Below are 115,343 nucleotides of genomic sequence, written 5' to 3' on the forward strand. Positions count from 1 at the left end.
TGTATGCTCTTTCGAAGGGTGAATTGACCATGAAATGATGAATGCATGATGTTCCTGCATGGATTTAATTTGAATGTGCTCATATTTTTGTTGAAAAATATAATTTTAACGTTAAAAAGTTAACTTAATCGATTTTTATCAACCATAAATCAAGTCAATTGCGCTGTCACGCAGTTTATGTATTGATCTATTGAATGCAGAAGGGCGTGTCGTATTGAAAGAATAGATAGGGAGAGGAGAAAGCCGGTTAATGGTCGGCATTCATGGCATAGGCAAGGCGCATCATGGAGAGAATACGCTTGCTGCTGGCGCTGGGATTGACGGCCAGGCGTTTGTAGGAATCGATGATGACGGAATAGGGATCATCGTTTGAGGATGATGCCCCCCGCGGTCTTTCGTCACGGTGGTCGTCAGGCTGCCACTTCCGGAATGAACTTTGAACTGAAGTAGGACTTTAGTGTTTTATTCGTATTTATTATAAAAATGTTGCGATTATTGTTTTTTGTATGCCATGTAATACACAAACTTGATTGCGTTGTGCTGTCCGGCAAGAAAACAATTCAAAGAGACCATTTCGAGGTGATTTTTTACTGAAAAGAAAGTACCTCCCAACGAATTGTCTCTTCTATGTTTATTGTTGTTAACTTATTCGGTGTTCAGCCGATTTTCTTTGATGTGCCTTTTTTCAGTCCTGACCATGTGTTGATTGAGTAGAGGTGAAAGTATATCAAAACCAATTGTCTTCAATATTTATCTTGATATAAATTTTCTAAATATTTTCTGTGTGTAAAGAACTCGAATCTTCCAAAATATTGAATTGTTAAGTGGATTGTTTATAGAAGTAATATATTCTGAAGTATCATTCATGGAGACTCTAGTACGAGATGTCCATATGCTGTCGTAAACCGGAGACAAGTTTTTTTTTACAATTCTTTTTATTCATTTTGGAACGACTTGATAGCGTTTGAGAAGAAAATGTTTATTGCTCTCCCCTTTTGCAGTAGAAGTATTATTATAGTAGATGACTATATCAGTGTAGGTACTTGATTGAAGGAGGAAGAGAGGCATGAACGTATTTCGTGATGTGCGAATTGGAATGCGATTACTGAGTTCTTTTGCGGTTTTAGGCATACTGCTTGTGGCAATAGGATGGTTCGGGATTCGAGGGGTGTTAGCTATTGGCGAAGACCTGGACAATCTTTTCAATGTGCGATTATCGAGTCTTGACCTTCTTCTGCAAGTTGACCGAGACCTTCAGCAGCTTCTTGTGGCTGAACGGTCCTTATTTCTCACCGAACCGAATACCTCGGCCTTTGATGATCAGGTGAAAGAATATGAATCGAACTTGAAACAGTCCACCGAGCGCTGGGAGTTATACAAGGCACTCGATTTAACTTCTGAGGAAAAAGCCTTGATTCCTCAGTACGAAAATTTTCGAGCGAAATGGAAAGAAGTTTCCCGCCACGTTATCGAACAACGCATGTCCACATCTCCTCAAGAGCGCGAAGCCGCACTGGCCTTATGTATGAGCAAAGACAAAGCCAACTTTGAGCAGATGCGGGACATTATTGATCAGTTGACCGAGATGAACGAGCGTATTGCAAAAGAAACGCATAACCAAGCACAGGCACTGAGGTCTTCTGTTTTGTTCAAGATCAGCGGTGGTACTGCTGTCGGACTATTGGTGAGTTTGGTTTTGGCCTTACTGATCACACGTTCTATTGCCATACCTTTACGAAAATGTGTTGTCTTTTCAGATCGCATTTCCAGTGGAGATCTTGATGCAGTTCTTGATGTGCACCAGCGAGACGAGTCAGGACGCCTGGCTGATGGCTTGCGTACTATGGTGGAAAGACTCAAGGAGAAGATTGCCGAGGCCGAGATCAAAGGGGATGAGGCGCGTTTGGAAACCGAAAAAGTCAAGCACGCTGTGACAAAAGCCGAAGAAGCACAGGCCCAAGCGGAACGAGCCAAGGAAGAAGGGATGCTTCATGCGGCAACAGAGCTTGAAGGCGTTGTGGAAATCCTCACGTCGGCTTCAGAACAGTTATCCGCCCAGATCGAGCAATCGAGTCGTGGAGCGCAAGAGCAAGCTCTTCGTATTAGCGGAACGGCAACATCCATGGAAGAAATGAACGCCACCGTGTTTGAAGTGGCGCAAAATGCTTCGCATGCTGCGACGGCAGCCGATGAGGCTGCACAAAAAGCCGAGGCAGGAGCCAACGTCGTGAGCCAAGCCGTTCAAAGAATTTCGGATGTTGAGCGACAATCGCAGGAAATGAAAGCGGATATGAGCATGCTTGGTAAACAGGCCGAAGGAATCGGTCAGATTATGAATGTCATTTCCGATATTGCCGACCAGACGAATCTACTTGCGTTGAATGCAGCCATTGAAGCCGCTCGGGCTGGTGAAGCCGGACGTGGGTTTGCTGTCGTGGCAGATGAAGTCCGCAAACTCGCCGAAAAAACCATGAGCGCCACCAAAGACGTCGGAAATGCCATCCGCGACATTCAGGCTGGTACCAAAACCAACATAGAAAATGTTGAACGCTCGGGGATAACCATTGAAGACGCGACTGCTTTGGTGAATCAATCTGGTGAAGCATTGCATGAAATTGTTTCCCTGGTCGAGTCCACAACGGATCAAGTGCGCTCCATTGCGACAGCTTCCGAGGAGCAGTCTTCAGCAAGCGAAGAAATCAATCGGAACGTTGAAGATATTAGCCGCATTTCATCGGAGACGATGGATACCATGCAGCAGTCGGCTGAAGCTGTCGTCGAGTTGGCGAAACAAGCGCAGGTGATGAAGACACTGATCGAAAGAATGAAAGGCGACACTGGGACGACCGGACGCCACATGCTGACCTAGTGTCGGATCAACCTTCTCGTCTTCATATCGTTGAAACTCCGTTGACAGTGTGGTGAATGCGAAGGTGTGAGATATGTAAAAGCCCCCGATACGCATTGTTCGGGGGCTTTTTGTCTTTTTATGACATTGGCAATCATACGGATCGAATTCTTCAAAGATATGCTTCATCTCCATTATGGGCGGAGTGTTCGTTTTCGTCCGTCAAGATGTCCATGTTCTTTTAACCGATGAATATCCCGCCCCGGTGGATTACCGAACATGCGTGCGTATTCCCTATTGAATTGTGACGGACTTTCGTAGCCGACCTGATATGCCGCGCTGGCGGCATCCATGGAATTCGAGAGCATAAGGGTTCGCGCTTCGATAAGTCTGAGCGTTTTCTGATATTGGAGCGGGCTCATAGCGGTCACCGATTTAAAGTGTGCATAAAATGACGAGACACTCATGCCGACAAGCTCGGCGAGTTCATCCACGGAAAGAGCTTCATCAATATGAGATTGAATTTGATGAATAGCATTCGCTATACGCTGCATGTGGCTTCCCTTGAGTGTGCGTTGAGCGACAATATTGCCGTAATCGCTGCAGAGTATGCGATATAACACTTCCCGCATGGTTTGCGACGCCAGAACAGGGATATCATGAGGGGTATCCAAGAGGCGCGCCAGCCGAAGAATTCCGTCAGCCAGGATCTCGTCAACTCTCGCAACAAAGACTCCTCTCGTTGTGTTGAAGTCCGTATGCCTCGCATGGCTGGAATGCATGACAAGTTCTGAGACTTGTTTGAGGTCGATATCCATCTTGAGCAAGAGGTAGGGCGATTCTTGGGATGCGAGGGTAATTTGACCAATTACCGGCATATCTACGGAGACAAGAAAATATTCAGAGGGACCGTAACGATAAATTTCTTTTTCGAGCAATACCTGTTTTTTCCCCTGGGCGATAACGCAGAGTGACGGGTTGTAAACCGTAGGGAAGGCCGTGTGTGTCGTCGATGCTTTGAAGGCAATAACTCCAGGAATTGCTGTGGTATTTTCCCCTTCCGTGGGAGCGTGTCTAGAAATTATGCCAGCGAGTTCTTTTTGTTGTTCCTTGTTCATGGCAATCCATTTTTGCGATTGGTAGTGTTGTTATTGATCCTTTTTAAGGAAATTCGGTTTTTTTCTTTTTAGAGAAATAGGCAATCATCCTGGAATGTAGGGTATTTCAGAAACACGTAGGGCTACGTAATTTTCGATACGACGATATCGCGTTCTGGCCGTTTCATTGTGGCATTCTGGTCAGAAAATGGCGATGCAATCCTCGTCTCATCAATACCGTATCATCAAAAAATTGAAAGGAGCGGCCCTATGACCAAAATAGCCCTCATTACCGGTGGAAGTCGTGGCCTTGGGAAAAGCATGGCTTTGCACTTGGCTGAAAAAGGCCGGGATGTCATTTTGACCTATCATAGCAATAAAGATCGGGCAGAGGCTGTTGTTCAAACGATTCAAACAAAAGGGCAAAAAGCTGCATTTTTACAGCTCGACGTTACCCGGACAGAAACTTTTGCCGGTTTTGCTCAGTCCGTTCAAAGTGCCCTGCAAAACACTTGGGGACGCACCGAATTTGATTTTCTAGTCAACAATGCGGGGACCGGAATCCATAAGCCGTTTATGGAAACGACGGAAGATGAGTTTATGAAAATGATGCGCGAACACATCAAAGCGCCTTTTTTTCTAAGCCAGACCATGGTGCCGTTCATGAAAAAAGGCGGGCGTATCCTCAATGTGTCATCGGGATTAACGCGGCTCGTCTATCCCGGATATACGGCGTATGCCATTATGAAAGCTGCAGTGGAAGAACTGACGCTTTTTATGGCGAAAGAACTCGGTCCCAGAGGTATTGCTGTCAACACGATTGCACCGGGAGCGATTGAAACGGATTTCGGTGGCGGCGTGGTGCGTGACAATAAGGAAGTCAATGATCATATCGCCGCCACAACGGCGCTTGGCCGAGCGGGCTTGCCCGACGATATCGGTGGTGCCGTTGCCGCTCTTTTCGATGATGGCGCCGGCTGGATCAATGGTCAGCGTATTGAAGTGTCCGGCGGACAGGGTATTTAGGGTTTTTCAATAAAGAAAAAACGTTGTCATCTCATGTTCAGTCGCCGACATCGCCGGGGTATTCTGGCGGTGTCGGCGTTGTCATGACTCGTAGAGTATCGTTAGGATGCGCTGTTTGTGAGCGCTTGGGCTACGGCTTTGAAGGCGCCTTTGCCGCCCAGGAGTGCACCGGCGAACCCCCCGCCGGGATTGCCCCAGGCGCTCGCCAGATACAAGCCTGGTACATCGGTCGTATTCGAGATTCGGTTCATGAAAGAATTGTTCACCGTTTGGTTGTAGCCGTAAATCGCACCTGCCGTATTGCAGGTATAGCGCTGGTTGGTCAAAGGTGTAGCGCTTTCGCGCATGACAATCATTTTGGAAAGTCCGGGTAAAGCTCGCTGCTCTGCATGCTGGATGAGCATATTCGTGAGTCGATCTTTCTCGGCGTGGTATGCCTGCTTGCGTCCTGCAATGTAATCCGTCTCGAAACGTTTCCAATGCTCGTATCCGCACAGAGTCATCAGGGATAACGTCGAACAGCCTGCGGGAGAAAATCCGGGGACAAGATCATCGTAGACCATGAGTGAGAAGCCTGAGTTTGCAAAGTCGCACGACATGGCTGCCTTGAAGTTGCTTTCGACATCAGTGCTTGGAAAGTAGGCCACTTCAGGAAAGGGAAGGCGGTCTCGTACATCTTCCTTGAGCCCCAGCCACACGATGAAACTTCCCGGACTGGTCGTGTAGGTTGCGATCGTCTCCTGTTCTTTTTGTGGAAGAGTGCCTTTGGGTAGCACGTGATCAAAGATTTGTGGCGCACTGGCGTTACATACAACCGCACGAGCGGTGTATTTGCGACCGTCTTGCGTTTTCACACCAGACACGCGACCATCCTGCATGAGCATGGAAACGACTTTGGCGCCGTATTCTATTGTTCCACCGGCGTCGGTCACAGCATGCGCCAGGGCATGGGACAGAGCCTGAGAAGTTCCTTTGATATACTGTCCACCATACTGGAGATATTCTCCCGTTGGCAGGAGGTAATAAAATGCTGAAAGCTGTGACGGGGGAAGGCCGTAATATCCGCAACTCTGCGTCAGGAGAGCACGAAGGCGCGGAGTGTGAATATGTTGATCGATAATTTGTCCGATGGTTTTGTTACGGATTGCCCAGAGCGTGGGAAACGTTTGGGGAAATTGCTTCTTGTCGAGATCGGAGCGCGAGCTGCTCAAGCGACTCATCTCGGTCATGACGTTACGCCACAGGCTGAAGTATTGTTGCACGCCTGAGGATTCATCGGGAAATTTATGCAGAAGCTGACGCTGGAAGCCCTCAATGCCGGCTTTGGCCGGGATTTCGAGCGAAAAATCCGGGAAACGAGAGACCCAGGCATAGGGATGGTCGACATATTCCAACGCATTCCAGACGCCCAGTTCCGTTAACATACCACGCATGTCCGGCGCATTGAGAGCGGTAGAATGTAAAGAGACTTCACATGTGAAACGGCGATTATCGGTTTGACGATGAAATGAGGTGGCATATCCTCCTGGCGTGCCAGACTGCTCCAGCACAAGGGTTTTGAAACCATGTCGCGCCAGATACGCGGCACAACTGAGCCCACCAAGACCGGCGCCCACGACAATGGCATCATAGTCTGCTTTACTTTGAGGTAGGGGGGCGGCGCGGGAAAATTCCCAGTGTGCGAGTTGTGAAGCTGCTGCGATGAGTGACATGCGGAGAAAAAATCTACGATCCATGGCATTCCTCTTTTCGGCTTGAAGGAAAGGGTGGAACTCTTTGCGTATGGAAGTGAGGAACGTGTACCATGAAATGTGGCCAAGGGGTATGGTTGCGTAGAGTGCTATAGCTGTAAAACAATGCAAAACAATAACGCCCGCAACACGATGTGAAGCGGGCGTTAAAGAAAACGGAACCTTGGCAGGTGAGACGTTAATCACATTTTACGAATTCACCTTCCCATTCACCGCGCCAACCTGGATCGTTTTTGTATTTCCAGTTACCAAAGAAACCCCATGTTTCGTTGGTGATTTCAAACTGACCTCTTCGTTTCCCCAATTTCCATATTCCGGCCGTTGTCGGACCGTTTTTGGTGCCGGACAGTGTCCCTTGCTCACCAAAAGTGCCGGTCACAGCACCGGTCGCATCGTTGAATGTCATGGTCACCGGGCTTTTATGCGGATTGGGCGTCAGCATGACCGGGCCGCTCGCTGATGTGTAATGGCAGGCTCCGACGTTGGAACCTGCAGCCGGTGGAGGGGATGCAGGCGGCGGTGGCGGAGGAGGAGGAGTTGGTGCTGCCGCAGGGGGGGCACTCGTCGGTGGTTTGGGATAGGATTTTCCGGAAAGCATAGCACGGATAACGGGTTCCATCTGTTCATAGTCGGTATAGGTCGCGATTGCTTGATTCAGATCTTCACGCTGGCGCAACCAGACGGTTCCTTCACTGATGGCGGACAAATAGACGACATTATCATTTCGACCGACGTTCCCATCGTCAGGCGGGGCGCAGCCTATGAGAAGCGCAATATCTGTAATTTTGTCCTTATTGTAGTCATCGAAATAGACATCCCACAGATTGCAACCTTGGAGCGGGGTTGCACTGCTTGTGATGGGAGGCACCAGTTCTTCGATGAGATTCCCTTTCATATCAGTGAGTTGATAAGACAATGTGCGCGGAGAACTGTCATTTCCCGACAGGATGTTCAGGCACATCGTTGAGCCGCTGTCAGGATCAAAAAAAGCATAGGCGAACATCGTCCATCGCTGGATCGATTTACCGGATCGTTGCGCAATGGTATTGCAGGTGGCATCGAATTTCGGGACATACATCGGGCCACCGACTTTGTTTTCGTCTTCACCAGGGTCATCGTCCTGTGCTTTGACGGGGAAAGCCATTGTGAGGGCTGCGAGTAGACCGCAAAACATCATCAGAATAAATCGTCTCTTCATGGGATTCCTTTGTTCAATGTCATGGACGCGTGTTTGTATCACAATGAATGATACCAAGGCACGTTTTTTTCAAGCATGCAATGCCTGCATGCTTTGGCTCCATGAGCCTCATCCACTGTTTTGCAAAATTATGAGGGAACACTGGAAAAGTAAAGGACGCTATACATATGGGGCACAACGTTTTCCGTGACGTTTTACTAGGAGCGTGATCTGGTCATCAGATCAGCCTTCGTATTCATCGAGAATTAACCCTGATGTATGGCCCAGTGCGCCATATTTGAGTGTGAGTGTGAATTCTCCGTACGTAATGATGAGCTGTTGTGGTTTTGTCGGGAAATCATGTGCCTGATGGATGCTATCCAATACGGCAGTAAGGACGGCTCCAAGCGTTCCTGTCGACTCCCATTGTGTATAGAGACGGGTGGGGCAGAACAGAGGATGTGGATGATTTTGGGTCCACATGGAATGTGTAACACGGGAAAACATGAAAAAACGTATCTCCGGAAGTTGAAATTCATTCTTCTGAAGCAGAAGAAAGAGATGATTCGCATAACGCGTCATGTCTTGACCACGCCTTTCCGTACGATGATCATTCGATTCGGGTCAAGCTATCGAGACGTGAGGTGTGATAACATTTCCGATGAGGGTAGCGGCAAACGTCCTTGTTCGCAAATGAGGGCGTTTGCCGGAGAAATCGTTTATGCAGATTGATACTCAGGATAGTCGATATAGCCTTTTTCATCCCCGCCGTAGAGTGTGCTTCTGTCCGGTTCGACCAATGGCCAACCGTTTTTCAGACGTGTGGGGAGGTCGGGGTTTGCAACAAATGGCCGTCCGAAAGCGACAAAATCCGCATAGCCGTTTTCCAGGATCTCTTGTGCTCGATCCAGGGTGTAATTGCCGGCAACAATAATAAGATTGGGGAAAATAGCGCGTGCCAGAGCGCGGAATTCTCGCGGCACCTCGGGAGCAGTATCCCAATCCGCTTCGGCAAAGTGGACATAGCCGAAACCCATATCGGCCAAGTGTTTCATGGCAAGCAGAACGGTCTCCGGCGTATCGGGATCATTCATGCCGCGGCTTTGGTTGTGGGGAGCGAATCGCACACCGAGATGACCATCGGGAAAGATATCCACGATCCGTTCAGCAATCTCAATGAGAAAACGGATTCTGTTCTCAGGCGATTCTCCATAGGCATCATCACGGTGATTAGAGCTTTTGCGCAGAAACTGGTCGATCAGGTAGCCATTGGCCGCATGTAATTCAACACCATCAAAACCGGCTTCTTTGGCGTTTTTGGCGGCTTGAGCAAAATCATCTTGTATGCGGGCGATTTCATCTAACGTGAGGGCCCGCGGCGGGGTGCATCGGCGCAGCTCTCCTTGTCCCTGTTCATTGGCCATCCAGACCATGGTGCCGTCTGGTGTTGCAATGGCCGACGGCGCAACCGGTGGTTGACCGTTATGGAAATGGGCATGCGACATGCGGCCGACATGCCAGAGCTGTACAAAAATAGTCCCTCCGCGTTCGTGCACGGCGTTGGTCACGAGCTTCCAGCCTTCCACCTGTTCCGGTGAATGAATCCCCGGCGTAAAGGAATACCCCTGGGCATCGGGGGAAACCAGTGTTGCTTCGGTGATAATGAGTCCTGCTTGAGTGCGTTGGCCGTAATAGGTGGCCATCATCGCATTAGGGATGTTCCCCGGCTGTGAAGAGCGACACCGGGTCATAGGAGGCATGGCGATGTGGTTGCGAAACATCATATCTTTAAACGTGAAGGGGGAGAAAAGATCGCTCATTGGTCTGCGCTCGCTGTGTTGAGTTGATCCATATCGTCGTTAGACAACGTGAGGTCCAGGGCAAGGACGAGTTGTTTCAATTGATCGATGGTCGTGGCGCTGGCAATGGGGGCGGTCAGGCTCGGGCGCTTCATGATCCAGGCCAAGGAGACGGCCGCAACCGGGGCGTTGTGAAGTTGTGCAACCTCGTCCAATGCGGCAAGAATACGCAAGCCTCGGTCATTCATATATTTATCGAGAAAAGCGGCACCGCGATTGCTGTTTTTCAGATCGGCCTTGGTCCGATATTTTCCGGAAAGAAAGCCGCTGGCCAAGGAAAAATAGCTGACAACGCCGAGACCGTGTTGCACGCATACATCTTCCAACGGACCTTCGAAGCTGCTCCGACTATACAAGTTATACTCGGGTTGATGGGCGATGAATTGCGGGAGTTTTTTGTCTTTACTGACGTGCATGATGTCATTGAGCCGTTTTGCCGAGTAGTTTGAGGATGCGATATACCGGACCTTGCCGTCTTTGATGAGGCTGGTAAATGCTTCCAACGTTTCCTCGAAAGGCACGGTTCCATCGTCTTGATGCGCATAATAGATGTCAATGTAATCGGTTTGCAGTCGTTTCAACGAATCTTCGGCTGATTGAATGATATACTCCTTGCCTAACCCCTTGGATCCGTCCCCCATGGGCATACCGACTTTGGTGCCGATGATGACGCGGTCTCGCTTGCCGGATTGCGCCAGCCATTTGCCGATAATGGTTTCGGATTCGCCGCCGTGATTCCCGTCTACCCACGCGGAATAGACATTCGCCGAATCGATCATGTCGATACCGTGGTCGACAATCGCGTCGAGCATGGCAAATGATCGGGTTTCGTCCAGTGTCCAGCCAAAGACATTGCCGCCAAAAGCAAGCGGCGTCATGGTTATATCCGAATTTCCAAGATTTCGTTTTTTCATGGTCTCCTCCAAAACAAACATGGTGTCGTCAATCGGCCTGCGCGTCGAGTGACGTTGTTGTGTCTCCCAAGCTCCCTTGGGAGAACGGCATACTGTTTCAGTTTATCTCTTTTTCAGAGGTATGAAAAGAAGCGGAGAGAAAACATGGTGAAGTCTGAGATATCAATTGCTGACTGTGGAGAAACAGCGTCCCAAAGATTTCATTTTACTGATATATTGTTTCGTATTACCTGTTGTTCACTTCGTAAAAAGACGAAGATTTCCGTCTCTTTCGCATACTCTCAACAACGCGGTCACGCTTTGGGGAGAAGGCTATTTACTTTCTGGATAATGGAAGGAGTAATGAGAATATGAAGAAACGAAAAACTATCGCTGTTGTCGCCCACGATAATTGTAAGAAGGAACTGCTGGAATGGGCTTCTGTCAACATTGATATTCTTGTTCGGCATAAACTTGTCGCCACAGGCACAACTGGGGCACACGTCGAGCGTTTATTGCGAGAAACAGAGTCGTTGTCGGGGCAACAGGATGAATTTCCCAGCGTTCACAAGTTGAAATCCGGGCCTTTGGGAGGCGATCAGCAAATGGGAGCGCTCATATCCGAAGGCAAGATTGATCTCCTGTTTTTCTTTTGGGACCCTATGCAACCGCATCCGCACGATGTGGATGTCAAAGCCTTACTGCGACTTGCCGTCCTCTACAATATTCCCACGGCATGCAATCGTTCTTCGGCCGATTTTCTCATTTCGTCTCCATTGATTGATGGAGAGTATGAACTGAAGCAGGATGATTTTAGTACGTATATTGAACGGACTGTAGAGACATAAAAACGAATACATGCCTTCGGCGACTCAAGAAACTTTTAACGATTAGAGTGCAAATGGAGTTGTTTGTCTCTTTTGATCAAAGGAATACAAAGAGCTTTTCGGGAAAGATGGATCAAGGAATAGAGTATGCCAGGAAAAGGTGTGTTGTTTTTTGTCGTGTGGTACTTCGCAACGTGGGTCTTGGGTATGGCTCCTGGTTTTGTATATTCTTTGTATAGAAGAATATTCACTTCACCTGGACGAGAATTCCATTTCGAATCTGATGATGCTGTCGATTATGTGTTGAAAAAAAGCATCGTCTTTTTCTGTCCAAAACACCAAAACGGTATGCTGCCTTCATTTTGAGGTATTTGATTTCATTATTGCATCCATGATAACAGAAGGTGAACAGAGAGTATGGCCTTTAATTCGCATTGGTATATTCTTCTCTTTTGGTTATTCGCATGTATGATTGGTTTTCTTCCTGGATATCTCTATTCATTATATAGAGATAGTAGGCTGTTTCCAGGTGATGAGATGCTTTGGTTTAATGAAAAGAAAATAGATTATGTGTTGCAGAAGAGTTTCGGATTTTATTGTCTTTTGATAGTTATAGGGTCATTTATTGCTGCCATTACCGTGTTCTCCCTCGTTTTTCGAGATGGTGATATAGTGCAAGTCGTCCTTGGGTATTTATCTGCTATTCTCTGGCCTATGGTTTTCGTGATCGGCTCGCTTGAATATTTTAATTGTGATTGTGTTGTTATAGATGAAATAATCTATGTTAAGGTGTTAAAAACAAAGTATATATGGATTTCAATTCCGTTGCTTACCGTGACACATTATGGAGTACCTTCGGAAAGGAAGTGGTTATCACGGTATCGTGGAGCTATTTACGTGGGGAAAAAGATGTATGGTTTTGGGTACATGAATAACCGAGCAGAACTTTTTCGCTATCTCGATGCGCATGGAATACAAAGAAAGTAAGATAGCATTGAAAACACTAAAACGATATGCTGTCTTTATTTTGAAGTAATTGATTTCGTTATTGTATTCATAATAACAGAAGGTAACAGAGAGCATGGCCTTTAATTCGCATTGGTATATTCTTCTCTTTTGGTTATTCGCATGTATGATTGGTTTTCTTTCAGGGTATATTTATTCGTTGTATAGAGATAAGAAAGTATTTCCAGGAGATGAAGCGCTTTTATTAAATGAAAAACCAATTGATTTTTTTATAAAGAAGAGAAAAATATTCTTTACTTTTTCTGTTTTGTTTGTTGCGTTCTCTTTTGGAGCGTTGCTCTATTCTTTGTTATTTGAAGAACATGCTATTGTATTGGTTTTATTTAGATCTGTTATTGCTTTGGTTGTTGCTCTTATACTTCTTTTTGGTTCTTTTGAGGACTATAATGCGGATTGTGTTATTGTTGATGGTGTGCTTTATATCAAAGTATTACGAACACGATATCGTTGGCTGGAAATCCCACTAGCTGATATTACAGGGTTTGGTGTGTATGGTCGTGGGAGTTCAATGTATATTCAACAGGGGAAAAAACGCTATTCATTGGTGCTTATTGCGAATAGAACAGAACTAACTGATTTTCTTCGAGCCCATGGAGTAAAAGGAGGTGGGTAATAACAACAGAAATTGAATTGCTTCATCTCTTCACAATATCGAAATAACACCACATTCCAGACGTCCCCTTTTTCATCTCAAGGGGTCTGGGGAGGATAATCCTCCCCAGCCGCCAGAGGCATGCCTTTCGCGCCGAAGGCGTCAGCTTACCTCCTTCATCTTTCTTCTTTTTCTCTTATCCTTCAATGCTTTCCAATTCGAGTTCGACGAGATCGCGGTAGGTTTCGCGTTTTCTGGCAACGATGACCTTGTCGCCGTCAACGATGATTTCCGCAGCGCGAGCGCGTGAGTTGTAATTGGAAGACATCGTAAATCCGTAGGCACCGGCCGAGAAGACGGCGAGCAGTTCACCGGGTTCGACATCGGGCAGGTCACGATCACGGGCGAGGAAGTCGGTGGATTCGCAGATGGGGCCGACAACATCGACATTCTTTTCTGGTCGACCTTTGGGGGCCACTTCCGAAATGAGGTGATAGGAGCCATAGAGCGACGGCCGGGCCAGGTCGTTCATAGCGCTGTCGACGATAACGAAATGCTTGCTCGGTGTGGTCTTGGTGTACACCACGTTGGTGACGAGAATACCGCTGTTGCCAGCAATGACGCGGCCCGGTTCCAGGATAAGCGTCAGATCGGTTCCGGCGAGAGCATCGGTGATGGCTTTGCCGAATTCTGTGGGATGCGGGGGCTCTTCGGCATCGTAGGGGATACCCAAACCGCCGCCGAGGTCGAGATATTTGACTGTGATACCGGCTTCGGTGAGTCGCTTGTGGAAAGCCATTATTTTATCCAGCGCTTCAAGGAACGGCTCAATGGTGGTGAGCTGGGAACCGATATGGCAATCGATACCAATCGGCTCAATGGCTTCCATTTCGGCAGCGGCCTTGTAGGCGAGTAACGATTGTTCGATGTCGAGGCCGAACTTGTTCTTTTTCATACCCGTGGAAATATACGGGTGGGTCTTGGGGTCGACATCGGGGTTGATACGCAGGCTGATGCGGGCAACTTTTCCCAAGTCTTTGGCCACGGCATTGATGCGTTCGAGTTCGCCCATGGATTCCACGTTGAACATGAGAATACCGGCAAGCAGGGCTTCTTCGATTTCTTCCGTGCGTTTGCCAACACCGGAATAGACGATTTTGTCAGCAGGAATACCGGCCTTAAGGGCACGGAACAGTTCGCCACCGGACACGATGTCCATCCCGGCACCCTGTTCGCCGAGCAGTTGCAGAAGCTTGAGGTTGGAGTTGGCTTTCACCGAAAAGCAAGTGATGTGTTCGATGCCTTCAAAAGCGGAATCAAAGGCTTCGAAGTGGCGGCGCAGGGTGGCGGCGCTGTAAACATAGAGAGGCGTGCCATAGGTGGCGGCAAGATCGGCCACCTTGACATTTTCGGCATAGAGTTCGCCGTTTTTGTACTCAAAATAGTGCATTCAATTCTCCTTTTCGTAGGGGACAGCGCCCCATTTCTCTTTCCATTCACCAAGCAGATTCAATGCTTCCAAAGGGGTGAGCCGGTCAAGATGCAATTCCAAAAGCGCGGCGTGCAGTTCGTTTGCAAAACGGTTGCCAGTTGAAACCGGTTGTGACGGTTCGACGGGCGCGGCCAATCCGGGAAGCAGTCCCCGTGGACCCGTGGCCGGGCTGGGGGGCAGCTTTTTACGATCCTTGGATTTTTCTTCAAGCATGCCGAGAATTTCTTTGGCGCGTGTGACCACTTTGGCTGGAACGCCAGCCAACTTGGCGACTTCGATGCCGTAACTTCGATCAGAGGGGCCGGGGACAAGACGGCGGAGAAAAATGATATCGCCCTTCCATTCTTTGACGGCGATATTGATATTGCGCAATCCGGGCATTCTCCCTTCAAGCTGTGTGAGTTCATGGTAATGAGTAGCAAACAGGGTACGTATTCCCGTCACGCTCCCGGCCTTGCGGTTGACGAGTTCTTCCACCACGGACCAGGCTAAAGCCAAGCCGTCGAAGGTACTTGTCCCACGACCGATTTCGTCGAGAATGACGAGACTGCGCTTCCCGGCCTGCCGGAGAATGCGAGCCGTTTCCATCATTTCCACCATGAACGTACTTTGCCCCTGCGCGAGATTATCCGAGGCGCCGACGCGGGAAAAAATACGATCGGTGAGGCCTATATCAGCGTGCTTAGCCGGCACGAAAGAACCGATTTGGGCCATGATACAAATGATTGCCGTTTGCCGGAGTACGGTGGATTTCCCGGCCATATTTGGCCCGGTAACGAGGAGCAGCTTGGTCTCTTCACGAATATCAAGATCGTTCGGGATGAAATCGGCCATGCCCTGAACGGCTTCAACAACAGGGTGGCGTCCTTCCCGAATGGACAAGGACAGTCCGTCGTGCATGACGGGACGAGTCCATTGCCATTTGATCGCCGCTTCGGCCAGTCCCTGGAGGACATCAAGTTCCGCGACCACGCGCGCCATGGACATGAACCGCGGTCGGGCTGCTGCCACGGTTTCCCGCAATTGGGAAAACAGTTTATATTCTACATTTTTGCGTTTTTCGCTGGCCGACATGAGCTTGTCTTCAAGCTCTTTAAGCTGTTCGGTGATGTAGCGTTCGCTATTGGCCAGCGTTTGCCGTCGAATAAAGTGTTCGGGCGGACTTGTCTCCGATTTGGGAAGCTCGAAGTAATGCCCGAAGACCCGGTTGTATCCGAGTTTGAGGCGAGGCAAGCTGTGGGCTTGTTTTTCATCGGCAAGCAGATTTTTGAGGAGTCCTTCCCCGTGTTCAGTCAGTTCAATGAGTTCGTCGAGTTCGGGATTGAACCCCTTTTGGAATAAGCCACCGTCGGTAATCGTGACGGGCGGAGAGTCGACCAAAGAACGCGAAAGCAGTTCGGCAATGTCGGCAAGATCATCGAAATCGTTGAGCAATTCGGAAATGGCATCGGGCAGGTTCGATGCGTCATCCGTGGAGTAGGACGTTGCGTCTATGGGATGCTGAAACAACGTCTGGATATCGGGCAAACGAAGCAAGCTCTGGCGTAATCCGACAAAATCCTTTGGAGCTGCTCGGTTGAGGAATATACGGGTACTGAGTCGTTCCAGATCATAGACGCCGTCCAGCGCATTGCGGAGCGAGGCTCGCAAGTCAGCTTGTCCGGTGAAAAATTCCACCGCATCATGACTGCGCTGTATGGCATTCATATCGGTCCAGGGTTGGCGCAAGCGTGATTCAAGATGCCGGCCGCCCATGGCCGTCATGGTCATATCGAGAACGTTCCACAGCGTTCCTTTGCCTTTGCGACCGTCCAACCGGCGAAAAATCTCCAGGTTGCGCTCGGTCACCTCGTCAACGAGAAGATGCCGGGAAAGATTGAGCGGCGAGAAGGCGCCCAGATGCGCGAAGTCTTGTTTCTGGGTCTTTTTTAGATAGGCGAGCAGTGCCCCCATAGCACGGACGAGTTGCGGCTTGTCCTCGACATCAAGAGTAGACAAGTCGGCAACGCCTTGCGCTGTCAGAATGCGATCGCGGGATGCAGCCAGGTCGAAATCTGGTTTTATCGGCAAAAAGGAGGTCTTAATGCCCAGGTGGTGTAACGGGCGCGGCAGGTCACGTCCATCGGGCAGCAAGAGTTCACGGGGACCGATCTTTTCGGCCCATTGCCAGAGTCGAGGTTCGTCACGGCTCGACAGTCCGGTCCATTCACCCGTGGAATAGTCCACCCATGCAAGGCCACCGGCTTTGGCTTCCGTGTCCCAATAGAGTGCGGCAAGAAAGTTGTGATTTTTGGCCGGGAGATTGGCGTCGTCAATCGCCGTACCCGGAGTGAGCACGCGGGTTACTTCCCGTTTGACCAGGCCTTTGGCTTCTTTGGGATCTTCCACCTGTTCGCAGATGGCGACTTTAAAGCCTTTGTCCAGAAGCTGTGCGAGATAGGATTGTACGGCATGGTGAGGCACTCCGCACATGGGAACGGGGGCTTCGCTGTTGGGGTTGCGTGAGGTCAGGGTGATTTGCAGTTCTTTGGCTGCAACATGCGCATCCTCGAAGAAAAGTTCATAAAAATCACCCATGCGATAAAACAGCAACGCGTCAGGATATTCATCCTTAACACGCAGATAATGTTCAAGCATGGGGGTCAGTTTGACAGGTGAAGCCTTCACAATATTCGCCTTGTGGACTGTAAGTATTATATCCCCGCGAGCAGCTTTGGATGGTGACTGCGGGGAGAGTGACTTGGCGTTTCAAAGAAAAAACGCGTTCGAAATGTACCCGGACAGAAGCGTCAAGAGACGCAGCCACAGGACGCCGAACGCGTTTTAGGATGCAAGGACGTCTTCGACTACGCGGTTTGCTCGGACTCCTCGGCCTCATCACTGGGCGTGGCAGCGGGATAGGTCGATTCGACCCGTTCGGAGGCAGCGCTCTTCAGCGCGCTGACTTCGCGCTCAAGAGAAGCGATTTTTGCTTTTTGCTTGGAAATAACGGTCATCTGGACAACTTTGTCCACGATAAAATACAGCAGTGAGAAAATTCCACCAACTGCGAAGGCGAGGAGGATGACAAGATAAAAAGGCAATTCCTGAGATGTATAGCTGTAGTTGAATAGTTCCATCTTCAACGACATGGGCGCCGACAGCACACCCGTGTTTTGAATGAAGAACACCATGCTCAGAAAGAAAAAGATAACGAGCAGCAGGACCTTGATGAAGCGCATTGAACCCTCCTTTTGAAATTGACGCCTTGCCGTGAGCCGATTGTTTGGCCTTAAGCCGAATTTGCATCACACATTGAAAAATATCGCCGTTGAGGCATCGTGTTTTCGCACAAATGAATTTTGGTGATAATGCCTTTGCACGCCAATCTCAAGGATTTTCTCCTTAGGCATCTCTTGACAGTGCATCGAAGCGTGGTTTGAGCCGATCATATGTCGATAAGAGTGATTCTGGAACGACTCGGGTTGCACTAAACACGGCCATAAATGATGAATCACCATTCCAACGCGGTACCATTTGAAAGTGGAGATGCGCGGCAATACCGGCTCCGGCTGCGCTTCCTAGATTCAACCCAATGTTAATTCCATTGGGGTTGAAAGCCTCTTTCATGACAGCCGTCGCCTGTTGCAAAAGTGTCATACACTCTTCGGATTCGGCCTGATTGAGATCCGTCAAACAACTTACGTGACGATACGGCACCACCATGAGGTGGCCACAGTTATATGGAAATTTATTCATTATAACATACGCGTGACGTCCTCGTGTCAGAACAAGGCGTTCACGGTCTTCCGTAGTTGTCTCAGGCAGGCAAAACACGCATGAGTCAGGCTTTGGACCAAGGATATAGTCCATACGCCAGGGTGCCCAAAGAATATTTTCTTCCATGATTCTACTTGCACTCCTGTTGCTTGGGAAGGTTGGTTTATGATGCAATGCCAAGACGTTCGAGACCCAATTCAAGGGCCTTGTGTGCCGATGTCGCGAGAAGAACAGCCGTCAATTCTCTCCAGGCCGCAACAGCAATAACCGGTTTTTCCAATTTTAAGGCAAATCCAATTTCGGAGAGAGTGCCCGCTCCACCGGCAAAAGCAAAAACAATATCTGCATTTTGCACAACAAGTGCGTTCCGCATGTGGCCGAGTCCTGTTGCAATGGGGATATCGACATATGGATTGGCATCGTTTGCGGTGATGCCGGGAAGAATGCCAATGGTCAAGCCATTCCCGTCTTTCGCACCGCGGCAGGCTGCGTTCATGACACCGCCTAAGCCCCCACAGACGGTGAGCACTCCGGCCGATGCGGCAGACCGAGCCAATGTATAGGCGAGCGATTCCGCTTCGGGGTGATATTTTCCCGAACCGATATATGCAGCACGTGGTTGATCGCGCCAGAGAGAATTTTTCATATATTTTCCTCGCGGAAATAGGGAATTGGAGTTCGTGTACACTGGCAAATCGTCAAGAGCAAGACGGACAGACTTGTCTAAATGATCGAACATGTGCATGCTAATGGCCCCATGTCAATGAAGTCCAATGATACTCGATTCCAATTCTTACCGGCAGATTATCCCACATCGCCTGGCGTCTATTTCATGAAAAATAGTCAGGGACGGATTCTCTATGTCGGGAAAGCCAAAAATTTGCGCGCTCGGCTCTCTTCCTATTTTCGTGAAACCGGCATCGCGCCGAAAACCGCTGCTCTGGTGGCGAAGATCGCATCAATTGATACACTTGCCGCCGAATCAGAAAAAGAAGCGTTGTTGATTGAGGCGAGCCTGATTAAAAAGCATCGTCCGCATTACAACATCGTTCTTCGCGACGACAAACAATATATTCTCTTCAAAATCGATAAGACTGTCGATTTTCCCAGATTGGCATTTACCCGGAATGTTCTTGCCGATAAAGCCACCTACTTTGGCCCTTTCACCTCCTCGTCGGCGGCACGAGCCACTTGGAAGGAATTAGGCCGTATTTTTCCGATCCGGAAATGTTCGGACAAATCGTTTCGAAACCGGGTCAGGCCGTGCTTGTATCATCATATCGGGCAATGCCTGGCACCGTGTGTCAATGCGATTTCCAAAGAGGAATATAGGCGGTTGGTGCGACGTGTGGAGGATTTTCTGCGGGGGCGTTCGCAAGAAGTCATCAAAAGTGTGGAACGCGAGATGTATGCGGCTTCCGACGCCATGGATTTTGAGAAAGCGGCTCAATTACGAGACCTCGTTAAGGCCATGCGGAAAACTGTTGAGGGACAAGCCGCCGTACTGCCGAGACTTGAAGATCTTGATGTTGTAGATACGGCCGTTACCGGGGCCGGGTTGGGGTTGTGTATTCTGTTTGTTCGGCAGGGCCAGGTTATTGGACGGAAAAATTATTTTTGGTCTGATCGCGGAGAAGATGACATCCAAGAAGCGGTGTTAGGATTTTTGGGGCAGTTCTATGGTCCGCAACGGTTTATTCCTCCCCGCATTCTGCTTCCCGATACGGTCAACCTCGTGAACGATGATGAAAATATCATTGACGCACTTGTTGAAGTTTTAACGGAACGGCGTGGAGATCCCGTGCGCTTGACGCACGCCGTGAAAAAAGATGAAAAGCCGTTGCTGGCGTTGGCTCAGACTAATGCGCTTCAGGCTGTTGTCGAAGCGGGCGACGGGTCGAAGCATCGTATTGTGGCGCTGTTACGGCATGCTCTGAAACTTGGGCGTGACCCAGTGCGGATTGAAACCATTGATGTCTCGCACTTGGGCGGTACCAATACTCGGGTTGGACAAATCGTCTACGAAAATGGACATCCGGCAAAAAGCGAATATCGAATATATGCGCCGGAAGAGGCTGAAGGGTCGGGTGACGATTATCTTGCCTTAGCGGAATGGGTGCGCTGTCGACTCGATTCAGGCCCGCCGTGGCCTGATCTTGCGTTGATAGACGGTGGAAAAGGGCAGTTGCGCGCCGTGGAGCGTGCTCTTGAAGATGCTGGTCAACTTGGTTTATTTGAAATTGCGTCCATTGCCAAAGCGGGACGCGCCAAGCATGAGCTTGGAGATGTCATTTTTCGGCCAGGCAGGAAGAATTCACTGAATCTTCGGCCCGGAAGCCAGGAATTGCTGTTTCTCCAGCGCCTACGCGATACGGCCCACGATTTTGTTATCCGCGGTCAGCGTCGAGCACGAAAAAAAGCCGGCCTCGCCAGTGAACTTTTGGCTGTACCTGGGGTTGGCCCCAAGACAGCACGTCGTCTTTGGGATGCTTTTGGGAGTGTGGACAACATGCGCAAGGCCGGTGAAGAGGCTTTGGCTGCGGTCCCTGGCATTGGCAAAAATAAAGCGGCCATTATTTGGCAGGCTCTTGCTTCTCAGAAGCCGTAGACGGCGTAAGCAATGTATTAAAAACAGTTATTACGAATCTTCAAAAGAGTCTCCACACAACAGAAGCCAAGGGAGGGGGTGTGTCTCTGGATGAATTTTACTCCATAGTCGAGACCTTACCGCAAGAAGATCTGTACCGGACTGTCTATGATCCCGACTTTGCCGTGCTTCTGCCCGGCAAGGAAATTATAGACGATCAAATTTTACAAGATTTTTCCTGTGTGGATTTCTCGGGGAAAACGGTTGCCGATCTCGGCTGCAATTTCGGTTTTTTCAGTTTTCAAGCAAAACGCCTCGGGGCGTCGAGTGTATTGGGAGTAGATTATGCCGATCGGGTGATTCTTGCCGCCCGAGAATTGGCCGATGCGTTTGAGATGGATGGGGTGACTTTTGAAACGCATGATATTTACAAACAAGACTCGACCTTACGTCAGCAGCGTTTTGATGTGGCCATGCTTGTCGAATTTATTGGCAAATCATTTATTGGCGGGCAAATGATCGACTCGGCACTCCATGCCGTTGAGTGTTTGACAGATAAAGAGATCGTCCTCTCCATTCAAAAGATTTACTGGATCAACAAGGAATTGAAGACGACACCGGAAGCCTTATTGGCGTTATATCCTGAGAAATATATCCAAAACGGCGATTTTCTGCTCTTTGAGTATGTTAAAGATTATTTTGCTGATCGCTGGACATTGGAATGCTTGTCCGAGCTTGTTGATGCGTATCAGAAACCGCGCATCTTTCTTCGATTATTCAAGGCATAGAAATGCCCTCTCAAAAAAAACGGCTCGCTACAATGTGCGAGCCGTTTTTTTTTTTCGTCACCTGACATCCGTTTATTTTTTCCAGCGGATTGTCACTTTGCGTCGGCCCCACTTGCGAGCCGCTTTGAGGTCGGTGCCGAAATAGATATCGATTTTACGCTTCCATCGTCTGGACATTTTGTCGAGGACGAGGAATTCTCCCTCAAGACCATCTATGGTAACTTTCGTTCTCCGTTTCAGACCGAGGGGAATGAGGTCACTTGAAACAGCGATGGCTTTCATTCCCGGTTTGAGACGGTCACCCCAGGCAGCTTTGAAGGGGTCGCCGTGGGTTTGAGAACCGTGTGAGGTGTACGCAGTAGATTTGACGACCATAGCGTTAACATCGGCGTTCGCCGGCAAAACAAGTCCGACGAGGATGAGCGCCGTAACGGCAATGACGTGTTTCATGGTGATATGACTCCTTTGGGCAACGGGTCGACGAGAGCAGAAAGCTGGAAAAGAAGGGAGTATTCGGTGTAACCCGTTGTTTTGACTTATAAAACAAACAGTAAAAGCTATTGTGGACACAACAAGATAGCATCACATAAAAAATGATTGGCTATCTGTCCAGCAATAAATCTCTCAAATGAACCCAATATGATCTGTATTGGTGGTTTAGCGTATAACAATTCAGACCCGAAGAATGTACATTCCTCGGGTCTGAATTGTTATACATGAGGTCTTTTAGAAACAGCGGCAGTCGTCGTCGCTGTCCTTTTCGAGGATGATTGTGTCTGATGGAGACAGATCGACCAATGTTGTTTCAACGCCAAGGGTTTCCAGAGAGGAGCCGAAGGCGGTAGTATCTTGTTCAAGTACAGGGAATGTGCCCCAATGCATGCCGATAACTTTTTTACAACGAAGGAGCTGACAGGCCACAGCCGCCTGATGTGGGTCCATGGTGAATGTGCCGCCGATGGGCAACATGGCCAGGTCGATGGAGTGAAATTTGCCGAACAGCTCCATAGTTGCAAAAATGCCCGTATCACCGGAGTGGTAAAGGCAATATCCATCGGGCAGAGTAATGATGTACCCTACGGGGAGTCCTGATTCACTACTGTGTACAGCCTGCACCATCTTGATGGATATCCCACGAAATTCCACACTCCCGCCAATATTGATCCCAATGCCGTTGATAACCTGAGATTGCGGCAAGCCGGCATCGACGAGTTTGCTTACAGTTTCTACAATAGCCAGCAAGGACGCACCCGTGTTCTTACAAATGGATAGGGCCTGACCAATGTGGTCTTGATGATCATGGGTCACCAGCACAAGATCAATTTCGCCGATATCCTCGGGTGTGGCTTGAGCCGTCGGATTGCCTTCGAAGAAGGGGTCGATGGCTATGACAGTGTTCTGCGTTTTCAGGACGAAGTTGGAATGCCCGTGCCATATCAGCTTATGTCGCATAGCCGCTCCTTGTGCAGACGTTCTCCCAAATTACAGGCCGAGAGTGCTCCAGAGTCCATCGATGCGTTTTTTCACGTCTTTGCTCATACGCAATGCCGATGGCCAAGGACGGTGGTGGCCGTCTTCCGGTCCCTTGCGTGTGGCATCAATGCCGATCTTGCCGCCAAAATGTGCACGAGGTGCTGCATGGTCCAGTGCATCCAGTGGTCCTTCGGCAATGACAATATCACGTTTGAAATCGACATTGTTCCCCATGCGCCACAGCACTTCGGACGTGTTTTGTACATCGACATTTTTGTCCACCACAACAATCATCTTGGTGAACATCATTTGTCCAAGTCCCCATATGGCGTACATGATCTTTTGAGCCTGGCCGGGGTAGCGTTTATCAATACTGACAAAACACATATTATGAAACACCCCTTCCAACGGCAGACTCAAGTCGATGACTTCGGGGAGTTGCTTTTTGATCAGGGGGAGAAACAGGCGTTCCGTGGCTTTGCCCATGTAGGTGTCTTCCATTGGCGGGGGGCCGACGAGTGTTGCCGGATAAATGGCATCGCGTCGGTGCGTGAGGGCGGTCACATGGAAAACCGGATAGTCATCGGCCAGTGAATAATAGCCGGTATGATCGCCAAACGGCCCTTCATTACGGCGTTCCTTGGGTTGGACATAGCCTTCAAGAACGAACTGGCTATTAGCCGGGACTTCAAGGTCGACGGTCAGGCATTTGGTCATTTCCACGGGGGCGCGTCGTAAAAATCCTGCGAAAAGCATTTCATCCAGCTCGTCCGGAAGAGGGGCTGTGGCCGCATAGGTGACAACGGGGTCCGGGCCGATGGCAACAGCCACTTCCAGCGGTTTGTTGCGCTTTTCGGCGAGATGATAGTGGTAGGCCGATCCTTTATGCCGGTGCCAGTGCATCCCCGTGGTGCGCTTGTCAAAAACCTGCATGCGATACATGCCGGTGTTGCGCATGCCGGTTTCCGGATTTTTTGTGGTCACAACCGGTAACGTGATAAATGGGCCAGCATCCTGGGGCCAGGTGGTCAGTACCGGAATTTTGGTCAAGTCGACTTCATCGCCCTTCATGACGACTTCTTGGCAGACTCCGCCCGATACTTCTTTGGGAAATACTTTGCGTACTCGGTCAAGCTTCGGCAAGAGTTTCAGCTTTTTGACGATGCTGTCGGGTTTTTCGACTTCGAGGAATTCGGCGATTTCATGCGACGCCGCTTCGAGGTCTTCACACTCAAGCGCCATGTGCATACGCTTGTATGAGCCGAGAACATTGGTCACCACTGGAAATGGGCTACCCTTGACCGATTCGAATTTTAAAGCAGGGCCTGTTTTTTTACTGACCCTGTCTGTGACTTCGGCGATCTCAAGATAGGGATCGAGTTCGGTCTTGATATGAGCCAAATCACCCTCTTTCTCAAGGGCATGGAGAAAATCCTGTAAATCCTTATATGCCATGACATACTCCCGAAGTTTGATGGGCCAGAGCTACATCAGCCTATAGCACAAGACAAGATGTTGACGCATCCTGGCGGGGTAGAATTTATACTTTAAGGTTGAGGCGGAGTGTTGGATGCGGTGCAAGCGCGACACGATTGGCTAAATTGCCTCGAGCGCGTCCTGCTGGCAACGCGGACACTGGAATGGATTGCGGATCAATGGCAAAGCCGGGGAGATGATGATCGACGAGGTGCTGTCGAACCGTGTCGGCGGAGTCTGGATGTTCGAGTTCAAGTCTGACGGTAGGGGAGTCGCCGGAGAAAACAAGATGCATTTGTACTGCGCCGCATCCGGGGATATGCCCAAATTCAATAACTTCAACCTCGCGACCAGGTGATATCTGTTGAATCAGGCATTCATGACGCAATACTCCAGGAGCATGCCAGGGGGCGTAGTGAAGTTGCGCGTGGTGTTCTGCGAGAAGTCCAACATTGATGTGCTTGAGCGCCAATTTCATATCACGAAGCAGCGCGCGCACTTCCGGAATAGTACGGACAAGTTTAAAAAAACGGCTGCGGCGTGCAATGAGTGTCGAACCGCCCCAAAGCTGACTTCCTGGACCCAAGCGATCGAGTCTCGTTTCCAGAGCATCCCGCAATTGAAAAAAAAAGATGGCTTCGTGTTTCAGCGTTAAGGCCGACCCCGGTTTTTGCGGGAGTTCTTTCAGAATGATGTCGGGCTCAAGTTGAAGAACCCGAAAGACGAGACGTGTTCCAGGAACAGGATTTCCTTCGATGCCGGCAAGAAGTTCCAAATCCGCAATGCCGATCCAGGCCAAACCTGCGCGTTCCCAACGCAAAAAACGACCAACAAGCGTTTGGCCGACGTGAAAACGACGACGAAACGCCTGTGCACGTTGATTGGGATGGTGACCACCATGACGGCGGCCGTAGCTTGATTTATCACCGATGCGCATGGCTGTGCCTGTCCAGGCGTATAGGGATTATAATTCTCCTCGCGCCTGTTCGAGAATGAGTTCCACCTCGTCGCGGCTGAGTCCCGTCGCTTTGGCCAGGGTAGGAATGGATTGGCCACGTCGGTGCCCTGACACAATGATTTGGCGTAAAAACTGTGGAGACCGGCAGAATTCTTCGGCTTGTTTGAGAATTTCAAGGAGTCGGTCTCGTCGTTCTTCAAGTCGTTGATCAAGCTCCGCCAGTTCTGCCTGGCGTTGCCGGAACGACGCGACAAGCTCTTCTTCGATGCGCGAATTCAAATCGATCTTTTTCAAGAGCGAGGATTGATCGGTCTGAAGTTTGTTCAGGAGGTCTTCGGATTTGCGCAGTCGGACGAAGAAGAGAATGAGAAAAACCAGAATGACAAATTCTGACAGTGTAAGTAGCGAGATAAACCACGCATCAATGGACATAAGGGACATGAGGGGTATATTTCATGTTGACAGATATTTGGCAATAACTAATACATTGTTTGATTTACGAATCAGATGCGCAAATTGACAATATTGCCAGCCCAGGGTGCCGCGAACTGCGAGGTTGATTCTGCTCCATCCTCAGTCGGTGCTTCATGCTGTTGTGACATAGCGTGTTGGAATGCTTGGCCACTACCACCATCTTCCTTTTCGCCTTTCACTTTTTTCGATTCAGCTGATTCTTCAGCTTTTTGAATTTTAGAATGCTCTTTCTGCAACTTTTGTAAGGCAAATTGACCAGCCAGAACCTGCTGCATTTGGGGTTGAAGCAGCTCGGCGTTGAATACCGTTTGGGCATAGGGGAGCTGGTTGATCAGCGTCGGAATACTAATATTCGACATACTAGCGCACCACGTACTCCTCAATAAGAATGGTATCAAGCTGGCCTGTCGCAAGATATTGGTTCATCACGGTCAAAATATCCTGCTTGAGCGTTTGTGAATATTTATCGTTCGTCAGAAACACGAGATCCTTGTTCTTTAAATAATAATATACGGCATCGCGCAAGATAATATTTTTTTGTTTGATCTCTTCAACCAGATTGGGGTCGATTGTTTTCGAAGAAAACTTGAGACCAAGAATGCGTAATGGTCCTTTGGGATCACGCTGTTCAATGAGAAATGGTTCCAAGTCAACCGCATACTCCGGCGGAGGCGGTGGCGGAGGCGGTGGCGGAGTTGGTGTTTCGGCGGTTGCTTCTGTCCCTGTCGCCATCTCGGTCGGTGCTTCCGTCTCTGTGGGAGTATTTTCGTCGGATGACAAATCCGGTGGAGCTACGTCGATGGAAACAAAATTAAAATAATATGTCCCGGATCCAACGAGAAGAAGGAGGAGGGCAAGCAAAATGAGGAGAATCTTTTTTCGCTTCCAGAATGGAACCGGCGCTTTTTCCTCTTCGGGCTCAGGCTCTTCAACTTCAGGCTCTTCCGGTTCTGGCTCCTCCTCCTCTTCTTCAAGAAAGGGAGCATCGTCCAAGTCAAGCTCGACTTTTTGCAAAGATTTTGGCGACTCTTCGCTGAGTTCGCTATCGTCGAGTTTGGCTTTGGTGAGTTCGTCGTCGGACAAAGGAAAGTCGTCGTCTGCCATGATGTGTACCGTCTGTTATTCGGTCTGCCGCGTCCGATGCGGGATTGGACTGCGGTACGGGGTCATGTCGACGAAATGCCGTGTTGCGCCTGGAATTTCGCTTTGAGCTTCGAGAGGGCCTGGGAATGGAGTTGGGATACCCGGCCTTCGGTTATGCCCATCACTTCCGATGTTTCCCGCATGTTGAGCTCTTCGCCGTAATAGAGGGAAAGAACAAGTTTTTCCCGTGGCGTGAGTTCGTCGATGAGATGGGCAAGTTTTTCAACAAGCTCTTTAAATGCCGCATAGGTATACGGCTCGTTGTCGCCTTGGCCTTTTTTGAAGGACGATACATTCTCTGTTATGGAATCAAGGCTCACACAGAGCTGATTCTGGAGTGCTTCGAGTCCTTCTGTGACTTCTTTCTCTGAAAATCCCGTCAGCTCGGACAATTTTTCAATATTTGGCGGCCCCTGATTCTTATTCTCAATTGTACGAATGGCCTCTTCAAGCGTGCGTATGCGTTGTCGCAGACTGCGTGAGAACCAATCCATTCGTCGTAAATCATCGAGCATAGCCCCTTTGATGCGATTTTCGGCATATGTCTCGAATTTAATGCCAAGTTCGGGGTTGAATCGCCCTAGAGCCTCCATAAGACCCAATGCTCCGGCGCTGATCAACTCGTTAAGCTCGATGCTTTGGGGAAGTTTACTCTTTAAACGTAGAGCGAGAATTTTGATTTTCGGCGAGTAGTGAGCGACGATTTCCTGCCGCTGCCGAAGATCAAACTCTTCCCACGGCGTTTCGCCGCTTTCGAGTTTAGACCAGGGACTGCTCTTGGAAGAGGAGCTTTTTCCAGAAGAATTTAATGTTGCCATCGAGCTTGGAGGCCACTTCCCATGAAGTAATCTGTTTGGCTATTTCCTGTATGTTTCGACTTGCCGGTGACTCTGGGGCCTCGTAATAAAAGGGCACTTGATTCAGTACCGACGTTCGTACTTCGGGATCACTTGGTATGTATCCTACAAAATCAAGGGATATACCGCTCAAAAAGTGGTCGCATGCCAAGTAAAGCTTTTCATAGACAAGCTTTGCTTCTTTCGCATTGGGGACCATGTTGACCAGTACTCGAAACCGGTTCACGTCATGATTCAAATGCATGACTTTCACGAGCGCATAGGCGTCGGTAAGCGAAGTCGGTTCTGTTGTCAAAACAAGGATACGTTCCCGAGCAGCCAAGTTGAAATAAAGCACGTTGTCGTTGATGCCTGCCCCTGTATCAACAATAAGATAATTAATCTTTCCTTCAAGGTAATCCATTGCTTCCAATAAATCCAGTTTTTGTCCGGTAGAAAGCGTCAACATGTCACTTACACCGGAAGACGCTGGAAGAATGGAGAAACCATAAGGCGTTTCAAACAGAATTTGTTTGATATCCATACCGTCGTGAAACAGATGGAAAAGATTGTACTTGGGAGCCAAGCCAAGCAGAACATCAACGTTTGCCAGGCCAAGGTCGGCGTCCAGGAGCACGACTTTATGTCCCATTTCACTGAGAGCACAGGCGAGATTGACGGAAATGTTGGTCTTACCAACACCGCCCTTGCCTGATGTGACTGAAAAAACGAGTGGGAGATCCATATGCATGGTGACGTCCTTTGTTGTACGGCGCTGCCCAGTTAGCAGGCCGTCTCGCCGGCATCAACGCTTTGTGTGTCTGGAAGCTGATGTTTGAAAATAAGCTTCCAGAACGTATTACTTTCCGCGGGCGCCAGGGTATTCTTCAAGCCAGGACCGAAACCGAGCGCCGAAGCCGGAAGACCGGTGACAAAGGCCATATTGATGAGGCTGCCAAAGCAACATGACTCGTCGAGTTTCGTCCAGATAAGACTGGAAAGCATTGAAGTCTGATATTTTTTGGCAAATGTCTTGAGCTGATTCGGGGCATAGTAGGGGTTGAGGACGAGATGAACGCAAAAATCTTCGCTATTGATGCCGCGCTCTTCAAGCCAGACGTCAAGTGTTTGACGGGCAACCATGCCAGGCAGATCAAAAAAAATCTTGTCGAATTCGTCTTGGCGCGACAGTAAATCTTGAAAATCGTCAGCCCCGTGAAATTCCTCGAAACGCAGCCCGGAAAGATCAGCATAATGTCGAAGAATAAGGCGGCCTTTTCCCTGGCTGGCGTCGGCGTTGACAAGACACACTCGAGCGCTTGGGTTGTCACGGTGGTATTTCAACGCGAGCCGTAGCATGGTGGTTGTTTTACCAGCACCATGTGGGCCAGCCAAAGCGTGCATTTTTTGGGGCCATTGTTCGTCGGTAAAACCGCGAATACCGACAAGACGCCCCAAAACAGGGAGAACTGAAGCTTCAGCATCATACTGAATTTCTCGAAAGATAGTCAGAATGACATTGAGGTCAACACCTTCACGTTCAAGATACTCTAATGCAAGACGCTGCCTGGGGCTCAGTTGGTCGAGGTTGATCTGTGGTTTGATAAGCGCCAAAAGGTGTTCACGGATTTCCAGCCATTCCGTATGCCAGTCACCAAAACCGACTTGCCGTTGACGCCGCCGTGGCGGGTCATTCCGGGTTTCAGTCGGTGGTGGAACAATCGGTCGAGACACGCCAGGCGCTGGTTGCGCTGGCGTGTCCAAGGCGGCCATGATTTCGCAAATATTCTGACCATCCTGTACAACCGTTTGATTGCTGAGAATGACGGCTTCCGGACCAAGCTCACTTTTAATCCGGGAAAGAACCGCTTTGGCGTCGGGACCGCGAAAGGTCTTAACCCGCATTTGGTAATCCTATGTTTGCCAAAGATTGCAATCGAATCTCCGCCGGAATCTCCGCTTGGGAGACTACGGGCAAGTTGGGAATGAACCTGCTCAACAGCTGAGACAGGTGGGGCCTCACAACAGGAGATGTCAATAGCACCGGTTGGCCGTCTGTTACAAGCGCGTTTTCCACGGCTTTGTTGACAGATTGGATAATAGATTGCGCTAATTTGGGCTCCATGGCCAAATACGCGCCATGATCAGTCTGTCGAATACTTTCTTGTAACGCTTTTTCAACAGCGGGTGACAGGTTGAGAATAGGCAAAGTGCCGTCACTGCCGAGATACGGTTTGACAATCGTTCGGCCCATACGGCTTCTAACGTATTCCGTTAATTGATCCGGGTCTTTGATCGATGGACCATAGTCGGACATGGTTTCCACGATGGTCAGCAAGTCTCGAACGGAGACGTTTTCTTTGACGAGATTCTGCAGAATTTTTTGTACTGTTCCAAGAGACAAAATGCCGGGAACAAGCTCTTCCACGGCTTTGGGGGCGCGTTTGGAGAGATTGTCGAGCAGTTCCTGTGTTTCTTGACGGCCAAGAAATTCGTGCAGATTGCGACGGAACACCTCGGTCAGGTGCGTTGCGATAACCGTCGACGGATCGACCACGGTGTATCCGGCGAGCATGGCTTCTTCTTTCTGCGACGCAGGAATCCAAATCGCGGGCAAGTTGAAGGCCGGTTCGCGTGTTTCCACACCCTGGATGCGATGTTTGGCATCGCCCGGGTCCATTGCGAGGTAATGATCGATAAGGATTTCAGCGGAAGCAACCTCGTTGCCTTTGATCAGTACCGTATATTGACCGGGACGTAATTGGAGGTTGTCGCGCAAGTGCAGCGAAGGCACGACTATCCCCATATCCAGTGCGAATTGACGCCGAATTGACCGGATACGCGCCAACAGGTTGCCGTCCTGATCTTCGTCAACCAGCGGGATAAGGCCATAACCGACTTCGAGTTCGAGCAGATCAAGCGGCAGCAAAGCTTGAACTTCGGCAGGTGTTTCAAGTTCCGGAATCGGCGAGGCCTCGGCTTGAGCCATTTGCTCTTCGGTTTCTTGATGAAAGCGTGCGGTGATACTGGCCAGAAAGAAGAGCAGGCCACTCAAGCACAAGAACGGAATCGTCGGCATGCCCGGGATGATACCAAAAATAATCAGCATACCCGAGACCAGGCGTAATGCTTTGGGATGGTAGGTCAATTGGGCAAGAAATTCTTCACCCATTTTGGCTTCGGAGGCGGCACGTGAAACGATGAAACCGGCCGATGTGGAGATGATGATGGACGGGATAATAGAGACGAGCCCGTCACCGATGGTCAGCAGGGTATAGGTTTGTGCGGCGTCCTGCCAACTCATGCCATTTTGCAGCACCCCGATGAGGAAGCCACCGACAATGTTGATGCCGGTAATCATGATGGTGGCCGTGACGTCCCCCTGAACAAACTTGCCCGCACCGTCCATGGCACCGTAGAAGTCGGCTTCTTTACGTAGCGTGTTACGTCGACGAGTTGCTTCCGGTTCGTCGATGAGGCCGGCGTTAAGGTCGGCTTCAATCGCCATCTGTTTCCCAGGCATGGCATCCAAGGTAAAGCGGGCTGCAACTTCAGCGATACGAGTTGTACCGGAAACGATAACCTTTTTGTTCAACGAGAACAAAATGAGAAAGATGACACAACCGATGATGTAGTTCCCGCCGACAACGAATTGTCCGAAGGACTGAATGACCTCACCGGCCGCTTGAGGGCCTTCGTCGCCGTGCAGCAGAATGAGACGTGTCGAGGCGACGTTCAATGCCAGTCGCATCAAAGTGGTGACGAGCAAAAGTGACGGGTAGATGGAAAATTCCAGCGGTGATTTCATAAACATGGTTGTGACGAGAACAACCAGGCTTGTTGAAATCGACAGCGTCAACATCATATCGATAAAGAGGGGTGGAATGGGGATGAGCATCACGAATAAAATGACGATCACACCACCGGCAAGCAGGATATCGCCTTGCTTGGCAAACTGCTGGTAATTGAATCTTGGCGCCGTTTTCGCTTGAGACATATTTTTGACACCTCGTAGGTTTCCGGGCAGATGGTCCGTTATTTCTTTCTACGCTTGAATTTCGCGAGCTGAGAGAGAATGACGGCCACGGCCTGGTAGAGCTCTTCAGGGATAATATCCCCAATTTGTACACTCTTATACAAGGCTTGTGCCAAAGCTTTGTTTTCTCGGATAGGAACGTTGTTTTCTCGAGCGATTTCTTTGATGCGCTCGGCGAGGTGATCCACCCCTTTGGCGACGACCAGCGGAGCAGGTGCTATGAGCGGATTATATTGTAAGGCTACAGCGAAATGCGTGGGGTTGGTGATGATGACGTCGGCTTTGGGAACCTGTTCCATCATGCGTTTTTGCATCATCTCCATCATTTTTTGCCGCTGCTGAGCTTTGATTTGCGGGTCGCCTTCCAATTGTTTTCGCTCGTCTTTGACCTCGTCTTTACTCATTTTTAAGTCTTCACTGTATTTCCAGAATGCATAGATTGTATCGACGATAGCGAGAAGAATCAGAGGGATGAACGTATAGGCAACCATGATGAAGCCGGTCCAAAGGATATACTGCGCGATAGCGGAGGCGTTTTGATAAAACAGGGGAAGGATATTGTTGAATTCGCGTTTGAGAACAATATACGGAGCGATGGCGATGATTGCAGCTTGGAAAAATTGTTTTCCCATTCGAATGATATTTTCAGGGCTGATGAAGAGTCTCTTCAATCCCGCCATAGGATTCAGCACTTTCCCGAACTTGGGTTGCATATTTTTTGTTGTCCAAAGTTGACCGACTTGCAGACGAACGAGAAAATATGCCGCAAAAGCAATGGGAATGAGAATAGGAAGGACAAGAAAAGCAATTTTCTGGGATGAGTAAAGAAAAAATTGGTAGACTATTTCTTTGTTGATCGAAGTTGTAAACGAGTCCCTCCAAAAAAAGTGCCAGAGCTCATAAAACTGTTTGTACATGAACGGAATAGCATAATAACACGCAATCGTTCCGATGATAAGCACGCCGGTTTTCGGCATGTCTTGGCTTTTGGCGACCGAGCCGTCACTGCGCGCTTTTTTACGACGCTTATCTGTGGCTTTTTCTGTTTTGCTCGGATCCTGTTGGCCAAACATGGTAATTGTCTCTTGCCGGGCACTTTCAGCGCTCGGGAGGATTGAGGTTAGGGGGCGGAGGAAAGTCGGAAAATGGTGTGATACATGGGGCCGAGATCAATGATGTAATCGGCGACGTAACGCCCCATGATCGAGAAAACAAGTGTAAGAAATAAAAAGCCGACTCCGATTTTGAGAGGAAAACCGACAAAAAGGACATTCATTTGAGGAGCCGCCCGTGCGACCAGCGCCAAGGCAAGGTCGACAAGAAAAGTGGCAACAACAACAGGCGCTGCAATTTGTACGGCGACGACAAAAATAAGCCCGGAGAATTCAAGCAGACGTTCACCAAGAATGGGATTGATGAAAAGTCCACCGGGAGGAACAAGCTGGAAACTTTGCGCCAAGGCTTGAAGTAAGTAGAGATGTCCGTTGAATGATAAAAACAGCAATACAGTGACCTGATAGAGGTAGTGTGCCGTAATCGCTTCTGATGTTCCGGTCATGGGGTCAATGACATTCATCATGGAAAATCCCATTTGAAACCCCATGAGTTGTCCTCCTGTTTGCACGGCGGCGAAGAGAAAACGAACAATAATATCAAGCACAAGACCGAGAATAACTTCACCAAGCAGCATCAGAACGAGATCGAATGGGTGGGCTGGCATCACAGTTCCCGGAAACGAAAGTTGTGGCCAGACTGCAAGCGAGAGAATGAAACACGCGGCAGCTTTGACAAGGTTGGGAACGTTGCTTGCTCCGAAAAACGGCAACATGAAAACGATAATGCTGATACGCATTGCCGTTAGAAGAAAGCTAAAAAATTCTTGCGGATTAAAGTGGAACAGGTCCATGACTAATCCTTAAGCAAAGTGCGGGCCAGACTCGCGGAAAAGACCACGTGAATTCGTTTCATGAGGCCGAGTCGTCGGTTGTTTCCAGGTTGGGTACGGACGGTGTTGTGGCCTGTTCTTTAATGAAATAGAGCGGGTTGACAGGAAGTCCTGCATAAACAATTTCGTAATGCAGGTGAGGTCCGGTGCTTTTGCCGGAGTTGCCGACAAAACCGATAAGTCCTCCCGGCTTGACGGTTTCTCCTTGCTCAACAAGAATTTTGTCGAGATGCCCATATGTTGTCGTGAGACCGCGTTTATGGCGAATGATAATAATGGCGCCGTATTCCGGATCAACACCGGCATATATGACAACGCCTTGCGCAGGGGCAATGATCGGCGTTCCGAGAGGCGCACTGATATCGAGTCCCTTGTGAAATTCGTTTTTCCCCGTAAATGGAGACAATCGAGGTCCAAATGGTGATGTGACGCGTCCTTTGGCGGGCCATCGCCTTGGGGTAGCCTCCATAAAAGCGTCGGCAAGAGAAAGCGTCGCCGATATCCTCGTTTGATCTACGGGAACAAGATTGGGTTCCATAACGACGTTGCGCAAAAACGTGTTGGCGTCTTCAGACAAGGTTTCCTGAAAGGATAAAGTCAACCCATCGGGACTACCAGTCTGTTTTGACGTATGCGCAATCTGAGCGGGGCTTTGATTGGCAAGCTGACGTAATGTCGAATCAAAATGGCGTACGCGTATGAGATCGTCTTCGAGTCGTTCTATCTTGTCATTGAGGCCTATCAGTTGTCGTTTCTGATCCTGGCTGACATGCTGCATAAAGGCGAGCTCTTCTTGCTCCGCGTCGAACTTGGTCAGCTTATTATACAAAACGACATTTAACGCGACAATCCCGGCAAACACCAGGACGAGCAACATAAAGAATCGTATATGAAGCCGCGCGGGGCGCATTGTCGGATCGTTTTCCGAGAATATGAAAAATCTATAGGGCTTAAACATGATATTCGGGGGTTGAACGGTTGCGTCTATGGCTGATTCCGTACGCACACTGTGAAAAAGACCTCTGGTCCCGTCAAGCTGTTTTGTCGAGACTTATGAGGATGTCGTCTCATCGGGCGGCGTCTTTTCCCTGGGAACAAGGTGTTTCGCAAGTTGCCATTTGCGCAAGGCGTTATAAACATTTGTTCTCTTTCTCGGTGCCTGGTGAAAAACATCTTCAAGCCAGTTTTCGACATCCGAGCGGGTTGACGAATGAGCCGACGGGCATACGTTTTCGGTGACAGGAAGTTCCCAGGCTCGTGCGGCCTTGATAATCATGGGTTTTTCAACGAGCAGCATGGGGCGAATGACCTGGAGGCGACCGTGGAAAAACGGTTCCGTTGCCGACATGCCGTCGACACGGCCAGTTTGGAACAGGTTCATAAAAAATGTGGACACGAGATCGGTTGCCGTGTGGCCAAAAGCCAGATGCGTCAAATTGTATTGACGACAGAGAGCAAACAAACGTTTGCGGCGCAACATTCCGCAGTAAAAACAGGCCGAATTTTTTTTGTTCTCATCACTGTGCGCTCGTGGACCGAAATCCGTAATTTCAACATGGGCAGACAGGCCGAGTTCTCCGGTGAGACCAAGCAACGCTTCATGTGCTTTGGGATCAAAGCCCGGGTTGATATGGAGGACCATAAGCTCATGAAAAAATGGGAGAATGCGGCGGCGAAGCCACATCACATAAAGGAGAACCAGGGAGTCAACGCCACCGGACACGGCGAGCCCGATGCGTGAACCGGGAGACAGCATACGCGTATCGAGCATGAGTTTCCCTGTTTTGCCGAGGCAATATTTTTGAGCATAGTTGAGACGTTTCAAGTCGGGAATACGGTTTTTCTTGATCATACGGCAAGGCTTCTTCATTATTAGGATAAGCGAGGGGGTTGAACTGTTGGATGATTGGTCTTTCGTGCAGGGGAAGGGGCATGAAAGCGTTGGTTTTGTCAAGTCCGATGTTTTAATGTCATGTCAGCAACGTGCACATCATCATGAAGCGGTGAGCGGAATCAAAACTCGCGATTTATTTTTTGACGATGGAACATGCGGGAGTACATGAAATCATGACGCTTTTTGACGGAATCATTATTGACAGCATTTTGCACAGCCTGCCGGTTGGTATTTTGGTTATTGATCACGGTGGAGACATCTCGACGCTCAATCGAGCCGCGTGCACGTTGTTGGGCTATCACCAGGATCAACTCATGGGCAAAGGGTGGGGCGAAATTTTTTTCGAGGACGACCGGAATAACGAGTTCAACCAAGTCTTTCTTGATGTCATTATGCATGAACGTGTTGGTCTCCAACGTGAAGTTCCGTATGTCGACCCGGAGGGCAATCAACACTATTTTTCCGTGACAAGTTCATTTCACAGCCAAGACAACACGGTGCTGGGTATCATTTTTCTTATACATGATGTCACGGAGCTGAATCGTGTCAAAGAGAAAGAGACACAAATGTTGCGTGAAAAAAGCAGATTGCAAGAACACCGGATTCAAAGTCTTAATCATCTGGCCTCATCGGTTGCCCACCAAATCAGAAATCCTGTTTTCACCATTGCCGGCTTTGCCAATCGCCTGCAAAAGCAGTTGAACGAACGTCATGTGGAATCGGCCTATCCTGGAATCATCGTCGAGGAGGCAAAACGTCTGGAGCGTATAGTCAAAGTTGTCGGCCGCTTTGCCTCGTTGATTCCGAAAGATTTGACCGACGTACGATTAAGCGTACTTGTTGATCAGGCGGTCGAAACAGTGGGCGCACGAGCGCGTGAACTTGATAAAGACTTGACCGTGCTTACCGACCTCAATGAGATCATGGTGCGGGTGGATGCTGATCTTTTTCCCTCCGTGTTTGAGGAATTTCTGTTAAATAGCCTTGATTTTTGTCCCGAGCCCGCAATCAAGGTCGAATTGAGTGCATCGCAGGAAAATGGAGATATTATTATATCTATGTGTGACAACGGTCCCGGACTCGATCCGGCGAACCAGGACTTTGTTTTTGATCCCTTTTATACCACAAAATCCGATGGAGTGGGGATGGGATTGACTGTCGCTCGTGAGATTGTCTTGGGACATCAGGGGGAAATTGCGATGACCAATGCCGACAACGGTGGTGTTCAATTGGTCGTGCAGCTTCGCAATACGTTTGATTTCGTTTCTGCCCAGGCATCGTTAACCTAACATCTTCGGCAGTGGCAACGTCCTATCGTGGGACATCGTTTCCTTCGTGCAGCGGAACAATAATTTCTCCTTCCGGATCGCCGCGACCGAAGGCTTGCGTACGCCCTTGATGGTGAAGCAGGCCAACAGCAGCACAACACATGGCATCAAGCTGATCGGCCTTGTCACGTTTACTCAATAGTCTGACCGGCACATGGAGAGTCAACTCCGCATCCAACACAGTATAGACGGCTGTAGGAAAGACTTCGATGACGTGTGCCGGATTGTTAATTTTGGAAGTGAAGTCTTGAAACAGGGTGAAACTGTTACGCATCCATTCGAGCTTGGCGAGGCGTGGTGTATCGTCGGCTTTGGGTGACCACTGAATACGTACTCCGAGGTTTCGTACAAGTTCGCGTTCACACTCACGACCAGACGGGCCTGGTTTGGGAGCTGTCGGCATGCGGGGGCCATCAATGGCAACAACGAAGTTTGTTCCGTATTTGGCAATCAGAGCATCTGCAAGCCCCACCGCCGGTCTTCCTGTATCCAATTGAATGATGGTCCCGTTGAGGTCTGCCACAGCCACTGTCTGTCCTTTGCGGTTGGCGGCGACATCAATACCGATGGCGTATATCATAGTGTTCCTGTATGCCCTTTTTCTTTGTCAGTTTGGTCAAGAATGGTGACGAGAAGAAAAAAATATCGTAGTATTCAATGTATGCATAGAGTTGGCGACATGACGCGGCATGTCGTTTTTGTCAATAAACGCCTGTCTGGAGGTTGTATGAGCGATACAATGCAAGAATGCAAAACGTGGTTGAACGAAGTGAATTGGGACATGGTGCATGAAGATGCAGTGACCATGTATCTTGAATGGGGAAATAACAATTTTCATGATCTGGTTCGGCGTCCTGTCGTTTCCAGAGATGAATACTCGATTTACTTTGTTGTTAATACGTGGGATGAGCCGAAAGTCGTACTGATGAAAATGAATAACTATGGCTCGACAACGTTATGTGAGAAGAAACTTCCCGCCGATATGGGGAAGCGATTTATGGAACAAAACGGCGAATTGCGTGGTATTTTTGAATTGAATGACGAAGTGAAGGACTGGCTCATGAAAGAGCTGGGCCAAGCATAATAGAGTACATATATTCCATTCAAAAGGGACGCCGAGCGTCCCTTTTGTATTTTGCATAGAGAGTTTTCAGTTTATTGGAGAAAGAGTGCAAAATACGAAGCAATCCCTGGAAAATTGTTTCGTCTGCATCACGAAATATTTACAGAAGCCCGTCTATGGAGAGCATATTCGAACAGCGTGGACACATATTGAGTCCATTTTTCATTCGATGTGCTGCATCGGCAATAGAAAAGATCGGCTTCCAGCGTCTCGATCGAATATATGCAACAAAAATTTCCTGGCCGCATCGGCAATACCGCTTTGTCATAATCTCTACCTCCCAGTTGAAACTGCCAGCGTGAGCCTTTTCGGCGCAACGGCAAAAGCATCCACAGTGAAAAAATGTCATTTTCTTTGTTACATATTTTCACAGAAAATCCAGAAAAAAACGTTGCAGAACGATAAAGTTGTTTCGTTTGAACTTCTGTTTTTGACAATATGATGACTTTATTGTCTTTTTCTGTGTTCTTTCGAGGCGTGTCTTTCAGTAACTGATTTTTTACAGGCACATTCGCCAAAAGCATGCTATACCCTGGTATCGGTCTCTCTGGCGTTCCGGTTACATCTGGAGTGAGTTTTTTGGGATCACGGCACTGCAGAAAGAACGCTTGGTTCTCATGATAAGGGGTTTGGCATGTTTTTTTCGAGTATTCAATCCCGCTTACTTGCTGCGTTTTTGGCTGTTGCTGCTGTTGCTGTATTCTCGACGATTGTGGGTTGGGTGTCTGTCGCCGGAACAAAAAATCGGACAGCGTACATTGTCTCCACAGCTTTGCCTGCGGTGATCGATTCTCAGTTGCTATCCAGAAAAATTAGCGACGTTGCACAACTTGCTGGCGATCTCATTTTTGTTTCAACACAGGACGAGCGAAAACGTATTATTTCATCTCTTGAAGAGCACGTATCGACCATTGAACAATACCGGCAGGAGCTGGAGCGCATTGGGTTTTCCACGCAGGCAGTCACACAGCTCAAAGGTGCTGTTGCCACAATGCAGCAGAATGTTGCCCATCAAAACGATTTGTCATCTCAGGCTATTACCAGCAGACAACAATTTGAGGAGCTGCTTGCCGCGACACGAACGAAACATTCCCAATTTATTCAGGCTGCCGAAAATCGAGTCGCAACACTCGCGGCAGATAACCAATTCGAAATTTCCTTTGGTGATAGGGATGGGGGGCAAACATCAACGGATCGAACACATCGCTACACAGGGGATTGGCCATCACTCGAACGACTCGATAAAACCGCCACCCTTGTTCAAAAGGCGCTTGGTGATCTTTCGTCAGAAGAGCTCAAATCCATTCTCGCTTTAACGATGGCTGTCCATATGGCCGCCGGTTTATACAACGAACTCGATGGAGCAACATCTCAGGATGCATTGGCTCGTATGCAATTACGATTTGAACGTATCGACTCCATTGCGACAAAGCATATGGAGATACTTCAACCCATTGCAGGGAATTCTGATATTATTGCCGAAGCGAGTGACTTTTTTTCTGCAGGGCGCAATTTGAAGAACGTTTTTACAATGCGCTCCATTGCGTTGAGTGCTCGGTCGTATGCGTTGGACTACGCCAAAGAAAATCGTACTGTTGTGCAACAAACTGCCGAGCTCATCGATGCGATGACAGTGACTGCACGCACAGATGCGCAACAGGCAGCGGCACAATTACACTCCAGCTTGAACCGGGCACAATTTTTTCAAACATCGACAGCAGTCTTGGCGCTTTTTGTCACGGTGTTTATCGGGTTCGGATATGTTCGAGGCAATGTACTGAAACGATTATTGAATCTTCGGCGCGTTATGCGATTCCAATCAACGGGAACAGATGTTCCCATTCCGGTTGAAGGCGATGACGAGCTTGGAGATATGGCAGCGGCTTTGCGTATTTTTGTTGATGAACGACGACAAGCCGAGATTCAGCTTCGTCAAGCAATGGAAGAGGCTGAAAATGCAACCCTGGCGAAGAGTCGCTTCTTGGCGAATATGAGCCATGAAATACGGACACCGATCAACGGTATTATGGGGATGAGCCAAATTCTCGAACGGACTGAACTGACAGCACAGCAGCACGATTATATTCATAAAGTATTTATTTCCGCCAAAACCCTCTTGATGCTTGTCAATGACATTCTCGATTTCTCAAAAATTGAAGCTGGTCGGCTCGAACTTGAGCAAACCGAATTTTCCTTGGATGAGCTTTTAGATGGATTGACCGATACTGTTGGTGTCAAGGCTTCGGACAAGGGCGTAGAATTACTGATTGATATTGATCCGAAAGCTCCGCACAGGCTTCTTGGAGATCCTTTGCGATTGGGACAGGTGCTCATGAATCTCGTTTCCAATGCCGTCAAGTTCACGGATGAGGGGGACATTGTGGTTGCTGCCCATCTCTGCAGCAATACCGAATCGCGTCCAGGTTATGTTTGTTTGCGATTTTCCGTAAAGGATACCGGCATAGGAATCGATGCTTCACAGCGGGAAAAAGTTTTCGATTCGTTCAGTCAAGCCGATGCTTCGACAACACGACGTTACGGTGGGACTGGACTCGGCCTCTCCATCTGTAAAAACCTTGTGGAGATTATGGGCGGAGAAATTGCTGTAGAATCAACACCGGGACATGGGAGTTTGTTTTATTTTGATATTGAACTCATGAGAGCGGATTTAAGTGGGAGTGCAATAGGACCTGACGTACCTGATTTTTCGATGCGTACTGCACTTATCGTGGATGACAACCCAACTGCTATCAAAATATTTGTATCCATGCTTGAACCGACCGGTATGCGTGTTCTGGTCGCTCATGGAGGCCAGGAGGCGGTGGATATTCTTGAGCAGCTGGCTGATGAAAATAGTCATGTTGATATTGTGCTCATGGACTGGAGAATGCCGGACATGGACGGTATCGCTACAATGGAATCGATTGCCGTATCGTCTCGACTCCAAGTTGTCCCAACCGTCTTGATGATAACGGCGTTTGGTAATGACGAGGTACTCAAAAAAGCGCGTGCAGTCGGCATGTCCGGGGTGGTGCGTAAACCCGTCCGCTCGGCTGTTTTATTTTCGACTATAGCCGACGTGTTGGACGCGAAGTCCTGGGACGAAGTCGGTGGTGGCGCTGCCCGCTATGCCAAAATAAGCTTTCGAGATGATTTTCGTGGGTATCGGATTCTTCTTGTCGAAGACAACGATATTAATCGAGAGGTTGCTCGTTTCATGCTTGAAGGCGCCGGGGTGGACGTGGAGACGGCTACGAATGGACGAGATGCTATAGAACTCGTGACGTCATCGCGTTTTGATCTTGTGCTTATGGATATTCAGATGCCGGAAATGGACGGCCTGACGGCGGTTAAGCTTATCCGACAAGATCCGAATTATAGGAACCTCCCCATCGTCGCTATGACCGCGCACGCATTGGCGGAGGATCACGCAAAGAGCCTTGAAGCCGGAATGAATGATCATCTTGTGAAACCGGTTGAATATGATGCGCTTTATGCCATGCTGGAAAAATGGCTTGATCGGACAACCGGAGCACAGCGCGCATCCTTCTCGTCAGATGAGCACGAAGAGCGGGATGATTTGGGACATCTCCCAGGAATCAACGTAGAACGAGCATTATCGCGTTTTGGTGGGAATCAGGCTAAATTGCGGCACTTACTCGTCGATTTTTTTGAAGAAAATCTTGGTGTCGTTGAAGACTTGTCGGCGGCCCGACAAGAGGCTCGTTTCGACGACATTGGACGTATGGCACACACTGTCAAGTCGACAGCCGGTTTATTAGGAGCTGAGTCCGCGTCCCGAGCGGCTGGAGAGTTGGAACAGGCTATCCGTAAAGGGGACACGGTATATATCGATATATCCCTTGACCGGTTTGGTAAGGCGCTTCAAACTGTATTGACGGGGTTGGCTGGTGTGCACCGGACAAAGCCTGAGAGCGCCGCAACATTTTCTCAAGATCGAGCTCGGGAGCTGCTCGTGCAACTTGAACCGTATATTGCGTCGTCCGACGCACGGGCCATGGCAATTCTCGATGAACTTGAAGCCATGTGCGTGGATACGACTTATGCCAGAATGGTGCGTGCTGTGCGCGAGCATTTCAACGATTTGGAGATTGATGCGGCTCTGGAAGGGGTCGGCGTACTGACGCAGGCATTGCAGTACGCATGAGGAGGAGCTCATGCATGATGAAGAATATACGATTTTAATCGTAGACGATGAATACATCAATCGTGTGGCTTTGGCCGAGCTTCTTACACCGTATTATCGCGTCATTTTAGCAAAAAACGGCGATCAAGCCATGGAGTTGGCAACTTCGGCAGCTCGACCAGACTTGATCCTGCTTGATGTCGTCATGCCGGAACAATCGGGATATGATGTGTTGCGAAGACTCCGTAATGAAGAGCGGACCAAGGATATTCCGGTCATTTTCGTGACCGCTCTTTCTGGCGACGACGATGAAGAAAAAGGGCTTCTGCTGGGGGCTGTCGATTATATTGTGAAGCCATTTCGGCCAGCCATTGTTCGTGCTCGAGTTCGCAATCATCTACACTCTGTGCGAATGCGAAAAGAGCTGGAACAGCTCGTGAATCGGGACGGGTTGACGGAAATTGCTAACCGTCGGCATTTTGATATATTTTTGGATAAGGCTTGGCGACATGCACAACGTTCTGAAGAGCCTCTTTCTGTTATTTTGCTCGATGTTGACCATTTTAAAAAATACAATGATCATTATGGACACGGTGCTGGCGATGAAGCATTGAAAAAACTCGCGGGTGTACTCGAATCGTCGGTGCGTCGGCCATACGATCTGGCTGCACGATACGGAGGGGAAGAATTCGCTGTTATCTTACCCAATACCGATGCGCTCTCCGCACAAGGTCGTGCAGAAACCATTCGCACAGCTATTTATAATCTTCATATTGACCATGTCGCGTCGCCAACGAACACCGTTTTAACGGTCTCTCTCGGTGGCGCAACGCTACCACCACTTCCATCTCCCAATACGATTGATACATTCTTGAAAAGGGTCGACGCAAGTTTGTACGATGCCAAGCGAAATGGCCGTAACACTGTTGCATGGAATGCTGAAACATTATGATAAAGAGCACCAACGCCCTCCGTACATATTCCATCGTGCTTTGAAACCTCTCCTCTTTTGGTTCGACATTGCTGAGTCATACCTTTGGCATATTTGTATGTCCAATGTGTTTGGCTATCTTTAGGTCGGTATAGCGGAGACAGAGAAGAGGCTTTTTCGATCTTTTCTTTTTTTTCATTCTGGTCCATATTTTAGATGGCTTTAGCAGATTGTATGATGACGTTGGTCGGTTGTATGTGATTAACGAATCAATGCTTCGTATATGGAGTTTGGGAAAAGGTATCATTGATATGCAACATCAAGTCTCAATTGTGATTATCCAAGGTCTTGTCGCACTTGGTGCTCTTGCGAGTACAATTGTGAGCGTCGTAAATCAAGGAGTGAATATTGCTTCAATTATTTCGTTAGGTGTTACGCTGTTGGCTTTTTTTGAGATATTCATCGTCCATCGTGTTGTATTTTCTCCAGTTCACAGCGTGATATCGCTTTTTAAAAAAGATGAAACGCGTTCTATATCTGATATTCGAGTGCGTATTAAAGAGTATATTGATGAGATTCAAAGTTTGAAGCTGTATGCACAGCAATGTAAAAGCGATCTTGATGATTTTGTGCAAAAAGCCGATGATGCTGTCCATCAAGCCGAAGCAGCTTCTCAGATGGCCGAAACTTCTCGAATCGAAGGCATGATGGATGCAGCAAGTCGTTTGGAGTCTGTTGTACAACGGATATCCATGACGTCTGAACACGTTTCGTCGCATATGGCCCGCATTATGGACGGAGCATACCTGCAACGCGACCGGTTGCATGAAACGTCTGTTGCTATGGACGAGATGAATAGCGCTATTGGCGAGGTCTCACATGGAGCTATCGAAGCGGCTGTGAGTGTAGAGCAGGCCAAAGGAGTTGCTGAAGATTCCGCTGAAGTTGTGGTGAAGTCGAAAAACGCCATCACCAAGGTGAATGACGTCGCATTGACTTTAAAAAGGGATATGGCCCAGCTTGGCGAGCGCGCCCAGATGATTGATCAAGTCATCAATCTTATTAATGATATTGCCGACCAGACAAACTTGTTGGCTCTGAATGCCGCTATTGAAGCAGCCAGAGCAGGTGAAGCCGGGCGTGGATTTGCCGTTGTTGCTGACGAGGTACGAAAACTTGCTGAAAAAACCATGTCGGCGACGCGTGAGGTCAGTTCAAGTATTACGGCTATTCAGGAGGCTGTTGCCGCGAATGTCGGTTTGATGGATAAAACGGTCGAGTTGGTAAATGATGCCTCGGAGTTGGCTGGACGTTCCGGAGACGCGGCTCGAGATATTTTGCTTCATGCCGAAAATAATGCCTCAAAAATTGCAGATATGGCTGCTGCTACCGAAGAGCAAACGGCCTCTGCCGCCGGTATAACAAAGCGATAAACGAAGTTCGTGAGGTGGCCGTCGAGATAGCGGAGAATGTTCACGAAACAAGTGAAAGTATCGGTGAACTGGGTGAATTGGCCGTTCAGCTTGGAGAGCTTATTTGCGATATGAAAACATCGGGGGACGACTCCCTCGTGACCTGGAACAGCACCTTGGGTGTTGGTGTGCGGCAAATCGATGAGCAACACATGGTACTTGTTGAACTGCTGAACTCTCTGTATGCCGCTATGAAGTCAGGGCAGGGGGAGGCCGTCTTGTCCGGACTGTTGGACGACCTGGTTCAGTATACGGTCTACCATTTTGATACGGAAGAGAAGCTCATGGACCGCTATAGCTACCCTGATAAGCCGGCGCACCGCAAAGAGCATGAGGCGCTGAAGAAACAGGTTGCAGACTTCGTCGAGCAATTCAAAAGTGGAAAAGTTCCCATGTCGAATGATATTCTTCATTTTCTGAAAAGTTGGGTTGTGAACCATATTAAACGATCCGACAAAAGATATGGTCCTTTTTTCAATCAAAAAGGACTTGTATAAAACTTTTCACCGCTTTGGTGGAGGGCTCGAAAGAGCCCTTTTTTACTGGAATACTCACATGATATTGTTAAAAATGTCTCTTGGTTTCATTGACAAGCCTTGTGTCACTTTTCTTGTGAAAAAAGAACTGGACAAGGCGGAGTGAAGGCATTACAGCTCGTTTTGTACCGATTGGTTGGCTGACCAACCAATCGGTAGGCGCAACCCAAACCAACCAAGAGAGTACACATGTTGACGGGAATGGATACAACCCATGAACGGGTTTTACCGATGGCCCGGATTTTTCATGGTGAAAGCCCGACGTATGCTGAGCCTGTTGATGCGGTATTGAAAACCTGTGAAGACAAGCCAGGGCCATTTTGCCATTATTTCAAGTCCAAAGACATCGCATTTGAGGCGTAGAGCGGTGCGTTGGCCTATGAAGTTTCAGACGATGAACGATAGAATATTAATTTATTCAGGCGTTGCGATTGATGCTGGTGTGGCGCACCAGGAACAATCACAATGTGTTATACGCCTTTTTCAAAAGCAAACGTGACTGCAAAAAAGACTGGACACAGTTTGGTTGACCAACTAAACTGTGTCCAGGTTGATTGTTTAAGTGAGGTCGCTTCGTGCTGCCGGCGTTCCCCCGACGCTTGAGCTTGGCAATCAATCACACTCCACGCAGCCGCACATTACCTCCCTTCGGTGATGGCGACATCCCCCCTAAAGGCTTATGGTCCCCCACCATAAGCCTTTCTTTTTCTCGCGTGGGTTTTGTCAGAACACTGCGATTTATTTGTGCTTTTGACGATTCAACTGGACATTGATCGTTGAATCGGTTAGGGCCGATGACAGTGTGTAATGGCTTGATGCTGAAGTGAAACGACGAGGTTCGTAATGTCGGAACATGTGGAAACACCAAAAGAAAAGATTCTCCGGACAGCGCAAGAGCTGTTTGGCGAGTATGGCTACTCCGGAACGACGTTCAAGAAAATTGCAGAGCGGGCCGGGATTACTTTGGGATTGATCAGTCACCATTTTGGTTCCAAAGAAAATCTCTATATTCTCAGTAGTCTCAATGTCTTGGAGCAAGTGGAAGTTCGTATTGTCGAGGCGGTGTCGCAAGCCGAGAACGGATATGAAGCTGTTGAAAATTTTTTGAGGGCTTATTTCGATTGCTCTGTTGACCCCACCTTCAACTTTAAAATTTTGGTAAGCTGCTCACCATATAACGATATCAAGGATGAGATCAATAAAGACGAAGTGACCAACAAGTTTGAGCAACTCATTCATATGCTTGCTAAGTATATTATCTTGGGGATGCAGGATGGGAGTATTCGAGAATGTGAGTCCATGCGGACAGCGGATATTATTTTTGCAACAATTGTTGGTTCTGTGCGTACGCGATTGCTTTCGCCGTTCTCATGGGACGGATTTTATCGTGATGTCATCCTATTTATCTGTGATCGTCTCAAGAAGGAATGAGAATATCATACGCAGAGCAAGTCTTTACTGATTGTTTCAACCCAATATCTCGCTGTAGACATACATGCTGTACGGTGATGAAACGTCATTTTTCTCGATTATCATATTGAAAAAAGGGCACGATGCATAATAAAAGCGGCCGCAAAAAAACGACCGCTTTTATTATGCTGTCAGGAAGGCTAGTCTTGGTGTTTGCGATACAGTCGGGTCGTACGTGGGAGAGGTTTCTTATCGGAAGTGGTTTCAATGCTGCGGATGATGAACTCAAGCGCTTCATCATAAATATTGGTGAGTTGAAAAGGAGCGAGGACGGTCGTGCGGATAGCGCCGACCATGGTGCTATAAATGAGAAAAGCTGTTTCTTCGACGGGCAGGTCTCGAATGGTACCATCGCGCATGCCGCGAATGATGAAATACTGCAGATCTTCAATGAATTCGCGGAATTTTTCAGCGATCGGTGCCTTGTCTATTTGGGGTTCTCCGTCACTGTACGGAGAGCAGCGAATGAGAATTTTGAAACGAGAGGTTTCTTGCTGTGTAAACTCAAAGTAGACTTGGACAAATGTGCGAACATTGTCGAGTCCTGTGTCGGTTTGCTTGATCTCAGTCATGACCTTTTCGAACAGTGAATCCACAAGATCAAAGCCTGCAGTCAAAAACAGATTTTCTTTACTTTTATAGTAATGAAAGACGAGGCCAAACGCGACTCCGGCTTTATCCGCAACCATTTTCATGGTTGTTCCCGAATAGCCGTATTCGCCAAAGACCTCTTGGGCTGAACGCAGTATGGCTTCCTTTTTTGAAATGGAATCCTTTTTGGACATGTTTTCGTCTCTCTCCTCGTCGCAGGCACTGCAATGGCCTGGTGCAAAAAAGAACTTTATTTCAACCCATGACGGGCATTGAACACGATACGATAAACTATCGATAGCTCGTCGTCGCTCCAAGGGCAAGACTATGGACAAAATTGAGTTGCGAATCAATATAAAATTTCCCGCCGGTGCAAAGCGGTTTTAAATATAACAACACGGAAACAATGATAGTTTTATTAAAATTGTGAACCATTTGTGTGTGAGGTCTTAAAAACAAGACACTTTTTGATTGACTAATCAACCTGGGCTTGCTAGTTTTATGTCGGGTTAGGGTTGTTCCTTTGGGTTCGGGGCGAGTGCTGTCATTGACTATGCGGCGACCGCCGGAGTTTCGGTGGTCGCGTCGCCCAAAGCTGGTTGGGGCGTTCTTTTGTCGTGATGGAAGTATTGTCATGTGCAGTCTCCGAACTGGAGAAGTCAGCAGTGCTTGTCTGTTGCGGCAAAGAAAGAATCTCACACAATGGGTTTCCTCCCATTTGTCTTTGAAAATACTCAGAAAGGTGATGTCGTTGACGCTTCATGTTCGGTTGTGTGTGAACCAAATCGAGCAAGAAGACGGAAGCGATCTTAAGCAGCAATTTTGAGGAAGCCATACGGTTGGCTTGACGGTGGGGTATTGCCTTCGGCGCACGGTGCTGTCGAAGGAGAGGGATTGTTTTGACGTTCGTTTCAAAAAACGCGGTGCACTGTGTGCCGCAAAGCGGAGGTGTGCGTATGTCTTTGGAAGCAGCGATACACGTTACTCGTCCCTCCAAACGGGACGCCTACCTCGACTGGACACAAATGCTCAGCGGGGCGGTACTGATTCTTTTTATGTGGTCGCACATGATTCTTGTGTCTTCGGTTGTCATTGGGCCTGGAGCCATGAACGCTCTGGCGTACTTTTTTGAAGCGACCTACATGGCACAAGCTGGCGGGCCCATAATCTTTTTAATTTTTTTACTGCATTTTCTGCTGGCGGCGCGCAAAATTCCGTTTCGTTCCGATGGTGTTAAAATTGCCGTTGGACATGCTAGAATGCTCAACCATCGCGACACGTGGTTATGGCTTGTTCAGGTCATCACCGCGCTGGTCATCCTGGTTCTGGGTGCCATCCATATGTGGGTTGTGTTGACGGATTTACCCATTACGGCTGCAAAGTCGGCCGCGCGCATGCAGAAAGCCCCGTGGTTTCTTTTTTATCTCATCCTACTTCCTATGGTCGAAATGCATGTTTCCGTTGGATTCTATCGCATTGGTGTGAAGTGGGGATTCATCACGTCCGGGAATAGGGATAAAGCCAAAAAGTTTGAATATACCTTGTTTGGCATCTTTATGTTCATCGGCATCATCACCCTGATTCGTTTTGTAACGTTAGGCTAACGAGGCGAGATACCATGCAGACCTATTATTCCGATCTTCTCGTTATCGGTGCGGGACTGGCGGGCGAGCGCATTGCCGTCGAGTCGGCCGACGCCGGTTTCGATGTCATCGTATTGTCCATTGTTCCTGCCAGGCGCTCCCACTCTTCAGCCGCTCAGGGCGGTATGCAAGCTGCTCTTGGCAACTCCGCTATGGGCGAAGGCGACAATCCCGATGTCCACTTTGCCGACACCGTCAAAGGTTCGGACTGGGGATGCGACCAGGAAGTCGCTCGTATGTTCGCCGACACGGCCCCGATTGAAATGCGCCGTTTGGCGCATTGGGGTGTGCCTTGGAACCGTGTTGTTCCCGGCAAGTCCTTTTATTTCAAGGGCGGGGAAAAATTTGAAAAAGTCGAGAAAGAAGAAAAAGCCGGTTTGATTACGGCTCGCAGCTTCGGCGGCACGGCCAAGTGGCGTACCTGTTATACGTCGGATGGCACAGGGCATGCCGTTATGTGCACCATGGATAACCGTTGTGCTCAGCTCGGTATTGATGTGCGAGACAGAAAAGAAGCCATAAGCCTGATCCATGATGGCGAAACATGCTTCGGTGCTATCGTTCGTTGCCTGCGTACCGGCAAGCTTGAAGTCTATCTTTCTAAAGCGACCGCCGTCTGTACTGGTGGTTTCGGACGTATTTATAAAGCCACGACTAATGCGGTCATTTGCGATGGTGGCGGTCACATTATTGCGCATGATACCGGCGTTGTCCCTGTCGGGAACCCTGAAGCCATTCAATTCCACCCGACCGGTATCGTTCCCACGGATATTCTGGTGACAGAAGGGTGTCGCGGTGACGGCGGAACCTTGCTCGACGTCAATGAAGAACGGTTCATGCAAATCTATGAGCCGGACAAGGCCGAACTTGCTTCGCGTGACGTTGTCTCTCGATGGATGACGCACCACATGCGCCAGGGCAAAGGCGTCAAGAGCGCATATGGTGAACACCTCTGGCTTGATATTCGTCATTTGGGTGATCAGCATATTTCGACCAAGCTGCGCGAAGTCGACGAAATCTGTCACTATTTTCTGGGAGTCGATCCCCGGACACAGCTTATCCCGGTGCGCCCCACGCAGCACTATACCATGGCCGGTATCCGCACCAATAAAGACGGCGCAGTCTATGGCCTGAAAGGGTTGTACGCAGCCGGTGAAGTTGCCTGCTGGGATATGCATGGTTTCAACCGTTTGGGCGGCAACTCGTTGGCCGAAACCGTTGTTGCTGGTGGTATTATCGGAGCCAAAGTCGCCGAATACCTCAAAGGCTGTGAAACCGTCTTCAAAACTGAACTCGTCAAGCAGGCCCTTAACAAGCAGGAAGAACGCATTGCCGACCTGATTTCCGGGAAAAATGGCAAAGAAGATGTCTACAGTGTGCGCGGAGAACTCCAGGATGCACTGATGGAAGGATGCTTCGTCTTCCGGAACGGCAAAGACTTGGAAGCCTGTGTGACCAAGTTACAAGGTGTTCTGGAACGCTCCAAGCATGTCGGTTTGCGCTCCAACGGTATCGGTGCCAACCATGAGCTTGCTGCAGCTCTCAAAGTCCATGGACAAGTCAAGTTGGGGATGTGCATCGCCAAAGCTGCACTGGAACGTACGGAATCACGTGGCAGCCATACCCGCGAAGATTATCCCGAGCGCAATGACCAGGATTGGCTCAACCGCACGTTGGCCTATTGGCCCGAAGGCGCGGATATGCCCGATCTGAAGTACGAGGACGCCTCGCCCGTTTTTGAATTGCCTCCTGGCGATCGCGGCTACGGCGGTGGGAAGATCATCCCGGCCGATCCCGAGATGGTCAAATCCAAGACCATTACCAAGTAACTCGACAACGCTGGGGAAACGGCCATGAACAGAGAGCTTCAATTCAATATCTTTCGTTATAATCCGCAGGATCCAAACTCGGTTCCGCACATGCAGAAGTTTTCGCTGAACGAAACCGAGAACATGACCCTTTTTATTGCCCTCAATCGGTTGCGCGAAGAGCAGGACCCGTCGCTTATTTTCGACTTCTGCTGCCGTGCCGGTATCTGTGGTGCATGTGCCATGGTCATCAACGGTCGGCCTGGTCTGGCGTGTCAGACGAAGACTAAAGAAATGCACCCGGAAATTACGTTGCTTCCGTTGCCTGTGTATAAACTCGTTGGTGACTTGTCCGTTGATACTGGGGTTTGGTTCCGTGAAATGTACAGTAAGGTTGAATCCTGGGTACATACATCCACAGTCTTCGATCCGGCCGCAGAAGAAGAACGTATGGACAACTCCGTTGCCGAACAGGTTTACGAACTTGAACGCTGCATCGAATGCGGATGCTGTGTTGCCGCTTGCGGAACAGCACGCTTGCGTGACGACTTCTTGGGCGCAGCATCACTCAACCGGATTGCTCGTTTTGTTGTCGATCCTCGGGATCAGCGCTCGGATAAAGAGTACTTTGAAGTAATCGGCAATGATAACGGTATCTTTGGATGTATGGGCCTTTTGGCTTGCGAGGATGTGTGCCCCAAACAGTTGCCGCTGCAGAACCAACTGGGCTTTCTGCGTCGTAAAATGGGCATTACCGCCATCAAGAGCATTTTTTAGGCATGGGAGACAAAATTATGCGAACCGTACAGGCTTCCGAAATTATCGAGGCCGTCGCCACCATGGCGGTGCATTCCAACCGTATTTTGCCGAACGATATCCGGCAACGGTTTGATGAATGTGCAGCCAAGGAAACCAGCGACGCCGCCAAAGAAATTTTCCGGCAGCTCAAGGAAAATTACGAGTTGGCTGAAGAAACCGGCCTGCCATTGTGTCAGGATACCGGGCTTGCCGTGCTGTTTGTGGAGCTTGGCGAAGACGTGAAGGTCGAAGGGATGAATATTCGTGAGGCCATCAACGAAGGGGTACGCAAAGGGTATGAAGAAGGCTACTTGCGTAAATCGGCCTGTGATCCCTTGACCCGCGCCAATACCAAAGACAACACCCCGGCGATCATCCATTTTGACATTGTGCCCGGCGATAAAATCAAGATTTCGTTCATGGCGAAAGGTGGCGGTTCGGAAAATATGTCGCGCGTCACCATGCTGGCTCCGGCTCAGGGGTGGGAAGGCATCAAAAAGTTTGTGCTCAACCGTGTTGCCGAGGCTGGACCGAATCCGTGTCCGCCAACCATCGTCGGTATCGGCATCGGAGGCACCTTTGAATTGGCCCCGATTCTCGCCAAAAAAGCACTGCTGCGCAAGCTTGACGATACGAATCCCGATGAAAAGCTGGCTGCCATGGAAGACGAATTATTAACCGAAATCAACAAGCTTGGTATTGGTCCTATGGGGCTTGGCGGTGCGACGACGACACTCGCCGTCAAAATCAGAATGCATCCTTGCCATATTGCCAGTCTGCCCCTGGCCGTCAATATCCAATGCCATAGCGCACGGCACGAGGAGGTCGAGATCTGATGGCCGAATACAATCTCACCACACCGCTGACCGACGACGATATCGTCAAGCTGAAGGCTGGAGATGTCGTGAAGCTGACCGGTACTATTTATACGGCCCGAGATGCAGCGCACAAACGACTGTGCGATCTGCTCGACAAGGGCGAAGACTTGCCCTTCGATCTCAAAGGGGCGGTTGTTTACTATGTTGGCCCCAGTCCGGCACCTCCGGGACGCCCCATTGGCGCGGCCGGTCCGACGACGAGTTATCGCATGGATTCGTATGCTCCCCGACTGCACAGTCTGGGGCTCAAAGCAAGCATCGGCAAAGGCAAGCGTAATGATGCCGTAAAGCAAGCACTTATTGACCATAAGGCGGTCTACTTCGGTGCAACCGGTGGAGCCGGTGCGCTTTTATCCAAGTGCATCTCCGCGGCCAAAGTCATTGCGTTTGACGAACTTGGTCCTGAAGCCATTCGTGAACTGACGGTGGAATCGTTTCCATTACTTGTCATCAATGACGCGCATGGCGGCGAACTGTACGCTCAGCCCGATCGTCAAGCCGTTGGCCTTGAGTAAAACGAAAAATTTTGTAGCAAACCCACTCTAAAATGGAGGCCCCCATGGCTTTGTACACAACGCAGGAAGCACTTGATTATCATTCCAAGGGACATAAAGGGAAAGTTGAAGTTATTCCCTGCAAACCGTGCGAAACACAAAAACAATTGTCTCTGGCCTATACGCCTGGTGTAGCGTTGGCGTGCAAGGAAATCGAGCGTGATCCGCAGCTTTCCTATGAATATACGGGCCGGGGCAACCTGGTCGCCGTTGTGTCCAACGGAACGGCTGTTTTGGGCTTGGGGAATATCGGCGCCGCCGCGGGAAAACCGGTCATGGAAGGCAAAGGCGTGCTCTTCAAAGTGTTCGCCGACGTTGATGTCTACGATATCAACCTTGATGTATCCGACCCGGATAAATTGATTGAAATAGTTAAGGCTATGGAGCCCACCTTCGGCGGAATCAACCTCGAAGACATTAAGGCTCCCGAGTGCTTTTACATTGAAGAAACACTCAAAAAAGAAATGAATATCCCGGTCTTCCATGATGACCAGCATGGAACGGCGATCATTTCCGGAGCCGGCCTGCTCAATGCTCTGGAAATCAGCGGCAAGAAAATTGAAGATCTCCGCGTCGTCGTGTCGGGTGCCGGCGCTTCTGCCACCGCCTGTTCCAACTTCTACATCAGCCTCGGTGTCAAACGCGAAAATATCTCCATGTTCGATTCACGCGGCCACATCAACAAAAGCCGTTCCGGGCTCAACGAGTTCAAGCAAGCCTTTGCACAAGACGTGGAATACGCCAGCCTGGGCGATGCACTCAAAGGCGCCGACTGCTTCTTGGGACTCTCCAAAGGCGGTATCCTTTCGCAAGATATGGTGAAGGGCATGGCCGATCATCCGTTGATTTTCGCATGCGCCAACCCCGATCCGGAAATCACCTATCCTGATGCGAAAGAAGCTCGTCCCGATGCCATCATGGCGACAGGACGGTCTGATTTCCCCAACCAAATCAATAATGTGCTTGGTTTCCCGTTCATCTTCCGTGGTGCGCTCGACTGCAATGCCACGGCCATCAACGAAGAAATGAAAGTCGCCGCAGCGAATGCGTTGGCTGACTTGGCCAAAGAACCCGTACCCGATTACGTCATGAAGGCCTACGGAGTTGAAGAAATGGAGTTCGGACCCGATTACATCATTCCCAAACCGTTTGACCTGCGTGTCATCGAATGGGAAGCGGCGGCCGTTGCCAAAGCCGCGATGGATACGGGTGTTGCCGCTAAAACGTTTGATATCGAAGCCTACAAGAAAGAGCTTCGCGAGCGTTTAGCCATTTCTCGCGCACGGATGAAAACGTTTATCGACGATTACAAACTGGATTTCTAGTCTCTTTCTTGACGTTTCAGACTTCTTCCAGCCGGTGTTTGCGCTTGCGCCACAGGCGCAAACACCGGGGAAGGGTGGAAGATGGCTGAACACATGGGGGAAATGAAAGAGTTCTGAGTCCGTAAGCCTATTGGGGGAGTTGCGTGGATACGTATTCGAACAGTCAACGGATCGGTTTTTTTCTAGGTCCCATTGTTTTCATTCTGATCCTACTATTACCACTGCCTGAGGGAATGAAACCGGAAGCTCTCAGAGTCGGTGCTGTCACGGCGCTCATGGCGATCTGGTGGATCACAGAAGCCATTCCCATTCCGGCAACTGCTTTGTTGCCCATTGCGTTATTTCCCACTCTCGGCATTATGAAGTCGGCTCAGTCGACGGCACCATATGCCAACCACCTTATTTATTTGTTTATGGGCGGTTTTTTTATCGCTGTGACCATGGAACGCTGGAACCTGCATCGGCGCATCGCTATGCATACGATTAAAATCGTCGGTTCAAGCCCCAACCGGATGATTCTCGGATTTATGATTGCGACGGCGTTCTTGTCCATGTGGGTGTCCAACACGGCGACCACGATGATGATGGTCCCCATCGGGCTGGCTGTTGTCGCCCAAGCAACCGGACTTGAAGCCGACGACCTGAAAGTCTGTGCTCATGGCGGTGTCGAGTTCAACTTTGGGAAGTCGCTGATGCTCGGTATTGCTTATGCAGCCTCCATCGGTGGTGTCGGCACCATCATCGGGACGCCACCCAACACGATCATGGTCGGCATGATTGAAAAAATGTACGGACAGCAAATTACCTTTGCCCAGTGGATGGCTTTCGGCATTCCCCTGTCCGTCATTATGCTGGCAATTAGCTGGTGGGTTCTCACACATTTTCTTTTCTCCACAAAAGGCCAGGAACTTGGCGGCGGCGAAGCGATTATCGATGCCGAGCTGAGAAAGCTTGGGCCCATGAAGAAAGAAGAAAAAAAGATCGTGTGGGTTTTCGCTATTGTTGCTTTGTGCTGGATTTTGCGCGGCTTTATCAAAATTCCTCAAATTGCAATGATGCACGATGCCACCATCGCCATTATTGGTGCCTTGGCGTTGTTCATTATTCCGTCGGATTTCAAGAAAGGCCGATTCCTGCTTGATTGGAAGACAGCTGTTAAAATTCCTTGGGATGTCATCTTGCTCTTTGGTGGTGGTTTGGCCATTGCCAGCGGATTTTCCAAGACCGGTCTGGCTGCCTGGATCGCTGGTAACCTGAGCATTCTTGAAGGCACGGGTATGGTTGTCTTTATCGGCGCGGTTGTCATCATGACCATCTTCCTGACGGAAATCACTTCCAACACGGCGACGGCCACCTTGCTCGTCCCCATCATGGGCAGTGCCGCCGTGGCGATGGGCGTTAACCCGTACGGTACCATCGTGGCGGCTTGCGTGTCGGCCTCGTATGCCTTTATGCTGCCAGTTGCAACGCCACCGAATGCCGTTGTTTTTGGAAGCGGCTGCGTAACTATTCCACAAATGGCCAGAACTGGGTTATACCTCAATATCATCGGCGCAATTTTGATTACATTCTTTGTTGTCGCAATTATGCCGACGTTGTGGGGACTGGATTTGTCCACGTTGCCGGAATGGGCAATGAAAGCCGCGGAGGTCGCCAAATAACCGCATATTAACGATGTCGGGAGCGCACCGGCTCCCGACATCATAACCTAACGATGGGCACGCCACGGCGTCAGCATCGTTTGCCGCGAGAGAGCCATGAAATTTCCCAAGCGTTTGTTTGCAATCAGCACCGTGACGTTGGCCCTCTTTCTCCTGGCTGTGATCGGCTACCTGGTTCCAGAAGCCAAGCAAGACGTTCCCACCAGGGTGCTCCTCAACAATAAAGGCGGCAATGTAATATTTACTCACGCCAAACATGCTGAAGATTATGGGCTTGTGTGCGATGACTGCCATCATGACAATATGCCTAACCCGCAACGCTCCATTGCCTGTGGCGAATGCCATCCTGCCTCTTTTGACGCCAAATTCATTAAAAATCACGTCAACATGTTTGGGAATAGCTCGTCATGTATAACATGTCATCATGTTGAATATACCGGATCGACCTTCCATCACGACGAACATTTACAAAATACTGGCGATGATTGTCAGTTATGTCACCATTCTACCGATATCGAGCCCGAACCTATGGCCTGTTCAACGTGCCACGAAAAGGTTGGGAACGAGAATATGCCCAGTATAGCCGAGGCCGCCCACACCCGTTGTGCGGAATGTCATAGCGAGATGTTTGATCTCCACCTGCAAGGCTGCGGCAATTGTCACGAACCAATCAATATGAAACACTACACGGGTGAGTATACTCAGTGCTCGGCGTGTCATGAAAAAAGAGGTAAGGATCTTATCATGACCAGGATGGATGCCTACCACGACCAGTGTATGAAGTGCCATCGGGAACTCAAAAAGGGTCCGTACGGCGAAGACGATTGTTTCCTCTGTCACATACGGTAGATTATTATGAAAAAACGATTTCAACTGATGACATCGTCAAGAGGATCGGTCAGGACTCTTCCCGAACCACAACATGTTCTGTTGACCCTATGCCAGCATGAACCGGTTGTTTCCGTCGGTGATGAGGTGGCCTTGGGGCAGTGTGTCGCGTCGGCGACGGAGAGTGATGTTCCCGATATACTCGCCTCGGTGTGTGGAACCGTGTCAGCCGTAGAAAACGAAAGTATTCGTATCGAGACCAACGGCAATGCCGTTGTTCCACCGGTGACGTTTACCGATCGTGATCGCGTGGAACTCAAAACGATGCTGCTGCGTTGTGGAGTGAATGTCGGAGCGGTCCACTCGTCGCGAATACTGGTGATCAATGGCGTGGAACCGGAACCGGACATCACGGTTTATGGGCAATTGCTACGTGACGAACCCTTTCTTGTGTCTGAGGGGTTGCGCCATCTCATGACCTTGGTCACACCGGAGACGTGTTTACTCGTTACGGCTATGGGGGCAAGTGGAACATTGCCCGGTGTAAGAACAAAGCGAGTACCTCCGGTATATCCCGCCGGGCTTGATCCACTTGTCATCAAAGCGGCCACCGGCAAGGAAAACTCGGATGACGTGTGTGTTGTTAGTATCCCGCTTCTGTATGAGATCGGTATAGTGACCACGACGGGCATACCGTTCCCATCGACCATTTTTTCCGTCAATGAAGCCACTTACAAGGCTGCGGTGGGAACACCCATCGGTTTTATTCTCAGTGAAATCGGAAAAAATGTCAGATTCGGGGACAAGATATTTGAAGGCGGTGCATTTCGAGGAGACTGTATACGTTCTCTTGATCAGGGCTTGCAAAAAGGCGTGTATGGCGTTGGCGTCGTGAAGAAACATGCCTACCCGATGGTTGAAGATGCGCCATGCATCAGTTGCGGAGAGTGCGTGCTGGTCTGTCCGTCCCGCATCGATCCAGGGATGCTGTCACGGTATGCGGAGTTCGGCTTGTTTGAAAAAGCTGCGGAACAGCATCTTCATGCCTGCATGGATTGTGGGTTATGTGGATATGTCTGTATTTCGCGTCGACCAGTCGTGCAGTATCTCCGCTTGGCAAAAGCCGAATTGGCCAGCCTTTACTGTGAACCCGATACGGTCTCGTAGAGGAGTATGCTATGAAAAATTTCCTCACGTCTCCTGTTTTGACGGTTGCCGTCCCTCCGCACATCCATTGTGGAAAAACCGTTAAAGGACTCTCGCTCCATACGATATACGCGCTGATACCGGCGATACTTTTCGCGGTGGCCCATTATGGCATCGACGCGATACGAGTTATGGCATTGTCCTGTGCGGTCGCTGTGGTCACGGAATATCTCTGCGCTATGGTTATGGAACAGGAAGCGGCCATTGATGATTTGAGTAGCGTGGTGATTGGCCTCATTTTTGCCTTCATTCTCCCGGCATCAGCACCTTGGTGGCTTGTCGTCATGGGCAGTGTATCCAGCATTGCATTGGGGAAGATGATTTTCGGCGGTATCGGAGGTGCTCCCGTGTGTGCCGCCGCTTTGGGCTGGGCCATTTGTCGCGTCTCCTGGCCACATGCCATGGATATCGAAGCCTGCATGCTCAGTGCGCCGTGGGATTATCCGTTAGGACAATTGAAGCATTTCGGCGTGGAATACATGCATCCTGCAAGCCTTGTAGAGATGTTCTTCGGTAATCAACTTGGCTGGTTGGGGGCCTCACAAGTGGGCGCTGTATTGCTTGGCGGCATCTATCTTCTATGGAAAGGATGGCTACGCCCGTATATTCCTATTGCGTTTCTCGTCGGCGTGTTCATCGGCGCGTTCAGCTTTTACGACTTGGACCCGACCCAATATGCCTCTCCCATATTTCATCTGTTTGCCGGTGGAACGGTTTTCGCCGCTTTTTTTCTCGCCACCGATCCTTCGTCCTCACCGTCCGGTTCTCGTGCCATGATTCTCTATGGATTACTTGGTGGAGTATTGACCGTCATCATTCGCGTTTACGGCAAGTATCCTGATGGGGTGGTGTTCGCTGTTCTCTTGGCGAACTTGTTTGCTCCCCTGATAGAGCGGATTCGGCCCAAACCGTTTGGAGCGAGGTAGCGACATGGGCGAAATACCAAAAATGATTGTTGTGTTGTCGTTGATTTGTGGCATTTCCGGATTCACCCTCGCCGGATTGCGTGCCGCCACACAAAGCCGGATTGAAGAACAGGTTCTCACGTATGTGCAGGCTCCGGCCATGAAGCACGTGCTTCAAGGGTATGACAATGACCCCATCAAAGACCGTAAATCCTTTACGTTGGCCGAAACAGGACAGACCATCACTGTTTTTCCCGCACTCCAGAACGGCAAACTCGTCGGTGTAGCCTTTGAAACGGCGGGTAAAGGCTATGGTGGCGATATCGGCGTCATGGTCGGCTTTCATCCACAGAATGACCGGCTTTCCGGCATCGGCATCACGACTTTGAAAGAAACTCCCGGAGTTGGAACTCGCGTGACGGATGTCGCGTTTTCAAGCCAGTTTCATAACCACTCCATTGACTCCATTGCACTCAGCGCGGCCGGCGGCGACATTGATGGGGTTGGCGGTGCCACGATTTCCTCAACGGGAACGGTGTCGGCCGTTCAGGAGGCCGTCAAAATTTATCAAGCCATTAAAAACGATATCACCAGCTCCTGGAACATGTGACCCACACCCGAACCAGGGAAACAGGAACGCACCCTGTGAAAGGATGTCTGGACACTCAACACGGCCTCGCACGGCTTCCGGAGATGTTATGAACACATTGTGGAAAGAGTTTTCCAAGGGATTGTGGACGGATCTCCCTCCATTTCGACTGGTTCTCGGATTGTGTCCCACATTGGCGGTCACCAAAACAGCCAACAACGGTCTGGGGATGGGGTTGGCCGTTATCTTTGTGCTGACATTGTCGAACTGCATGGTGTCATTATTGCGGAATGTTATTCCGGCCAAAGTCCGCATTGCCTGCTTTATTGTTATCGCGGCATCGTTGGTGGTGGCAGTCGAATTGCTCATGCAGGCATTTGCCTATCCACTCTATCAGCAACTCGGCATCTTCGTTCCACTTATTGTTGTCAACTGCATCATTCTCGGGCGGGCTGAGGCCTTTGCTTCAAAGCGTTCGGTTTTGCCTTCCATGGCCGATGGCCTGGGAATGGGGCTGGGCTTTACCCTCTCGTTGACGTTTCTTGGTTCACTTCGTGAGATCTTTGGCTACGGCTCGTTTTTTGGGACCGATGTTTTTGGTCCCACCTTCAAGCCGTTTTCCTTCATGGTTGAAGCGCCAGGCGCGTTCGTCTGTCTCGGACTTTTGTTGGCGGGGATGAATTATCTCACCAATGTCCAGCGGAAGCGCAAAGGCCTCAAGGCCATCGACGGCCCCACACACGATTGCGCATCGTGCGGTGCATGCGGCGGATTGGGAAAATAGCCGGGCTTATAGCGTAGGGGAGGCCACATCATGCAAGAATATTTTCTTCTTTTTATTGCGGCGATCTTTGTCAACAACATCGTTTTGGCGCAATACCTCGGGAACTGTCCGTTTATAGGCACCTCGAAAAAGACCGGAGTCGCTCTCGGTATGGGGAGCGCGGTTGTCTTTGTCGTGACGATGTCGACGGCGTTTACTTGGCTTGTTCAAAAATATGTTCTCGATCCTCTCGATCTCGGCTACTTGCAAACGCTGACGTTTATCCTTGTGATTGCAGCGCTTGTTCAGTTCGTTGAAATGTTTCTCAAAAAAATGGTGCCGCCGCTGTATCAATCTCTTGGTATCTTCTTACCTCTTATCACGACGAACTGCGCCGTGATGGGGATTGCCATTATTTGTCAGCGTAAAGAATATGATTTTGTCACAAGTATTCTCTTTGCACTGTTCTCCGGCCTGGGGTTTATGTTGGCCCTCGTTGTTTTGGCCTCGATTCGGGAAAAATTGGAAGTGACCCGCATGCCGCGCTCCATTCGAGGCGTGCCGGCGGGACTCATCATGGCGGGCATTATGTCTCTGGCGTTTTTTGCCTTCCAGGGAATGATTGCCTGAGGATATGACGAAAACAAGGTACACCTGCATAAAAAACGCATGAAACTGCCGGTATGTTTTATACCGGAGGAAGGGTACCGATATGATTCTCTCTTCTATTCTCGTTTTGTTCGGTCTGGGGTTGGTTGCTGCAGCTGTTTTGGCAGTGGCTTCTCGGGTGCTTTATGTCAAAGAAGACCCTCGCGTTGTGGCGGTCGAAAGTGCGCTTCCCGGAGCCAACTGCGGTGGCTGCGGATATCCTGGTTGTGCCGGAGCTGCGCAGGCGGTGGTTTCTGGCAAAGCCGGTGCAGATGTTTGTGTTGCCGGTGGAGCTGAAACCGCTCAGGCGGTGGCCGAGATCATGGGGTTGGAAGTCGGCGCCATGGAACCGAAGTCCGCCTGCCGTGATTGCACGGGAGGAGAGCGGGCCGACGAACTCTATCTTTATGAAGGGGCTTCCTCATGTCGGGCACAGGCCATGCTGTATGGGGGAGCTAAAGCGTGTTCTTCCGGATGTTTAGGGCTCGGTTCCTGTGTGGAAGTCTGTCCATTCAATGCGATTCATATGGGGCCTCACGGCCTACCCATTATTGATCCCGAAGAATGTCGAGCCTGTGGCAAGTGCGTTGCCGTCTGTCCACGCGGGGTTATCAGCATCGAGGGCATGAGTTCAAGGCTGTTGCACCTCAATCAAACATCGGATTGCTTAGCACCGTGCCGACAAAAGTGTCCGGGACAAATCAATATTCCTCGCTATATCCGCCAGGTGCGCGAGGGAGATTACGATGGGGCGGTCATGACCATTAAAGAACGCAATCCTTTGCTTCTTGTCTGTGGCCGCGTGTGTCCTCGTCCCTGTGAAACGGTCTGTCGCCGCGGTGCTGTCGACGAACCTGTGGCGATTAACATGCTCAAGCGATTTGTTGCCGACCATGAAATGGCTTCCGGCCGTCATTTGCCGGTGCCTGTTCTTCCCGACACGGGCCGTAAGATAGCGATTGTCGGCGGCGGTCCTGCCGGCTTGTCCTGTGCATATTTTCTGCGACGTCTGGGGCACCATCCCACTATTTACGATTCCATGCCTGCCCTGGGAGGACAACTTCGATACGGTATTCCTGAATACCGTTTGCCCAAAAAAGTCCTCGATTGGGAAATTCAAGGGATTCTGAGCCTTGGCGTGAATGTTGTGCTCAACACGAAGTTTGGTGTTGATTTCACGTTGGAATCCCTGCGTGAAGAAGGATTTGAAGCCTTTTTCGTTGGTATTGGCGCGTGGCAGTGCGGGAACTTGCGCGCAGAGGGTGAAGATGCCGAAGGCGTCATGGGGGGCATAGAATTCCTGACGGCTCAAGCACTGGGGGAAAAGCTCGATATCGGCAAAAAAGTCATTGTTGTTGGTGGTGGAAATACAGCCATTGATGCCGCACGCACCTCTGTTCGTCTTGGGGCTGACGTCACCTTGATGTATCGTCGTACTCGTGCAGAAATGCCGGCAAATCCTGAAGAAATCGCCGGCGCCGAGGAAGAAGGCGTTAAGTACATGTTCCTCAGCACGCCCACGAAAGTCATAACCAATGAGCAGGGTCGAGTTGCGCAGATGGAGTATTTGCGTATGGAACTCGGTGAGCCCGATGCCTCGGGGCGCCGTCGACCCGTACCGATTGAAGGGTCGGAAAGCCGTATTGATGTTGATTTCATTATTCCGGCGATCGGCCAGAACCCCGATATCTCGTGTTTATATGATGATAATAATGTTTGCCATCTCGATACAACGCGTTGGCAAACGATCAATGCCGATCCTGTGACGTTACAGACGGCGATTCCCGATGTCTTTACGGGCGGTGATGTCCATACTGGTCCCAATCTCGTCATTTCGGCCATTGGTGAAGGTCGGCGTGCAGCACGTTCCATACATCACTATCTGACACAGGGCGATATTCATGTCCCAGCCGATGTTCAGCGCGAACTCATTGCGCATACGCTGTTCAAAACGGTCGAAAACGTCGCGCCTAAAGATCGGGCCGATATGCCGCATTTGTGCCATGGAAAAGAGCGGACATGCACGTTCAATGAAGTCGAAGGTGTGCTGACCGAACAGGAGGCTCTTGCCGAAGCCACACGCTGTCTGGATTGCGGTCTCGTGTGCTACAATCGCGACGTAAATCCTGAAGTCGCTCTTGATCAGGTCCGTCGAGGGAGATGAGCGAAACCTCTCGGGGTTCCGACACGTGAACAAGTGCGTCGAGAACCCCGATGTCTTGATTCATGTCGAACTGCGTCAGAAGACGTTCTGTGTCGATAAGTCGTCAGCTATTATAAAATTTAGACACACCTATAAACGATTTTCGTCGAGGAGATATCGTGCCGGAATGTGTCAATCCGGCTCTTTTCATCACGATTGAAGCGCAATTTGATGAAGATAACGAAGAAAAATTCAAAAATTACGGCTGAGCGCATCAAAGAAGGGTAGCGAAGACGTCCAATACTCATTAATGTACAGTCCGTCGAAGGCACAAGAGAATAACCCCTCTGGCTACTTTCTCAACTCCTGAAGACTGTACCGGTATCGAAACGACGGTTCCCCGATGAACGGGAATGCCCCAAGTCGTCGTTTTTGATACCACCTTAGAAGTGCGATGACGTCGCCTGTATGTATGACGTCGACGTGAGCACAAAAAACAAACGAAGGAGTCGGGAGCGTTGCCAGCTGTCTCTTGTGACCTGTGGACCGCGTCAAAAAGAATCACAACACCACGGTCCTGTGCGTCATTTGGTCAGATGAATCATGGCGAATCGAATGATATCGCCCTGGAACGTCTTCGAAGAGCAGGCATACTCCCCCAACCAACAACCCCAGCCTCTCTACATTCAGGAATTGATCCAACTCAACGGAGAACACAATGGCGAAAAAAATGAAAACGATGGACGGCAACCAGGCCGCTAGCTACGTGGCATATGCCATGAGCGAGACGGCGGCCATCTATCCCATTACGCCTTCCTCACCTATGGCTGAACTGGCTGATGAATGGGCAGCCAAAGGGACGAAGAATATCTTCGGACAAACTCTGGAAATTAGAGAAATGCAGTCCGAAGCCGGGGCAGCCGGTGCCGTACATGGTTCTCTCGCAGCAGGGGCTTTGACCAGTACCTTTACAGCCTCGCAAGGCTTGTTGCTCATGATCCCCAACATGTACAAAATCGCTGGCGAACTTTTGCCCGGCGTTTTTCATGTTTCGGCCCGAGCATTGGCTGGGCATGCGCTGTCCATTTTTGGTGATCATCAGGACGTTATGGCGTGCCGGCAGACCGGATTCGCCTTGCTGGCGTCCAACTCGGTCCAGGAAGCGCACGATATGGCGCTCGTCGCCCACCTTGCCGCTATTGAATCGAGTGTTCCGGTGATGCACTTCTTCGACGGCTTCCGGACGTCGCATGAAGTCTCGAAGATTGAAGTGCTTGGTTATGATGATATGGCCGGATTGGTTGATTTCGATAAAGTCGCGGCATTCAAGGCCAATGCGCTGAACCCGGAACATCCGCATATTCGTGGTACGGCTCAGAACCCGGATATTTATTTCCAGAACCTTGAAGCCGCCAACGTCTATCGGGAAAAGCTTCCGGGTATTGTCGCCGATATTATGGCGAAGGTCTCCGGACTTACCGGCCGTCCGTTGCATTTGTTTGACTATGTGGGCAGCCCCGACGCCGAACGCGTGATCATCGCGATGGGCTCCGGTTGTGAAACCATCGAAGAAGTCACCAACCATCTCACCGCGAGCGGTGAAAAAATTGGCCTCATCAAAGTGCGTCTGTATCGTCCTTTTGATGCCAATGCCCTGATTGCGGCTCTGCCGGCAACCGCCACGCACATCACGGTGTTGGATCGGACCAAAGAATATGGTTGCTTGGGTGAACCGCTGTATCTTGATGTTGTTTCAGCTTGTGCCGAGAAGGGACTGAACAAGAACATTGTTGGCGGCCGTTACGGTTTGGGTTCTAAAGAATTCACTCCGGGTATGGTTAAAGCGGTTTACGATAACATGAAAGCCGATGCTCCGCGGAATCATTTCACCGTGGGGATTGTCGACGATGTCAGCCACACGTCTCTGGAGATCACGGAAAAACTCGACACGACTCCCGAAGGCACCGTGCAGTGCAAGTTCTGGGGATTGGGTTCGGATGGAACCGTTGGCGCCAACAAGCAGGCCATCAAGATCATTGGTGACAAAACCGATCTCTATGCTCAAGGCTATTTTGCCTATGACTCGAAAAAATCTGGTGGGATTACCGTCTCGCACTTGCGTTTCGGCTCGAAGCCCATCCAGTCGACCTACCTTGTTGAATCCGCTGATTACATTGCTTGCCACAACCCGAGCTATGTCAATCTCTACGACGTGCTTGAAGGCATCAAGGAAGGCGGAACCTTCGTCTTGAACAGCTCGTGGTCGGCCGAAGACATGGAAAAGAAGTTGCCGGCTTCCATGCGTAAAGTCATTGCGACGAAGAAACTCAAGTTCTACACGATTGATGCTGTTGCTATTGCCGGCAAAGTTGGCCTTGGTGGACGCATCAACATGATCATGCAGACCGCCTTTTTCAAATTGGCCAATGTTATTGACTTTGAAAAGGCCATTGCTCTGCTCAAAGACTCCATTAAAGATGCCTACGGCAAGAAAGGCGATAAGATTGTCAACATGAACATCGCGGCCGTGGATGATGCGGCGGCCAATCTTGTTGCCATCGATTACCCGGCGTCATGGGCCGAGGCGACCGACTCCGCCAAGCCGGAAAAAGACGTACCCGACTTCGTCAAAAACGTCATGCAACCCATGCTTGCCCAGAAAGGCGACAGCCTTCCGGTCAGCGCTTTCGAACCCGACGGACGTTTTCCCGTGGGGACCACCAAATATGAAAAACGTGGTGTTGCCATTCTCGTTCCGGAATGGATTGCCGACAACTGCATTCAGTGCAACCAATGTGCATTCGTTTGTCCGCACAGTGCCTTGCGCCCGGTGTTGGCTACCACCGAGGAATTGTCTGGAGCTCCGGCGTCATTTACGACTCAGGACGCAAAAGGCAAAGAACTCAAAGGGATGCAGTTTCGCCTTCAGGTCAATGCGCTCGACTGCTTGGGCTGTGGAAACTGTGCCGATATCTGCCCGTCCAAGGAAAAAGCCTTGGTCATGAAGCCCATTGCGACGCAAACCGAAGATCAGGTTCCGAACTTTGATTTCTCCGAAACCATTTCCTTTAAGGATTCGCTGCTCAAACGTGATTCGCTGAAAGGCAGTCAGTTGCAGCAGTCTCTTATGGAATACTCGGGTGCCTGCTCGGGATGTGGTGAAACTCCTTATGTCAAACTGCTGACCCAACTGTTTGGCGAACGTATGGTCGTCGCCAACGCCACGGGATGTTCCTCCATTTGGGGGGCCTCGGCGCCTTCGTTCCCGTATTGCGTGAATAAGGAAGGACATGGTCCGGCATGGGGCAACTCGCTGTTCGAAGACGCTGCCGAGTTCGGTTTTGGTATGGAAATGGCCGTGTCGAAGCGTCGGGAACGATTGATCGACCTGGTGACTGAAGCTGTTGCCACGGACATCCCTGCCGATCTCAAAGATGCCATGAACTCTTGGTTGTCTGGAGTCGGTTCGCCCGAAGTATCCAAAACTGCTGGGGATGCGGTTCGTTCCGCATTGGCCGGTATGGCAGAGAAGAGCGATCTGTTGAAGCAGATTGAATCCATGGGCGATTTGTTCACCAAGAAATCCATTTGGATCTTCGGCGGTGACGGCTGGGCTTACGATATCGGATATGGTGGACTCGACCACGTGCTGGCATCGGGTGAAGACATCAACGTGTTGGTGATGGACACCGAAGTCTATTCCAATACGGGCGGTCAGGCCTCGAAGGCGACTCCGACCGGATCGGTGGCCAAGTTTGCCGCGGCCGGGAAGAAAACAGGGAAAAAGGATTTGGCTCGTATGGCCATGTCCTATGGGTATGTCTATGTGGCTGCTGTTTCCATGGGCGCCAACAAGCAACAATTGCTTAAGGCGTTCACCGAAGCGGAAAGCTATCCTGGACCCTCGATTATCTTGTGTTATGCGCCGTGTATCAACCAAGGCATTCGCAAGGGCATGGGCAAAACCCAATTGGAATCCAAATTGGCCGTTGATTGTGGCTATTGGCCTTTGTTCCGCTACAATCCGACCTTGGCCGACAAGGGTGAAAATCCCATGTCGCTCGATTCCAAAACCCCGGATGGAAGCTTGCAGGATTTTCTCTCCGGAGAAAACCGCTATGCCATGCTTGAGCGTTTCATGCCTGAAATCTCCAAGGAATTGCGTTGTGAGATCGAACGTCAGGTGAATGAACGCTATGTACTGCTTAAAGCACTGGCCGATCAGAAACCCGTCAAGACATTGTGTCACGACATCGGTCTGACCTTGCCGGGAGAGCCCGCTGATGATGCGACATGTGATGCCACATCAACGGCGGAACACGACCGGCCGGGAAGCGGCGCGGCCTGTGATGACGGCCGATCCGGTGCCTAGTGATCATGCTTTGTGATTTCATGAAATAACGAATCGACAGGGGTACCGTGTTGTTTAGCGGTACCCCTTTTTTACTTTCTGGGACGAGAGAGAACCAAAAGGATGAGAAGGAAGGTGCGACGGCTTTTTTTTCGATAGCGATCCTTCCATGTATGCCAGTGACAGGAGGAGTCATGTTACGACGGTTCACGATCGGTGTGCGAATTTCATTTATGTTAAGCATAATGGCCCTGTTTCTGATCGGAATTGTATTCGGGTTTCTCAAGCATGAATATAATATGAGAGACCTCAGCATCGAAACGATGCAAACAAAACTGCTGGCGGCTCAAAAAGAAAAAATTCAAGTTGCAGTCCATGTGTTGGCAGAAGCCATCAGCCAGGATTTTCGCACTGTTACCGATCCGCAGAAGCAGGCTGCACTTTTGCGGGACACGCTTTCTTCTCTTCGCTTCGAGGACGATCAGTCCGGATATTTCTTTATATATGATACTTCAGGGATAAACATTGCGCATCCACTCAAACCGGAATTTGAGGGACAAAACCGTATTGATGTTGTGGATAAAAAAGGGAAGACGTACATCCGGGAACTTGCAGACAAAGCCAAGTCTGGAGGCGGTTTTGTGGAATATTATTTTTCCAAGCCCGGAGAGGATGGCCTGAAATCCAAACTTGCTTACGCTGAACTGATACCTGGCACAAAATATTGGATCTGTACCGCCTTTTACTATGATAATCTTGAGCGCGATAAAAATGAACTTGCAGAAAAAATGGATAGGTTGGTCTCAAGCAATACATCAACCATGTTGATAGTTATTGCTGCAATCTTTTTTCTTGTTATCCTTCCTATCAGTATTGCAATTGTTCGATCCATTATCAAACCATTGGAAATAGCGACAGATGCTGCGCAGCAGATTGCAGACGGTAACCTTGATGTAGACTTGGATGAACGCGGGAACGACCGGGCTGCCAAGCTGCAACGAGCTCTGAATACGATGGCGAGAACCCTACTCTCCAATATGGAAGAAATCGCTATTAAAACGCAAGAGACGCTGGAAAAGGCCAAAGCTGCAGACGAGGCCAAGTGTTACGCAGAAAAATCCATGTTAGAAGCGCAGGTCGCGCGGAAGGATGGGATGATCCAGGCGGCGGATCGTCTTGAATCTATTGTTGGTTTTTTGGCTGAGGCATCGAGTGAATTGTCCAACCAAGCCAATGAAACACGATCCGGAGCTGAGACACAACAACAGCGCATTCAATCCACTGCCGAATCCATGGAGTACATGAACGCGTCGGTGCTCGACGTTGCACAAAATGCTGATGAAGCAAGTATCATGGCCAACAATGCCAGAGAAACCGCCCAGAAAGGTGCCGATGTTGTGCGACAATCCATTGAGGCTATGAACGCAACGCAAAAGCGTGCAATGGCGCTACGAGAAAATATGACACAACTTGATGGTCAGGCGCAATCCATCGGCAACATTATGGATGTCATCAATGATATTGCCGATCAGACCAACCTCCTTGCGTTAAATGCAGCAATTGAAGCTGCACGAGCGGGAGAGGCCGGTCGTGGATTTGCCGTCGTGGCCGACGAAGTCCGTAAACTTGCCGAAAAAACTATGGGAGCCACCAAAGAAGTTGGGCAATCCATAGGCACTATTCAACGCTTGGCCGCAGATAATATGACATCAATGGAACAAGCGGCTGTAGATATTGACAAAGCCGTGAATTTGTCGAGTGAATCAGGCGAAGTGTTGAAGGAAATTGTTGCTGGAGCAGAGTCCTCAGCCAGTCAAATCGCCGTCATTGCCACAGCCGCCGAGGAACAATCGACAACAGCCGAAAAAATTAGCCGCGCCGTAGACGAAATCAATCTCATCTCTTCTGAGATTGCTCAAGGCGCCACGGATTCTTCTTTGGCCTTGTCTGAGTTAGCGAGTCAATTGAATGACTTAAGCGGCATTATTGAAGAGCTGAAAACTGAAACCTCATAAAAAACACGTCTTCGTAGGATGGTATTTGTGCATGCGTTCCGGTTCCACCTCATCGTTGTCTTCGTTTGCATTTAATGTTTCGATGATGAGGTGGAGAGGAACACGCATTTCCGCTTTTGACGGAGCGGCAGGGAAGCTGATACAGGGCTTTGCATCATGATAACGCTTATTTCCCTGCAAAATGTATCGATCACGTTTGCCGCACATCCTTTGTTTACGGATTTGTCTTTAGGAATAGGAAAACAGGAGCGAGTCGGTCTTATTGGAGCCAACGGCTCAGGGAAGTCCACATTGCTTGGAATTCTCGCTGGTCATATCCTTCCCGACACGGGAGAACGGTTTGTCTTACGCCAGGCACGACTTGCCTATCTTGCGCAAGAAGATGAACTTGACCCGACGAAAACCGTTGAAGAGATTGTTGCCGAGCCGCTTCATAACGAGCATGTTCCAGCGGAAGAACTCTATACTCGTGTTGGTATCGCTCTCGGCAAGGCCGGATTTATGGATCGAACACAACATGTCGATCAATTATCCGGAGGATGGCGCAAGCGACTTGCTTTAGCTCGCGAGCTTGTCAAAGGACCCGATATTCTCCTGTTGGACGAACCGACCAACCATCTTGACCTTGAATCGATCTTGTGGCTGGAAGAACTCCTTCTCTCGCTTGATTGCGGGTATGTTGTGATTAGCCATGACCGTTCATTCCTTGAAAATGTCACGACACGAACTATTGAATTAGGTCGAGGATACGCCGATGGATATTTAAGCGTCGACGCCTCGTACAGTCGGTTTCTGGAAAAACGGGAAGAGTACCGTCAGGGTATGGTGGGGTATGAGCAGACCCTGGCGAACAAAGTACGACGTGAGATTGAATGGTTGCGGCGTGGTCCCAAAGCCCGTTCAACCAAAGCCAAGTATCGCAAGGATGAAGCCGGGCGATTGCAGGAAGAGCTTGCCCGAACTCGCCGGTTGACGGCCGATACCGGGAAAGCCGGCATCGACTTTACGGCAACAGATCGCAAGACGAAACGCCTTGTTGTTGCTGAAGACATTTCCAAAACACTCGGTGGAAAGACGTTGTTCAACGGTCTCGACGTCGTTCTGTCTCCGGGAAGTCGTCTCGGACTGGTAGGTTTGAATGGCAGTGGAAAAACGACGTTGTTGCGTACGTTGGCCCGAGAGATAGAGCCCGATACGGGAACGGTGTCGTTTGCACCCAATGTGCAGACGGTTGTTTTCGATCAAAATCGTGAACAGCTCGATACGACCGTCAGCCTCAAACAGGCATTGTCGCCACATGGAGATTCCGTCATTTACCGTGATCGGCCATTGCATGTGGTGAGCTGGGCCAAACGATTTTTGTTCAAACCGGAACAACTTCCTTTACCTGTTGCCGAGTTGTCTGGTGGAGAGCAAGCGCGGGTTCTTATTGCTCGCCTTATGTTGCAGCCAGCGGATATTTTATTTCTCGATGAACCGACCAACAATCTTGATATCGAAACGCTGGAAGTCCTTGAAGAGAGTCTTGTCGAATTCTCCGGATCGATCGTTCTGATCAGCCACGACCGGTATTTTCTCGATCGCGTATCAACTCAATTGCTTGGACTGGATGGACATGGCAATGCTATCTGGTACGCCGATTACGACCAATGGGACGATGAACGCAAAGCCCGGGCAAAGGTCAAAACAAAAGTCAAAACCGGTAACACAGAATCAAAGCCGGCCAAGGCCAAGCCCAAAAAACTGAGCTATAAAGAACAGCGTGAACTTGATGGCATGGAAGACGCGATTTTTGAAGCGGAATCCGAATTGGAAACAGTGACTGCACAGTTACATGATCCTGCTATTGCGTGTGATGCTGAGAAGTTGCCCGAGATTGTTGCCCAACATGAACGCGCTCAAGCCGAAGTAGACCGACTCTATGCACGGTGGGAAGAATTGGAGGCGAAACGCCTGGAACTTGCTGGAGAAGGGTGAGTTCAAAAAAACAATTGCAAGGTCTGGAAGCGTAACGCCGGGGATGAAATTCCCCGGCGTTTTTTATGAGGATATCTCGATAGAATGACTTTTATGGTGCCGCCAGAGGCGTCGGCTCCTGGCTGACAAATGCTTTGATTGTGAGTTGTTCCAATGCAAAGGCGAACCCCGCCGGAGAGGGTGTGTCGGCCTCCAGGATAAACGTGTTCTCTCCGGGGTGCACAGGAAGGGAGAACGTCACATCGCGTTTTTCCGGAATCTCAAACGTCAAGGCTTCTCCCTGGGGAGGGATCACACGCAAGGGAGTCGTCGTTTTTTCTCCCCAGGCCGGTCCTTTCCATATGACGCTGGACAGTGTGGCAAATCCGGTTGAGCCGCTGAGAATAGTGAGAGACGTACGCCCTGATTGGATCCACAATAAACCGGGTCGATTATTCCCAAACAGTACCTGACCGGAGAAGAAGTCAAAAGAAAGTGTGCACAATTGAGCACGTTGATCCGGTGGCAGACGAAGGAGACCGAAATTGCCGGCACGAGCAACGACAAAATCAGATACCGACTGTGGATCAGTGATCCGTGACAGGTCAATAAGGGTAAAGTCAACGGGCAGGACATCAGGGTTACTGTCCAATCGTGATAACGTCACCGGCGTGGATTGAGAAGATATGGCAAGAATCAGATAATTTTGCGTCCACGGGTCCAAAGTTGAAACCGCAACACGCGGGCGGCGATCAAGGTGTTGATGGGCCTGCTTGAGGGCGAGATGAATGGGAGCAAGGTCAAACGGTTGTTTTCTGTATAAGGCATGATGGTTGGGGGAATGCTCCAGTTCTGTTCCTAACCCGGCATTGACGGGCCGCAGGAGTCCAGGGAGCAAACAGATGACGAGCCAGCCGGCGACGAGAAGCGCGTTGATATCAATGAATTTCGATTGGAAATTGTCATGCATGCGGCTGGCGACGAGCGCTGTCGGAGTCAGGATGCAAAATGGCGCAATATAGGTCAACGCTTTAGCCGCTGGCCAGGGGTGGTCGAGCAGGTACAGAGCAACGGCACACAGCAATCCGCCTGCCGACATGCAGATCAGAAACAGGGTGGCGGGGTTCTCTTTCCGGTATGTTGTGTCCTTCAAAAAAAGTCCGGTTAAGACCATGCTGAACAACGAGAGAACAAAGGAAAAGATGAAAAGAGAGTATCGAATAAGGTTACGTAAAATAAATCCGACTGACTCCGGTGGTTCAAGCGCTGCAACGCCCCAGAGCGAAGAGATAAGCCGCGTATTGAGGAAGTTGAAGTAAAAAGTGAACCAGGGTGTTGTGGCCGTGGCTTTTGTTGTCGCCAACGAATTGGTTGCTTGTGTGGTGAAGAATCGCCAAAAGTAGTCGATTCGGGGAAGAAACAGGACAAGCATGGTAAGAAGGCTGACTCCATGCATGGAGAATTGCCGTAAGGTCATGTCTTTAGCGGCAAGACGGAACACAACATAGAGGAGCACCCCGGAGAGAAGGATAGGGGTCATTTCCATATAGGTGAAGATAATCGCTGCCATCAAGAAGCCCAGAAGCCCTCGCGCAGGGTGAAAAACCGTCCGCGGTCGTGTTTCCAGGCGGATAAACAGGCAGGCTGCCGTTAAAACAAGAGGCAGCGCATTCAGGTGAGACATAGCCTGGATATCGAGCACCAACTGTCCCCAAAATCCGACGCAAACGACAAGAGCACTCACGGTGGCGGCGAGCGGAGGAACGCGACTTGATCGCGCGATGAGGTAGGCGGGGCCAAATGACGATAACAAGAGAAGCAATCCTAAAAATGGCTCGAATTCTACCTGCGAAATGTCGGTCAACTGCGAGAAAACCGCCAAAAGCATAGATGTCGTCCATCGAATGTTAAGCATGTTCACGGCTTGTGGATACAGTGGATGCATGGCTTCGATGGTGTTCATGTCGAGACGGAATGCGAGATGGTACGGTTCATTCCCCAGGTATTGACCGAGTGTGGCGTAAATGAGGGTGTCGTCTCCGTTTCCGCGAAAGGCTATAAAGTCGGGCCCGCCGATAAGGGGCGGAGCAAAGAGCAACACGATGACGGTTATTGCGCCCAAAAAGTAGGCGCGATGAATGCCTTTGCCACGCCTTCCGTTCATCAAATCAGAGCGAAATCGCCATAGGGCCAAAATCACGCCGAGGCTTGCCGCAATGGCCGAAAACGGACCGGCCCAAACATGGACCGGGACATCGGATACAATGAAGTAGGTGCCGCAACAGGCAAAAAGCGCCAACCCCACCGCGGGAGATAAGCACAATCCGGCTTCGTATCGATCCGTATTGTCCAGGCACCATAGTACCGGACCAATCCCCATGGCGGTGAGCAGTGCGAAGCACCACAGGGCGCCAACACAAGAAGTTAGCATGTCGGTGAACTCCACGTCATTAAGACCTTAAGCGCTATGGTGAACACAATATGTCGTCGCGGAGCATTGGAGAACGGCAAATGTGATTGTGCCATTGTGTGTTGATACATAGAAAAATACGAAGTCCTATTTCTTGTTGAAAGTGACATCGAGATTGCCGATAGCGAGTAACAAGGTGCGTGCATCACCAGGCACACTGGTCGTCGGAGTGTCGAGATCACGCAGACCAATGCGCGTCATACCGGCTGGAACGGGAATACGAAGGTCAAGAGGGTCATCGGTATCAAGAGTGCGGCGTTCAGCATATCCGGCACTGGTTTCGATGGAAACAAATCGTGCCGCAACACCGGGCAAGCTTGGACCAGGCATAAGTCTGGCCGTCATGTGAACGATTGTCGGAACAGTCGAGAATACCGTCAATACAAGTGGTTTTTCGTTTAACCAACGCCATACGCTTCCGTTGATTGTATCAATACCAAGAGGGCCGGTGACATCAACAAGATATGATGCACGTTGACCATCAGGCACAAGGATAAGCATTTCAACCTTGGCTATCATGGTGCGGGAATCGAACGGAGCTTTGCCGGCAGGGTCGGGGATATTTGTTGGCAAAAGGTTAAGTTCGGTCATTCCTTTGCGCACCGGGATGACGGTTTCGATGATGCCATATGCTGAGACCTCAAGCGTATTATTATACCCTGTGTCTGTCGAGATATGAAGTCGTACAGGCTCCCCTGGCGGAAGACTTGGTCCAGGTCGTGCGACAAGTAACAGACGAACCAAGGTTTGCGTATCGCTTTGGACGCTGAGTCGGGTCGTTCCCGGTCCAAGCCAAAATGTGCCGTCCGGTTCAAGATAGTCGATGTGCTCAGGAAAGGCGATAGCGGAGACATACGTCTTGGGACTCTCGACACGATAGAGGCTGAAGGGACCAGTTTGGCGGACGAGTGTATTGGGGGGAAAGGCATTGGGTCGGTCGGTGAGCATATAAAGAATCTCACTACCGAGTCGGTCGGCTTGGGGCCGCATGAGCTTGGGATTGGTAAAGTATTCGTGGTGACTACTGAAGAATGCAACCGGGGTATTACGCAAGCCCCAAATGGCGGGAGCAACGCGTGACTCATCAATAATGGCCGCGCCAACGCCACCTTTTGGAATATTTTGAGTTATTTTTTCTAGGGCTTGAGCCGCGACGGTCGTTTTCGGATAGACCGTTGCATTGAAGCTTGCGACATGAAACAGCGTCATACCAAGAAAAGCCAGAAGAAAAAGTCCAATAAGGCTTGCCCCCAGACGCTGATGTTGCCGGCGCGTAAACCAGTCCACGACGGTGTAGCCCCCTAACACCATGAGAATGACAAACGCAAACCAGCCGACAAGTAAAAATTTAAACATGCCGTAGTCATAGGAGAAGCCGATTCCCATGACTGCTGCGGCGAGACTGCAGGCCACAGCCGTAGCGAAAACGGGCCAGGCACCAATGCGCAGACTGCGCCGCGCTCCAAGAACGATGAGTACGATACCGGGAAGGGCAACGGCATTATATATGCCGAACCACCATCGAATATGTTCACGCACGCAACATTCGTAGGGCATCCACAAACCGAACGAGGCACTCGGTACAAATGGGGCTGTAATGAGACCTTTAAAAAATCCCTCTCCTGGTCGTAGCGTTGAGGCGTCAAATCCGAGGTGGAGTTGCCCCTGAAAAAAGCCAATCATGACCGGAAGCCACGGAGTGGCGAGAACCAAGCCAAGCACAACGGCGGCAGGGCCGAATGTAATGGCTGCAATACGATGATGGCGATCTGTGATTATGCGGCCGAGAATGAAGAATGCCGCGCACCCCAGAATGGCCGGGGCCAGCTCGGGATAGATAAATAACAAACCGGCAACGAGCATCCCGGTTGGGATGAACATTTCAAAAATTCCGGGCTGGGATTTGGCGTCTTGAGGGGGCAGGGTGTCGTTGGGGATATACCAGACGAGTCCCGCTAAAGCGGGTAAAATGGAAATCGCCAGAAGGTTGTCAAAATTGTTTGTGAGCACAACCGACAGCGTCCATCCTGAAAGGCCAAGACAGGCCAGCGCGACCAGTGACCAAATGCCGGGCAAGGCTCGGCGTTGAAGGAACCCACAACGTGTCAGAAAAAAAGCCATGGACGAGGCATAACAAAAGAGTCCGAGAGCGAGGAACGGATGAATTGCAGATACTGTATCCCAGGGTCTCCCCGTCATGGGAGAGATGAACGCAAGCAAGTTCGCCGCGGCGAACCGGCATTGTGAAAAATTGGATGCATATTCGACCAAAGGGGACACGTCAGGCGATAGCGCTGTATTGGGAAAAACGGTAAGCCAACCTGTTGCGACATAATACCATTTATCCCAAAACCAGGAGCCGGTGTAGTCGGCGAGACCATGCCAGAAAGCCGGTGCAAGCAGAATAATAGGCAAGAGACCGGTGAGCTGTATAAGACCGGGGAAATGTCGCATTTCCTGTGTCGCCGATTGTGAGCCGAAAAGCGACAACAAGGCGGTGAGTCCCCAGACAAATGGAACAACCCAAGCCAGAGGCAGATGGAGCAATACGGCCCATCCCAAAAGAATCGTCCACATCGTCATGGTGACAACCGGCGCAAGAAAGAGTGTCCCGCTGTTGTCGGAAACGACACCGGTCAGTCGCAAAAGTCCGCGGCCAGCCATAAGGGCGGCTGCGCACAACACAATATAGGAAAACATTATGACTCCCTCAGAGGCAGATCAGGCACGCAAATGGGATGAGATGAATACCGCATGATTCATACATTCACACGTCATCCATCTAGCCGAGTACCGTAACGGCTCATTGATACTCTGCACATAAATAAAAAATATTGGTTGGAAATTGCCGGATTGTCAATCCGGCGCAACGGATGAATGGTGAATTTTTATGCCGCCATCTTTACGCAAAGGCTAAAAGAGACTATGGTAACTCGTGGACTTGATTGTACATATCATTATATCTCGCGGAGAATAGGCAATAATGACTCATTGTCGTGTGTAGCGTATACCATATCGAATTTGTCTATGTATGGAACATTTACAAGAGCGGATGCTTCATACCGCCTACAATGTGTTGGTTCGAGTCAGAGAAGATGAAAGAACTGAATGAGAGACTTCACAGGATGACGCTGTAAAGTGATATCCCTTTCTGTACCGATCCCTTGCCGTAGGATTGTGACTTGAAGAACCTGGAGAATCGAGACATTACCATGCCACTGCAGTTCTCGCCGGTTATTTTGCGCGATTACCATTTTTCTTCTTTGCGTCAGCGTTTGTTCGAATCGTTGGACCAATTCAATATCTGGCCATCGGACAGCGGCGCACGTATTCTCGTCAAACCCAATCTCAACGCTAATATGAATGCCCTGACGGGCAATACGACGGACCTACGACTTCTTGCCGCTATCATAGGCTATCTCAAAGCCCGAGGCTATCGACATATCACCCTCGGTGAGGGCACAAATTCGGGCTACTATCGGGCCAAAATCGGCGTTATTGAACGCTTGATGGTTGATCGATTGGCCCGACATTTCGATGTCGAGCTTATCGACTTCAATTATGCGCCAGGACGTCCCATTGATTTTGAGCAAGGGGAAACGGCCATGGTGGCTGCTCCATGTCTGGAATCGGATTTTTTCGTCAATGTGCCGAAATTAAAGACCCATAGTGAAGCACTGATGAGCGGTTGCCTCAAAAATCTCGTTGGCTGTCTCGTGGGGCAAGAGAGCAAAAAGAAAACACATCAAAGCCTGGCTGCCAATATTTGTAATATAAACGTGGCGGTGCGTCCGCATCTGCATATCGTTGATGCCCTTGTCGCTATGGAAGGTTTGGGACCAACGCGCGGCACTCCAGTCGTGTTGGATAGTCTTATTATTGGAACCGATCCGTTTGTCATCGATTGGGTTTTGGCTCGTATCATGCAGTTTGACCCGCAGGCTGTGCCGGTTTTGGCTGAAGCCGAAAAGCGCGGACAGCTTGATGAGGAAAAACGACACACGGCGGAGTCAGTTGATGTCTCTGCGGTGTCCAGGCCGTTTGCCCCTCCTCAACCGGGGCGATTGGCCGCTTTTATCCATCATCCACGGCGTCAGAAGTATTTCATGGCGGTGCGTAACGCTCCTTTCGTAAAAGCAATGGCCGATACGGCACTTTTCGGCAAGTTTATGGTTGCGTTGGGACTTCGTCAGGATGTCTTTATTAGTCAGGATATGCGTCTTGAGCGTTTAGTCTATGATCCGGCGCGCTGTACGAATTGCGGACAATGTCTCAAGTACTGCCCGCTCGGCAATGATCCACGGAATAAGACCGAAGACGATCCCTGCCTTGGCTGCCTGTATTGTTTTATGGTTTGTCCCCATGTCGCCTATACATTTGAAGGAGAGATGGGCTTTTTGGAGGAGCAGATGCGACAATACGATCATCTCATCCGTGCATTTGAAACCTGTGACCGTCAGTCGGTCGATCCTACATCATGACACATATTGCATTTCCCCGGTTGCAAAACGACATGGTGCCTCTGGAAGATTATGGCCAGATGCTTTCCCGAAATGAAGTTCAATTTGGAGACCGACCGGCAATCTTTTCGCAGAATCGTGTCGTCAGCCATGGAGAACTTGCTGTGCGCGTCCGCGCTATCGCCGCATTGTTTCGCGATATCGGCATACAAAAGGGCGATTGCATTGGCGTCTTGGCTGGAAAGAATCCATGCGCTATCGAGTGTTTTCTTGCGGCGACACTTATCGGTGCCGTCTTTTTCCCTGTGGATTGCCTCCAACCTCGTTCCGTATCCGAAGAAATCGTTCGGCGTTTGCAACCATCGTTGCTTGTTGCTGAAGCCGATTTTTTGCCGTTGGCAAACGCACTGGCTTGTCTTGGAACACACACCCGTGTGGTGGCCGCGGCGCAGAGCATACCGACAAACATTCCGTCGTTTGCCAACCTGGATATGTCACGCCCAGTGGACGATCCAAGCGTTCGTTTAGGGGCTGACGATCCTGTGTATTATAATTTTACATCAGGAACGACGGGTCGTCCAAAAGCCGCCGTGGCGACGTTAGGGAACATTCATTACAATACTCTCGCGTCTATCGAGAGTTTTGCCATGACGGCAGAGGATGTGCATTTGTGTATGATGCCCATCTTTGTGCATCCTCACGAATTGTTTGCCCGGCCGTTGTATCTGGGCGGATCGTTCGTTTTGATCGACTCCATAGCTCCCAAATCGATTGCTGGCGAAATTGCCCGTCACCGCGTTACCGCCTTCATGGCGGTTGCTTCGATTTATGAGACTCTGGTGCGGCTCCCGCATGCCGAACGATACAACTTGGAGAGTTTACGCATTCCCGAATCCGGAGGCATGTTCGCGACATCGGATCTGGTGTTCGAGTTTCGGGATAAATATGGAAAAATTATGATGCCCGTTTGGGGATCAACCGAAGCCACAGGCATTGCCGTCGCCTCACGACCGGGAGAAGCATACCGTCCGGGAACCATGGGGCGGGCATGTCCTTACTATGATGTGCACGTTATGGCTGAAGATAATCGTGAAGCCGACGTCAATGAACCCGGTGAACTCATTGTTGCCGGTCCGGGGGTTATCTCCTCATATTATGATGATCCCGAGGAAACCGCATCGTGTTTGTCCGGTGGAGTGTTTCATACCTGTGATATCGTGAAGCGCGACAGCGACGGCTATTTGTTTTTTCAAAGTCGAAAAAACAGCATGATGAAAGTCGGCGGTATGAAAGTGTTTCCTGCGGAAATTGAAGAATGCCTCCGGGCGCATCCCGACATTATCGAAGTGGCTGTCATTAAATATGGTGATACACTCCGTGGAGAGGCACCTAAAGCTTTTATCGTCAAACGGCCAGGGGCTCAGCTTGATCGGAGTGATGTCATCGCGCATTGTCGGACACATCTACATCGTTTCAAAGCCCCGAGAAGTATTGAATTTCTTGAAGAACTTCCAAAAACCCCCGGAGGCAAGCTGGCATGGCGAAAGCTGTTGTCGGAATAGGGCATAAGGACTACATCCCGGAAACGCCCGGTGATTTTACAGCGGCAAGTCAGAAGATCGTCACGGAACTGCTTGCCGAAACCATTGCGCAAACCACGGATTTGCCTCTTCTTGTGCTTGGGCAAAAGGTATTGCTCAAGCCCAACCTTGTTCGTCCCAATCCGAAAAACCCGAATGCGGTGGTGACGGATGAACGGGTGCTCATGGGCCTCATTCAATTGATCAAAGATGCTGGTGCCGCTGAAATTTGGGTGGGTGACAATCCGGGATACGGTCTGCCTTTAGCGCAAGCTTTGGAGCAAATGAGCGAATTTAAAACCCGGTTGGCACACCTGAATGTTCGCTTACGCTTTTTTGATGAAGAAGAAAAAATCACCGTCGACAACCCCACGGCAGTCATCTTCGATCCGGTTGTCTTACCGGTTTCGCTGATGGAAGCCGATGTCTATATCAATGTGCCGAAGATGAAGACGCACATGCATACGCTGGTTACGCTCGGCATTAAGAATCAGTATGGACTCATTCTTGACGATCAGCGCATGTTTTATCACCGTAATGATATCAATGTAAAAATTGTTGATATCTTGCGTGTGGTCAAACCGCATTTAACAGTCATTGACGGCATTTATGCGGTGCAGGGGCAGGCGCCTTTGTCGGGCAGTGTGGTCGAGCATATGAACACGATTGTCTGCGGCGAGGATGTGGTGGCCGTCGATACCGTGTCGGCATCACTCATGGGGATTGATCCCATGGAAGTGGCCATGTTGCGTATTGCCCGTGCCGAGAAGCTCGGGGTGGCTGACCTTGATGACATTGAGATCAGAGGCGCCGATCCCGATGCTGTTCGTCGTCCATTCAAACGGCCCGTTGTCAGTCCCATGGGTGCCTATGATGAAATTCACGCGATTGAAGGCGGGGCGTGCACAGGATGTTTATCTGCTTTGCGACATTCATTGGATAAACTGCATTCCGAAGGTCGACTGGCCGGCAATCTTCCGCAGACGGTATATATCGGGAAACCCATGCCCGACATGAAGAATGTCAAGTCATGTAAAGGTCCAATGTGGTGCTTTGGCAGTTGCACAAGCGACCTTATTTTTAATCATCAGCGTTGCGAGGAAAAAGCTCGTTTCATTCCGGGGTGTCCTCCACATATACTCGAATTTTATAAGGCTTATCTCGATGCCATGGCCGACGACAATGAAGACACATGATCTTGCATAAAGGAAAGGGTGTTGTCTGGATTGAACATCAACCGCTCGTGGTTCTGTGAGGGATAGACAATGAGTGAAAAATCCAATCTTCTGACGCTCGAAGAACTCCGTTCCCGTATGACGCTGGTTAACGAGACGCTGGTCGAGAATCTCAATGATTACTTTACCGTGGCTGGACAAATCGGCCGTGTAAAAGATGCACTTGGCTTACCCTATTTTGATGCGGCTCGCGAAGCGGAGATGATCAGTAATGTTGTAGACAAAAATCCTGGCCCAGTTCCGGACGATTTACTGAAGAAAATTTTTCGGGAGATCTTCAGTGTATCGATCGAAGTGATGATGTTGCAGAAAAAAATGGGCCTGCAAGTGAATCGTCTGCCAGGTATGGCTGATGCTGTCGTCACAACGCCGCATGCTGCTATCGGTGGCAAGAGAAAAGTCCTTATTGGCGGGCCTTGCGCGGTGGAATCCCGTGATCAAATGATGTCGATCGCTCAACATCTCCATGGCCTCGGCATCAATATTTTGCGTGGTGGGGCCTTTAAACCGCGGACATCTCCGTATAGTTTTCAAGGGCTGGAAGAAGAAGGGCTCCGTATCATGCGCGAAACGTGTGATGCCTTTGAAATGGATATGGTCACGGAGGTTTTGAGCGCGCGTGATGTGGGGCTCGTGAGCCAATACGCTGATATTTTGCAGGTCGGCACCAGAAATATGTTCAATTATACCCTGTTGAAAGAACTGGGACAGTCGCAAAAACCAGTATTTCTCAAACGGGGCCTCATGGCGACCATTGACGAATTTGTGTTGGCGGCCGAATATGTTTATGCAGGTGGGAACACGCAGGTTATTTTGTGTGAACGTGGCATACGGACTTTTGAAAATCAGACGCGAAATACACTGGATATTTCGGCAGTGCCCATATTAAAGAATCTGACACCGCTTCCGGTGATTGTGGATGTGAGTCATTCTTTGGGTCGGAAGGACATTATTGCACCGGTCGCACGTGCAGCATTGGCTGCCGGAGCTGACGGCATTATGTTCGAAGCGCATTCCAATCCGGAAGTTGCTTTGTCTGATTGTGAACAACAACTGACGCCTGACGAAGTGGCTGATTTGGTGGCTGCACTCGGGCAAATTGCCGAGTTAAGCTAATTGCTTGCGGTATTCTGGACGTAGAAAAAACACTGCCGTAAGTTATTTTTGCCGCCCGTGTTGCCAAAATTGATGGCGCACTGGCAACGTACTGAGAAGAGAGGGAGGAAGGCATGCCGTCGACCAACGACGAAAAAAGCGCGGTCATGGAGCAGCTGCGGGTAGATCTGGGCGGACGCTCCTACGACATTTTGATCGGCAGGGGACTTCGTGACCAGCTTGCTGCCGACCTGGCTGCACGAGGTGAAGGATCGGTCTGCGCTGTTGTTGCCGACAAGAATACGGCGCCGCTTTTTGGCGAACCGCTTGTCGAAGAGTTACGCCGATTCGGTGTTCGTGCGGGAATGTATGTTATTGAGCCGGGCGAGGAAAGCAAGTGTCTGGCGACTTTTGAATGGTTGCTCCATGAATTCAAGGCTCTTGGTCTCAAACGCCATGATCTCGTTGTTTCCGTAGGTGGAGGCGTCGTTGGGGACGTTTCCGGATTCGCGGCAGGCTGCTATATGCGTGGTGTCGACTATATTCAATTCCCGACAACACTGCTTTCGCAAGTCGATTCGTCCGTAGGCGGTAAAGTGGCTGTCAATCTCGGTTCGACCAAAAACTACTGTGGTTTGTTTAACCAACCACGCCAAGTCTATCTCGATGTGAGCGTATTGAAGAGCCTCCCCGAACGCGAAGTGAAGAGCGGATTGGGCGAGGTCTGTAAATATGCTCTTATGGCAGATGCTGAGCTTTATGGTTTTCTTATGGAAAATGCCGATGCAATCCTGGCCCTTGATGATGAAATAATGCCGAAGGTCATTGCCTGGTGTTGCCATATCAAGTCCGAAGTTGTTGCTGAAGATGAGCGAGAAACGACTGGTATTCGTGCCTTGCTCAACTATGGACACACATTCGGTCACGCATTGGAAGAGATCACCGACTTTGCGCTTTCCCATGGTGAGGCTGTTGCTTATGGTATGAAAGCTGCCGGATTGCTATCCAACAAAATGGGAATCTTGTCGGATGAAGAGTATGAAATGCATCATGCTCTCCTGAGCCGCTTCGGACTGGCCGACAAGCGACTTCATCTTGACGTGGATCGCTTTATGGAAGCCATGAATGCCGATAAGAAAGCTGGTACCGACACATTGCGGTACATTTTGGCTTCCCATATCGGCGTGGTCGAAGTCCGTGAAGATGTTCCGCTGGAATTAGTTCAAGAAGTCGTGGAGTGGCTGGTCGGGTAGGTTCTTTATTCTTTATTTCTCAAGAACAAAGGCCGGGTTCGTTTGAATCCGGCCTTTGCATTTCGATAGCTGTTTATCCAAATACTTTAATATCGGCTGCGAAAACGCCAAGAATTTTTTGGTCTACGACGATAGGCGTCGCAATGGTTAGACAATATTCTCCCGATGCCTGGGATTCGTAAATCGGGGAAATGTAGGTGTCTTCATTCTCCATGACACCGCGGAACCAGGGGCGTGTCGTCCAATTTGATCCGAGAACAGACTTGGCAGGAGCTGATGAAGCATGAGCAGTTCCGATATTTTCCGTGAATTGTATGCCTTTAGCATCCGTCGCATAGAGCAATTCCATGAAATGGTGTTCGGACAAGGCGTGCCGCATCAATCGTTCTACGGGTTGGCGTTGCATGGAGATCGTATCGGGATGCAGAGCCAGCTCTTCGACGGCATCTTGTGCTGTGCCCTGACCAATGAGTTTGAAGACGCCATTGAGTTTGATCAATTCTTCGATTTCATGGCCGAGTTGATCGATTGTTTGGGTAGAGCGCAACATACCTTCTGCCGTCTCTGAAGAAACCTCGCTGATACGATCAATGGCATTTTTAATGCGTTCACTGGCTGTGACCTGTTCGTCCGAGGCCTGGGCAATGGCAAGAACTCGATCGGATGCATTATCGGACAGGCTGACGATTTCCGTCAGTGCTTCCCGGGATTCTCCGGCCAGGTCGGTGGCTTCTGCAACGGCATTGGCTGCTTCGTCCATGTTTTTTATATTATCGAACGCACCTTGCTGAATTCCTTGAATGGCACGGCCGACTTCGTGAGTGGCGGACATGGTCTTTTCGGCGAGTTTCCGGACTTCATCGGCAACCACGGCAAAGCCTCGTCCGGCATCACCAGCTCGAGCGGCTTCAATGGCTGCATTCAGGGCGAGTAGGTTTGTTTGGTCCGCAATATCCGAAATCACGGTCATGACTTGACCGATGGACTCGGCCTGCTTGCCCAGTTCGGACATATTTACCTTAAGTGATTCCGTGAGCGAACGGACTTGATTGATGGAATCGACGGAGCGCAGGACGACGCTGGAACCATTCTCCGCCTTGTCTTTGGCATCTTTCGCTGCCTGAGCTGCGTCGGTTGCTAATTGCGCAACATTGAAAATCGAGGACAGCATGGAGTCGACCGAGTCGGCCGTTTCGCCGATGACTTCGGATTGGATCTCTGCTCCCTGGCTGACACCTTGCGCTTCGGTTTTGAGTTCTCTTGTGGCGTTTTTAATCGATGAAGCCACGTTTTCCAGAGTTTCGCCTGCCGCCAGCATGCCTTCGCGACGTACTTCGTCTTTCCGCTGTGTCTTGTCCGCCATGGCTGCGGCTTCGCGGGCTTGATTGGAATTACGCTCGGCTTCGTTCGCTTTGCGTTCGGCTTCATTCAGCGCCTGTTTCATGCCGTCCAACATTGTCTCCAAGGCTGTTTTCAGCATGGCCAACCGTCCGATGAAGTGACCGGTAACGCGGCTTTCCAGGTTTCCTTCAGCAACGTCCGTAGCAAAAGCTGTCAATTGTTCCAGCGGTTTCAGTAAATTGGAACGGATCAGGAGCCCAAGTCCGACGGCAGCAATACCAACGATGGCGAGACTCAACAAAATGGAATTGAAAACAATGGAGGAAGTTTCTTTTTCAATTAACTGTGAGGCGGCCCGTGCCGCTTGGACTGCATCAGGATTTGTCGAAATAACGGCTTGGTGGACATCCTTCCCAAGGCTTCCTAATTCAATACTATAGAGTCCGTTGGCGGCCAACGTGACAAGGACCAGCGCGCTGAGCATTGTTGCGGCTAGACGAAAGTGTAAAGATTGTAGCATGAAATACTCCTTCGAGACGTCAATACGTTGCGCATGGTCTCAATGTGTAACGGGAGCCATAAAATGATCGGTTCTGTGGAAGCTGTCAAGGACTTGTGTTACAATTTTGTAGTTCGATGGATTGGTCAGGAGTATTCGGCGAAATGACAGCCGGTATATGTCAAAACGCCATATAATAAGTCGATAAAAATTCTGTTACATCGACAGTCATGGGAGGGAATGAATTATTGATTTACTGTTTTCGTCAAGAATGAGGAATATGATCGCACTTTGAGCCTATTCTCCGAGAATTGAAGCCATAATGGATAAGAAGCGTTGCCAATATGCGGTATAGGTTGTTCCTTCGGCTAGAAATGGCGTCATGATGCAAGCACGTAAGACGAAAACTGTTCCAACGCGTTGCCATTCTTTTCCGCCAATGCCGAGACGTTCCAGAAAAGGCAGCGTCGAGTCGCCGTATTCATGGTGGTCGAGGCTTGTTTTCGAAGTGATAAAATCGGTTTTATATATTGGTCCGGCCACATAGGAACAACGATCGTACACTCGTCTGTTGATAGCATTCATGGTGTCCAGGTTTGCATTCCCCTCACGGTTGAATGCAAAGGCGACAATATTGAAATCTGGCCGGGTTAGCGCTGTAGCAATATACGTATGGCCATCCATGGCATGGACCGGTGGCATGGTAGAGAGGTTGTGGTAAAACGTGGCGGCTGCTTCAAGGCTGCGGGCTACAATGCGACCATGTCCGGAAACGTTCAATGGAACGGCTTTGTGCGCCGCCCAAACTGCTGCGGCTGCAGCACCGGCTTTTGATCCTTCAAGAATGAAATTTCCAAGTTGATTGTCTTCATCTCCTGATGCGGTGTAAGGCGCATGATAGCCGACACAATCGAGAATGCGTTTATCTTTGTGGACAATGGCACCAGCCGCATAGGGAACATACCCCATTTTATGGGAATCGATCGTAACGGCATCGGCTTCGGGCATGGCTTCGTAGGCGCGGTGCACTTCATTATCCGGCCATTCATCATACAGTCGAATGTCCATCTCTGTTTCATTCATGGCACAAACCGCCTCATGCGTCATGAAGGTATTGTTTTTGTCGAGGAAAAATGTGCGTCCATATCCACCGTATGCCGCGTCGATATGGAGAAAAAAGCCAAGACCTTTGGCCTCGTATGCTTTTTTAAGTGCAGCAATATGATGGATTTCATCAATGGCGCCTTCTTCGGTGGTTCCGACAACGGCAACAACGGCCAAAACAGGAATATCACGATGCAAACACTCTTCAAGCTGGGCGGCTAATGCATTGACATCCATGCGAAAGTCGGATCGTACCGGTATATGAACCAGTGCATCCGATCCCATGCCGAGAATATCCATTGCCTTTTCCCAACAATAGTGCCGGGTTTGCGGTACGAAAACGCGAGTGGGCCCTAATTGGGTTATGCCCTTGGCACGTATACTTCGCTGTAATGCATCATGGAGTTTTCCCGCTTCGCGTAAAGCTGAAACGAGATCAAGAATGGCTGTCATGCTCGCGTGGCGTAGCATGTGATTGGACCAGTCGGTCACGAGATCGGGGGCGACTTCGCGCGCGGCCAGTGGAAGCGACTTGGCATTTCGGGCACTCCAGAGCGCTTCAATATTCGCAACCGTACCGCCGGAGGTGATGTGTCCCCAAGCGGAGTTTGCCGAGTAGCCGATCATAGCGGCAAGTTGTCGACCGACTTCGAGTTCGAGATCGGTCGTGGCCGGAGAGCCTTCGAAGGCACAGTTATTCGGGTTATAGAGGATGGTCGCCATGGAACCGAGGACCGCGGGAATCAGAAGGTCACTGTTCATGTGTCCGAGATAGCGTGGTGAAAACCATGGCATGGACTTCGCTTTCAGGCGTGAGGACAGTTCCAAAAGTACTTCTTCGGTCCTGTCTTGAGACTGCATGAAAAATTCGGTGCGTTTTTTGGGCAGCGTGACGAACGGCGCGTCATCGGGGTGAAAGTTACGACGCCAATGGATATGTTCATCCATGAGAAAATCGAGCAATCGTTTGAAAAAATCATGATTTTCTGATTTTGGGCCTAAAAACAGCGCGTTGACGTCGAGATTGTCCATGGCCCTGATACTACGGATGTCAGTGCATCAGGTCAAAAGGAATCAGAGACGATTTCTCTCACGGAATCGATAGAGTGTGTCTGTAAGAATAATTTAAATGAAGCCAATAAGATATTGTGAGTGTGTTGTTCTTGAGTTCAAAGAATGTTATTCAGATATTATTTCTGTGCCGGTCCTTACCAACGGTATAATACCAAGGAGATGGATATGGACGTGAAAACGATTCTTTGGCCGACAGACTTGTCTTCGGTTTCTCTGCAGGCTGCACCGCATGTGTTGTCATTGTCTCAAAAGTATGGGGCCAATGTTGTTGTGCTCTATGTTGCTATTGATTTGTGCAATTATTTTCCTGCCTATGGGAATTACCCCAGCCGCAATATTGTACAGGAATTTCAGAGTTGGGAAGTGGAGCAAGCGAAGACCAAACTGGAGGGTTTGTGTGAACGTGAACTCAAGGCATGTCCCAATGTGAGAATTCGTCTTCTTCAAGGAGATCCTGTGGAAGAAATTTTGGCGAGTGTTAAAAAGGAAAATGCGCAGATGATTGTTTTGACTACGCGTGGGCATGGGCAAGACAAAAAGGGCATGACCAAAGAACTTGGGAGTACGGCCGAGATGATTGTAAAAAATGCTTTCGTACCTGTCGTAACGGTGAGTCCAGAGGCCTAAAGAGGAGTGGGTACGGCCGGACAACTCCGTCCGGCCGTTATAATTTTCGGTTGAGAGACGCTCTCGTCGGATACTGAGAGTATTAGGCTATGACGATATCGTCCATGGATTTGCGTTTTTTGGGAAAAATTTCTTTTTCATCCGGGTGACCAACTGCCAGCAGGTTGACAATGCGCATGCCGGCAGGCAGTCCGAAACGCGCTTTGATGTTGGCTTCATCGAACATGCCGATCCAACATGTCCCAAGTCCCATTTCTGTTGCGCGCAGCATCATAAACGAGACCGCGAGACCGACATTCATGGCGCAGGCGCCGAATTTGGCTTGTTCTTCGGCTGTGGCTTCACGCTTCACATAGGCATCGATACCATCCATGGTTTCCCCTTGAATGATATCGTTCTCACGATAGAAAAAAGCGGCAGACTGGGAATCCTTCACATACGTGTCAAGATCGGCACAACAAATAATAATGGCAGCAGATCCCGATAACCAACCTTGTTTCCGAGTCGCTTCGCTGGTGCCGAACCACGCCAGATCGGCCGGATCGGTAACGACTTTGAAACGCCAGGGTTGAGAATTCAGGCTGGACGGGGCATTGCGTCCAGCTTCCAGCAGTTCTTTCAGTTCGGTGTCTGTTAATGGTGCTGTGCTGAAAGCCCGAACGCTATGGCGTGCGGCAATGGCGTCTTTGACGTTCATGATGTGCTGTCCTTTGGTTTGTGGGGGTTGGACTGGCATTGAAAGCGCACGGAAAGACATCGGGTACACGCAAACAACGCCGGAAATGCAATATCGTATCGGTGGATCGATTGAAAAAGTCAAGCATACTTCGCCATAGTACCCTCAAGGGAACTCCACTTTGCTGGATAGTGTTACACATCATCAAGTGATCGGGATACGTTCACGAAAAAATTGTACGATGACCATGGTAATACGCGTTTAATATGTGTTCATATATCCCAAAAGACAATTGAGTTATGAGTCTTAAATGATAATTTTCAAACAATATTGCGATGAATGTTCACTCAGTAGATGACGTTTTCGAGGAGTGATGAACGGTCTTAATCCACCGTCGCCCCCGCGTGGGGCGTTAGCTCGTTCGCTAGTAACTCTATTTCGCCTGTCATGTCAGCTAATTGCCGCTGTCTTCAGGGGATGATAGCTATCCCCTGTGGGATTTTATGTGGGACTTCATTTCGAAGACGGATTTTTGACGACCCTTTGACGTCGAGAAAGCGGCCTCGATTTCGTTTTTCACGACGCCCAAAGACCTGATGTACCGCGTTGTTGTGAGTGCGTTCTTGTGGCGTAAAACTCCCTGAATTACGGGCAACGATACTCCTGCCTTCGCCATGATAGACGCGGACAGGTGCCGGATCGCATGGAAACCAAAAGGCTTCACATTCGCCTTCCGGCAAAGAGTTCCCATCATGGGCGCTCTTGTCGTGTACGGCTGTCCGTTTTTCTGTGTGAACAGGTAGATTCCGGCCTTCTCCATATGGCCAAACACTTCGGCCAGCGGTTCAACCATGGGGATATGGTCGTATTCCATTGACCCTCCTTGGCGCTTTCGCGTCCCGAGTCGAACTGTTCTAGCATCGATGTCGATGTCCGACCATGTAAGTCGAAAAACCTCGCCGCGTCTTGCTGCTGTGTAAAGAATCGTCAGGAGCATATCCCGTTGATCCTTCTTGGAGACGCCAACAACTTTCCAGAAATCGGTCTCGCTCGGAACATATCGTCTTTGCTCGTCATGGCCGAAGCGATCCGTCGCGGCGAAAGGGTTGTCTTTCGGAAAACCAAGGTATTTAACTCCCCACGACCATGCTGCCGCGAGTTCCTTCCTCAACTCGTTGGCTGCGCCACCACTGATTGCTCTTGCCTTTTTTGTTAATACTTCCATTGCGATTGCCGGAGTCATATCCTCCGCATTCATTTTTTCGCCAGTGTGGGATATGAGAAGTTTCGCAGCCCTGATTTTCCGCTTGTAGGTAGTCTGTGCGTACCCGGTTGCTTGTACTGCATCCAAGTACCTGTTAAACCATTCCAAGACCGTGACGATCTGGATTTTCGGGGCGTTCCAATCCTCGACCTTTTGGGACGCCTCCCATTTTTTTGCCTTCTCTTTGGTTTCGAATGTTTTTGTTTTTCGCATCCCATCGATGACTTTTTCCGCTCTCCACTTTCCGCTTTGCATCCTGTAAGGCATAAGCCTTCTCCGTGTATTCTCTGAATTTTTCCTCAAAGAACACGACGGCTCCACGAGACCCGCCGAACTGGACGCCGCCAAGCGCGTGTTTATGCCGATACACCCATGACACATCACGCCGCAAGCGCTTTGCCACTTCTTGTGCGGTGAGCGTCTGCCCGAGGTCTTCGAGTATCGTTCGTTCCATTGTCGTCACCATTTCTGCATCTTTTTTAGACTTGGCATTGGATCACTTCTTTGAAAGTTCCGTCCACAGCTCGAAATGTTCTTCAAGTATGCGGCCGAATACGTCCCAAATTTGGGGTCTGATTTCCTTTTTCGAGGGGGCTTCTATTGGCTCGACCCAAACACCATCATGCTTCCACCCGCAATCAAGCGGCGATTTCTGGGAATCTGTGCAACATCCAACGCAATCGACGCGTATTTGATCGAGTCGTTCAAAGGATGTCGGAGCCATTCTTTGCTTTTTGTCTTTTATAATAGCGTGTTGTTGTCGTTGTGCTCTGAGAATTCTCATGCACTTGGGGGAGCATGTTAGCTGTCCCCAGCTGTTGATTCTGAACTGTTTTCCGCAAACAGCACAGATGCGCTCTGTTTGTCTTATAACTATGGGAGTCCGAGTGATTGTATCCATGGTTCAATTCCTCCCCACCGGAGCCCAGAGGTGATAGATATTCCCCATGTCCACCATCTCTGACACTTTGGGGAAGACCTGGATGGCTTCGGTTTCTTCACCGAACCATTCATTTTTCCAACGCATGAGGTCTCGAAAGGATATTTTCACCATATTGCGGCGCGAAAACGAGACATGGAGCCATTCGACATTCCCGATTTCGGAAAGATCAAGAGACGCCAGGGCAAAGACATTGTTTTTGCGAGCGGCAGCCTGATGTCTCGGATTGGGGCTTTGTATCTGCGTCCAACCAGGAGCAATCATTGTGGCCGGTCGACTTGATATGATTCTGTGGAGCATGCTTTCTCCTTGTCTTTCCTCGGAGCTTCCCGACCACGTGCGACCGCTTATGCACATGGTCGGGGCTTTCCTTTGCCGGCCGCGTCAGTCAGATTCGGAGACCTGGTTTTTCAACCTGGTCATGGCCTGTGGAGGCATACTCTGTTGAGCCTGTATGGTTACGGTTCCGGCAATGGTGGTGTTCATACTGTGTCCTTATTGGTTCTGTGCAAAGCCTCTTCAATAGCCTGCTTTGAATACCAAGGCTCAGGATCATGGGGAGATATTTTGTAAATGATAATGACGGCGCATCCATCTTTTATATGTTCTCCAGTCACTTTCCTCATTGCATAGGCAAAAAAACTGCGTCCAGATAAACCGCGTAGAGGTGGACCTTCTGTTATGTGCAAAGAGTCACCTCTCATGATCCCAAATATTTCATTGATGACCAGGACATTCTTTGTGAGAGCCAAAGAATATTCGTCTGAAGAAAGAGTGATCCTGTGCATCATTGACGGGAAAAGCCTATTTCCATACCCCAACGCTCTTGCTCTATCGGGATGCGGAGAGGTTTGTGGTGGAATATTAGGATTCCACATTGCTCGGCTCGTTGTCGTCGATTTTTACAATATTCCAGCCTTCAGGGAGTCTTTCCGGGGCGTGGCAGGTGTTGACGATAATTTGTGTCCCCTGGTTGGCCGCGTCGACGCATTCAGGGCAAGCGGGCAGACCTGTTTTTTCGATGTGATTGTTCTTCTTTTGCATAGGATTCACTCCTCATCAGTAGATTTAAGCGGCCGTCAAAGGTCTTCGAGTGTTGTTCTTTCCATTGTGGTCACCATGCCTGTATCGTTCCACACATGGGACATATTGCGCCTTTCTGCGTGATATAAAATATGGGCGTTCCGCATGTGCACAGCCAATGCATTTCTGGGACAACGGGATATTTCCCCGTCCCTTTGAGTAAACCGCAGTTGGGGCATTTCAGCCACGTTGTGCCGACAGGCACGACGGCAACCCATTCATGCTTGCAGCTCAGGCATATTGCTTCACCTGAAACATGCGGTGAGTGCTCTTTTGATGTTGGGACGTTGGTGACGTTCTTTTGTGACGATTCAATCGCTTCAACCCCAAGCGCATCACAAATCAGCTTGTACGCCTCTTGGTCGCAGTCCATGTGCCCACTCTCTATCATGCTGAGTTCACTCGGCTTGAGGCCGGTTATTTGGTTCAGTTCGCAGAACGTCATGTCCGCATCTTTGCGTGACCTGATGAGGTGTTGGCGTTGCTGTTCAGATATTTTCACTTGGAACACTCCCTGTTTTATCGGCGCGGCCCCTACGCCTGTGGGACCGCGCCACGTTCTGCATTTACCAGCCGCCTTCATGGTGTCGCGGCCCCGGCCTATTGTTCCCCGGTCGGGCAGGGGAATGGGATTACGCTATAACCTTCATGCCAGGCAGAGCCTCTTTCAACCATTGTTTGATGTCGGCCATGACCTTGTTTCTCCAGGCTTCGCCGTCGGCGACGAAGAGGCCAGGTTCTCCGTCTTTATTCAAACGAAACAGGAACTGACGTTCGGGCTGTTCGATCTCCTGGAATGTGCAATATGGACGTAGCGTGACGCGAGGCTTGAGTTCACGTCGGTCTACCAATCGTGCGCCGGATTCAACCGTGACTTTTTGAGAGAGTCCATCATCGACGACGGACGCGCCGGAATCGATCTTGATAGCGGCAACCGCTTTCAGCAGTTCATCCCGGTCGTTGCTTTCGACGAACATGGAGTGTAGTCCAATGACGAATTGCTCGTGGTCCATAAACGCATCAAAAGGGAACCCAGGAAGGAGAGGATTTGCTTCTGCGAATACTTCGCGTTGTTTGAACGCTCCAAAAGGTGGAGAAAGCAGTTCAACACGTGTCGGGCCGGAAATTCTGAGAATTGCGCTTATCGTTGGGTTGAGACCATCGACATCTTCCGCGATGTAATCTTTGAGGCCGGTCAGTGTCGTCAGGTATAACGTAGGAAAGTTCGGTTCAAAAACCGAATGAAGAGGACTGCGACTGTATTTTCTTCCATCGATTTCGACTTCAGAACGAGAGTAAATTTGATCTTTGAGACCAGACACATACTCAAGGGCTTTGTTCAATCCTTCCATGATTTATTTATCCTTTCTGTTGTTTGAGTTCAGAGACATTCAATGGAAGTTCGTGTTGATTCGGTCGAAAGCCGATCTCGGGAATGTAAATGGTGTTCCCATCGGCCATGCCCGAGATTTCAACCGGGGCAACCGGGGCCAGCTTGGTAACGGTGGCATAGGAGATGCCTATGAAATTGCGTTCTTTATTTGGGCTGAAGCTGACTTTGATCTGCACCTCACGCTTCTTTTTGTGGTCCGTGTTCGGGTCTTGAATGTTTGCGAAAACCCTTTCCAGTTCTCGATTGACAATTTCAGCCAGCCCATCATTTCCCAGACTTTGAAAATCAAGTTGTATGCTCATTTCTCGTCTCCTTTTTCCCTATCCTTGATCCGTCTCCGTACTCGGGCATTTCCCGTATTCAGGGCAGGATGGGCATTTCTCCGAGATGACATCGGCCTCGATCTTGGGGCAGAAGATGACGCCTTGCTCTTGCCTTTCCGCCTTCTGCTTGGCTGCAGCTTCCTCGGCCATGCGGAAGGCGCGTTCGCATTGGGCGCTGTTCCAGTTGGAGGCAAAGGCGTTTAAATCGATTTCGACCTCGGCAAGATCAAGTCCGGCCGCTTCCACAGCATGTATCGCTTCAAAACGACGCTGTTCCCGTTCCTCCTTTGTGAGGCGCGTCTTTTTCTTTTCGGGACCGGTTTCGTCGTCTTCGTCTTTTTCGTCCGGCTTCGCTTCGGCGTGCTGGGCTTCAGTTTCATCCTGGGCGGCCTCCTGTTGGGTGGACTCCTGATTCACGACCTTGGCCGGCGTTTCCTTCGGCGCTTCGCTTGCGCTTTCCGGCCGTGCCTCGGCGACCGTCATGGAATAGCTTCCATCCTCGGCCGGTATGAGGTCGTAGGTGTCGTGGACTTCATCCGTCGTTTTGATGCCCATGAGAATATCGGGGCAATACACGCGACCGAAGAACGCGGCGGAACGGTAACGGAGCATGACATCGGGCATGGTGCGCCACTTCGAGCCGTTTTTGGTGTACCAACCTTCCTTGATGGCCATTTCCAGGGACACGGGGGCCGACTCCAGGCGCAAACCGGTCTCCCGATCCTCGGACCAGGCGATGCAGACCTTGTTTTTGATCTTCACCGAGTCGATGACGCGCTCTTCCTTGTCTTCGGAGATATCGAAGCGCAGGGGACTGAAGCGGCCACAATTGTTGATCATGGCGATGATGAACTGGGCGGACCAGGACGGGCGACCATGCACGATATAAAGGTTCTGCATGATCATGATGGGGTCGGCTCCCATGCGGGAGGCCATGTTGAGGGCAATGGCGCAGTTGGCGAGGTTGCCGACAAACTCCTTAGGAACGAGGCTGGACTCGGCGAAAATTCTGGCAACGCGTTGTGTGAATTCGAATGCCCGCAAATCTCCGAATCCGATACTTATGGCGGGCTGGTTCGTGGATGCCGACGGCATCGGTGTCGGTGGATTGCTCTTCAATTCGTGAACCGTGGCTTTGGCGGTCATATCTGTTCTCCTTTTTGTCTGCTGATCAGGCCCGATACCGGCAAGACTGGTGGATCGGGCAGTATTTCGGACCACACATCATGCTGCTCGGGTTGCCGTGGAAATATCCGCCGTGCAGGATGCGCGAAGCATGATGCAGCACGCCGGGATGGTCTTCGTCGCCAAGCAAAATGTCGCGTGTGCCGTGGACGGCGGTGACTCCTGCCCGGCGTCCTCGATCCGTCTTGGCGGCCTGGAGACCAATAATGGTTCCCGGTTCGGTGATGGGAACGCCCATGGCGGCCTGGGCGAGCAGTTCGTAAATCGCAATTTGCAGACCGTAGCCTTGCGTTTTTATCGTCCTATCCTTGCCGACAACGTTTTTTCCCGTCTTCACGTCGGCGATGCCGTGGCCGACGCCGGAGAAAACAACTCGGTCGGTCGTGCCGGTGAGCAGGAGTCCAAGGTCCGTGATTTCAAGCCCTGTGCAGAGGATTTCAACCCCGGCGTATTCAAAATTTGGTGAGACCGTGGTGCAGTACAGCGAATGCAAGGCAAGACCGATGTTCTCAACTTCTTTGGGGCTGGAGTCGTCCCAGACGACATCCTCTTTTGGTTTGTAGACCTCATCGACCAGAGCGCCGGCGGCATCGTCGGGTGTGAGACCGGCTCCATCCATGCGGCTTTGATCGAAGACGGCGGTGGAGGCATGAACCGCTTTGCCGAGTACCGCGTTGGGACCGGAGGGAGTTCTCAACCCCTTTATATTTTTGGCTTCCCACCGTGCGGGGCAATCCATGAGTTCCTTCAGGCTCGACGCTCTGAGGCGGATGGGATTCATGTTATTCCTCCGGGTTGAGGTTGCTGACCTCGTCAGCTCTTATGAGTTGACAGCTGTGTTGATCTTGGTAATTTTCATCAAGTCCACGTCGCTCTGGCTTTGTGCTTGGGCTGCAAGCCGTGTCGTGCGAGGGCACGGCTTGCTCTTTTTCCCAGTTGAGCAGATGGCGCAGATCAATTTTGAAAATTATGGTCGGCATGGCCGCCCCATTGTGGCGGGATAATCCACTCCAGCCCGTACCCCGTTCATTTCCCCGATACTTTCCATCCACGTTGGGCCCTCGTAGAAAGAGCAGTCACTGGCCTCGGTATGTCCATCCACCTCGACGCGTCCATGCATGCCGGATAATTTGATGACTTCTTCGCTTAGCGCGTCGCAGTGACCAGGGTTCCCAACTCCTGCCCTTTGGAAGTATTCGCATTGCTCACAAAATCTCATGTTATCCCTCCCAGTAATTTCAACATGATCCAGGCCATGCATGGTGAGAGAACGCAGACCACTGCAATCTCGACTGCATCAAGCCAAAACAATGTTTTTTCCATAAGATTCTCCTTGTTTTGACCTCCCTTTTCCCCTTCACTTCGCGTTGCTTCCCGGCGCATATCCGGCCAAGGTTGCCTACTGTCTCGCCTCCCCGAGGAGGTTTGGGTTCGGCCCGTACCGGCGTAGCAATTCGAGTCGCTTGGCTTGGTCTCGGGACCACTCCAGCCTTGACCGCTGTTTGAGCCGTGGCTTTACTGTGCGGGTGGGGTGGAAGTGGTTTTGTCGTGTTGTTGAAAGTAGTGTATCCTTATGGAAACAAAAATCAACACAAAATGTTTCCAGAAGGAACGTAGTCAGCAAGAAAAAATCCCGACCGAAGCCGGGTGGGGTGGGAGTGGTTTCTTTTTGCCTTGAAGCAAAATGAGTCATTCTGATGCATAGTGCGGCATATTGCATCTCTTGCAAAAATATTTTAAAAAAGTCTAAACAAGGGAGGGAAGGGTGACAAAGGGCGGCAAATCTCCAAGGATTTCAGTAAGCCTGCCTGACAAGACCTATTCTGAGATGACGGCCATTGCTGAAAAGTACGACATCTCAGTTGCTTGGCTTGCCCGGCATGCTATAGCCGATTTTCTTTCTCGGTATGAATCGGAAGAATTACAGCTTCGGCTACCGATACCACTCAAAGGGAAGCATTGATGAACTTCAAAATCATATCTCTTTTTACAGGGGGAGGCGGCCTTGACCTTGGATTTGAAGCCCATGGGTTTGATCCGCTTGTCTGTGTGGACTACGACTCTGAGTCTTGCAAGACCATTCGTCATAATCGTCCCGAGTGGCCTGTTTTTGAAGGGGTCATCGAAGACTTCTGCTGTACAGGAAATGTACATGGGGTAATCGGCGGACCTCCCTGTCAAGGCTTCAGCACAGCGGGAAAAGGAAATCCAAACGATCCACGCAATAACCTTTGGAAGCATTATTTTAGAATTGTTGAGGAAACAAAACCTCTTTTCATTGTGCTTGAAAATGTGCCTGGGATGTTGAATGCAAAGAATAAGCATCATTTCGAGGAAATGGTAAAATCCTTTGAGGCTCATGGCTACCGTGTTAATTACAGCATTTTAAATGCATCTGATTTTGGCGTACCTCAAAACAGAAGAAGGCTTGTTTTGGTTGGAGGCCTTGGATTTGAAATCAAACTTCCAAGTCCTACTGTAAAAAGAGAAGTCACTGTAAGGGAAGCAATAGAAGACTTGTTGAAAACGAAAAGAGCTCCAAATCACGAGCCTAATAAACATGCTCCTCATGTTGTTGCTCGTTGGAAAAAGTTGAAAGAAGGCGAATCTGACCCTAATTATCGAAGAGCAAGACTTTACGCAGACAGGCCTAGTTCTACAATACGAGCAGGCGGAGGTTACGGGCCGAATGATGACCACCTCGCTGGCTTTCACCCGCCTATCCATTATAAACTTCCCCGCCAGCTTACTGTGAGGGAATCAGCAAGGATTCAAGGCTTTCCTGACTCTTGGATTTTTTGTGGTTCGAAGACAGCTCAAGGCCGCCAAGTTGGAAATGCAGTACCACCGCCACTTGCAAATGCAGTCGCAAAGGAAGTCAGAAAGGCACTAACCAGTTATTTCTCTGAAAATGGTTTTATCAAAGCCTGGTTGAGATTTGATGAGGAACAGGAGCTTTGCGCTATGTAGTGCTCCAAAGTACTTCTTCATTTCGGGCCATTTTCTCTTCGATCTTTTCTTCAAAACTAGGTTTTGTGGGTGCAACACCTGCAATCAGACCTTCTTTTGAATCTTCAAGCGTTGTCATTACAGCTTTGCTTAAGCGAAGTTTATAAGGAGAAACACTTCGGTCAAGATCAAAAACAATCCAACAAATGTCAGCATTAGAGATGTGTTCTGCTTGCTCCATTTCTGGCATCCAATCAAAGAACGGTTGATCTACTACTACAAACATTTTCTTCCCCCACCGCCGCAATGTAGGAACTTTGATCTCAAGCTGAGGAAGTAGACGTTTGGTCGCAGAAGACCTAAAATCAGGTCTTCTGCTTGCAGGGGCTTGAAGCTCATGTTTTTGCTCGAAATGCTTGATTTCCCCTCCCATGCTTCTACCGGAAAAGTAAACTGCCTGGATCTCGATGCCGCACCAATCTTCAATTTCCCCTTCATCTTTGAGAACTATGAGATTATCGATACTTCCTACAGCCCCACTAGAATTATTGACTGGCTGAAGAAATGCAACTTCTCCGATTGCAAACATATCTCCTTTCTTGGCAAATGCTAACTCTGAGACAACCTTAAACATCAATCCGTCCTCACGGAAGCGTCGTGGACAGCAAATCGCATATATAGATCCATCAGAAATAGTGCATACTCCACCTTTCTTGTTACAAGGAGCATCCACAAATGGACAATGTTTGTTCGCTCTTAACCTCCAGGTATTTTCGCTCAAATCTTCGCATGGTATGCCGTATTGTTCAGCCATTCCAAAATTAGGCATCTACTCTTCCTCTTCTAAAAAAGAAGTGATTTTCTCAATTAATGCTTCACGATTTTTTGCTTTAAGCTCACATTCCCAAACAATAAGAGGATTCCATCCTAGTGCCATGATTTCCTCTTGCTTTTTCTTGTCTCTCTCAACATTTTTTTTCAGCTTTGGAAGCCAATATTCAAGATTTGATTTCGGCTTTGAACCTCTTTTGCACCATGTATGCTGGTGCCAGAAACAACCATGGATGAAGATTACTTTTTTTCTTCCTGGAAATACAATGTCAGGTTTTCCAGGAAGGGATGCATAATGCAATCTGTATCTATAGCCTAGAGAGTAGATTAGCTTTCTTAGTTTGATTTCAATGGATGTGTTCTTGCCTTTGATGTTGCGCATAATCTTACTGCGCTTCTCTTTGTCAAACACATCCATAATTAGTACAGAATTGATAAGTAAGAATACTTAGGTTTTCCCTGAGTCAATATCTTGTCACTTTCTGGTCAAATCCGACCAAGCCCACACGCATCGACCAATGATTGCACGAGAGATGTCGCCGCCGTAATGCTCGTTAAGACCATATAATAATGGCGGATATGAGAGTATGTCTGGGTTTTGACTCACAAAATTAAGCATGATCTCGCTGTCTTTACGTTTGACGAACACACGTTTGATCGAGACTGAATCGTCTGGCTCTCTGATAAGAAATATTCCGCCATTCGGCTCTGGGCGAAAGTCATCTTTATCTACAAGGACGATATCGTTCGGGTGGAGCAATGGAATCATGGACTCTTGCCCCTTGCCGATTTCGACCGCCACAAGGTTCGATCTAAATCGAACGCTCGGATGATTTCTGAAAACCAGAACCCACGACTTTATCCCATCACTTGGAACCATCCCGCGCCCGGCAGCAACGGGTCCGTCTGCCAGGGGGACGGCTAGATAAGGTTCTGGGAGAGGCTGAGGGTATCCGCTTTCAGCGCCAACGATCTTGGCATCGACAAAGCAGACTTCGCGGGATTGATTTTTTATATCTTCAGGGAAAACGACTTTCCCGCCAAGGATTTCTAGCCAATCCAAAAAGTCAGAAGCATTGGGACGCCTCCCCTTTGTAAAAATTTTAGAAAGCGTTGATCGCGTCGTCTTCAGCCTTGATGCAAGCTTGTCAAGGCTTCCTGCATTTTCTGCCTCTTTTCGAAGCAAATTTATAATCTTTTCATAATCGTTTCCCATTCCTTCATTTAACGATGTCGAGTTGTTTGGTCGAGTTTCCATAAAGCTCTTATCTCTTGACTGTTGTTTCCGGTAGGATACAATCTAGGCATGGATATCACAAAAGACATCAGAGCTCTTCTTCATGAAACGGGTTGGTCGATCAGGAACTTCGCTCGCGAGTCTGGTGTTGACCATGCCTGCATTGCGCGACTTCTTAATGGAACGAGGAAAGGTCTCCATTCCTCCTCCATCGAAAAACTCTGGCCCTACCTCTACGGCGACAAGCGTCCGGCCCCATCTCCGAGGCAGACCGATGACGCGGCGTGACGAACACTCCAGCGGTTTGGGCTGCTTCATCGCGCCTTATGTCTTGAACCAACCGGGCCGTCTGTCCACGAAGTCGTCCCAGGTCGTGGAATGGCGTTTGACAAGCCTGTTCATAACCTCGACCCGTTCGTCTCGTGACAGGTGCTCCACACAGCAGACCAGGACATGGGTGCCGTCCTGTTCCTCCTGGTGTTCTTTCAGGCATTGTCTGAGATTTTCCGTTTCGCCTGCCTTCACGATGCGGAATGCTGGCTTGCCGGTCCTCTCGCTCAAGCCGGTCTGTTCCGCAAAGACATACAAGGCGGGAAGGTCAACGAAACCTTCGGTGTTGCCGACAGCGAAATCACGCGGGAAGACCTCGAAGGTGACGGTCTCCTGTCCGTTGAATTGGAGTTCGCAGTATTGCGGGCTGGTTTCTCTCATTTTTAGCTCTCCCTCTTTGTAAAAGGAAGGTTGTTATGAAAATTTCTTGGATCAACGATGATCTTATTTTGCAGCCAATATCTTCCGACGAAGACAAAGCTCTTGCGCGCTTGTGTGCAATCGTTGGCGTTGACTTTGTTACTCTCGCTGACGGCATTCGCTTCAGCCCCCAAAACGAAATCGAATGCGAGGGGCTTCAGGGACTTGCCTATTTCCTCAAGCCCGTCATGGTCAGGGGAGGCTCGGACGCTCCTTTCCCCTCTTTGATCGTTCCTCCTCAAGGGGCAGAGGCGTTTATTGCAGAACTGAAGACATACGTTCCGCAGTTCGAAGAACAAGACATGGATGAAGACTTCATGTCGCATCTGGACCAGGTTGATCCTGAAGACGTCGAGGGGCGCTCTTATTGGGAGACATGCCGGGCCGCGTTTCGGCGTGGCGATGTCGCAACCGTTGCCGCAGTTTACAATGATTGGGCCAGGCATCCCGTCAGGTTTACTTCCGAAGAGCGGACAGCCATGCCGAAAGCGCATTGGCGGCGTATTGCTCGTTGCATACAGGGGCAAAGCGCTTGATCAACTCTTGTTCGAAGGCAATGCGACGATCCTCATGAACGCCATCGACAAAATGCACCAAAACATGGGTTGCTCCATGTTTTCGGGCGCAGGGCAACTTTGCGCCGTCGTGTTCTTGGCCGCTGTGTTGTTGCATTCGTCTTCTGAGGTTGTCGGTTTGTCCGATATACACGACGGAAACATCATATGTGTAATGTTTTTGTATTTCTTCAATGACGCCAAGTTGTTTCACGGATGCAAAAATGTAGATTGCTGGCCATTCATCTCTTTCATCAAGACTGGCGAGGTCGTCCAAGGGAAGAGTGATACATGGCAGCGTGTCCCCCTGGCTGCTGATCACCAAGTTGAGGTCTGTCTGATATTTTTCCAATATTTCCACATCTCCTTACGGCTTTATGGTTGTGATGGATCATTACTCTGTACGGAGATGCGGGATTTATTTCAAGGTAATCAATTTTTTAACCGGTCTCCTATTGAAAGTGGAAGTGAAAGCTGCATGACAACCCGTTTTCCGGGATGCCGATTCAACACATAGGCCAAAGCCTGGGCATGGGCGCTCGCGTGGTCAAGGGACGAGGGCAAGGGCAGATTTCGAAATGTGACTGACGATCCGGTCAAGAGCCGGATGCGAAGGTAGGGGCCTTTTGAGCCGTGTCGGAGGTAGGCGCGGACGTCCATGTTTTACGCATGCCTCGTTCGACGTCTTCATGCAATCAGAAAACCCCACAAGGAGTTTGGAGCATGGATATTTTCTTGCCGCGCGAGGAACTGCACGAATTCGAATTCATGTCCATCGCCGATGTCTGCGACCTGTTCAAACGGGGACTCAAGTCGTCCGGCGGACTCACCAACTATTGCGAGGATCATGATCTGCCGTACAGGGTGATGGTCGATAAACTCGACCGGAACAAGGTCCATTGCCGGCCGCATTATATCGATATCGTTTCCATCACCAGAACGGGCAGCACGGTCTTTCTGAAACATCTCGCCGCCCAACTTCCGGACAGCGAACATGCCCAACCCGAAATGACACAGGCCGACATGCACCGGCAGCTGTGTCTTTTCATGCATGCGGTGGGGCAGTTGGCCGTGGCGGTGCAGGCCGGGACGGACTCGGGACGTCCCCTCGATGCGATATCCGCACGAACCTACTACGACGACGTTCACGCCATCCAGGTGCGGGCGGGTGAGATCATGCGGAAACTGCGGCCGCATTTTCAGTTGGAAGACCCGGACAAGGTTGCGGTTTTCACCAACGAGGTAGCGCCATGATCGAGACCGTTATTGAGAGCCTGTTGATTGGTTTGGTCCTGGCCTGTGTGGTGATCGGGATCGAAACGTGGTGGGTGAAACGGCGGGATAAGTCGGAGGGCAATCATGACTGACATCAGCATATTCGAGCATCCAGAGTTCAAGTCTGTCCGTGTCACGATGATCAAAGGGGAGCCGTGGTTTGTGGCCAAGGATATAGCAGAAGCCCTGGAGTACAAGTGGGCTGGATCGGCAACTCTGGCTCATGTTCCCGAACTGTGGAAGGGGGTCAATTCGGTTCTGACCCCTGGGGGAAAACAAGACCTGGCAGTCCTTTCTGAACAGGGCGTGTATTTCTTTCTCGGAAGAAGCGACAAGCCCAAAGCCCTTTCCTACCAAATGTGGTTGGCTGGCGAGGTTGTCCCGTCGATACGAAAACATGGTGCCTACCTGACCCCGGCCAGGATCGAAGAGGTTTTGACCGATCCCGACACGATCATTCGACTTGCCACGAATTTGAAAGCCGAACGCGAACAACGCCTCGCTCTGGAAGCCCAGGCTCAAGCCCTGGAAGCCGAGCGCGACCGCCTTCGCCCCAAGGCTGAAGCAGCCGACGCGTTGCTTAACGCGGGCAATGCTCTGCCCTTCAGCTCAATCGCCAAATCCCTGCACAAGCGTTTCGGTATCGGTCGCAATCGCCTGTTTCGCATTCTGCGCGAGAAAGGCGTTCTCATGACCAACAATGAGCCCAAACAAGTTTATCTGGAACGGCATCTTTTCCGGGTTATCGAACGTCGCTTTGAGGTTAAAGGCGAGATGAAGGTCGGTACCCAGACGCTTGTCACGCAAAAGGGTGCACAGTTTATTGTGGGCATTTTGTCAAACCTTGAAACACAGACAATTTGAACGGTTCATGAAACGGTTTGCGAAACGGTTCCACCAACCCCCAAGACATGGTTCCGCTCAACGCTGAACCTGCCTCACAAGGGTGTCTATTATGCGTGATTACGGCGTTGTTTATAGTAAGTTCTGGCTGAGAGAAGATGTCATGGAACTGTCCGACAAGGCACGGTTGTTGTTTTTGTATCTTCTCACCGGTCCCCATACAACCCCGTCCGGCTGTTTCCGGTTGCCGCAAGGCTATGCCGCCGCCGATCTCGGGTGGGGCATGAGAACCGTTTCGAAACGGTTCGAGGAACTGTCGTCCAAAGGATTTGTCCTGTGTTGCCCGAACACGGACTGGATTCTCATTCCGAACTTCCTCAAACACAACCCCATCCCCAATCCCAATTGCGGGAAATCCATCGCCAGGCAATTGGAACTTCTGCCGCGTACTTTTGGTTACGTAAACGAGTTAATTGAATCCCTTAGGCCGTTTCGTGAACACTTCCCGGAAGGGTATGTCGAGGGTTACGTGAACGGTTCCGCAAACGGTTCCGTGAACGGTTCACGTAACGGTTCCACAAACGGTTTAGGGAACGGTTTGGCTAATCATAGAACAAAGAACAAAGAACAAGAAGAAGAGAAAAATATATATCGCGCACGCACGCGCGAGGCTGACCCACCCGATTCCCAGGCCGAAAACCCCACATCGCCAGAAGCACCAGCCGAGGGCGAACCACCCGGAATCGAGGGCTACAGCCTGGAATTCTTGGAGTTTTGGGAGGCGTACCCGAACAAGTCCAGCCAGGACGACGCCTGGATTGCCTGGTTGGAACTCAAGAAAAAACGGCAGCATCCGGGGATTTGTGCCCTTCACACCGCTCTTTTGGCTCAAGGCAAGTCGGCCCGTTGGCAGCAAAATGGCGGGCAATTCATTCCCGATCCGGCAAACTGGCTCAGGAAGCGGCGTTGGAAGGACCAGCTTCCGGCAGCGGTGGAGGACGATCACGTCACGCACGATGTCACGGCCATGTCACGCGGACATTCGCGTGACGGTCCCGTGCCGAAAACCTACGCGCAGTGTCAGGACGCGGAACAACGAGACCAAGCGCTCATCGCGCTGGAATACATGCGAGGTCAAAATCATGCCAAGCAAAAGTGCGATCATAGGGGAACTGGCGAAATTCTCCCTGGTTTACCAACGGCGTAGCAGTGAAGCTCTCCAAGCCCTTGTGGAACTGTGGGTTGAAGATCTGGCTGAACTCAACGACGATGCCTTGATACGAGCCTGCGCTCTGGCCAGGAAGAGATGCAAGTTCTGGCCGACTCCAGCTGAGTTGCTTGAGTTTCATGAGCACGCACAGCCGAAATACGAGACCACCCATGTGCCACTTCCAGAATCACCGGAGAAGATCGAAGCCATGGCAAAGCGTAATGCGGCCAGGGCAAGAGATATCCGGCGGGCGTTGCATGGCGGTGAACGCCCGGATTGGATTGCCGCGTTGGATCGGGAACGAGGGCGGATGCAATGAAACCCTGTGACATCAATCCCGCATTGCCCTGTATCGGCCGTTGGGGCTGGTGTCTGGGGCGATGGGACTGGGGTCAGTATGCGGAGACTGATCCGCCGCCGTTGCGGAGTGGGTATGCACATTGCCCTTGGGGGATCAGTGTGCAGGCGTGGGAGGAAGCGCATGACCGAAATCTGGACCGCCGAACAGGCCCGCGAATACTTCCGAACCGGCAGGGAGCCACGTGTTTCCAAAAAGGAAATAACTCGCAAAACAAACCTGCGGCCGCACCGCACGGTCAACGGTCCGCGCGAAAAAAGAATGAACGGCACCGAGGCTCGTTTCGTCTGCGACTACCTGGAACCTCGCAAGCGGGATGGCCTGATACGGAGCTACGGGTTTGAAGCCTGCAAGATCAGGCTGGCCGACTGCGGATGCTGGTACACCCCGGATTTTGTCGCGACGGACAGGGAAGGCGCGACGTGGATCATCGAAGTCAAAGGCGCGTATGAGCGGGAGGATGCCAGGATAAAGCGGCTGGTGGCGGCAAGGTTGGTACGGGCGTGGGGCTGGAAGTTCCTCTTTGCCCAGTGGAAGAAACAGCAATGGGAATATACGGAGCTTTGAGCATGGATTGCCCGAAATGCGGAGCCAAGATGTTGCGTTTGAGTACGACCGGGAACATCCGGTTTAGACTATGTGGACCCTGCGACCATGTCATTGCCACCGTCGAATCTCCAGGGCGGGACTGTCCGTTGTGCGGAGCCGCATCGTTCGCAACAAAGACCGATGGAGCAAGTCGAAAGCGTCGATGCTCCGCCTGTGGCCATGCCTACAGTACGGTGGAGATGATTCAGAGCGTGTATACTGAAGCATCATTGCAAGGTGTTGGCAGGCCTTGGAGAACAGGTGCAAGCTTTAGTCCTGCAATTGACGCCAGTCGACATCCATAGCTGCGCTAATTTTTTTGAGCGTTTTAGGGCGTAAATTGGCATCCTTCGATTCCATTTGCGCATACGCTGACTGTGTTATCTCCATCCGCTCGGCAACGTCGGCTTGAGTTAATCCTAAGTATTCACGCCATGCTCGTACCAGAGAGCAATCACGTTCCTCTTCGATAACAATGACTCCATGTGGGATGGTGACGTTCTCGTCTTGGTCTGCCCCAAACCGTTCGACAAATATTTCCCACGGAATAACGGCGAACTGCGGTTCTCCATTCGGTCCCCGCAAAACTTGGTGTTCAATATGTTCGTTCATCACGTTTTTTGACCTCCTCAATGAAAATGATTCGAATTTCGTTATCCTCGCAGATCGTAAAGAGTACGCGGTAGCGTCCAACACGCAAGCGATAGTCATTTCTTCCGACGAGCGACTTGACGTTGTGGCAATCCGGCCAATTTGCCAGTGTCCCGATAGCGGCAAGTATTGCTTTACGTTGTGTCGCATCAATCCGGCGAAATTGGCGACGTGCTTTCGTGGTCCATTCGATCTCATTCATAAGTTTTTAATAAGTTTTCAATCTGTTTCTGTCAATAAATAGGACGTATTTTTGTTTTTTTGCCAGATAGGCCTATCTAGGTTGATTCTCTTTTAAAAACTCGTTCATGCTCGTCTCAAACTTAGGAGGCGAGCATGAGTCTCAAAACCATCCTGCCTTTCACCCTCAGGGCTGAAGGTGGTGATCGTGTTTCCGATCATCCGTCTGATCCCGGCGGCATTACCAAGTTCGGCATTTCCGACGCCCGCGACGGTCGTAAGGACCGTATGGCGGATCTCAATGGTGACGGCATCGGCGATAAGCCGGTTGTCGATCTGACTATCGAGGACGCCGAGACCATTTACCGCCGCGAGTATTACGACTCACGAGGCTGCGGTGATCTTCCCGAAATCCTCGGCGATGCCCTGTTCGATCATTCCGTTACATCCGGTTCTGCGGCCAAATTGTTTCAGGCCGTGCTCAACGTCCATGGTGCTGATCTTGTTCTCGACGGCGACGTCGGTCCCAAGACCAAGGCCGCCTGTCATGCTGTTGCCGACCGCATTGGTCCTGAAGTCCTTGCTCGCGATATGGCTTTGGCCAGAGCCGGCTTTTACGTCGGATTGTGGGCGAGACGTCCGAAGGATGAGGCGTTTATCAAGGGCTGGCTCAACCGGGTTCGCAATCTGATGCTGTATTTGGGGTTGTAGCCATGAGTTGTGTGCCGAATTTCACGTGTCGTGGTTGTTCCAATCTCATCATTGATCCCAAAGGCCGTTACGTCTGTGTGATGAAACGGAAACAACGGCCATGCAGAGGGAAAGTGTGATGGAATGGATCAACCGTAACCTCTATTCCTTGGTCGCCGTGGCTGTATGTCTGACGGTCTGTGCCGCGTTTCTGACCATGATCGGCGCGACGCTCATGGGATCGAGCCTGCCGGACAAGGCGAGTGAAACGGTCAACTATCTTATCGTTTCGTTGTTTTCATTTGCTTTCGGCTCGTCGGTTGGGAGTCGGCGCAAGGACGACCGACAGCAGGGGAGCCGATAGCATGGCCCTAGTGTGCGATTCCAGCAGCAAGCGAGGCCTGTGTTTGGACCTCAAGATCAATATTCCTTCCTTGCTCGCCATGGGTGGTCTCGTTGTCACCATGCTTTCGTTCGGCCTGGAGCTTGAGCATCGGGTGGAGTCGCTCGAAGTGGCTTCGAAACGTTGGGAACACCAGGGCGAGCAGATCATGGGCGGTGCGCTCAAAATGGAACGACTTGAAACGCGCATGGACGGCATTGAATCGCTTTTGCGCGACATTCGAGACGAACTGCGGCGGCAACGGAAGGGGTAGGTCATGGCGGACGCGAAGAAGACCAGGAAAGCGCCGGACTGGGAGCGCATCGAGCGGGAGTATCGAGCGGGGCTTTTGTCCGTGCGGGAGATCGCTTCTCAGCATGGAACCACGCACGCTTCGATAAACCGACATGCGAAAAAGTACGGTTGGACGAGGGATGTTTCCGAGAGCATCCGACGGGCCGCCAAAACTAAGAGTTCCATGCGTTCCACGGAGCGTTCCACCTGGAACGCGGCCCATGAACGCGAAATAATTGAAGAAGTTTCGGATTTCGCGGCGTCGGTCATCAAGCGACATCAGCATGTTGCGGCTGATCTGCAAGACCTTGTTTCGCAGTTCGCTCAAGAGGTGAAGGTGTCCAATGACAGGCTGTCCGTCAAAACCAAGAACCTGAATAACCTTGTCCAGAGCCTTGACCGCCTGGTCAAGATCGAACGCCAAGCCCTCAACCTCGACGACACGAGTACCAGCGAAAAACAGGCCGAACTCGAAAAATTCATCGACGATATCGCCGACCGTGCAAACGAAACCGCATAGCGCCAGTGCGCCCTCTTTATCGCCTGTGATGACAGGCAACCCCAAAGCTCACGCGGTTCGTGAAGCCATGACCAGAGCGGCGCGTGATCCTGTCTATTTCGTGCGTCTTCTCTTCGGTGCCGAACCATCCGAGCAGCAGGCCGCGATTCTCGACGTCATTGTCGAACCCGGTGCGCATGTTTCGGTGCGTTCGGGGCACGGAACGGGCAAATCCACCACATTGGCCTGGCTCATGCTGTGGTTTCTTACCTTCAACGACAATAGTCGGATTCCCTGCACGGCTCCGACGGCGCATCAGTTGTTCGACGTCCTTTGGCCTGAGATCAAGAAGTGGCACGCCAAAATGCCGCCCGCCATGCGCAGGCTCATTCAGATCGGTGCCGACAGAATCGTCTACACGGGGAAAGGTTCAGACCGGTTCGCCGTGGCTCGAACCGCCCGGAAAGAAAGCCCTGAAGCCTTGCAGGGATTTCACGCCGAGAATCTGCTCTTTGTTGTTGAAGAAGCCTCGGGCGTACCCCAAGAAATATTTGAGGTCGCCGAAGGCGCGTTGTCCACGCCCGGTGCCCGCGTCATCATGATCGGCAACCCGACGCGCACTGAAGGCTATTTTTACGATTCCCATCATAAGATGCGGTCCGAGTGGCGCACATTTCACTTGTCCTGCCTCGATTCGCCGCATGTCGATCCGTCCTACCCAGCCACGATGGAACGCAAATATGGCAAGGATTCGGACGTGTACCGAGTTCGCGTGCTGGGCGAGTTTCCCAAGGCATCAGCTGATGCCCTTATTCCTCTGGGGGATTTGGAAGCGGCTGTGGGCCGTGAAATCAAGCAGAGTAGCGAGACCTTGCGCGTATGCGGCGTGGACGTGGCGCGGTATGGCGACGATGCAAGCGCCGTGGTCGTCCGTCAGGGCAATCTCATTACCTACGCCAAGGACTGGTACGGCCTCGATACCATGGAGACGGCCGGCCAGGTGCATGAGCTGTACAAGCAAAAGCAGTTCGATGTGGCTTGTGTCGATGTCATCGGCATCGGGGCCGGAGTCTATGATCGGCTCAAAGCCCTGAAAGTTCCCTGTGCCGAGGTCAACGTGGCTGAAGCCTCGGCCTTTAGCCGTAAATTTCACCGTCTGCGTGACGAACTCTGGTGGCGTGTCCGCGAGTTCTTTGTAGAACATTTAGGCGGGATTCTACCTGATGCCGGAGCCGCCCAAGACCTCATCGCTGAACTGTCCACCCAGAAATACAAGATCGAGCCTGTCTCGGGCAAAATCAAGGCCTGGTCCAAGGATGAAATGAAGAAGGAAGGACTGCCCAGTCCCAACCTGGCCGATGCCCTGTGTCTCACCTTTTCCGATCATACGGTGCAACGCGCCAAAGCTCGCCGTCGCGGGACTTCCGCCAGGGCGAAAAGGCAATGGATAGCCTGAGTATGTTTGTCCAATCGAACACCGAATATCTGGCCGAACTGGAAGCACAGGCTCGGGCCGAGGACCAGGCGAGACAGGCCGAGCAGGTTGCCGCGTCTCTGGCCGCCTATGTCGAAAAGTGTTGGCAGGCCGCCAAGAACGCCAAGTCCGACATTGAAGAGGTCATGTTCTCCGCCTTGCGTCAGCGTAACGGCGAATACGATCCCGGCATTCTCGAAAAGATCGGCGCGGCCGGCGGGACATCAACTATATATATGATGCTCACTGACGAGAAATGCACGGCGGCCGCGTCCTGGCTTGAAGATATTTTGCTGCCTGCCGATGACAAAGCTTGGGGAACACGACCCACGCCCGTGCCTGATGTGCCGCCGCAGATGGAACAGGCCATCAGTCAGAAAATCATGATGAACGCCCAGCAGATCATGATGCAGACCGGTCAACAGATTCCGCCTCAGGCCATGCAGCAGTTGCTCGAAGAGATGAAGGAGAAGCTCAAACAGCAGGTCGAAAAAGTTGCGGCGTCGGAGGAAGAAAAGATCGAACGGGAGATTGAGGATGTGTTGCTGGAATCGAACTTTCGGCGGGCCTTCCGGGAGTTCATCGACGACCTGGTGACGTTTCCGGCCGCATTTTTGAAGGGACCGTTTATCAAGCTGGAAAAGCGCCTTGTCTGGGGGGCGAATGGGGAGCGTGCAGCCGAGGACACGCAGGTGCTGGGGTTCGAGCGAGTCAGTCCGTTTGATATTTTTCCGGCTCCGCTTTCGCGCACCATGGACGACGGCTACATCATCGAGCGCCACCGTTTCACCCGGTCTGACCTCTTGGACTTGCGCGGCTTGCCCGCGTTCAATGCCGATGAAATCGACATGGTTCTCATGGTTTATCGTTTCGGTGTGGGCGGGTTGCGTCTCGATGCCACGGACACGAATACGCGGGAATATCTCGAAGGCCGACGCAACTGGCAGGATGATCCCGAAGGCCGTTTGGAAGCCTTGCAGTTCTGGGGGCGTGTTCAGGGTTCGATGCTCCTTGAGTACGGCATGGATGACAGTCAGATCCCGGACCCGCTCATGGAGTACGACGCCGAGGTCTGGATTGTCGGCGGACGGGTTATCAAGGCTGAGTTGAACGGCGATCCTCTGGGACGTCGGCCCTATCACAAGGCCTGTCTGCGCAATAAACCGGGCTCGTTCTGGGGGCAATCCATCCCGCAGCTTATCCGGGACGTGCAGGACGTGTGCAACGCGGCGGCCCGGAATCTAGTCGATAACGTGGCCATGTCGAGCGGTCCTCAGGTCATGGTCGATGTGTCGGCGTTGCAGGAGGGTGAGCCTGTCGAGGATATCCGGCCGTGGCGAGTGTGGCCCATCAATCGTTATGACATGGGCGGAGCATCGGCCAAACCGATCGAATTTTACCAACCGCCGATTGTCGTCAATGAACTCATGGCGCTCTATCAATGGGCCGCTGCCGAAGCCGACAACAAGAGCGGCATTCCCAAGTATTCCTATGGTCAGGGCGGCGAGAGCGGCGCTTTAAAAACCGCCACAGGGCTGTCCATGATGATGAAGGCGGCCACGAAGCAGATTCAGCAGGTCGTGCGTAATATCGACAACGATGTGGTCGAACCGGTCATTAATCGGGTGTTCGAGTATCTCATTTACTTCTTCAACAAGCCCTACCGGGGCGACATCAAACTGATTGCACGCGGTTCGTCCGGCGTTCTGGTCAAGGAACAGCTCCAGGTGCGGCGCAACGAGTTTCTGCAACTCGTGTTGTCCAGTCCCATTGTCCATCAGATCGTCGGCGACATGGGCATTGCCGAGCTGTTGCGTGCTCATGTGCGTGATCTCGACATCAATGCCGACGATGTCGTGCCCACTCCCGAACAGATTCAGCAGCAAGCCATGATGCGTCAAATGCAGATGATGCAGATGGCCCGGCAGCAACAGGCCATGGCGGCGGCTCAAGGCAAGGGGCAACCGGGAAAGCCGCAAAAGCCCCAGCAACTTGAAGCGTCCGGCGCGACCAAGGGCGGGAAACAGGCCGCCCTGTTCGGTGGGGCGCGGGCTATGGGCGGACCGGTCGAGGAAGGACAAGCCTATCTTGTCGGGGAGGACGGCCCGGAGATCATCGTTCCTGACGAGGACGGCACCGTCATTCCCAACGCCAATACCTTCCAGTCCCGCGATCCGTCATCTCCGATGTCCCTTATGGGCGACAGCCAGCGTAACGCCATTCTCGGCCAGCTTGCCCAGCGCGGCGAGCAACTGGAGTGGGGTGGCAAGTCCTATGATCCGCGCAGTTTGATGAGCCAGCAGGTCGCCCAACGCTTTGGATTCCAGGACGAGCAGACCGGGACTATTGATCCCCGGTTCCAGCAGGTCTTTGATTATGCCTTTAACCTCGCTCAAGGCGGTGCATCCCGATGAGTACACCCAAGATTTCCGACGACAAAGCCCGCGTGGCCAGGGCCATTGCCCGGCTCAAGATACATGAGGATTGGTCAACCTTCGAGGGCTGGCTTCGTCAGAGTCTCGATGCGGCCAAAGAGGCGGTTGTCTGGAACGACAATCCCGAAATCATGCGCCAGAACCAGGGCAAGGCCCGGCAACTGGAAAACATTCTCACTAAAATCGAGCAGGCCGAGGATATCGCCCGGCAGGCATAAAGAAGGAATTTCAACATGGAAAAGACCCAGGATTCCCACACGGCCCACATCCCGAAAACCATACTCGACCAGGATCGAGCGGCGGACGAGCTGATGCGGAAACTGCGTGAGGACAAGGACGGCCGAAGTAACGACGCGGAGACTCAAGATGAAGCCCGCGTTGATGTTTCGGAACCCCATGTTGACGAGGTCGAGGCCCGTCAGGATGAGCAGCAGGAACGGCAATCCCAGGATCAACCGGATTTCGAAACCAAGGACAGCGAGGATGATGCTGGCTCGGAGACGCAAGAGCATCCTGTGGACCAGACCCATCCAGCTCAACAGACTGATCCTTGGGAACAGCGCTACCGGACGATCGAAGGGAAATACCGTGCCGAAACCGCCGCCATGCGCGAGCAGATCGGCCAGCTGCAAACCTCGCTCAATCAGGCTCTGACGCTTCTTCAACAGCACCAGCAGACGCCGACCACCGACCAGACGCCGCAGCGGTCCGCCCATGAGCAGCAAGGGACGGACCAGACTGTGGACACGGACACCGGTTTCTATGGCCTGAAAGAGGATGAGCTGGTGGACACCTTCGGCCCCGAGGTCGCGGCCGCGATGATCAGGTCTCACCGAAGGCAGCAGGAGGAACTTCACACGTTGCGCGAGCAGATCGGCGGCATCAGCCAGACCGTGCGCGTATCGCAACAGGAGCGCCTCCAGCATGCCTTCAGGGAGACCATGGCCCGCGACGTGCCGAACTTCGAAGACATCAACAACGACCCCGCATTCCGGGACTATCTCTTAGATGCAAACCCGTTCGACCCGGCCGGGAGTTCTCGATGGGAGACGTTGGCGGCGGCCATCAACAGCGGGAATTTCCGCCCGGCTGTCGCGATGTTTCAGGAGTTCGACGCGCACAGGAAGGCGGCTACGCCGCAACAGCAACCCAAGCCACAGAGTCAACGGCCCATGGCCCCGAATCTTCAGCCATCGAAGACAGGTGCACCGGGTAATGCAGCACAGGATGGGCGAACACACTTCACTCGGGCGCAGATAAACAGGTTGTACGACGATGCGCGTAAGGGAGCTTACCGGGGTCGGGAAGCCGAGTTTCAACGAATCGAAGCCGATATTGCCACAGCATTTGCCGAAGGGCGTGTGCGGTGATGTCGTAAAATAAGAAGGAGCCAATATCATGGCGATTCCCGCAACTTCCGGGGCAGTTCAGTACAGCGGGACGTTTGTGCCCGAAGTCTGGTCCGGCAAAATCAACTACAAGTTTTATGACGCCTCGACCGTTCAGGCTATTACCAACTCGAATTGGGAAGGTGAGGTCAAGAACGTCGGAGACAAGGTCATTATCCGTCAGAAACCCGATATCGTCATCACCGACTATGAAAAGTACGGGGTTCTGCCCACACAGCATCCCGACGCCCCGACACTGGAATTGCTGGTGGACCGGGCGAAAGCCTTTTCTGCCCAGGTGGACGATATCGACGCCCATCAGAGCGACGTCAACCTGATGAATATGTTCTCGGAAGACGCGTCCGAGCAGATGAAGATCGTCATCGACACCGAAGTGTTGGGTGAAATCTATGCCGACGCCAGCGCCGAAAACGTCGGAACGACAGCCGGTCGCAAGTCCGGCAACATCAACCTGGGAACGACCGGGTCTCCGGTCGCACTGACCAAGGTCAATGTCATCGACTACATTGTCGATCTCGGCCAGGTGCTCGACGAGCAGAATGTCCCGGAAACCGGACGCTGGATGGTCATTCCTGCCTGGTTCCGCTCGCTCATCATGAAAAGCGACCTCAAGGACGCCAGCCTGACCGGCGACGGCAAGTCCATTCTCCGTAACGGCCGTATCGGCATGATCGATCGGTTCGAACTGTATTCCTCGAACCTGCTGCCGACCTACGCCGCCGATTCCGCCACCTACATCATGGCCGGACAGAAGTCGTCCACGACGTTTGCCGCCCAGCTGGCCAAGGTCCGCTACAAGGAACCGAGTCAGACCTTCGGGCAACTCATTCAGGGACTCAACGTCTATGGATTCAAGGTCAACAAACCCGAAGCCCTGGCCGTTTTGTACGCCACCAAGGGCTAAAGGGAGGAGTGAACTATGGCTACCATTGATCTGACGCAAGGCAAAAGCGTTCCCTACGCCGCTCCGGCTCGTGTGTTCGTCCTGCGCAAGCGGGTGGACTTCAGTCAGCATAATGCCGGAGCCGGCGACACCGTGAGCCTGTTCGATCTCCCTGCCGGCACCTGGGTTCTGGGAGCCGGTTGGAAGGTTGCCACAGTCGAGGGCGCGGCCTGTACCGCCGATTTGGGCGACAGCGGCAGCGTCACCCAGTTCGGAAGCAACATCGATCTCAATGCGGCTTCGCACGGCATGTCCGCTCTGGTCGAGGGCACGCCCAATACCATGGGCAAGCTCTACACGAGCGACGGCACGGTTCTTATGACGATGGACAATGCCGCCAGTTCGGCTGTCGTTGACGTGGCGCTCTTGTGCTGTGCCTACACCGCCGACGTCATTTAGGAGGTTTCATTATGTCCGATATCCGAAAGCCGGGAAGGTATCTGCGCAATCCACGGACGGGCGTTGTCTGGCCGTGGACCCAGGCGCTTTCCCGGCGTTCGGATCTGGTTGAGGTCGTGGTGGAGAACTCCGCTACATCGACCGGGTCTGAACCTGAAGAAAGC

At 50.6% G+C, this 115,343-nt stretch carries 112 protein-coding genes and 1 pseudogene (1 of these 113 running past the window's edge); 59 read left to right on the plus strand and 54 right to left on the minus strand.

The window, feature by feature from the left end; genetic code table 11:
• Nucleotides 1–250: 250 nt before the first annotated feature.
• On the plus strand, nt 251–373 hold the full coding sequence (locus tag G451_RS35195) for a hypothetical protein (protein ID WP_281171566.1): 123 nt from the start codon (nt 251–253) through the stop codon (nt 371–373).
• Nucleotides 374–1,066: 693 nt separating this feature from the next.
• Complete coding sequence (locus G451_RS29485) at nt 1,067–2,869, plus strand: HAMP domain-containing methyl-accepting chemotaxis protein (RefSeq protein WP_034642326.1); 1,803 nt, start codon at nt 1,067–1,069, stop codon at nt 2,867–2,869.
• 173 nt (nt 2,870–3,042) lie between these two features.
• Here G451_RS29485 and G451_RS0113865 read toward each other — a convergent pair whose 3' ends face one another.
• Nucleotides 3,043–3,966 carry an AraC family transcriptional regulator gene (locus G451_RS0113865; RefSeq protein WP_027184725.1) on the minus strand — a complete coding sequence of 308 codons (924 nt, stop codon included), beginning with the start codon at nt 3,964–3,966 and terminating at the stop codon, nt 3,043–3,045.
• Nucleotides 3,967–4,215: 249 nt separating this feature from the next.
• On the opposite strand from G451_RS0113865, the gene G451_RS0113870 reads away from it, so the two are divergent.
• Nucleotides 4,216–4,971, plus strand: coding sequence for an SDR family NAD(P)-dependent oxidoreductase (locus G451_RS0113870; protein WP_027184726.1), 756 nt, complete (start codon nt 4,216–4,218; stop codon nt 4,969–4,971).
• A 101-nt stretch (nt 4,972–5,072) separates the two neighbouring features.
• On the opposite strand, the gene G451_RS0113875 is transcribed toward G451_RS0113870, so the two are convergent.
• The 5 genes from G451_RS0113875 to G451_RS0113900 all read right to left on the minus strand — a co-directional run bounded on the left by G451_RS0113875 (nt 5,073) and on the right by G451_RS0113900 (nt 10,672).
• Nucleotides 5,073–6,707 (minus strand): phytoene desaturase family protein, encoded by a 1,635-nt coding sequence (locus tag G451_RS0113875; RefSeq protein WP_027184727.1) that lies wholly within the window; start codon nt 6,705–6,707, stop codon nt 5,073–5,075.
• A 193-nt stretch (nt 6,708–6,900) separates the two neighbouring features.
• Nucleotides 6,901–7,920 (minus strand): hypothetical protein, encoded by a 1,020-nt coding sequence (locus tag G451_RS34140; protein ID WP_027184728.1) that lies wholly within the window; start codon nt 7,918–7,920, stop codon nt 6,901–6,903.
• Between the two features lie 222 nt (nt 7,921–8,142).
• Nucleotides 8,143–8,406 carry a hypothetical protein gene (locus G451_RS0113890; protein ID WP_156921634.1) on the minus strand — a complete coding sequence of 88 codons (264 nt, stop codon included), beginning with the start codon at nt 8,404–8,406 and terminating at the stop codon, nt 8,143–8,145.
• Nucleotides 8,407–8,618: 212 nt separating this feature from the next.
• Nucleotides 8,619–9,719: an alkene reductase gene (locus G451_RS0113895; RefSeq protein WP_027184730.1), complete on the minus strand. Its 1,101-nt coding sequence runs from the start codon at nt 9,717–9,719 to the stop codon at nt 8,619–8,621.
• A complete protein-coding gene (locus tag G451_RS0113900; protein WP_027184731.1) occupies nt 9,716–10,672 on the minus strand; it encodes an aldo/keto reductase in 957 nt (318 codons plus the stop codon). The genes G451_RS0113895 and G451_RS0113900 overlap by 4 nt, the downstream gene beginning before the upstream one ends.
• 350 nt (nt 10,673–11,022) lie before the next feature.
• On the opposite strand from G451_RS0113900, the gene G451_RS0113905 reads away from it, so the two are divergent.
• From G451_RS0113905 to G451_RS0113920, 3 genes are all read left to right on the plus strand, one after another.
• Nucleotides 11,023–11,499 (plus strand): methylglyoxal synthase, encoded by a 477-nt coding sequence (locus tag G451_RS0113905; protein ID WP_027184732.1) that lies wholly within the window; start codon nt 11,023–11,025, stop codon nt 11,497–11,499.
• 396 nt (nt 11,500–11,895) lie between these two features.
• The gene (locus G451_RS0113915; RefSeq protein WP_027184734.1) at nt 11,896–12,465 is read left to right on the plus strand and encodes a hypothetical protein; all 570 of its coding nucleotides are present in this window, start codon (nt 11,896–11,898) and stop codon (nt 12,463–12,465) included.
• Nucleotides 12,466–12,610: 145 nt separating this feature from the next.
• Nucleotides 12,611–13,117: a hypothetical protein gene (locus G451_RS0113920; RefSeq protein WP_156921636.1), complete on the plus strand. Its 507-nt coding sequence runs from the start codon at nt 12,611–12,613 to the stop codon at nt 13,115–13,117.
• A 175-nt stretch (nt 13,118–13,292) separates the two neighbouring features.
• Here the strand turns inward: G451_RS0113920 and lysA are convergent, their stop codons facing one another.
• The 5 genes from lysA to G451_RS0113945 form a co-directional block, all read right to left on the minus strand.
• Nucleotides 13,293–14,546, minus strand: coding sequence for a diaminopimelate decarboxylase (lysA, locus tag G451_RS0113925; RefSeq protein WP_027184736.1), 1,254 nt, complete (start codon nt 14,544–14,546; stop codon nt 13,293–13,295).
• Entirely contained in the window at nt 14,547–17,258 is a 2,712-nt protein-coding gene (gene mutS / locus G451_RS0113930; RefSeq protein WP_211236354.1) for a DNA mismatch repair protein MutS, read from the minus strand.
• A gap of 176 nt (nt 17,259–17,434) precedes the next feature.
• Nucleotides 17,435–17,809, minus strand: a complete 375-nt coding sequence (locus G451_RS0113935) for a LapA family protein (RefSeq protein ID WP_027184738.1) — start codon at nt 17,807–17,809, stop codon at nt 17,435–17,437.
• Between the two features lie 163 nt (nt 17,810–17,972).
• Complete coding sequence (locus G451_RS0113940) at nt 17,973–18,473, minus strand: HIT family protein (protein ID WP_034642328.1); 501 nt, start codon at nt 18,471–18,473, stop codon at nt 17,973–17,975.
• Between the two features lie 37 nt (nt 18,474–18,510).
• Nucleotides 18,511–18,993 (minus strand): TIGR00725 family protein, encoded by a 483-nt coding sequence (locus G451_RS0113945; RefSeq protein ID WP_034642330.1) that lies wholly within the window; start codon nt 18,991–18,993, stop codon nt 18,511–18,513.
• An 81-nt stretch (nt 18,994–19,074) separates the two neighbouring features.
• Between G451_RS0113945 and uvrC the strand changes: the two genes are divergently transcribed.
• Together uvrC and G451_RS0113955 are read left to right on the plus strand one after the other, a co-directional pair.
• The gene (gene uvrC, locus G451_RS0113950; RefSeq protein ID WP_084448583.1) at nt 19,075–20,955 is read left to right on the plus strand and encodes an excinuclease ABC subunit UvrC; all 1,881 of its coding nucleotides are present in this window, start codon (nt 19,075–19,077) and stop codon (nt 20,953–20,955) included.
• Between the two features lie 80 nt (nt 20,956–21,035).
• Entirely contained in the window at nt 21,036–21,722 is a 687-nt protein-coding gene (locus tag G451_RS0113955; protein ID WP_027184742.1) for a class I SAM-dependent methyltransferase, read from the plus strand.
• Nucleotides 21,723–21,794: 72 nt separating this feature from the next.
• Here G451_RS0113955 and G451_RS0113960 read toward each other — a convergent pair whose 3' ends face one another.
• From G451_RS0113960 to G451_RS0114030, 15 genes are all read right to left on the minus strand, one after another.
• Nucleotides 21,795–22,172 (minus strand): 3D domain-containing protein, encoded by a 378-nt coding sequence (locus tag G451_RS0113960; protein WP_027184743.1) that lies wholly within the window; start codon nt 22,170–22,172, stop codon nt 21,795–21,797.
• A gap of 276 nt (nt 22,173–22,448) precedes the next feature.
• Nucleotides 22,449–23,174, minus strand: a complete 726-nt coding sequence (locus G451_RS0113965) for a metal-dependent hydrolase (RefSeq protein ID WP_027184744.1) — start codon at nt 23,172–23,174, stop codon at nt 22,449–22,451.
• A gap of 30 nt (nt 23,175–23,204) precedes the next feature.
• Complete coding sequence (locus G451_RS0113970; RefSeq protein WP_027184745.1) at nt 23,205–24,650, minus strand: menaquinone biosynthesis decarboxylase; 1,446 nt, start codon at nt 24,648–24,650, stop codon at nt 23,205–23,207.
• Between the two features lie 85 nt (nt 24,651–24,735).
• A complete protein-coding gene (locus G451_RS32845; RefSeq protein WP_027184746.1) occupies nt 24,736–25,608 on the minus strand; it encodes a hypothetical protein in 873 nt (290 codons plus the stop codon).
• A gap of 27 nt (nt 25,609–25,635) precedes the next feature.
• Nucleotides 25,636–26,061, minus strand: a complete 426-nt coding sequence (locus G451_RS0113980; RefSeq protein WP_027184747.1) for a hypothetical protein — start codon at nt 26,059–26,061, stop codon at nt 25,636–25,638.
• A 71-nt stretch (nt 26,062–26,132) separates the two neighbouring features.
• Nucleotides 26,133–26,462 (minus strand): hypothetical protein, encoded by a 330-nt coding sequence (locus tag G451_RS0113985; RefSeq protein ID WP_027184748.1) that lies wholly within the window; start codon nt 26,460–26,462, stop codon nt 26,133–26,135.
• A 1-nt stretch (nt 26,463) separates the two neighbouring features.
• Nucleotides 26,464–27,207 (minus strand): flagellar basal body-associated FliL family protein, encoded by a 744-nt coding sequence (locus G451_RS0113990; protein ID WP_027184749.1) that lies wholly within the window; start codon nt 27,205–27,207, stop codon nt 26,464–26,466.
• Between the two features lie 62 nt (nt 27,208–27,269).
• Nucleotides 27,270–28,064 (minus strand): FliA/WhiG family RNA polymerase sigma factor, encoded by a 795-nt coding sequence (locus G451_RS0113995; protein WP_027184750.1) that lies wholly within the window; start codon nt 28,062–28,064, stop codon nt 27,270–27,272.
• Entirely contained in the window at nt 28,006–28,833 is an 828-nt protein-coding gene (locus tag G451_RS0114000) for a MinD/ParA family protein (RefSeq protein ID WP_027184751.1), read from the minus strand. The genes G451_RS0113995 and G451_RS0114000 overlap by 59 nt, the downstream gene beginning before the upstream one ends.
• A 32-nt stretch (nt 28,834–28,865) precedes the next feature.
• Nucleotides 28,866–29,987: a flagellar biosynthesis protein FlhF gene (locus G451_RS0114005; RefSeq protein ID WP_027184752.1), complete on the minus strand. Its 1,122-nt coding sequence runs from the start codon at nt 29,985–29,987 to the stop codon at nt 28,866–28,868.
• Nucleotides 29,977–32,079: a flagellar biosynthesis protein FlhA gene (flhA, locus tag G451_RS0114010; RefSeq protein WP_027184753.1), complete on the minus strand. Its 2,103-nt coding sequence runs from the start codon at nt 32,077–32,079 to the stop codon at nt 29,977–29,979. Before flhA ends, G451_RS0114005 begins: the two co-directional genes overlap by 11 nt.
• 38 nt (nt 32,080–32,117) lie before the next feature.
• Entirely contained in the window at nt 32,118–33,191 is a 1,074-nt protein-coding gene (flhB, locus tag G451_RS0114015; protein WP_027184754.1) for a flagellar biosynthesis protein FlhB, read from the minus strand.
• A 47-nt stretch (nt 33,192–33,238) separates the two neighbouring features.
• Complete coding sequence (gene fliR, locus G451_RS0114020) at nt 33,239–34,024, minus strand: flagellar biosynthetic protein FliR (protein WP_027184755.1); 786 nt, start codon at nt 34,022–34,024, stop codon at nt 33,239–33,241.
• A gap of 58 nt (nt 34,025–34,082) precedes the next feature.
• The gene (locus G451_RS29495; RefSeq protein ID WP_169727882.1) at nt 34,083–34,940 is read right to left on the minus strand and encodes a M23 family metallopeptidase; all 858 of its coding nucleotides are present in this window, start codon (nt 34,938–34,940) and stop codon (nt 34,083–34,085) included.
• Nucleotides 34,941–35,114: 174 nt separating this feature from the next.
• Nucleotides 35,115–35,915: a tRNA lysidine(34) synthetase gene (locus G451_RS0114030; RefSeq protein WP_034642333.1), complete on the minus strand. Its 801-nt coding sequence runs from the start codon at nt 35,913–35,915 to the stop codon at nt 35,115–35,117.
• A 215-nt stretch (nt 35,916–36,130) separates the two neighbouring features.
• Here G451_RS0114030 and G451_RS29500 point away from each other — a divergent pair, with 215 nt between their 5' ends.
• Nucleotides 36,131–37,246 carry a sensor histidine kinase gene (locus tag G451_RS29500; protein ID WP_169727883.1) on the plus strand — a complete coding sequence of 372 codons (1,116 nt, stop codon included), beginning with the start codon at nt 36,131–36,133 and terminating at the stop codon, nt 37,244–37,246.
• Between the two features lie 22 nt (nt 37,247–37,268).
• On the opposite strand, the gene G451_RS0114040 is transcribed toward G451_RS29500, so the two are convergent.
• Nucleotides 37,269–37,865, minus strand: a complete 597-nt coding sequence (locus G451_RS0114040; RefSeq protein ID WP_027184757.1) for a DUF429 domain-containing protein — start codon at nt 37,863–37,865, stop codon at nt 37,269–37,271.
• Nucleotides 37,866–38,012: 147 nt separating this feature from the next.
• On the opposite strand from G451_RS0114040, the gene G451_RS0114045 reads away from it, so the two are divergent.
• Nucleotides 38,013–38,369: a DVU0772 family protein gene (locus tag G451_RS0114045; protein ID WP_027184758.1), complete on the plus strand. Its 357-nt coding sequence runs from the start codon at nt 38,013–38,015 to the stop codon at nt 38,367–38,369.
• Nucleotides 38,370–38,497: 128 nt separating this feature from the next.
• Here G451_RS0114045 and G451_RS0114050 read toward each other — a convergent pair whose 3' ends face one another.
• Nucleotides 38,498–38,932: a hypothetical protein gene (locus tag G451_RS0114050; RefSeq protein ID WP_027184759.1), complete on the minus strand. Its 435-nt coding sequence runs from the start codon at nt 38,930–38,932 to the stop codon at nt 38,498–38,500.
• A gap of 110 nt (nt 38,933–39,042) precedes the next feature.
• Between G451_RS0114050 and G451_RS32850 the strand changes: the two genes are divergently transcribed.
• The 6 genes from G451_RS32850 to G451_RS0114085 all read left to right on the plus strand — a co-directional run bounded on the left by G451_RS32850 (nt 39,043) and on the right by G451_RS0114085 (nt 46,925).
• On the plus strand, nt 39,043–42,576 hold the full coding sequence (locus G451_RS32850; protein WP_051261508.1) for a response regulator: 3,534 nt from the start codon (nt 39,043–39,045) through the stop codon (nt 42,574–42,576).
• 10 nt (nt 42,577–42,586) lie between these two features.
• Nucleotides 42,587–43,507, plus strand: a complete 921-nt coding sequence (locus G451_RS0114060) for a diguanylate cyclase (protein WP_027184760.1) — start codon at nt 42,587–42,589, stop codon at nt 43,505–43,507.
• A 290-nt stretch (nt 43,508–43,797) separates the two neighbouring features.
• A complete protein-coding gene (locus G451_RS32855; RefSeq protein WP_156921639.1) occupies nt 43,798–44,919 on the plus strand; it encodes a methyl-accepting chemotaxis protein in 1,122 nt (373 codons plus the stop codon).
• Nucleotides 44,920–44,933: 14 nt separating this feature from the next.
• Nucleotides 44,934–45,455 (plus strand): bacteriohemerythrin, encoded by a 522-nt coding sequence (locus G451_RS35010; RefSeq protein WP_051261510.1) that lies wholly within the window; start codon nt 44,934–44,936, stop codon nt 45,453–45,455.
• Nucleotides 45,456–45,683: 228 nt separating this feature from the next.
• Nucleotides 45,684–45,857, plus strand: a complete 174-nt coding sequence (locus tag G451_RS34150) for a hypothetical protein (protein WP_156921641.1) — start codon at nt 45,684–45,686, stop codon at nt 45,855–45,857.
• Nucleotides 45,858–46,337: 480 nt separating this feature from the next.
• On the plus strand, nt 46,338–46,925 hold the full coding sequence (locus tag G451_RS0114085) for a TetR/AcrR family transcriptional regulator (protein WP_034642335.1): 588 nt from the start codon (nt 46,338–46,340) through the stop codon (nt 46,923–46,925).
• 179 nt (nt 46,926–47,104) lie between these two features.
• Here G451_RS0114085 and G451_RS29515 read toward each other — a convergent pair whose 3' ends face one another.
• The gene (locus G451_RS29515) at nt 47,105–47,749 is read right to left on the minus strand and encodes a TetR/AcrR family transcriptional regulator (protein ID WP_245587823.1); all 645 of its coding nucleotides are present in this window, start codon (nt 47,747–47,749) and stop codon (nt 47,105–47,107) included.
• Nucleotides 47,750–48,511: 762 nt separating this feature from the next.
• Between G451_RS29515 and G451_RS0114100 the strand changes: the two genes are divergently transcribed.
• From G451_RS0114100 to G451_RS0114190, 17 genes and pseudogenes are all read left to right on the plus strand, one after another.
• A complete protein-coding gene (locus G451_RS0114100; protein WP_027184763.1) occupies nt 48,512–49,159 on the plus strand; it encodes a succinate dehydrogenase/fumarate reductase transmembrane subunit in 648 nt (215 codons plus the stop codon).
• 14 nt (nt 49,160–49,173) lie between these two features.
• A complete protein-coding gene (locus tag G451_RS0114105; RefSeq protein ID WP_027184764.1) occupies nt 49,174–51,027 on the plus strand; it encodes a fumarate reductase flavoprotein subunit in 1,854 nt (617 codons plus the stop codon).
• A gap of 24 nt (nt 51,028–51,051) precedes the next feature.
• Nucleotides 51,052–51,783 carry a fumarate reductase iron-sulfur subunit gene (locus G451_RS0114110; protein ID WP_027184765.1) on the plus strand — a complete coding sequence of 244 codons (732 nt, stop codon included), beginning with the start codon at nt 51,052–51,054 and terminating at the stop codon, nt 51,781–51,783.
• Nucleotides 51,784–51,800: 17 nt separating this feature from the next.
• Nucleotides 51,801–52,640 (plus strand): fumarate hydratase, encoded by an 840-nt coding sequence (locus G451_RS0114115; RefSeq protein ID WP_027184766.1) that lies wholly within the window; start codon nt 51,801–51,803, stop codon nt 52,638–52,640.
• A complete protein-coding gene (locus G451_RS0114120) occupies nt 52,640–53,197 on the plus strand; it encodes a Fe-S-containing hydro-lyase (protein ID WP_027184767.1) in 558 nt (185 codons plus the stop codon). Before G451_RS0114115 ends, G451_RS0114120 begins: the two co-directional genes overlap by 1 nt.
• A 44-nt stretch (nt 53,198–53,241) precedes the next feature.
• On the plus strand, nt 53,242–54,561 hold the full coding sequence (locus tag G451_RS0114125; protein WP_027184768.1) for a malic enzyme-like NAD(P)-binding protein: 1,320 nt from the start codon (nt 53,242–53,244) through the stop codon (nt 54,559–54,561).
• A gap of 143 nt (nt 54,562–54,704) precedes the next feature.
• Nucleotides 54,705–56,222 (plus strand): SLC13 family permease, encoded by a 1,518-nt coding sequence (locus G451_RS0114130; RefSeq protein WP_027184769.1) that lies wholly within the window; start codon nt 54,705–54,707, stop codon nt 56,220–56,222.
• A 96-nt stretch (nt 56,223–56,318) separates the two neighbouring features.
• Nucleotides 56,319–57,071, plus strand: a complete 753-nt coding sequence (locus G451_RS0114135; protein ID WP_027184770.1) for a cytochrome c3 family protein — start codon at nt 56,319–56,321, stop codon at nt 57,069–57,071.
• Nucleotides 57,072–57,077: 6 nt separating this feature from the next.
• Complete coding sequence (locus G451_RS0114140; protein WP_051261511.1) at nt 57,078–58,217, plus strand: 4Fe-4S dicluster domain-containing protein; 1,140 nt, start codon at nt 57,078–57,080, stop codon at nt 58,215–58,217.
• A gap of 11 nt (nt 58,218–58,228) precedes the next feature.
• Nucleotides 58,229–59,182, plus strand: coding sequence for an RnfABCDGE type electron transport complex subunit D (locus G451_RS0114145; RefSeq protein ID WP_027184772.1), 954 nt, complete (start codon nt 58,229–58,231; stop codon nt 59,180–59,182).
• 4 nt (nt 59,183–59,186) lie between these two features.
• On the plus strand, nt 59,187–59,771 hold the full coding sequence (gene rnfG, locus G451_RS0114150; RefSeq protein ID WP_027184773.1) for an RnfABCDGE type electron transport complex subunit G: 585 nt from the start codon (nt 59,187–59,189) through the stop codon (nt 59,769–59,771).
• A gap of 88 nt (nt 59,772–59,859) precedes the next feature.
• Entirely contained in the window at nt 59,860–60,534 is a 675-nt protein-coding gene (gene rsxE / locus G451_RS0114155; RefSeq protein WP_027184774.1) for an electron transport complex subunit RsxE, read from the plus strand.
• A 30-nt stretch (nt 60,535–60,564) separates the two neighbouring features.
• The gene (locus tag G451_RS0114160; protein ID WP_027184775.1) at nt 60,565–61,143 is read left to right on the plus strand and encodes an electron transport complex protein RnfA; all 579 of its coding nucleotides are present in this window, start codon (nt 60,565–60,567) and stop codon (nt 61,141–61,143) included.
• A gap of 82 nt (nt 61,144–61,225) precedes the next feature.
• Entirely contained in the window at nt 61,226–63,325 is a 2,100-nt protein-coding gene (locus tag G451_RS0114165; protein WP_027184776.1) for an FAD-dependent oxidoreductase, read from the plus strand.
• A 697-nt stretch (nt 63,326–64,022) separates the two neighbouring features.
• A complete protein-coding gene (gene nifJ, locus G451_RS0114175) occupies nt 64,023–67,676 on the plus strand; it encodes a pyruvate:ferredoxin (flavodoxin) oxidoreductase (RefSeq protein WP_027184777.1) in 3,654 nt (1,217 codons plus the stop codon).
• A 341-nt stretch (nt 67,677–68,017) separates the two neighbouring features.
• A pseudogene (locus G451_RS0114180) lies at nt 68,018–69,670 on the plus strand (methyl-accepting chemotaxis protein); the annotation flags it as partial.
• Between the two features lie 156 nt (nt 69,671–69,826).
• On the plus strand, nt 69,827–71,647 hold the full coding sequence (locus tag G451_RS0114190) for an ABC-F family ATP-binding cassette domain-containing protein (protein ID WP_027184779.1): 1,821 nt from the start codon (nt 69,827–69,829) through the stop codon (nt 71,645–71,647).
• 91 nt (nt 71,648–71,738) lie between these two features.
• On the opposite strand, the gene G451_RS0114195 is transcribed toward G451_RS0114190, so the two are convergent.
• Together G451_RS0114195 and G451_RS0114200 are read right to left on the minus strand one after the other, a co-directional pair.
• Nucleotides 71,739–74,057: a hypothetical protein gene (locus tag G451_RS0114195; protein WP_027184780.1), complete on the minus strand. Its 2,319-nt coding sequence runs from the start codon at nt 74,055–74,057 to the stop codon at nt 71,739–71,741.
• 126 nt (nt 74,058–74,183) lie between these two features.
• Nucleotides 74,184–76,796 carry a hypothetical protein gene (locus G451_RS0114200; protein ID WP_027184781.1) on the minus strand — a complete coding sequence of 871 codons (2,613 nt, stop codon included), beginning with the start codon at nt 76,794–76,796 and terminating at the stop codon, nt 74,184–74,186.
• 512 nt (nt 76,797–77,308) lie between these two features.
• Between G451_RS0114200 and G451_RS29520 the strand changes: the two genes are divergently transcribed.
• The 5 genes from G451_RS29520 to aroB all read left to right on the plus strand — a co-directional run bounded on the left by G451_RS29520 (nt 77,309) and on the right by aroB (nt 83,719).
• Nucleotides 77,309–78,577, plus strand: a complete 1,269-nt coding sequence (locus G451_RS29520; RefSeq protein ID WP_051261512.1) for a DUF362 domain-containing protein — start codon at nt 77,309–77,311, stop codon at nt 78,575–78,577.
• Nucleotides 78,574–80,118, plus strand: a complete 1,545-nt coding sequence (locus tag G451_RS0114210) for a class I adenylate-forming enzyme family protein (RefSeq protein WP_051261513.1) — start codon at nt 78,574–78,576, stop codon at nt 80,116–80,118. The genes G451_RS29520 and G451_RS0114210 overlap by 4 nt, the downstream gene beginning before the upstream one ends.
• Nucleotides 80,094–81,332 (plus strand): DUF362 domain-containing protein, encoded by a 1,239-nt coding sequence (locus tag G451_RS29525; protein WP_051261514.1) that lies wholly within the window; start codon nt 80,094–80,096, stop codon nt 81,330–81,332. Before G451_RS0114210 ends, G451_RS29525 begins: the two co-directional genes overlap by 25 nt.
• 69 nt (nt 81,333–81,401) lie before the next feature.
• Nucleotides 81,402–82,487, plus strand: coding sequence for a bifunctional 3-deoxy-7-phosphoheptulonate synthase/chorismate mutase (locus G451_RS0114220; protein WP_027184783.1), 1,086 nt, complete (start codon nt 81,402–81,404; stop codon nt 82,485–82,487).
• 113 nt (nt 82,488–82,600) lie between these two features.
• Nucleotides 82,601–83,719: a 3-dehydroquinate synthase gene (aroB, locus tag G451_RS0114225; RefSeq protein ID WP_051261515.1), complete on the plus strand. Its 1,119-nt coding sequence runs from the start codon at nt 82,601–82,603 to the stop codon at nt 83,717–83,719.
• 73 nt (nt 83,720–83,792) lie between these two features.
• Here aroB and G451_RS29530 read toward each other — a convergent pair whose 3' ends face one another.
• Entirely contained in the window at nt 83,793–85,580 is a 1,788-nt protein-coding gene (locus G451_RS29530) for a methyl-accepting chemotaxis protein (protein ID WP_051261516.1), read from the minus strand.
• Nucleotides 85,581–85,856: 276 nt separating this feature from the next.
• Nucleotides 85,857–87,695 carry a pyridoxal phosphate-dependent decarboxylase family protein gene (locus G451_RS0114235; protein WP_034642340.1) on the minus strand — a complete coding sequence of 613 codons (1,839 nt, stop codon included), beginning with the start codon at nt 87,693–87,695 and terminating at the stop codon, nt 85,857–85,859.
• Nucleotides 87,696–87,902: 207 nt separating this feature from the next.
• Between G451_RS0114235 and G451_RS0114240 the strand changes: the two genes are divergently transcribed.
• Nucleotides 87,903–88,364, plus strand: a complete 462-nt coding sequence (locus G451_RS0114240; protein WP_027184786.1) for a universal stress protein — start codon at nt 87,903–87,905, stop codon at nt 88,362–88,364.
• Between the two features lie 82 nt (nt 88,365–88,446).
• Here the strand turns inward: G451_RS0114240 and G451_RS0114245 are convergent, their stop codons facing one another.
• From G451_RS0114245 to G451_RS29560, 12 genes are all read right to left on the minus strand, one after another.
• Complete coding sequence (locus G451_RS0114245) at nt 88,447–89,061, minus strand: nitroreductase family protein (RefSeq protein ID WP_034642342.1); 615 nt, start codon at nt 89,059–89,061, stop codon at nt 88,447–88,449.
• Between the two features lie 463 nt (nt 89,062–89,524).
• Nucleotides 89,525–90,607 (minus strand): tyrosine-type recombinase/integrase, encoded by a 1,083-nt coding sequence (locus G451_RS0114250; RefSeq protein WP_169727884.1) that lies wholly within the window; start codon nt 90,605–90,607, stop codon nt 89,525–89,527.
• A 601-nt stretch (nt 90,608–91,208) separates the two neighbouring features.
• Entirely contained in the window at nt 91,209–91,544 is a 336-nt protein-coding gene (locus G451_RS0114265; protein WP_027184791.1) for a DUF7694 domain-containing protein, read from the minus strand.
• A 182-nt stretch (nt 91,545–91,726) separates the two neighbouring features.
• Nucleotides 91,727–92,122 (minus strand): hypothetical protein, encoded by a 396-nt coding sequence (locus tag G451_RS0114275; protein ID WP_027184792.1) that lies wholly within the window; start codon nt 92,120–92,122, stop codon nt 91,727–91,729.
• Entirely contained in the window at nt 92,109–92,288 is a 180-nt protein-coding gene (locus G451_RS0114280; RefSeq protein ID WP_027184793.1) for a hypothetical protein, read from the minus strand. Before G451_RS0114280 ends, G451_RS0114275 begins: the two co-directional genes overlap by 14 nt.
• Before the next feature lie 70 nt (nt 92,289–92,358).
• Nucleotides 92,359–92,829: a helix-turn-helix domain-containing protein gene (locus G451_RS32860; RefSeq protein ID WP_051261517.1), complete on the minus strand. Its 471-nt coding sequence runs from the start codon at nt 92,827–92,829 to the stop codon at nt 92,359–92,361.
• Nucleotides 92,830–92,959: 130 nt separating this feature from the next.
• Entirely contained in the window at nt 92,960–93,679 is a 720-nt protein-coding gene (locus G451_RS29540) for a hypothetical protein (RefSeq protein ID WP_051261518.1), read from the minus strand.
• A 7-nt stretch (nt 93,680–93,686) separates the two neighbouring features.
• On the minus strand, nt 93,687–94,022 hold the full coding sequence (locus G451_RS32865; protein ID WP_051261519.1) for a hypothetical protein: 336 nt from the start codon (nt 94,020–94,022) through the stop codon (nt 93,687–93,689).
• A gap of 18 nt (nt 94,023–94,040) precedes the next feature.
• The gene (locus G451_RS29550) at nt 94,041–95,189 is read right to left on the minus strand and encodes a recombinase family protein (protein WP_051261520.1); all 1,149 of its coding nucleotides are present in this window, start codon (nt 95,187–95,189) and stop codon (nt 94,041–94,043) included.
• Nucleotides 95,190–95,214: 25 nt separating this feature from the next.
• Nucleotides 95,215–96,009 carry a RecB family exonuclease gene (locus G451_RS0114305; protein WP_027184794.1) on the minus strand — a complete coding sequence of 265 codons (795 nt, stop codon included), beginning with the start codon at nt 96,007–96,009 and terminating at the stop codon, nt 95,215–95,217.
• A 1-nt stretch (nt 96,010) separates the two neighbouring features.
• A complete protein-coding gene (locus G451_RS29555) occupies nt 96,011–96,208 on the minus strand; it encodes a hypothetical protein (RefSeq protein WP_034642344.1) in 198 nt (65 codons plus the stop codon).
• Nucleotides 96,196–96,447 (minus strand): hypothetical protein, encoded by a 252-nt coding sequence (locus G451_RS29560; RefSeq protein WP_034642346.1) that lies wholly within the window; start codon nt 96,445–96,447, stop codon nt 96,196–96,198. Before G451_RS29560 ends, G451_RS29555 begins: the two co-directional genes overlap by 13 nt.
• 546 nt (nt 96,448–96,993) lie before the next feature.
• Here G451_RS29560 and G451_RS0114320 point away from each other — a divergent pair.
• On the plus strand, nt 96,994–97,191 hold the full coding sequence (locus G451_RS0114320) for a ribbon-helix-helix domain-containing protein (protein ID WP_027184796.1): 198 nt from the start codon (nt 96,994–96,996) through the stop codon (nt 97,189–97,191).
• Nucleotides 97,191–98,198, plus strand: coding sequence for a DNA cytosine methyltransferase (locus tag G451_RS0114325; protein WP_027184797.1), 1,008 nt, complete (start codon nt 97,191–97,193; stop codon nt 98,196–98,198). The genes G451_RS0114320 and G451_RS0114325 overlap by 1 nt, the downstream gene beginning before the upstream one ends.
• Here G451_RS0114325 and G451_RS29565 read toward each other — a convergent pair.
• The 5 genes from G451_RS29565 to G451_RS0114350 are packed head-to-tail and all read right to left on the minus strand — an operon-like array spanning nt 98,191 to nt 100,956.
• Complete coding sequence (locus G451_RS29565; RefSeq protein WP_051261521.1) at nt 98,191–99,006, minus strand: NotI family restriction endonuclease; 816 nt, start codon at nt 99,004–99,006, stop codon at nt 98,191–98,193. The two genes, G451_RS0114325 and G451_RS29565, sit on opposite strands and share 8 nt — an antisense overlap.
• Nucleotides 99,007–99,426, minus strand: a complete 420-nt coding sequence (locus tag G451_RS0114335) for a very short patch repair endonuclease (protein ID WP_034642348.1) — start codon at nt 99,424–99,426, stop codon at nt 99,007–99,009.
• Between the two features lie 57 nt (nt 99,427–99,483).
• The gene (locus G451_RS0114340; RefSeq protein WP_084448587.1) at nt 99,484–100,266 is read right to left on the minus strand and encodes a S24 family peptidase; all 783 of its coding nucleotides are present in this window, start codon (nt 100,264–100,266) and stop codon (nt 99,484–99,486) included.
• A 42-nt stretch (nt 100,267–100,308) separates the two neighbouring features.
• The gene (locus G451_RS34155) at nt 100,309–100,563 is read right to left on the minus strand and encodes a hypothetical protein (protein ID WP_156921647.1); all 255 of its coding nucleotides are present in this window, start codon (nt 100,561–100,563) and stop codon (nt 100,309–100,311) included.
• A 6-nt stretch (nt 100,564–100,569) separates the two neighbouring features.
• Nucleotides 100,570–100,956: a hypothetical protein gene (locus G451_RS0114350; protein ID WP_027184800.1), complete on the minus strand. Its 387-nt coding sequence runs from the start codon at nt 100,954–100,956 to the stop codon at nt 100,570–100,572.
• Between the two features lie 35 nt (nt 100,957–100,991).
• Between G451_RS0114350 and G451_RS0114355 the strand changes: the two genes are divergently transcribed.
• Nucleotides 100,992–101,531, plus strand: a complete 540-nt coding sequence (locus tag G451_RS0114355) for a hypothetical protein (protein ID WP_027184801.1) — start codon at nt 100,992–100,994, stop codon at nt 101,529–101,531.
• On the opposite strand, the gene G451_RS33680 is transcribed toward G451_RS0114355, so the two are convergent.
• Nucleotides 101,452–101,910, minus strand: a complete 459-nt coding sequence (locus tag G451_RS33680) for a GIY-YIG nuclease family protein (protein ID WP_084448588.1) — start codon at nt 101,908–101,910, stop codon at nt 101,452–101,454. The genes G451_RS0114355 and G451_RS33680 overlap by 80 nt on opposite strands.
• Nucleotides 101,911–101,981: 71 nt before the next feature.
• Nucleotides 101,982–102,209 carry a hypothetical protein gene (locus tag G451_RS34800; RefSeq protein ID WP_084448589.1) on the minus strand — a complete coding sequence of 76 codons (228 nt, stop codon included), beginning with the start codon at nt 102,207–102,209 and terminating at the stop codon, nt 101,982–101,984.
• A 63-nt stretch (nt 102,210–102,272) separates the two neighbouring features.
• Between G451_RS34800 and G451_RS0114365 the strand changes: the two genes are divergently transcribed.
• The 6 genes from G451_RS0114365 (at nt 102,273) to G451_RS34160 (ending at nt 106,128) form a co-directional block, all read left to right on the plus strand.
• Entirely contained in the window at nt 102,273–102,803 is a 531-nt protein-coding gene (locus G451_RS0114365) for a hypothetical protein (RefSeq protein WP_027184803.1), read from the plus strand.
• A 105-nt stretch (nt 102,804–102,908) separates the two neighbouring features.
• Nucleotides 102,909–103,688, plus strand: coding sequence for a phage antirepressor KilAC domain-containing protein (locus G451_RS34575; protein ID WP_051261522.1), 780 nt, complete (start codon nt 102,909–102,911; stop codon nt 103,686–103,688).
• A 91-nt stretch (nt 103,689–103,779) separates the two neighbouring features.
• The gene (locus tag G451_RS32870) at nt 103,780–104,874 is read left to right on the plus strand and encodes a hypothetical protein (protein WP_051261523.1); all 1,095 of its coding nucleotides are present in this window, start codon (nt 103,780–103,782) and stop codon (nt 104,872–104,874) included.
• A complete protein-coding gene (locus G451_RS0114385) occupies nt 104,810–105,196 on the plus strand; it encodes a hypothetical protein (RefSeq protein WP_156921649.1) in 387 nt (128 codons plus the stop codon). The genes G451_RS32870 and G451_RS0114385 overlap by 65 nt, the downstream gene beginning before the upstream one ends.
• 162 nt (nt 105,197–105,358) lie before the next feature.
• Nucleotides 105,359–105,802 (plus strand): hypothetical protein, encoded by a 444-nt coding sequence (locus G451_RS32875; RefSeq protein WP_156921651.1) that lies wholly within the window; start codon nt 105,359–105,361, stop codon nt 105,800–105,802.
• A 2-nt stretch (nt 105,803–105,804) separates the two neighbouring features.
• The gene (locus tag G451_RS34160) at nt 105,805–106,128 is read left to right on the plus strand and encodes a hypothetical protein (protein ID WP_156921653.1); all 324 of its coding nucleotides are present in this window, start codon (nt 105,805–105,807) and stop codon (nt 106,126–106,128) included.
• Here G451_RS34160 and G451_RS0114395 read toward each other — a convergent pair.
• Both G451_RS0114395 and G451_RS0114400 read right to left on the minus strand, forming a co-directional pair.
• On the minus strand, nt 106,094–106,435 hold the full coding sequence (locus G451_RS0114395; protein ID WP_027184805.1) for a helix-turn-helix domain-containing protein: 342 nt from the start codon (nt 106,433–106,435) through the stop codon (nt 106,094–106,096). The two genes, G451_RS34160 and G451_RS0114395, sit on opposite strands and share 35 nt — an antisense overlap.
• On the minus strand, nt 106,419–106,676 hold the full coding sequence (locus G451_RS0114400; protein WP_027184806.1) for a type II toxin-antitoxin system RelE family toxin: 258 nt from the start codon (nt 106,674–106,676) through the stop codon (nt 106,419–106,421). Before G451_RS0114400 ends, G451_RS0114395 begins: the two co-directional genes overlap by 17 nt.
• 134 nt (nt 106,677–106,810) lie before the next feature.
• On the opposite strand from G451_RS0114400, the gene G451_RS29585 reads away from it, so the two are divergent.
• The 11 genes from G451_RS29585 to G451_RS0114455 form a co-directional block, all read left to right on the plus strand.
• The gene (locus G451_RS29585) at nt 106,811–107,365 is read left to right on the plus strand and encodes a glycoside hydrolase family 108 protein (protein WP_051261525.1); all 555 of its coding nucleotides are present in this window, start codon (nt 106,811–106,813) and stop codon (nt 107,363–107,365) included.
• Nucleotides 107,366–107,465: 100 nt separating this feature from the next.
• Nucleotides 107,466–107,708 carry a hypothetical protein gene (locus tag G451_RS0114410; protein ID WP_156921654.1) on the plus strand — a complete coding sequence of 81 codons (243 nt, stop codon included), beginning with the start codon at nt 107,466–107,468 and terminating at the stop codon, nt 107,706–107,708.
• Nucleotide 107,709: 1 nt separating this feature from the next.
• Nucleotides 107,710–108,000 carry a hypothetical protein gene (locus G451_RS0114415; RefSeq protein ID WP_027184808.1) on the plus strand — a complete coding sequence of 97 codons (291 nt, stop codon included), beginning with the start codon at nt 107,710–107,712 and terminating at the stop codon, nt 107,998–108,000.
• Nucleotides 108,001–108,003: 3 nt separating this feature from the next.
• Nucleotides 108,004–108,540 carry a hypothetical protein gene (locus G451_RS32880; RefSeq protein ID WP_051261526.1) on the plus strand — a complete coding sequence of 179 codons (537 nt, stop codon included), beginning with the start codon at nt 108,004–108,006 and terminating at the stop codon, nt 108,538–108,540.
• On the plus strand, nt 108,521–109,975 hold the full coding sequence (locus G451_RS29595) for a hypothetical protein (RefSeq protein ID WP_156921656.1): 1,455 nt from the start codon (nt 108,521–108,523) through the stop codon (nt 109,973–109,975). The genes G451_RS32880 and G451_RS29595 overlap by 20 nt, the downstream gene beginning before the upstream one ends.
• 2 nt (nt 109,976–109,977) lie before the next feature.
• On the plus strand, nt 109,978–112,407 hold the full coding sequence (locus G451_RS34805) for a portal protein (RefSeq protein ID WP_051261528.1): 2,430 nt from the start codon (nt 109,978–109,980) through the stop codon (nt 112,405–112,407).
• Entirely contained in the window at nt 112,404–112,646 is a 243-nt protein-coding gene (locus tag G451_RS0114435; RefSeq protein WP_027184809.1) for a hypothetical protein, read from the plus strand. Before G451_RS34805 ends, G451_RS0114435 begins: the two co-directional genes overlap by 4 nt.
• 15 nt (nt 112,647–112,661) lie before the next feature.
• Nucleotides 112,662–113,798 carry a hypothetical protein gene (locus G451_RS0114440; RefSeq protein WP_027184810.1) on the plus strand — a complete coding sequence of 379 codons (1,137 nt, stop codon included), beginning with the start codon at nt 112,662–112,664 and terminating at the stop codon, nt 113,796–113,798.
• 28 nt (nt 113,799–113,826) lie between these two features.
• Nucleotides 113,827–114,741, plus strand: coding sequence for a phage major capsid protein (locus G451_RS0114445; RefSeq protein WP_027184811.1), 915 nt, complete (start codon nt 113,827–113,829; stop codon nt 114,739–114,741).
• A 15-nt stretch (nt 114,742–114,756) separates the two neighbouring features.
• Nucleotides 114,757–115,179: a hypothetical protein gene (locus G451_RS0114450; RefSeq protein ID WP_027184812.1), complete on the plus strand. Its 423-nt coding sequence runs from the start codon at nt 114,757–114,759 to the stop codon at nt 115,177–115,179.
• Nucleotides 115,180–115,190: 11 nt separating this feature from the next.
• A protein-coding gene (locus G451_RS0114455; RefSeq protein ID WP_027184813.1) for a hypothetical protein crosses the window boundary here: on the plus strand, nt 115,191–115,343 show its 5' portion. Its footprint extends 39 nt past the window's final position; the window shows 153 of its 192 coding nt (coding positions 1–153); the start codon lies at nt 115,191–115,193; the stop codon falls past the right edge of the window.

The organism is Desulfovibrio inopinatus DSM 10711 (assembly GCF_000429305.1).
Lineage (GTDB): Bacteria > Desulfobacterota > Desulfovibrionia > Desulfovibrionales > Desulfovibrionaceae > Alteridesulfovibrio > Alteridesulfovibrio inopinatus.

Bases quoted from the DNA above. Each gene is read 5' to 3' on its own strand.
- G451_RS35195 (WP_281171566.1), top strand. From the start codon at position 251: ATGGTCGGCATTCATGGCATAGGCAAGGCGCATCATGGAGAGAATACG.
- G451_RS29485 (WP_034642326.1), top strand. From the start codon at position 1,067: ATGAACGTATTTCGTGATGTGCGAATTGGAATGCGATTACTGAGTTCT.
- G451_RS0113865 (WP_027184725.1), bottom strand. From the start codon at position 3,966: ATGAACAAGGAACAACAAAAAGAACTCGCTGGCATAATTTCTAGACAC.
- G451_RS0113870 (WP_027184726.1), top strand. From the start codon at position 4,216: ATGACCAAAATAGCCCTCATTACCGGTGGAAGTCGTGGCCTTGGGAAA.
- G451_RS0113875 (WP_027184727.1), bottom strand. From the start codon at position 6,707: ATGGATCGTAGATTTTTTCTCCGCATGTCACTCATCGCAGCAGCTTCA.
- G451_RS34140 (WP_027184728.1), bottom strand. From the start codon at position 7,920: ATGAAGAGACGATTTATTCTGATGATGTTTTGCGGTCTACTCGCAGCC.
- G451_RS0113890 (WP_156921634.1), bottom strand. From the start codon at position 8,406: ATGTTTTCCCGTGTTACACATTCCATGTGGACCCAAAATCATCCACAT.
- G451_RS0113895 (WP_027184730.1), bottom strand. From the start codon at position 9,719: ATGAGCGATCTTTTCTCCCCCTTCACGTTTAAAGATATGATGTTTCGC.
- G451_RS0113900 (WP_027184731.1), bottom strand. From the start codon at position 10,672: ATGAAAAAACGAAATCTTGGAAATTCGGATATAACCATGACGCCGCTT.
- G451_RS0113905 (WP_027184732.1), top strand. From the start codon at position 11,023: ATGAAGAAACGAAAAACTATCGCTGTTGTCGCCCACGATAATTGTAAG.
- G451_RS0113915 (WP_027184734.1), top strand. From the start codon at position 11,896: ATGGCCTTTAATTCGCATTGGTATATTCTTCTCTTTTGGTTATTCGCA.
- G451_RS0113920 (WP_156921636.1), top strand. From the start codon at position 12,611: ATGATTGGTTTTCTTTCAGGGTATATTTATTCGTTGTATAGAGATAAG.
- lysA (WP_027184736.1), bottom strand. From the start codon at position 14,546: ATGCACTATTTTGAGTACAAAAACGGCGAACTCTATGCCGAAAATGTC.
- G451_RS0113935 (WP_027184738.1), bottom strand. From the start codon at position 17,809: ATGCGCTTCATCAAGGTCCTGCTGCTCGTTATCTTTTTCTTTCTGAGC.
- G451_RS0113940 (WP_034642328.1), bottom strand. From the start codon at position 18,473: ATGGAAGAAAATATTCTTTGGGCACCCTGGCGTATGGACTATATCCTT.
- G451_RS0113945 (WP_034642330.1), bottom strand. From the start codon at position 18,993: ATGAAAAATTCTCTCTGGCGCGATCAACCACGTGCTGCATATATCGGT.
- uvrC (WP_084448583.1), top strand. From the start codon at position 19,075: ATGATCGAACATGTGCATGCTAATGGCCCCATGTCAATGAAGTCCAAT.
- G451_RS0113960 (WP_027184743.1), bottom strand. From the start codon at position 22,172: ATGAAACACGTCATTGCCGTTACGGCGCTCATCCTCGTCGGACTTGTT.
- G451_RS0113965 (WP_027184744.1), bottom strand. From the start codon at position 23,174: ATGCGACATAAGCTGATATGGCACGGGCATTCCAACTTCGTCCTGAAA.
- G451_RS0113970 (WP_027184745.1), bottom strand. From the start codon at position 24,650: ATGGCATATAAGGATTTACAGGATTTTCTCCATGCCCTTGAGAAAGAG.
- G451_RS32845 (WP_027184746.1), bottom strand. From the start codon at position 25,608: ATGCGCATCGGTGATAAATCAAGCTACGGCCGCCGTCATGGTGGTCAC.
- G451_RS0113980 (WP_027184747.1), bottom strand. From the start codon at position 26,061: ATGTCCATTGATGCGTGGTTTATCTCGCTACTTACACTGTCAGAATTT.
- G451_RS0113985 (WP_027184748.1), bottom strand. From the start codon at position 26,462: ATGTCGAATATTAGTATTCCGACGCTGATCAACCAGCTCCCCTATGCC.
- G451_RS0113990 (WP_027184749.1), bottom strand. From the start codon at position 27,207: ATGGCAGACGACGACTTTCCTTTGTCCGACGACGAACTCACCAAAGCC.
- G451_RS0113995 (WP_027184750.1), bottom strand. From the start codon at position 28,064: ATGGCAACATTAAATTCTTCTGGAAAAAGCTCCTCTTCCAAGAGCAGT.
- G451_RS0114000 (WP_027184751.1), bottom strand. From the start codon at position 28,833: ATGCATATGGATCTCCCACTCGTTTTTTCAGTCACATCAGGCAAGGGC.
- G451_RS0114005 (WP_027184752.1), bottom strand. From the start codon at position 29,987: ATGCGGGTTAAGACCTTTCGCGGTCCCGACGCCAAAGCGGTTCTTTCC.
- flhA (WP_027184753.1), bottom strand. From the start codon at position 32,079: ATGTCTCAAGCGAAAACGGCGCCAAGATTCAATTACCAGCAGTTTGCC.
- flhB (WP_027184754.1), bottom strand. From the start codon at position 33,191: ATGTTTGGCCAACAGGATCCGAGCAAAACAGAAAAAGCCACAGATAAG.
- fliR (WP_027184755.1), bottom strand. From the start codon at position 34,024: ATGGACCTGTTCCACTTTAATCCGCAAGAATTTTTTAGCTTTCTTCTA.
- G451_RS29495 (WP_169727882.1), bottom strand. From the start codon at position 34,940: ATGTTGCTCGTCCTGGTGTTTGCCGGGATTGTCGCGTTAAATGTCGTT.
- G451_RS0114030 (WP_034642333.1), bottom strand. From the start codon at position 35,915: ATGATCAAGAAAAACCGTATTCCCGACTTGAAACGTCTCAACTATGCT.
- G451_RS29500 (WP_169727883.1), top strand. From the start codon at position 36,131: ATGACGCTTTTTGACGGAATCATTATTGACAGCATTTTGCACAGCCTG.
- G451_RS0114040 (WP_027184757.1), bottom strand. From the start codon at position 37,865: ATGATATACGCCATCGGTATTGATGTCGCCGCCAACCGCAAAGGACAG.
- G451_RS0114045 (WP_027184758.1), top strand. From the start codon at position 38,013: ATGAGCGATACAATGCAAGAATGCAAAACGTGGTTGAACGAAGTGAAT.
- G451_RS0114050 (WP_027184759.1), bottom strand. From the start codon at position 38,932: ATGCTTTTGGCGAATGTGCCTGTAAAAAATCAGTTACTGAAAGACACG.
- G451_RS32850 (WP_051261508.1), top strand. From the start codon at position 39,043: ATGTTTTTTTCGAGTATTCAATCCCGCTTACTTGCTGCGTTTTTGGCT.
- G451_RS0114060 (WP_027184760.1), top strand. From the start codon at position 42,587: ATGCATGATGAAGAATATACGATTTTAATCGTAGACGATGAATACATC.
- G451_RS32855 (WP_156921639.1), top strand. From the start codon at position 43,798: ATGCAACATCAAGTCTCAATTGTGATTATCCAAGGTCTTGTCGCACTT.
- G451_RS34150 (WP_156921641.1), top strand. From the start codon at position 45,684: ATGTTGACGGGAATGGATACAACCCATGAACGGGTTTTACCGATGGCC.
- G451_RS0114085 (WP_034642335.1), top strand. From the start codon at position 46,338: ATGTCGGAACATGTGGAAACACCAAAAGAAAAGATTCTCCGGACAGCG.
- G451_RS29515 (WP_245587823.1), bottom strand. From the start codon at position 47,749: ATGTCCAAAAAGGATTCCATTTCAAAAAAGGAAGCCATACTGCGTTCA.
- G451_RS0114100 (WP_027184763.1), top strand. From the start codon at position 48,512: ATGTCTTTGGAAGCAGCGATACACGTTACTCGTCCCTCCAAACGGGAC.
- G451_RS0114105 (WP_027184764.1), top strand. From the start codon at position 49,174: ATGCAGACCTATTATTCCGATCTTCTCGTTATCGGTGCGGGACTGGCG.
- G451_RS0114110 (WP_027184765.1), top strand. From the start codon at position 51,052: ATGAACAGAGAGCTTCAATTCAATATCTTTCGTTATAATCCGCAGGAT.
- G451_RS0114115 (WP_027184766.1), top strand. From the start codon at position 51,801: ATGCGAACCGTACAGGCTTCCGAAATTATCGAGGCCGTCGCCACCATG.
- G451_RS0114120 (WP_027184767.1), top strand. From the start codon at position 52,640: ATGGCCGAATACAATCTCACCACACCGCTGACCGACGACGATATCGTC.
- G451_RS0114125 (WP_027184768.1), top strand. From the start codon at position 53,242: ATGGCTTTGTACACAACGCAGGAAGCACTTGATTATCATTCCAAGGGA.
- G451_RS0114135 (WP_027184770.1), top strand. From the start codon at position 56,319: ATGAAATTTCCCAAGCGTTTGTTTGCAATCAGCACCGTGACGTTGGCC.
- G451_RS0114140 (WP_051261511.1), top strand. From the start codon at position 57,078: ATGAAAAAACGATTTCAACTGATGACATCGTCAAGAGGATCGGTCAGG.
- G451_RS0114145 (WP_027184772.1), top strand. From the start codon at position 58,229: ATGAAAAATTTCCTCACGTCTCCTGTTTTGACGGTTGCCGTCCCTCCG.
- rnfG (WP_027184773.1), top strand. From the start codon at position 59,187: ATGGGCGAAATACCAAAAATGATTGTTGTGTTGTCGTTGATTTGTGGC.
- rsxE (WP_027184774.1), top strand. From the start codon at position 59,860: ATGAACACATTGTGGAAAGAGTTTTCCAAGGGATTGTGGACGGATCTC.
- G451_RS0114160 (WP_027184775.1), top strand. From the start codon at position 60,565: ATGCAAGAATATTTTCTTCTTTTTATTGCGGCGATCTTTGTCAACAAC.
- G451_RS0114165 (WP_027184776.1), top strand. From the start codon at position 61,226: ATGATTCTCTCTTCTATTCTCGTTTTGTTCGGTCTGGGGTTGGTTGCT.
- nifJ (WP_027184777.1), top strand. From the start codon at position 64,023: ATGGCGAAAAAAATGAAAACGATGGACGGCAACCAGGCCGCTAGCTAC.
- G451_RS0114190 (WP_027184779.1), top strand. From the start codon at position 69,827: ATGATAACGCTTATTTCCCTGCAAAATGTATCGATCACGTTTGCCGCA.
- G451_RS0114195 (WP_027184780.1), bottom strand. From the start codon at position 74,057: ATGCTAACTTCTTGTGTTGGCGCCCTGTGGTGCTTCGCACTGCTCACC.
- G451_RS0114200 (WP_027184781.1), bottom strand. From the start codon at position 76,796: ATGTTTTCCTATATTGTGTTGTGCGCAGCCGCCCTTATGGCTGGCCGC.
- G451_RS29520 (WP_051261512.1), top strand. From the start codon at position 77,309: ATGCCACTGCAGTTCTCGCCGGTTATTTTGCGCGATTACCATTTTTCT.
- G451_RS0114210 (WP_051261513.1), top strand. From the start codon at position 78,574: ATGACACATATTGCATTTCCCCGGTTGCAAAACGACATGGTGCCTCTG.
- G451_RS29525 (WP_051261514.1), top strand. From the start codon at position 80,094: ATGGCGAAAGCTGTTGTCGGAATAGGGCATAAGGACTACATCCCGGAA.
- G451_RS0114220 (WP_027184783.1), top strand. From the start codon at position 81,402: ATGAGTGAAAAATCCAATCTTCTGACGCTCGAAGAACTCCGTTCCCGT.
- aroB (WP_051261515.1), top strand. From the start codon at position 82,601: ATGCCGTCGACCAACGACGAAAAAAGCGCGGTCATGGAGCAGCTGCGG.
- G451_RS29530 (WP_051261516.1), bottom strand. From the start codon at position 85,580: ATGCTACAATCTTTACACTTTCGTCTAGCCGCAACAATGCTCAGCGCG.
- G451_RS0114235 (WP_034642340.1), bottom strand. From the start codon at position 87,695: ATGGACAATCTCGACGTCAACGCGCTGTTTTTAGGCCCAAAATCAGAA.
- G451_RS0114240 (WP_027184786.1), top strand. From the start codon at position 87,903: ATGGACGTGAAAACGATTCTTTGGCCGACAGACTTGTCTTCGGTTTCT.
- G451_RS0114245 (WP_034642342.1), bottom strand. From the start codon at position 89,061: ATGAACGTCAAAGACGCCATTGCCGCACGCCATAGCGTTCGGGCTTTC.
- G451_RS0114265 (WP_027184791.1), bottom strand. From the start codon at position 91,544: ATGCTCCACAGAATCATATCAAGTCGACCGGCCACAATGATTGCTCCT.
- G451_RS0114275 (WP_027184792.1), bottom strand. From the start codon at position 92,122: ATGTGGAATCCTAATATTCCACCACAAACCTCTCCGCATCCCGATAGA.
- G451_RS0114280 (WP_027184793.1), bottom strand. From the start codon at position 92,288: ATGCAAAAGAAGAACAATCACATCGAAAAAACAGGTCTGCCCGCTTGC.
- G451_RS29540 (WP_051261518.1), bottom strand. From the start codon at position 93,679: ATGGAAGGATTGAACAAAGCCCTTGAGTATGTGTCTGGTCTCAAAGAT.
- G451_RS32865 (WP_051261519.1), bottom strand. From the start codon at position 94,022: ATGAGCATACAACTTGATTTTCAAAGTCTGGGAAATGATGGGCTGGCT.
- G451_RS29550 (WP_051261520.1), bottom strand. From the start codon at position 95,189: ATGACCGCCAAAGCCACGGTTCACGAATTGAAGAGCAATCCACCGACA.
- G451_RS0114305 (WP_027184794.1), bottom strand. From the start codon at position 96,009: ATGAATCCCATCCGCCTCAGAGCGTCGAGCCTGAAGGAACTCATGGAT.
- G451_RS29555 (WP_034642344.1), bottom strand. From the start codon at position 96,208: ATGCCGACCATAATTTTCAAAATTGATCTGCGCCATCTGCTCAACTGG.
- G451_RS29560 (WP_034642346.1), bottom strand. From the start codon at position 96,447: ATGAGATTTTGTGAGCAATGCGAATACTTCCAAAGGGCAGGAGTTGGG.
- G451_RS0114325 (WP_027184797.1), top strand. From the start codon at position 97,191: ATGAACTTCAAAATCATATCTCTTTTTACAGGGGGAGGCGGCCTTGAC.
- G451_RS29565 (WP_051261521.1), bottom strand. From the start codon at position 99,006: ATGCCTAATTTTGGAATGGCTGAACAATACGGCATACCATGCGAAGAT.
- G451_RS0114335 (WP_034642348.1), bottom strand. From the start codon at position 99,426: ATGGATGTGTTTGACAAAGAGAAGCGCAGTAAGATTATGCGCAACATC.
- G451_RS0114340 (WP_084448587.1), bottom strand. From the start codon at position 100,266: ATGGAAACTCGACCAAACAACTCGACATCGTTAAATGAAGGAATGGGA.
- G451_RS34155 (WP_156921647.1), bottom strand. From the start codon at position 100,563: ATGAAGCAGCCCAAACCGCTGGAGTGTTCGTCACGCCGCGTCATCGGT.
- G451_RS0114350 (WP_027184800.1), bottom strand. From the start codon at position 100,956: ATGAGAGAAACCAGCCCGCAATACTGCGAACTCCAATTCAACGGACAG.
- G451_RS0114355 (WP_027184801.1), top strand. From the start codon at position 100,992: ATGAAAATTTCTTGGATCAACGATGATCTTATTTTGCAGCCAATATCT.
- G451_RS34800 (WP_084448589.1), bottom strand. From the start codon at position 102,209: ATGGACGTCCGCGCCTACCTCCGACACGGCTCAAAAGGCCCCTACCTT.
- G451_RS0114365 (WP_027184803.1), top strand. From the start codon at position 102,273: ATGGATATTTTCTTGCCGCGCGAGGAACTGCACGAATTCGAATTCATG.
- G451_RS34575 (WP_051261522.1), top strand. From the start codon at position 102,909: ATGACTGACATCAGCATATTCGAGCATCCAGAGTTCAAGTCTGTCCGT.
- G451_RS32870 (WP_051261523.1), top strand. From the start codon at position 103,780: ATGCGTGATTACGGCGTTGTTTATAGTAAGTTCTGGCTGAGAGAAGAT.
- G451_RS0114385 (WP_156921649.1), top strand. From the start codon at position 104,810: ATGCCAAGCAAAAGTGCGATCATAGGGGAACTGGCGAAATTCTCCCTG.
- G451_RS32875 (WP_156921651.1), top strand. From the start codon at position 105,359: ATGACCGAAATCTGGACCGCCGAACAGGCCCGCGAATACTTCCGAACC.
- G451_RS34160 (WP_156921653.1), top strand. From the start codon at position 105,805: ATGGATTGCCCGAAATGCGGAGCCAAGATGTTGCGTTTGAGTACGACC.
- G451_RS0114395 (WP_027184805.1), bottom strand. From the start codon at position 106,435: ATGAACGAACATATTGAACACCAAGTTTTGCGGGGACCGAATGGAGAA.
- G451_RS0114400 (WP_027184806.1), bottom strand. From the start codon at position 106,676: ATGAATGAGATCGAATGGACCACGAAAGCACGTCGCCAATTTCGCCGG.
- G451_RS29585 (WP_051261525.1), top strand. From the start codon at position 106,811: ATGAGTCTCAAAACCATCCTGCCTTTCACCCTCAGGGCTGAAGGTGGT.
- G451_RS0114410 (WP_156921654.1), top strand. From the start codon at position 107,466: ATGCAGAGGGAAAGTGTGATGGAATGGATCAACCGTAACCTCTATTCC.
- G451_RS0114415 (WP_027184808.1), top strand. From the start codon at position 107,710: ATGGCCCTAGTGTGCGATTCCAGCAGCAAGCGAGGCCTGTGTTTGGAC.
- G451_RS32880 (WP_051261526.1), top strand. From the start codon at position 108,004: ATGGCGGACGCGAAGAAGACCAGGAAAGCGCCGGACTGGGAGCGCATC.
- G451_RS34805 (WP_051261528.1), top strand. From the start codon at position 109,978: ATGTTTGTCCAATCGAACACCGAATATCTGGCCGAACTGGAAGCACAG.
- G451_RS0114435 (WP_027184809.1), top strand. From the start codon at position 112,404: ATGAGTACACCCAAGATTTCCGACGACAAAGCCCGCGTGGCCAGGGCC.
- G451_RS0114440 (WP_027184810.1), top strand. From the start codon at position 112,662: ATGGAAAAGACCCAGGATTCCCACACGGCCCACATCCCGAAAACCATA.
- G451_RS0114445 (WP_027184811.1), top strand. From the start codon at position 113,827: ATGGCGATTCCCGCAACTTCCGGGGCAGTTCAGTACAGCGGGACGTTT.
- G451_RS0114450 (WP_027184812.1), top strand. From the start codon at position 114,757: ATGGCTACCATTGATCTGACGCAAGGCAAAAGCGTTCCCTACGCCGCT.